Annotated in this window: 103 protein-coding genes, 1 other RNA gene, 1 pseudogene and 1 riboswitch (2 of these 106 only partly in view); of the genes and pseudogenes, 81 read left to right on the top strand and 24 right to left on the bottom strand. The window is 40.8% G+C overall.

Annotated features, from left to right (window positions below; genetic code table 11):
- From gpmI to BrL25_RS08190, 4 genes are all read left to right on the top strand, one after another.
- On the top strand, positions 1-1,398 hold the 3' portion of the coding sequence (gene gpmI / locus BrL25_RS08205) for a 2,3-bisphosphoglycerate-independent phosphoglycerate mutase (RefSeq protein ID WP_018670228.1). 141 nt of this gene lie to the left of the window's left edge; the window shows 1,398 of its 1,539 coding nt (coding positions 142-1,539); its start codon lies off the left edge, out of view; it ends in the stop codon at positions 1,396-1,398.
- Between the two features lie 28 nt (positions 1,399-1,426).
- The gene (gene eno, locus BrL25_RS08200; protein WP_018670229.1) at positions 1,427-2,716 is read left to right on the top strand and encodes a phosphopyruvate hydratase; all 1,290 of its coding nucleotides are present in this window, start codon (positions 1,427-1,429) and stop codon (positions 2,714-2,716) included.
- A 156-nt stretch (positions 2,717-2,872) separates the two neighbouring features.
- A complete protein-coding gene (locus tag BrL25_RS08195) occupies positions 2,873-3,814 on the top strand; it encodes a helix-turn-helix transcriptional regulator (RefSeq protein WP_018670230.1) in 942 nt (313 codons plus the stop codon).
- A gap of 64 nt (positions 3,815-3,878) precedes the next feature.
- Positions 3,879-4,421, top strand: a complete 543-nt coding sequence (locus BrL25_RS08190; protein ID WP_018670231.1) for a DinB family protein — start codon at positions 3,879-3,881, stop codon at positions 4,419-4,421.
- 107 nt (positions 4,422-4,528) lie between these two features.
- Here the strand turns inward: BrL25_RS08190 and BrL25_RS08185 are convergent, their stop codons facing one another.
- The gene (locus BrL25_RS08185) at positions 4,529-4,930 is read right to left on the bottom strand and encodes a c-type cytochrome (RefSeq protein WP_018670232.1); all 402 of its coding nucleotides are present in this window, start codon (positions 4,928-4,930) and stop codon (positions 4,529-4,531) included.
- Between the two features lie 419 nt (positions 4,931-5,349).
- Here BrL25_RS08185 and secG point away from each other — a divergent pair, with 419 nt between their 5' ends.
- The 4 genes from secG to ssrA all read left to right on the top strand — a co-directional run bounded on the left by secG (position 5,350) and on the right by ssrA (position 9,401).
- Positions 5,350-5,592 (top strand): preprotein translocase subunit SecG, encoded by a 243-nt coding sequence (gene secG, locus BrL25_RS08180; RefSeq protein WP_018670233.1) that lies wholly within the window; start codon positions 5,350-5,352, stop codon positions 5,590-5,592.
- A 184-nt stretch (positions 5,593-5,776) separates the two neighbouring features.
- The gene (gene rnr / locus BrL25_RS08175; RefSeq protein ID WP_018670234.1) at positions 5,777-8,278 is read left to right on the top strand and encodes a ribonuclease R; all 2,502 of its coding nucleotides are present in this window, start codon (positions 5,777-5,779) and stop codon (positions 8,276-8,278) included.
- A gap of 105 nt (positions 8,279-8,383) precedes the next feature.
- Positions 8,384-8,857: an SsrA-binding protein SmpB gene (gene smpB, locus BrL25_RS08170; protein WP_018670235.1), complete on the top strand. Its 474-nt coding sequence runs from the start codon at positions 8,384-8,386 to the stop codon at positions 8,855-8,857.
- Between the two features lie 189 nt (positions 8,858-9,046).
- Positions 9,047-9,401, top strand: a transfer-messenger RNA (tmRNA) gene (gene ssrA / locus BrL25_RS08165).
- Between the two features lie 354 nt (positions 9,402-9,755).
- Here the strand turns inward: ssrA and BrL25_RS25580 are convergent.
- Positions 9,756-10,139 carry a recombinase zinc ribbon domain-containing protein gene (locus BrL25_RS25580; RefSeq protein ID WP_236847814.1) on the bottom strand — a complete coding sequence of 128 codons (384 nt, stop codon included), beginning with the start codon at positions 10,137-10,139 and terminating at the stop codon, positions 9,756-9,758.
- 116 nt (positions 10,140-10,255) lie between these two features.
- Positions 10,256-10,729: a recombinase family protein gene (locus tag BrL25_RS25575; protein WP_236847817.1), complete on the bottom strand. Its 474-nt coding sequence runs from the start codon at positions 10,727-10,729 to the stop codon at positions 10,256-10,258.
- A gap of 97 nt (positions 10,730-10,826) precedes the next feature.
- Between BrL25_RS25575 and BrL25_RS08155 the strand changes: the two genes are divergently transcribed.
- From BrL25_RS08155 to BrL25_RS08095, 12 genes and pseudogenes are all read left to right on the top strand, one after another.
- Positions 10,827-11,198: an IS5/IS1182 family transposase gene (locus BrL25_RS08155; RefSeq protein ID WP_018670236.1), complete on the top strand. Its 372-nt coding sequence runs from the start codon at positions 10,827-10,829 to the stop codon at positions 11,196-11,198.
- 712 nt (positions 11,199-11,910) lie between these two features.
- The gene (locus BrL25_RS08145) at positions 11,911-13,413 is read left to right on the top strand and encodes a TIGR02677 family protein (protein WP_018670237.1); all 1,503 of its coding nucleotides are present in this window, start codon (positions 11,911-11,913) and stop codon (positions 13,411-13,413) included.
- The gene (locus BrL25_RS08140) at positions 13,406-14,557 is read left to right on the top strand and encodes a TIGR02678 family protein (protein ID WP_018670238.1); all 1,152 of its coding nucleotides are present in this window, start codon (positions 13,406-13,408) and stop codon (positions 14,555-14,557) included. The genes BrL25_RS08145 and BrL25_RS08140 overlap by 8 nt, the downstream gene beginning before the upstream one ends.
- 16 nt (positions 14,558-14,573) lie before the next feature.
- Positions 14,574-18,677, top strand: coding sequence for a TIGR02680 family protein (locus BrL25_RS08135; RefSeq protein WP_018670239.1), 4,104 nt, complete (start codon positions 14,574-14,576; stop codon positions 18,675-18,677).
- On the top strand, positions 18,667-20,070 hold the full coding sequence (locus tag BrL25_RS08130) for a TIGR02679 domain-containing protein (protein WP_018670240.1): 1,404 nt from the start codon (positions 18,667-18,669) through the stop codon (positions 20,068-20,070). The genes BrL25_RS08135 and BrL25_RS08130 overlap by 11 nt, the downstream gene beginning before the upstream one ends.
- A gap of 83 nt (positions 20,071-20,153) precedes the next feature.
- A pseudogene (locus BrL25_RS26495) lies at positions 20,154-20,306 on the top strand (transposase); the annotation flags it as partial.
- A gap of 83 nt (positions 20,307-20,389) precedes the next feature.
- Positions 20,390-20,527, top strand: coding sequence for a transposase (locus BrL25_RS25570; protein ID WP_018670241.1), 138 nt, complete (start codon positions 20,390-20,392; stop codon positions 20,525-20,527).
- A 16-nt stretch (positions 20,528-20,543) separates the two neighbouring features.
- Entirely contained in the window at positions 20,544-21,173 is a 630-nt protein-coding gene (locus tag BrL25_RS08115) for a transposase (RefSeq protein ID WP_018670242.1), read from the top strand.
- Between the two features lie 17 nt (positions 21,174-21,190).
- Complete coding sequence (locus BrL25_RS08110; RefSeq protein ID WP_026315031.1) at positions 21,191-21,919, top strand: UvrD-helicase domain-containing protein; 729 nt, start codon at positions 21,191-21,193, stop codon at positions 21,917-21,919.
- Positions 21,909-23,069 (top strand): 3'-5' exonuclease, encoded by a 1,161-nt coding sequence (locus BrL25_RS08105; RefSeq protein ID WP_026315032.1) that lies wholly within the window; start codon positions 21,909-21,911, stop codon positions 23,067-23,069. Before BrL25_RS08110 ends, BrL25_RS08105 begins: the two co-directional genes overlap by 11 nt.
- 304 nt (positions 23,070-23,373) lie before the next feature.
- Positions 23,374-24,420, top strand: a complete 1,047-nt coding sequence (locus tag BrL25_RS08100) for a hypothetical protein (protein WP_018670243.1) — start codon at positions 23,374-23,376, stop codon at positions 24,418-24,420.
- 509 nt (positions 24,421-24,929) lie between these two features.
- Positions 24,930-26,168: a hypothetical protein gene (locus BrL25_RS08095; protein ID WP_018670244.1), complete on the top strand. Its 1,239-nt coding sequence runs from the start codon at positions 24,930-24,932 to the stop codon at positions 26,166-26,168.
- Between the two features lie 316 nt (positions 26,169-26,484).
- Here the strand turns inward: BrL25_RS08095 and BrL25_RS08090 are convergent, their stop codons facing one another.
- Entirely contained in the window at positions 26,485-26,631 is a 147-nt protein-coding gene (locus BrL25_RS08090) for a hypothetical protein (protein ID WP_155802982.1), read from the bottom strand.
- 584 nt (positions 26,632-27,215) lie between these two features.
- Here BrL25_RS08090 and BrL25_RS08085 point away from each other — a divergent pair.
- The 6 genes from BrL25_RS08085 to BrL25_RS25565 all read left to right on the top strand — a co-directional run bounded on the left by BrL25_RS08085 (position 27,216) and on the right by BrL25_RS25565 (position 30,429).
- Positions 27,216-27,566 carry a hypothetical protein gene (locus tag BrL25_RS08085; protein ID WP_018670246.1) on the top strand — a complete coding sequence of 117 codons (351 nt, stop codon included), beginning with the start codon at positions 27,216-27,218 and terminating at the stop codon, positions 27,564-27,566.
- Positions 27,567-27,586: 20 nt separating this feature from the next.
- Positions 27,587-27,754, top strand: coding sequence for a hypothetical protein (locus tag BrL25_RS24755; protein WP_018670247.1), 168 nt, complete (start codon positions 27,587-27,589; stop codon positions 27,752-27,754).
- Positions 27,755-27,833: 79 nt separating this feature from the next.
- A complete protein-coding gene (locus BrL25_RS08080) occupies positions 27,834-28,874 on the top strand; it encodes a hypothetical protein (protein WP_018670248.1) in 1,041 nt (346 codons plus the stop codon).
- A 308-nt stretch (positions 28,875-29,182) separates the two neighbouring features.
- Positions 29,183-29,449, top strand: coding sequence for a CD3324 family protein (locus tag BrL25_RS08075; RefSeq protein WP_018670250.1), 267 nt, complete (start codon positions 29,183-29,185; stop codon positions 29,447-29,449).
- 186 nt (positions 29,450-29,635) lie between these two features.
- The gene (locus BrL25_RS08070) at positions 29,636-30,289 is read left to right on the top strand and encodes a FusB/FusC family EF-G-binding protein (protein ID WP_018670251.1); all 654 of its coding nucleotides are present in this window, start codon (positions 29,636-29,638) and stop codon (positions 30,287-30,289) included.
- A gap of 86 nt (positions 30,290-30,375) precedes the next feature.
- Positions 30,376-30,429, top strand: a complete 54-nt coding sequence (locus tag BrL25_RS25565; protein WP_236847816.1) for a winged helix-turn-helix transcriptional regulator — start codon at positions 30,376-30,378, stop codon at positions 30,427-30,429.
- A 209-nt stretch (positions 30,430-30,638) separates the two neighbouring features.
- Here BrL25_RS25565 and BrL25_RS08060 read toward each other — a convergent pair whose 3' ends face one another.
- Complete coding sequence (locus tag BrL25_RS08060; RefSeq protein ID WP_328150435.1) at positions 30,639-31,499, bottom strand: PhzF family phenazine biosynthesis protein; 861 nt, start codon at positions 31,497-31,499, stop codon at positions 30,639-30,641.
- Positions 31,500-31,995: 496 nt separating this feature from the next.
- Here BrL25_RS08060 and BrL25_RS08055 point away from each other — a divergent pair, with 496 nt between their 5' ends.
- The 5 genes from BrL25_RS08055 (at position 31,996) to BrL25_RS08035 (ending at position 35,498) form a co-directional block, all read left to right on the top strand.
- Positions 31,996-32,607, top strand: coding sequence for a hypothetical protein (locus BrL25_RS08055; protein ID WP_018670253.1), 612 nt, complete (start codon positions 31,996-31,998; stop codon positions 32,605-32,607).
- Between the two features lie 89 nt (positions 32,608-32,696).
- Entirely contained in the window at positions 32,697-33,050 is a 354-nt protein-coding gene (locus tag BrL25_RS08050) for a DUF7716 domain-containing protein (protein WP_018670254.1), read from the top strand.
- A gap of 73 nt (positions 33,051-33,123) precedes the next feature.
- Entirely contained in the window at positions 33,124-33,618 is a 495-nt protein-coding gene (locus tag BrL25_RS08045; protein WP_018670255.1) for a hypothetical protein, read from the top strand.
- Positions 33,619-33,772: 154 nt separating this feature from the next.
- Positions 33,773-35,086: a WD40 repeat domain-containing protein gene (locus BrL25_RS08040; RefSeq protein ID WP_018670256.1), complete on the top strand. Its 1,314-nt coding sequence runs from the start codon at positions 33,773-33,775 to the stop codon at positions 35,084-35,086.
- A 211-nt stretch (positions 35,087-35,297) separates the two neighbouring features.
- Positions 35,298-35,498 (top strand): YwbE family protein, encoded by a 201-nt coding sequence (locus BrL25_RS08035; RefSeq protein WP_026315033.1) that lies wholly within the window; start codon positions 35,298-35,300, stop codon positions 35,496-35,498.
- 212 nt (positions 35,499-35,710) lie between these two features.
- Here BrL25_RS08035 and BrL25_RS26655 read toward each other — a convergent pair whose 3' ends face one another.
- Positions 35,711-35,842 (bottom strand): DUF8189 domain-containing protein, encoded by a 132-nt coding sequence (locus tag BrL25_RS26655; RefSeq protein ID WP_472297959.1) that lies wholly within the window; start codon positions 35,840-35,842, stop codon positions 35,711-35,713.
- A gap of 447 nt (positions 35,843-36,289) precedes the next feature.
- Between BrL25_RS26655 and BrL25_RS08025 the strand changes: the two genes are divergently transcribed.
- The 24 genes from BrL25_RS08025 to BrL25_RS07915 all read left to right on the top strand — a co-directional run bounded on the left by BrL25_RS08025 (position 36,290) and on the right by BrL25_RS07915 (position 60,395).
- Positions 36,290-37,888 carry an ABC transporter substrate-binding protein gene (locus BrL25_RS08025; RefSeq protein ID WP_018670258.1) on the top strand — a complete coding sequence of 533 codons (1,599 nt, stop codon included), beginning with the start codon at positions 36,290-36,292 and terminating at the stop codon, positions 37,886-37,888.
- Between the two features lie 95 nt (positions 37,889-37,983).
- A complete protein-coding gene (locus BrL25_RS08020; protein WP_018670259.1) occupies positions 37,984-38,934 on the top strand; it encodes an ABC transporter permease in 951 nt (316 codons plus the stop codon).
- A 4-nt stretch (positions 38,935-38,938) separates the two neighbouring features.
- Positions 38,939-39,784 (top strand): ABC transporter permease, encoded by an 846-nt coding sequence (locus tag BrL25_RS08015; protein ID WP_018670260.1) that lies wholly within the window; start codon positions 38,939-38,941, stop codon positions 39,782-39,784.
- Between the two features lie 44 nt (positions 39,785-39,828).
- Positions 39,829-40,839 (top strand): ABC transporter ATP-binding protein, encoded by a 1,011-nt coding sequence (locus BrL25_RS08010; protein ID WP_018670261.1) that lies wholly within the window; start codon positions 39,829-39,831, stop codon positions 40,837-40,839.
- A complete protein-coding gene (locus tag BrL25_RS08005) occupies positions 40,814-41,794 on the top strand; it encodes an ABC transporter ATP-binding protein (protein ID WP_018670262.1) in 981 nt (326 codons plus the stop codon). Before BrL25_RS08010 ends, BrL25_RS08005 begins: the two co-directional genes overlap by 26 nt.
- Positions 41,795-41,820: 26 nt before the next feature.
- Positions 41,821-42,264 carry a hypothetical protein gene (locus tag BrL25_RS08000; RefSeq protein WP_018670263.1) on the top strand — a complete coding sequence of 148 codons (444 nt, stop codon included), beginning with the start codon at positions 41,821-41,823 and terminating at the stop codon, positions 42,262-42,264.
- Positions 42,265-42,434: 170 nt separating this feature from the next.
- On the top strand, positions 42,435-43,418 hold the full coding sequence (locus tag BrL25_RS07995) for a polysaccharide biosynthesis protein (RefSeq protein WP_018670264.1): 984 nt from the start codon (positions 42,435-42,437) through the stop codon (positions 43,416-43,418).
- Positions 43,415-44,494, top strand: a complete 1,080-nt coding sequence (locus BrL25_RS07990) for an undecaprenyldiphospho-muramoylpentapeptide beta-N-acetylglucosaminyltransferase (RefSeq protein WP_018670265.1) — start codon at positions 43,415-43,417, stop codon at positions 44,492-44,494. The genes BrL25_RS07995 and BrL25_RS07990 overlap by 4 nt, the downstream gene beginning before the upstream one ends.
- Positions 44,495-44,547: 53 nt before the next feature.
- Positions 44,548-45,195: a response regulator transcription factor gene (locus tag BrL25_RS07985; RefSeq protein WP_018670266.1), complete on the top strand. Its 648-nt coding sequence runs from the start codon at positions 44,548-44,550 to the stop codon at positions 45,193-45,195.
- On the top strand, positions 45,188-46,579 hold the full coding sequence (locus BrL25_RS07980; RefSeq protein ID WP_018670267.1) for a sensor histidine kinase: 1,392 nt from the start codon (positions 45,188-45,190) through the stop codon (positions 46,577-46,579). Before BrL25_RS07985 ends, BrL25_RS07980 begins: the two co-directional genes overlap by 8 nt.
- A 473-nt stretch (positions 46,580-47,052) precedes the next feature.
- Positions 47,053-47,988 carry a FecCD family ABC transporter permease gene (locus BrL25_RS07975; RefSeq protein WP_035311878.1) on the top strand — a complete coding sequence of 312 codons (936 nt, stop codon included), beginning with the start codon at positions 47,053-47,055 and terminating at the stop codon, positions 47,986-47,988.
- Positions 47,989-49,005 (top strand): FecCD family ABC transporter permease, encoded by a 1,017-nt coding sequence (locus tag BrL25_RS07970; RefSeq protein WP_018670269.1) that lies wholly within the window; start codon positions 47,989-47,991, stop codon positions 49,003-49,005.
- Positions 49,006-49,027: 22 nt separating this feature from the next.
- Positions 49,028-49,957, top strand: a complete 930-nt coding sequence (locus BrL25_RS07965) for an iron-hydroxamate ABC transporter substrate-binding protein (RefSeq protein WP_018670270.1) — start codon at positions 49,028-49,030, stop codon at positions 49,955-49,957.
- A gap of 143 nt (positions 49,958-50,100) precedes the next feature.
- Entirely contained in the window at positions 50,101-50,277 is a 177-nt protein-coding gene (locus BrL25_RS24750; protein WP_155802985.1) for a hypothetical protein, read from the top strand.
- A gap of 184 nt (positions 50,278-50,461) precedes the next feature.
- Positions 50,462-51,415: an alpha/beta hydrolase gene (locus tag BrL25_RS07960; RefSeq protein WP_018670272.1), complete on the top strand. Its 954-nt coding sequence runs from the start codon at positions 50,462-50,464 to the stop codon at positions 51,413-51,415.
- 162 nt (positions 51,416-51,577) lie between these two features.
- Positions 51,578-53,683, top strand: coding sequence for a WG repeat-containing protein (locus BrL25_RS07955; protein WP_018670273.1), 2,106 nt, complete (start codon positions 51,578-51,580; stop codon positions 53,681-53,683).
- Between the two features lie 279 nt (positions 53,684-53,962).
- Entirely contained in the window at positions 53,963-55,066 is a 1,104-nt protein-coding gene (locus tag BrL25_RS07950) for a hypothetical protein (protein WP_018670274.1), read from the top strand.
- Positions 55,067-55,197: 131 nt separating this feature from the next.
- Positions 55,198-55,680, top strand: a complete 483-nt coding sequence (locus BrL25_RS07945) for a DinB family protein (protein ID WP_018670275.1) — start codon at positions 55,198-55,200, stop codon at positions 55,678-55,680.
- Between the two features lie 235 nt (positions 55,681-55,915).
- Complete coding sequence (locus BrL25_RS07940; RefSeq protein ID WP_018670276.1) at positions 55,916-56,530, top strand: TetR/AcrR family transcriptional regulator; 615 nt, start codon at positions 55,916-55,918, stop codon at positions 56,528-56,530.
- 166 nt (positions 56,531-56,696) lie between these two features.
- Complete coding sequence (locus BrL25_RS07935) at positions 56,697-57,362, top strand: efflux RND transporter periplasmic adaptor subunit (RefSeq protein WP_018670277.1); 666 nt, start codon at positions 56,697-56,699, stop codon at positions 57,360-57,362.
- Between the two features lie 10 nt (positions 57,363-57,372).
- A complete protein-coding gene (locus BrL25_RS07930) occupies positions 57,373-58,962 on the top strand; it encodes an MDR family MFS transporter (RefSeq protein WP_018670278.1) in 1,590 nt (529 codons plus the stop codon).
- Between the two features lie 126 nt (positions 58,963-59,088).
- Positions 59,089-59,271, top strand: coding sequence for a hypothetical protein (locus BrL25_RS07925; RefSeq protein ID WP_018670279.1), 183 nt, complete (start codon positions 59,089-59,091; stop codon positions 59,269-59,271).
- Positions 59,272-59,301: 30 nt separating this feature from the next.
- Entirely contained in the window at positions 59,302-59,793 is a 492-nt protein-coding gene (locus tag BrL25_RS07920; protein ID WP_018670280.1) for a DUF4188 domain-containing protein, read from the top strand.
- Positions 59,794-59,951: 158 nt separating this feature from the next.
- Positions 59,952-60,395: a flavodoxin gene (locus tag BrL25_RS07915; RefSeq protein ID WP_018670281.1), complete on the top strand. Its 444-nt coding sequence runs from the start codon at positions 59,952-59,954 to the stop codon at positions 60,393-60,395.
- 200 nt (positions 60,396-60,595) lie between these two features.
- Here BrL25_RS07915 and BrL25_RS07910 read toward each other — a convergent pair whose 3' ends face one another.
- Positions 60,596-61,324, bottom strand: coding sequence for a stalk domain-containing protein (locus BrL25_RS07910; protein ID WP_018670282.1), 729 nt, complete (start codon positions 61,322-61,324; stop codon positions 60,596-60,598).
- Between the two features lie 424 nt (positions 61,325-61,748).
- Here BrL25_RS07910 and BrL25_RS24745 point away from each other — a divergent pair, with 424 nt between their 5' ends.
- The 7 genes from BrL25_RS24745 (at position 61,749) to BrL25_RS07880 (ending at position 66,626) form a co-directional block, all read left to right on the top strand.
- Positions 61,749-61,916, top strand: a complete 168-nt coding sequence (locus tag BrL25_RS24745) for a hypothetical protein (RefSeq protein WP_018670283.1) — start codon at positions 61,749-61,751, stop codon at positions 61,914-61,916.
- Between the two features lie 45 nt (positions 61,917-61,961).
- A complete protein-coding gene (locus tag BrL25_RS07905) occupies positions 61,962-62,696 on the top strand; it encodes a DsbA family protein (RefSeq protein WP_018670284.1) in 735 nt (244 codons plus the stop codon).
- A gap of 3 nt (positions 62,697-62,699) precedes the next feature.
- Complete coding sequence (locus BrL25_RS07900) at positions 62,700-63,110, top strand: disulfide oxidoreductase (protein WP_018670285.1); 411 nt, start codon at positions 62,700-62,702, stop codon at positions 63,108-63,110.
- A 354-nt stretch (positions 63,111-63,464) separates the two neighbouring features.
- On the top strand, positions 63,465-64,055 hold the full coding sequence (locus tag BrL25_RS07895; protein WP_018670286.1) for a TetR/AcrR family transcriptional regulator: 591 nt from the start codon (positions 63,465-63,467) through the stop codon (positions 64,053-64,055).
- Complete coding sequence (locus tag BrL25_RS07890; RefSeq protein ID WP_018670287.1) at positions 64,052-64,450, top strand: DMT family transporter; 399 nt, start codon at positions 64,052-64,054, stop codon at positions 64,448-64,450. Before BrL25_RS07895 ends, BrL25_RS07890 begins: the two co-directional genes overlap by 4 nt.
- A gap of 47 nt (positions 64,451-64,497) precedes the next feature.
- The gene (locus tag BrL25_RS07885; RefSeq protein ID WP_018670288.1) at positions 64,498-65,379 is read left to right on the top strand and encodes an ROK family protein; all 882 of its coding nucleotides are present in this window, start codon (positions 64,498-64,500) and stop codon (positions 65,377-65,379) included.
- Between the two features lie 317 nt (positions 65,380-65,696).
- The gene (locus BrL25_RS07880; protein ID WP_018670289.1) at positions 65,697-66,626 is read left to right on the top strand and encodes a hypothetical protein; all 930 of its coding nucleotides are present in this window, start codon (positions 65,697-65,699) and stop codon (positions 66,624-66,626) included.
- A 264-nt stretch (positions 66,627-66,890) separates the two neighbouring features.
- On the opposite strand, the gene BrL25_RS07875 is transcribed toward BrL25_RS07880, so the two are convergent.
- Complete coding sequence (locus BrL25_RS07875) at positions 66,891-67,355, bottom strand: MarR family winged helix-turn-helix transcriptional regulator (RefSeq protein WP_018670290.1); 465 nt, start codon at positions 67,353-67,355, stop codon at positions 66,891-66,893.
- A gap of 199 nt (positions 67,356-67,554) precedes the next feature.
- On the opposite strand from BrL25_RS07875, the gene BrL25_RS07870 reads away from it, so the two are divergent.
- Positions 67,555-69,138: an MDR family MFS transporter gene (locus BrL25_RS07870; RefSeq protein WP_018670291.1), complete on the top strand. Its 1,584-nt coding sequence runs from the start codon at positions 67,555-67,557 to the stop codon at positions 69,136-69,138.
- 115 nt (positions 69,139-69,253) lie between these two features.
- On the opposite strand, the gene BrL25_RS07865 is transcribed toward BrL25_RS07870, so the two are convergent.
- The 3 genes from BrL25_RS07865 to BrL25_RS07855 are packed head-to-tail and all read right to left on the bottom strand — an operon-like array spanning position 69,254 to position 72,268.
- Positions 69,254-69,922: a response regulator gene (locus tag BrL25_RS07865; protein WP_018670292.1), complete on the bottom strand. Its 669-nt coding sequence runs from the start codon at positions 69,920-69,922 to the stop codon at positions 69,254-69,256.
- On the bottom strand, positions 69,891-71,351 hold the full coding sequence (locus tag BrL25_RS07860; protein ID WP_018670293.1) for a HAMP domain-containing sensor histidine kinase: 1,461 nt from the start codon (positions 71,349-71,351) through the stop codon (positions 69,891-69,893). Before BrL25_RS07860 ends, BrL25_RS07865 begins: the two co-directional genes overlap by 32 nt.
- Before the next feature lie 8 nt (positions 71,352-71,359).
- Positions 71,360-72,268 (bottom strand): substrate-binding domain-containing protein, encoded by a 909-nt coding sequence (locus BrL25_RS07855; protein WP_018670294.1) that lies wholly within the window; start codon positions 72,266-72,268, stop codon positions 71,360-71,362.
- A gap of 529 nt (positions 72,269-72,797) precedes the next feature.
- Between BrL25_RS07855 and pgtP the strand changes: the two genes are divergently transcribed.
- Positions 72,798-74,165, top strand: coding sequence for a phosphoglycerate transporter PgtP (gene pgtP / locus BrL25_RS07850; protein WP_018670295.1), 1,368 nt, complete (start codon positions 72,798-72,800; stop codon positions 74,163-74,165).
- A gap of 154 nt (positions 74,166-74,319) precedes the next feature.
- Here the strand turns inward: pgtP and BrL25_RS07845 are convergent, their stop codons facing one another.
- From BrL25_RS07845 to BrL25_RS07835, 3 genes are all read right to left on the bottom strand, one after another.
- The gene (locus tag BrL25_RS07845) at positions 74,320-75,681 is read right to left on the bottom strand and encodes an MATE family efflux transporter (RefSeq protein WP_018670296.1); all 1,362 of its coding nucleotides are present in this window, start codon (positions 75,679-75,681) and stop codon (positions 74,320-74,322) included.
- Positions 75,682-75,786: 105 nt separating this feature from the next.
- Complete coding sequence (locus BrL25_RS07840; RefSeq protein ID WP_018670297.1) at positions 75,787-76,629, bottom strand: MerR family transcriptional regulator; 843 nt, start codon at positions 76,627-76,629, stop codon at positions 75,787-75,789.
- 190 nt (positions 76,630-76,819) lie between these two features.
- Positions 76,820-77,635 carry a CAP domain-containing protein gene (locus BrL25_RS07835; protein ID WP_018670298.1) on the bottom strand — a complete coding sequence of 272 codons (816 nt, stop codon included), beginning with the start codon at positions 77,633-77,635 and terminating at the stop codon, positions 76,820-76,822.
- Between the two features lie 5 nt (positions 77,636-77,640).
- Positions 77,641-77,806, bottom strand: a riboswitch (cyclic di-AMP (ydaO/yuaA leader).
- A 445-nt stretch (positions 77,807-78,251) separates the two neighbouring features.
- On the opposite strand from BrL25_RS07835, the gene BrL25_RS07830 reads away from it, so the two are divergent.
- From BrL25_RS07830 to BrL25_RS07820, 3 genes are all read left to right on the top strand, one after another.
- Positions 78,252-79,646, top strand: a complete 1,395-nt coding sequence (locus BrL25_RS07830) for a sigma-54 interaction domain-containing protein (RefSeq protein ID WP_018670299.1) — start codon at positions 78,252-78,254, stop codon at positions 79,644-79,646.
- Positions 79,647-79,974: 328 nt separating this feature from the next.
- Positions 79,975-81,357: a GntP family permease gene (locus BrL25_RS07825; RefSeq protein WP_018670301.1), complete on the top strand. Its 1,383-nt coding sequence runs from the start codon at positions 79,975-79,977 to the stop codon at positions 81,355-81,357.
- A gap of 69 nt (positions 81,358-81,426) precedes the next feature.
- The gene (locus tag BrL25_RS07820) at positions 81,427-82,209 is read left to right on the top strand and encodes a 3-hydroxybutyrate dehydrogenase (RefSeq protein ID WP_018670302.1); all 783 of its coding nucleotides are present in this window, start codon (positions 81,427-81,429) and stop codon (positions 82,207-82,209) included.
- 93 nt (positions 82,210-82,302) lie between these two features.
- Here BrL25_RS07820 and BrL25_RS07815 read toward each other — a convergent pair whose 3' ends face one another.
- Positions 82,303-82,590: a HesB/YadR/YfhF family protein gene (locus BrL25_RS07815; RefSeq protein WP_018670303.1), complete on the bottom strand. Its 288-nt coding sequence runs from the start codon at positions 82,588-82,590 to the stop codon at positions 82,303-82,305.
- A 400-nt stretch (positions 82,591-82,990) separates the two neighbouring features.
- Between BrL25_RS07815 and adhE the strand changes: the two genes are divergently transcribed.
- The 4 genes from adhE (at position 82,991) to BrL25_RS07795 (ending at position 88,830) form a co-directional block, all read left to right on the top strand.
- Positions 82,991-85,600 carry a bifunctional acetaldehyde-CoA/alcohol dehydrogenase gene (gene adhE, locus BrL25_RS07810; RefSeq protein ID WP_018670304.1) on the top strand — a complete coding sequence of 870 codons (2,610 nt, stop codon included), beginning with the start codon at positions 82,991-82,993 and terminating at the stop codon, positions 85,598-85,600.
- Between the two features lie 374 nt (positions 85,601-85,974).
- The gene (locus BrL25_RS07805; protein WP_018670305.1) at positions 85,975-86,988 is read left to right on the top strand and encodes an ABC transporter substrate-binding protein; all 1,014 of its coding nucleotides are present in this window, start codon (positions 85,975-85,977) and stop codon (positions 86,986-86,988) included.
- 124 nt (positions 86,989-87,112) lie between these two features.
- Complete coding sequence (locus tag BrL25_RS07800) at positions 87,113-88,042, top strand: ABC transporter permease (protein ID WP_018670306.1); 930 nt, start codon at positions 87,113-87,115, stop codon at positions 88,040-88,042.
- Positions 88,036-88,830, top strand: coding sequence for an ABC transporter ATP-binding protein (locus tag BrL25_RS07795; RefSeq protein WP_018670307.1), 795 nt, complete (start codon positions 88,036-88,038; stop codon positions 88,828-88,830). The genes BrL25_RS07800 and BrL25_RS07795 overlap by 7 nt, the downstream gene beginning before the upstream one ends.
- A gap of 80 nt (positions 88,831-88,910) precedes the next feature.
- Here BrL25_RS07795 and BrL25_RS07790 read toward each other — a convergent pair whose 3' ends face one another.
- A complete protein-coding gene (locus BrL25_RS07790) occupies positions 88,911-89,225 on the bottom strand; it encodes a DUF4870 domain-containing protein (protein ID WP_018670308.1) in 315 nt (104 codons plus the stop codon).
- Between the two features lie 334 nt (positions 89,226-89,559).
- Between BrL25_RS07790 and BrL25_RS07785 the strand changes: the two genes are divergently transcribed.
- The gene (locus BrL25_RS07785; RefSeq protein WP_018670309.1) at positions 89,560-91,857 is read left to right on the top strand and encodes an immune inhibitor A domain-containing protein; all 2,298 of its coding nucleotides are present in this window, start codon (positions 89,560-89,562) and stop codon (positions 91,855-91,857) included.
- A gap of 261 nt (positions 91,858-92,118) precedes the next feature.
- Here BrL25_RS07785 and BrL25_RS24740 read toward each other — a convergent pair whose 3' ends face one another.
- Positions 92,119-92,178 (bottom strand): putative holin-like toxin, encoded by a 60-nt coding sequence (locus BrL25_RS24740; protein WP_231929061.1) that lies wholly within the window; start codon positions 92,176-92,178, stop codon positions 92,119-92,121.
- 147 nt (positions 92,179-92,325) lie between these two features.
- On the bottom strand, positions 92,326-93,093 hold the full coding sequence (locus tag BrL25_RS07780) for a sulfite exporter TauE/SafE family protein (protein ID WP_026315037.1): 768 nt from the start codon (positions 93,091-93,093) through the stop codon (positions 92,326-92,328).
- Between the two features lie 274 nt (positions 93,094-93,367).
- On the opposite strand from BrL25_RS07780, the gene cyoE reads away from it, so the two are divergent.
- Together cyoE and BrL25_RS07770 are read left to right on the top strand one after the other, a co-directional pair.
- A complete protein-coding gene (cyoE, locus tag BrL25_RS07775) occupies positions 93,368-94,318 on the top strand; it encodes a heme o synthase (protein WP_018670311.1) in 951 nt (316 codons plus the stop codon).
- Between the two features lie 206 nt (positions 94,319-94,524).
- Positions 94,525-95,421, top strand: coding sequence for a COX15/CtaA family protein (locus BrL25_RS07770; protein ID WP_018670313.1), 897 nt, complete (start codon positions 94,525-94,527; stop codon positions 95,419-95,421).
- 42 nt (positions 95,422-95,463) lie between these two features.
- On the opposite strand, the gene BrL25_RS07765 is transcribed toward BrL25_RS07770, so the two are convergent.
- Complete coding sequence (locus tag BrL25_RS07765; protein ID WP_018670314.1) at positions 95,464-96,048, bottom strand: GNAT family N-acetyltransferase; 585 nt, start codon at positions 96,046-96,048, stop codon at positions 95,464-95,466.
- A gap of 183 nt (positions 96,049-96,231) precedes the next feature.
- On the opposite strand from BrL25_RS07765, the gene BrL25_RS07760 reads away from it, so the two are divergent.
- From BrL25_RS07760 to addA, 4 genes are read left to right on the top strand one after another with little or no spacing between them, the layout of a single operon-like run.
- Positions 96,232-97,488, top strand: coding sequence for an exonuclease SbcCD subunit D (locus tag BrL25_RS07760; protein ID WP_018670315.1), 1,257 nt, complete (start codon positions 96,232-96,234; stop codon positions 97,486-97,488).
- Entirely contained in the window at positions 97,488-101,165 is a 3,678-nt protein-coding gene (locus tag BrL25_RS07755; RefSeq protein ID WP_018670316.1) for an AAA family ATPase, read from the top strand. The genes BrL25_RS07760 and BrL25_RS07755 overlap by 1 nt, the downstream gene beginning before the upstream one ends.
- Positions 101,166-101,177: 12 nt before the next feature.
- On the top strand, positions 101,178-104,645 hold the full coding sequence (gene addB, locus BrL25_RS07750) for a helicase-exonuclease AddAB subunit AddB (RefSeq protein WP_018670317.1): 3,468 nt from the start codon (positions 101,178-101,180) through the stop codon (positions 104,643-104,645).
- On the top strand, positions 104,642-108,832 hold the full coding sequence (addA, locus tag BrL25_RS07745; RefSeq protein ID WP_018670318.1) for a helicase-exonuclease AddAB subunit AddA: 4,191 nt from the start codon (positions 104,642-104,644) through the stop codon (positions 108,830-108,832). Before addB ends, addA begins: the two co-directional genes overlap by 4 nt.
- Before the next feature lie 68 nt (positions 108,833-108,900).
- Here addA and BrL25_RS07740 read toward each other — a convergent pair whose 3' ends face one another.
- Positions 108,901-109,176, bottom strand: coding sequence for a YesK family protein (locus BrL25_RS07740; protein ID WP_018670319.1), 276 nt, complete (start codon positions 109,174-109,176; stop codon positions 108,901-108,903).
- A gap of 407 nt (positions 109,177-109,583) precedes the next feature.
- The gene (locus tag BrL25_RS07735) at positions 109,584-109,862 is read right to left on the bottom strand and encodes a DUF5316 family protein (RefSeq protein ID WP_018670320.1); all 279 of its coding nucleotides are present in this window, start codon (positions 109,860-109,862) and stop codon (positions 109,584-109,586) included.
- A gap of 150 nt (positions 109,863-110,012) precedes the next feature.
- Between BrL25_RS07735 and purU the strand changes: the two genes are divergently transcribed.
- Positions 110,013-110,912, top strand: a complete 900-nt coding sequence (gene purU / locus BrL25_RS07730) for a formyltetrahydrofolate deformylase (protein WP_018670321.1) — start codon at positions 110,013-110,015, stop codon at positions 110,910-110,912.
- Here the strand turns inward: purU and BrL25_RS07725 are convergent.
- From BrL25_RS07725 to BrL25_RS07715, 3 genes are all read right to left on the bottom strand, one after another.
- Complete coding sequence (locus BrL25_RS07725) at positions 110,885-111,589, bottom strand: alpha/beta hydrolase (protein WP_018670322.1); 705 nt, start codon at positions 111,587-111,589, stop codon at positions 110,885-110,887. The genes purU and BrL25_RS07725 overlap by 28 nt on opposite strands.
- A gap of 172 nt (positions 111,590-111,761) precedes the next feature.
- Positions 111,762-112,418: a CoA transferase subunit B gene (locus BrL25_RS07720; protein ID WP_018670323.1), complete on the bottom strand. Its 657-nt coding sequence runs from the start codon at positions 112,416-112,418 to the stop codon at positions 111,762-111,764.
- A gap of 95 nt (positions 112,419-112,513) precedes the next feature.
- Positions 112,514-113,209 carry a CoA transferase subunit A gene (locus BrL25_RS07715; protein ID WP_018670324.1) on the bottom strand — a complete coding sequence of 232 codons (696 nt, stop codon included), beginning with the start codon at positions 113,207-113,209 and terminating at the stop codon, positions 112,514-112,516.
- 204 nt (positions 113,210-113,413) lie between these two features.
- Between BrL25_RS07715 and BrL25_RS07710 the strand changes: the two genes are divergently transcribed.
- Both BrL25_RS07710 and BrL25_RS07705 read left to right on the top strand, forming a co-directional pair.
- A complete protein-coding gene (locus BrL25_RS07710; RefSeq protein WP_018670325.1) occupies positions 113,414-114,229 on the top strand; it encodes a Cof-type HAD-IIB family hydrolase in 816 nt (271 codons plus the stop codon).
- Between the two features lie 171 nt (positions 114,230-114,400).
- A protein-coding gene (locus BrL25_RS07705) for an efflux RND transporter periplasmic adaptor subunit (RefSeq protein WP_140576846.1) crosses the window boundary here: on the top strand, positions 114,401-115,343 show its 5' portion. Its footprint extends 320 nt past the window's final position; 943 of the gene's 1,263 nt are visible here — the first part of the coding sequence; the start codon lies at positions 114,401-114,403; its stop codon lies beyond the right edge, outside the window.

The following is a 115,343-nucleotide window of genomic DNA, read 5'->3' as shown; positions in this document are numbered from 1 at the left end:
CTAGCTTCTGGTCTTGAAGTAGGTCTTCCAGAAGGACAAATGGGTAACTCTGAGGTAGGTCACTTGAATCTTGGTGCAGGACGCATCATTTATCAGGATCTTACTCGCATCACGAAGTCCATTAAAGAAGGCGCATTTTTTGATAATGAAACACTGATTGCTGCATTTAAGCATGCGAAAGAGAATAACAAAAAGGTTCACTTCTTTGGCTTGCTGTCTGATGGTGGTGTTCATAGCCACATCAACCATCTACTTGCTCTGCTTGAGCTTGCAAAAAAGGAAAACGCAGAAGATGTATTTGTTCACGGATTCCTAGATGGTCGCGACGTAGCTCCTGATAGTGCGATTACCTACATTGAAGAAGTACAACGTAAGATGGATGAACTTGGCATTGGTAAAATTGCGACTGTTCAAGGTCGTTATTACGCTATGGACCGCGATAAACGTTGGGAACGTGTTGAAAAAGCATACCGTGCTATGGTGTATGGTGATGCCCCTCATTACTCTGATGCAATCAAGGCTGTAAAGGAATCCTATGAGAAATCTGTGATGGATGAATTCGTTATGCCTACTGTAATGGTAGATGAGAATGACCAACCAATTGGGAAAGTAGAAGATGGAGATTCTATTATCTTCTTCAACTTCCGTCCTGACCGTGCGATCCAAACCTCCCAAGCGTTCACGAATGAGGATTTCCGTGGCTTTGACCGTGGAGAGAAATATCCGAAAGGCCTACACTTTGTATGCTTAACGAAATTCTCTGAGTCAGTCGATGGATACGTAGCATACAAACCAACTAACCTAGATAACACGCTAGGTGAAGTTTTGGCTCAAAATAATCTGAAGCAATTGCGCATTGCGGAAACAGAAAAGTATCCGCATGTAACATTCTTCTTCAGTGGTGGTCGTGAGCAGGAGTTCCCAGGTGAGAAGCGTATTTTGATTCCTTCTCCAAAGGTAGCCACCTATGATCTACAACCAGAAATGAGCGCCTATGAATTAACAGATGCAGTAGTGAAGGAGATTGAAGAAGAAAACTTCGATGCGATCATTCTTAACTTTGCAAACTGCGATATGGTTGGACATTCTGGTATGATGGAACCTACCATTAAAGCTGTTGAAACTGTTGATGCTTGCGTAGGCCGTGTAGCAGACGCTATTACTGCTAAGGGCGGAGTAGCTATCATCACAGCCGATCACGGAAATGCAGATTGGATGCTTACAAATGAAGGTAGACCAATCACCTCTCATAGCACAAACCCTGTTCCAGTTATTGTAACCAAAAAAGATATTGAACTGCGACCAGATGGTATTCTTGCTGATTTGTCTCCTACTATGTTAGAACTATTAGGTGTAGCACAACCAGCAGAAATGACAGGAAAATCTATTATTAAATAAATAATAAGACAATAAGGAGATGACCTATATGACAACAATTATTACAGATATTTACGCTCGCGAGATTCTTGATTCCCGTGGTAACCCAACTCTTGAGGTAGAGGTATACTTAGAAGACGGTTCTATGGGCCGTGCAGCAGTTCCATCTGGTGCTTCCACTGGAGCACACGAAGCAGTTGAGCTTCGCGATGGTGACAAATCTCGTTACCTAGGTAAAGGTGTAACAAATGCTGTTGCAAACGTAAACGATACAATCGCTCCTGAGCTAATCGGTATGGACGCTACTGACCAAGTTGGTATCGACATGACTATGATCGCTTTAGATGGTACTCCAAACAAAGCAAAATTGGGCGCTAACGCTATTCTAGGTGTATCTATGGCAGCAGCTCGTGCAGCAGCTACATCTCTAGGTGTATCCTTGTACAACTACATGGGTGGATTCAATGCGAAAACTCTTCCAGTTCCTATGATGAACATCCTAAACGGTGGAGAGCACGCTGATAACACAGTAGATATTCAAGAATTCATGGTTATGCCAGTAAATGCTCCTTCTTTCAAAGAAGCTCTACGTATGGGTTCTGAAATCTTCCACTCCTTGAAAAAGGTTTTACATGATAAGGGTCTTAACACAGCTGTAGGTGATGAAGGTGGTTTCGCTCCTAACTTGAAATCTAACGAAGAAGCGATCACTACGATCCTAGAAGCGATCAAAGCTGCTGGATACGAAGCTGGTAAAGACGTATTCATCGCTTTAGACGTAGCTGCTACTGAAATGTTCAAAGATGGTAACTACCACTTCACTGGTGAAGGTGTAGTTAAAACGACAGAAGAAATGGTTGCCTTCTATGAAGACCTAGTATCAAAATACCCAATCATCTCTATCGAAGACGGATTGGCTGAGGATGACTGGGAAGGTTGGAAGCTTCTAACTGACCGTCTAGGAAGCAAAGTTCAATTGGTTGGTGACGATTTGTTCGTAACGAACACTGAGCGTCTAATTACTGGTATTGAAAAAGCAACTGCTAACTCCATCTTGGTTAAAGTTAACCAAATCGGTACATTGACTGAGACTTTCGATGCGATCGAAATGGCAAAACGCGCTGGTTACACAGCAGTTATCTCTCACCGTTCTGGTGAAACAGAAGATTCCACAATCGCTGACATCGCGGTTGCAACTAACGCTGGTCAAATCAAAACAGGTGCTCCATCCCGTACAGACCGTGTTGCGAAATACAACCAATTGCTTCGTTTGGAAGATGAATTGGGTGAAACAGCTCGTTACGGTGGCCGTGCAGCATTCTACAATCTTAAAAAATAAGCTTGTAACCATACAAAAAGGACATCTTTGCTTTTGCAAGGATGTCTTTTTTTGTGCTCATTTTAATAGATGATTACTTTGTGTACATTTCATACTATAATGACAATCATTGATTGAAACCATCGGTAATAATTAAAGATAAGGTGGAGTTTTGTATTGAATAAAATGGATCGGATGTTGGCGATAGTACTAGAACTACAAAGGAGGGGAACAGCTCGCGCTGAAGACTTGGCAGCTACATTTGAGACGAGTGTTAGAACCATTTATAGAGATGTACAGGCTCTAAGTGAAGCAGGTGTTCCACTCATAGGTACGCCAGGACAAGGGTATTCCCTGATGGAGGGATATTTTTTGCCACCGATACAATTTACACCAGAGGAAGCAGTCACTCTTTTAGTAGGTACAGAATTTGTTGAGCGTTATTTTGACCAAGCTTATCTAGCGAAGGCTCGAACCTCTAAATCAAAAATTGAGTCCATCTTACCTGAAAAAGTACGCAGGGAAGTAGAAAAAGCGCGTGCAGATATCAGATTGCTTATGGGGAAAATAGATAAGGCTCGGGGCAAAGAAATGGAACATATGAGTTTGTTGAGACGAGCGATAGCAGACATGAAAAAGGTGCGATTTAGTTATGTAAAGGCTACGACTACTTCTCATGAGAAGACAGCAAGAACAACTGATCCATATGGACTCCTATTGGTAAATGGAAGCTGGGTCTTACTTGCGTTTTGTGAGCTACGGCAGTCTATTAGGCATTTTCGATTAAGTCGCATGCAGGAATTAGTTTTGGAGGATAAGCAATTTGAAAGACCAGATGATTTCAAACTACATACCTATGTACCACCAGATAATCGCCATCTCTTTGTACAAATTCTTTTAGACCCCTGCATGGCAGAACGCTTGGAGGAAGAGAACTACTATTACGTAGAGAGTGTAGAAGAACAAGAGCAGGGATTGCTGGTGACATTGCGGATTCGTCACTATGATGAAATCGTTTCTTGGATTCTAAGCTGGGGTTCTGATGTCCGAGTTATACAACCTGAAGGGTTAAAACAACGGGTGTTGGAGGAAATTCAGAAAATGTTACAGCACTACTGACATACTGGTGTCAGGATACCTGAAGTATGATATCCCTATAAAACCAGAGAGGGGTAAATCCATTATGAATAGGAAAGAAACTTTACAACGCTTCGAGGAACTTACGAAAACATATTTGGATGAACTAGAAAAAATGGACTTACAAGAATTAACCCAAAAGCCTGCTGATGACGAATGGTCCTTAGGCCAGATGTATTTGCATATCATTCATTCGGCTCTTACTATGCAGCTTCAAAACATAAAGGTCTGTCACGAACAGCAGGAGGGAGTGGTGCTCGTATCTGGAGAAAAAACAGAGGCAGGTATTCAAGTTTTTGCTCAGGGTAGTTTTCCACCGATTAAAATACATGTTCCACCTACAAAGCAGTACACACCACCTCAGCCAACAACGAAAGAAGAATTGGTGCTAGGCTTGAAGAATGTGCTGGACAGAATGAGGAAGTGGGGGGAAGTGATTGAGGATATTCCATCTCATTTAAAGATGCTGCATCCAGCCTTAGGAGCATTGAATGCGCAAGAGTGGTATGCTTTGGTGGAAATGCATTATCGCCATCACCTTTTACAAAAAGAGCGACTACAAGCTTTTTTATCACAAAGGAAGCAATAAAAACAAAGAAGCTCTGACGTCATTAGGACGATCAGAGCTTTTTGACTATATCAGATAAAGGCGCTCGTCTGATATATATTGTTGATGTGTTTGGAAGAGTAAATGAATTATTTCTTTTCAGACAACCATTTAGATACTGCTGATATTTCCTTTGCATCTTTAAGAATACCTTTTGGCATAGAACCTTTACCGTTTTTGATGACATCACTTATAGCTTTTTCATCAAGCTGTGAGCCGATGTTTGCAAGTGCAGGACCTACCATACCTTCCAAGTTTTGACCGTGACAGGATGTACAATTTTGTTTAACGATTTGTTCAGCATTGATATTGGTAGTTCCACCAGCTCCGCCGCCCTTTGCTTCTTCGCCATGTTTAGGCGGATAAATAATAGAGGCTACGAGGAACAGTACGAAAACGAGGAACAAGATACCAAAAGAGAACCCAAATGCTTTCGCCGAGTCAACTACGTCGTTTTGATTCACGTCTTTCTTAAAGTTTGAACCAGCCATGCGAAAGGAACCTCCTAGATACTAGATATAAGAATGAAACCTACTTGCATTTTACGGGAAAAGCAGTGTTCTTGCAAGGAAAGTGACACACTAGTTCACAATGTACACAATTCTGACAATATTTAAAGAACTTATGTTTTCTTACCTTATTATAGAAACATATGCAAAATGATGGATAACGTAAGCGCTTTTATAGGTAAAAAAGGTAAAGATTAAAAGTACAATAGATTGATTAGTCTAAAAAAACCTGACATTTATCATTATAAAACCTTGGCATTTTTTTGTATAGAGAACCCATAGTCTGGAAGTGTATGGAAAGGATAATTAAGCAAGTTGTTGTTCCCTTTTAATTGTGGTAAAGTAAACATTATAGACAATGAAGGGTCGGTTGTACTTACATTGTAACGAGGTGAAATGGTATGCTAGCTTTACTTGCAAAGATTTTCTTAATAGTTTCCGCTATCGGTTTGATTCTTGTCGTTCTTCTACAATCCGGTAAAAGCGCTGGTCTTTCTGGTGCAATTAGCGGTGGAGCTGAACAACTTGTTGGTAAACAGAAAGCAAGAGGAATGGATGCTGTTTTAGGTAAAATCACAGTGGTTCTCGCTGTAGTGTTTATGTTATCCGCTATCTTGCTGGCATTCTTCCTTCAAGCAAAGTAAATGGTAAAAAGACAGCAGACGCATTTGTGTTGCTGTCTTTTTTTATACGCATTTCTACATATGATGGTACAAAGAAAAAAATGACGGGTACAATAGTAAGGAAAGTATTACGAAATAAGAACATGTTTTTTGTTGAACATAACTTGGCATACTAAAACATAATCAAGAAAAAAGGAGCTTTTACATGAAAGATATAGATATCCTTTCCTTTATGAGGGAACAGGCGTATCATCCCATGACAATACATGAGCTAGAGGAAGCGTTTGCCTTACAGGGCTCAAGCAATTTTAAGCAACTAGTGAAAACCTTGAATCAGCTTGAGGATAATGGAGAAGTCGTACGTACGCGTGCTAACCGCTATGGAATTCCAGAAAAAATGAACTTGGTTCGCGGTAGACTACAAAACCATCCTAAAGGATTTGGCTTCGTGATTCCTGAGACACAAGGTGAAGAGGATGTGTATGTGCATTCCAACGATATGCAGGGAGCAATGCACGGGGATACGGTACTCGTTCGAGTGGAAAAAGAGGCCTTCGGAAGTCGTTTGGAGGGTAAAATCATTCGCGTTGTGGAACGTAGCACGAAAACGATTGTCGGAACCTATCAGGATCAGCAGCACTATGGTTTTGTTATTCCAGATGACAAGCGGGTTGGGAAAGATATCTTTATTCCACAGCAAGCAGTAAATGGGGCTGTAGATGGCCATAAAGTGGTTGTAAAGATCGTGAAGTACGCAGAGGGTAGAGGTAACCCTGAGGGTGAAGTAACCGAGATTCTAGGGCATAAGAACGACCCTGGGGTGGATATCCTTTCGATTATCAGAAAGTTTAACTTACCGGAGGGCTTTCCCGATGATGTGCTAGCCGAAGCTGAAGCGGCTCCTGATCACATTTCTGATGAAGAAATTAAGGATAGACGAGACTTGCGTGAGCGTATGATGGTCACCATTGACGGAGCAGATGCAAAGGATTTGGACGATGCTGTTTCTCTGGAGCAATTAGAGAACGGGAATGTACGTCTAGGTGTTCACATTGCTGATGTTAGCTATTATGTAAAAGGAAAATCGGTTTTAGATCAGGAAGCATACCGACGTGGTACAAGTGTGTATCTTGTGGATCGAGTCATTCCGATGATCCCACACCGATTATCAAATGGAATTTGTAGTTTAAATCCCAAAGTGGATCGACTAACGATTACCTGTGATATTGAGTTTGATGCAGGGGCTAATATTGTTTCACATGACATTTATTTAAGTGTTATTCGTACCAATGAGCGAATGACATATGCAGATGTGCGCAGTATTTTAGTTGATCAGGATCAGGAGTTACGTGAGAAATATCATGAATTAGTCCCGATGTTTGAAAGCATGGAAGAGCTTTGTCTCAAATTACGTAAAAAACGGATGCAACGCGGGGCTATCGATTTTGATTTCCGTGAGGCTAAGATTTATGTAGATGCTGAAGGTACACCAACCGATATCGGCTTCCGTACACGCTCCATAGCTGAGCAAATGATTGAAGAGTTTATGCTAGCAGCCAATGAAACGGTTGCGGAGCACTTCCATAAGCTGAAGCGCCCTTTTATTTACCGGATTCACGAAGATCCAAAGGAAGAAAAGCTACAAAACTTCATGGAATTTATCACTAGCTTTGGATACAGCGTGCGAGGTAAGGGAACGTCGGTTCATCCAAAAGCATTGCAGCAATTGTTAGAAGAAATCAAGGGAACACCAGAAGAAGTAATCATTAGTACGGTATTGCTTCGTTCCATGAAACAAGCCCGTTACGATGCTGAAAGCCTTGGACACTTTGGTTTATCTACCGATTTCTACACGCATTTTACTTCTCCTATTCGCCGTTATCCGGACTTAATTGTGCATCGGATGATTCGTTTATGGCTGGAGAAAAAGCAGCTGGATGCAAAAGAAGAAGCATATTGGACAGCGGAAATGCCAATCATAGCAGAACATACCTCGCAACGAGAACGTGTAGCTGTAGATGCTGAGCGTGAAACAGACGATCTGAAAAAAGCAGAATTCATGCTACAGCATATTGGTGAAGAGTTCGAGGGTGTGATTTCTAGTGTCACCTCCTTTGGTATCTTTGTAGAGCTTCCAAACACAATTGAAGGATTGGTCCACGTAAGCTATCTAACTGATGACTATTATAATTACCATGAAAAAATGTATGCTCTTATTGGTGAACGTACAGGTAAGCAGTATCGTATTGGCGATGAGGTTTTGGTACGTGTGACTACTGTTAATGTTGACGAACGCACCATTGACTTTGAAATTGTAGGTATGAAAAAGCCAAGTGAGCTACGATTTAATAGATCGCGTCAGGCAAAAGTGATTAGTGGTAATGGTCGAGATAAAGATCTTGGTAGTAATCGAAAACAGCGTCGTTCGAAACCTTTTAAAGACGCGGGTCCGGCGGCTGCTAAACGGAAGCGTAAGCAGGAACAAAACCAAGGCGGCGGGACAAATACACGTGGAAAAGATGCTCAACGTCGTTCAGCCGGTAAAGGCGGAGCAGGACGTTTTATAGCACTTCCAGGGCAAGAAAACACAGAGGGTAAGGAATCTGTGGAACCGAAACAAAAGGGCTTTTGGGAGGATTTTGTAAGCTCCAAGCAAAAGAAAAAACGAAATTCCGTGGTGAAACAAGCGAAACGTAAGCGGAGATAAATGAGGAAGAGTCGTAGGAAGGCAATGGAGTTCAAAGCCATTGCCTTCTTGTCTTATTTTTGTTAAAATTAGAGGTACTACTCTTGCTCAGATGAGGTGATTTCCGTGACCGTTTCTAAAAAAGGAACAAAAACTGTAGCCCAAAACAAAAAAGCCAGACATGATTATCACATTGAAGAAGTGATGGAGGCAGGTATCGAGCTAACCGGTACGGAAATCAAGTCGATTCGAGGCGGACGAGTGCAGCTAAAGGATAGTTTTGCTCGTATTGTTAATGGGGAGCTTATCTTGTATAACGTGCATATTAGCCCTTACGAACAAGGCAACCGATTTAATCATGAACCTGAACGCAATCGTCGTTTGTTGATGAAGCGTTTGGAGATTCTGAAATTAAACAGCTTGATTCGTGAACAGGGATATTCCCTTGTTCCACTTAGCATTTATCTAAAGAACGGCTGGGCAAAGCTTGAGCTTGCTGTTGTCCGTGGTAAAAAGAATTATGACAAGCGTGAGGATCTGAAGAAAAAGGATGCCCAACGCGAGGTTGCGAGAGCGCTTAGAGACCGTCAGAAGGTTTAGAGGAAAAGAACGGTTTCAGGCGGCAGTTCTTCCAACTCTGCCAGTAACCCACATTGAGATTTTCACGTAAGCTGTGGTAGTATAGGTGTACAACGATGAACGATTCGAGACATCGTTACAAGCCATTTATTTATATGAGGCTGTGTAGTAAAGAAAAACTGAATAAGTTTTCTTTGCTCTTTCTATCCTGGGGGCGTTTTGGATTCGACGGGGATGGTAGAGCATGAGAAGCGAGCCGGGGGGCTGCGGACCTCGTCAACAACGCGGAAAGCCATTAACTGGCAACAAACAACTTTCTCTAGCTGCCTAATCTCAGCTAGGTGCTACCACTCCATCGCCCATGTGGCGTGACTAGCACTCACTCTTAGTGGGATACGCCTGAGGCTTCCGTCTGGAGCCGATGGAAGAAGATCAATCAGACTAGGTAGCGGGTCAGCGCGTCACTCCGCGAATCCACTACCGAAATCTAAATGAGTGACTGCGCTCGGAGATGCTCATGTATCGCTGTTTTCGGACGGGGGTTCGAATCCCCCCGCCTCCACCTAACAAATCCACAATTTGGTCATGAAGATAATATCTATCACCTTTTCGACATAACTACCGATGAATTTCTTGATTTCAGGAATGTTTTCTCAGTTACATAAGTCTTGAACATGCCAAACAGTTGCCGCAGGATGTCCTCCGTGATGACTGTTTTTTTGTTATTCAGATCGAGTTCTTTGATGTTAAACTCCAGATGGTTTCTCTGCTCCTCTAGTTCCGTCATTTTTTCCATGAACGTCGCTTGAGTGAAGCCTTGGGCAACTGCCGAAACGATGTTGTCGAGCTGTTTGTTGACTTCCTGGAGTTTGGCTTTTAGTACCGACAGATCTTCCTGCCGCTCAGTATTCAGCGAGTTCTAATGCTCGTTCAACTGCTCGACTAGATGGGGGATCACATCGTCATTGAAAATCTGGGCGTGTAGTTCGGAAATCACGAAGTTTTCGATGTGCTCTCTTCGCAATTCCTTGTTGTCACATTTCTTTTTGCTGTCTCGATTGCCACTCCGGTATGTCACGTACGTCATTTTGTTTCTGTCGATGGGGTGGGAGTTGTCCATCATAGCGAACTCGTGATCGTGTTTCTCAAGGCATTCGCCGCAGACGATCAGGCCGCTGAGGAGATAGGTTTCTGTTGCCTCGTACGCTGCTGGAGAACGCTTGTTGCCTTTCATTTTTTCAAAGACTTTCTGGTAATCTTCGGGGGAGATGAGGGCTGGCATTCCGTCTGGGACGAGGACCACATCCTCATCGTCTTTTATGGCATGTCCATTACGCTTGCCGAAAGGTTTTCCCAGCTTTATTTTGTAGCCTTTGGCGTTGGTGCATCGATGATTTTGTTGTACCCGTACCCATCCAGTTACATAGAAAAGATCATTTTAACTTGAGCAGCTTCTGTCTCGCTAATGACGTACTGTTTGGAGACTGGATCGACGTCGTAACCGAGGGGAGAGAGACCGCCTGTATGCTTGTATTGAAAGGCATTTTCTTTTATGCCTTTCATCACTTCTCGGGTTAGGTTTTTGCTGCAGTATGCCGCCATTCCTTCGATAACAGATTCAAGCATAATACTCTCAGGTGAGTCATCCAGGTTTTCTGTCACACTCAGAACTCGTACGCCATTCTGTCTTAGTTTTCTTTTATAGTGGCTATTGTCGTACCTGTCGCGTCTGAAGCGGTCTAGCTTGTGGACGATTACGTATTCAAACAGGTTGAGTGCGCTATCATGAATCATTTTTTGAAATTCAGGTTGCTTGTCCGATGTAGCACTTTTGGCTCGATCTGCGTAGACCTTTACGATTTCGAAGTTGTTTAGTTTGGCATACTCCTCAATGGCTCGATTTTGAGCATCGATTGATTCGTCTCGCTGGTTGTCGCTAGGGCGTGTTTTCAGACTTTGAATGCGTCTTAAAATTTGGTAAACTTTTCATATGGGAAGACGATACGAACTACGCGCCGACCAATGGGAAAAGCTTAAAGACCTCTTGCCACCTGAGCGGAAGGCACAAGGCAGACGTCCGGCGAAGGACAATCGCCAGATGCTGAATGCGATACTTTGTGTGGTCCGCTCGGAAGCAGCATTGCGGGATCTGCCCGACTATTATGGAGCGTGGCATTCCGTGTATATGCGGTTCCGCCGCTGGGAACAAGCGGGCCTGCTCGACCGGCTCGAAGTACGGGACGCTGAACCGGATGCCGAAAGCTTCATGATCGATGCCTCCATCATCCGGGTTCACCAGCACGGGGCCAAAGCAAAAAGAGGCAGCAATTCCAAGCGATCGGAATTTCACTGGGAGGCTTAGCCTCCAAAGTCCACGCGGTCGTGGACGCACTCGGCTACCCGTTGAAATAGGAAGGAACACCGGCAACGTGAACGACTGCGTAACGGGCTATGAGATCCTGTAAAAGATGGATGTCGAAGGCAAGAACGTTATGGCAGACTACGGGTATGACACAAACAAGATCTTCGCACTGCTGGAAGAGAAGTAGGCGCATGTGGTCATTCCCAGTTGCAAGCATCGCACCGTCCAACGTCTAACCGATGGGCGGCTGTTCAAAGAGCGTCACTTGGTCGAGTGCTTGTTCAACAAGCTGAAGCATAATCGCCGACTGACGACCCGGTACGATAAATTGCCTCGTACCTTTGTCACTTTCTTAAAGCTCGCCTCGGCTATGATTTGGTTGGCTTAGGCTTTGAAAACACACCCTAGAAATATCCTAACCACCATTAAATTGTTGTCGGAAAAGTTTGATATCAATTGAAGGGGCTCTCAGAATGTTGCAATTTGAATTATCCGGCCTGCTACTGTATCGCCCTCATTAGCGTATCAGTTGTGACTGCTTTACTTAACAATAAAAAATCATAAGAATATACATTCCATGACAAATATCTGTCTCTATGGGCTATTAATAAAGCTGAAGTGGTTTGGTGTTTTTTGAAGTGGCGAAAATGTTTCTGATCCTAAGATTCCAGAGTAGATACATACATATCAGTCTTAGAAAGGAGATTGCCGAATGAGCCTTCTATTAAATTCCGTAAAAGAGGCGACATATCTTGTTGTTCCTAAAGCAGAAAGATACCGTCCAATCTGCTACGTTTTCTATCAGAAGTACCGTCAGGAATACAACTCTTATATGTTCCTGGATGATGTGTATCAAGAATTAGTAACGTCAGAGCAGTTTGGCTCTCACTTTAAGGATTACTCCGAGAAAGAATTGGAAGAAGACCTCAAGGCGCTCGTGAAATGGAACAACCTGATCGTCCATCAAGACGAATCCCATGCACAACGCATCGAGGATTTTTATAAACGCAAGAATTATTATGAGGTCACGCAATATACCATTTCACTCGAACGTACGCTTGAGGAGATGCAGCATAATCTGCAGGCGATCCGCGGTGGATCGTTCGAGCGCGTTTTGGCGGACCATATTTTAGAGGACCTGACCAAACTTCGCAGGTGGAGACCTTCGGACAATGGGACGTTGGGCGATATCCGCAACATCTGGCGGGACCTCATGTCCCGATTTGAAGCCCTTCGCAACGGTACCGCCGACTTTTTGTCACACGTAAACAGCGAACCATATGAACGCCTGATCCGCACGGAGTCATTTTTGCCGTACAAAGAAAAATTTGTATGTCTGTTAAGCGACTTCGTGGTCGGCATTATGGAGAAGAAAGATTTGATCGAGGAGCGCCTCGGGTTCATCGATGAAAGTGAGATCGGGCACATTATTTCCGCGATTGTTTCTTACGAAGCGGAGCAGCAGATTGATGATAAGTTTGAGGTGGAGCTTGCCTCCGAGCGAAGAAGGGCAGAATGGCTCGGTTTTAAAGGGTGGTTCGTGGAGATCAATGGCCGCAAAGCGAGTTCCCGATTTCTCATCGAGCAAACCCGCGGCACCATCCAAAAAATTGTACGGATTGCAGATCAGATCAGCGATAAATTCAACTACTTTAAAAGCCGCAAGAATGACTATTTGGAGCTGGCCCGTATTTTTGCGAACACTTCGGACTTGCGGGACTGTCATGTTATTGCTGGCGCGATGTTTGGCGTTTCCACCACAAAACATTTCTTAGTCCCACGTAAATCTGAGGATGATAACACTAAGCACGTGTGGGAATGTGTTCCATTCGAACAGCCGCTCAACAAAAAGACGCCTGGGAACCGCAACGGACGCACCAAACTGCCTGTATACGAAGATCCCTTAGCACAGATGTCTCTGGTTCAGGAACATCTGGAGAAAACGCGGATGGTGCAAGAGCAATTCAACAGCCTGATCAAGGACGGAAAAATTACGCTGGATGAGATCGGTGTCGTGTATCCCGAAGTGCGAGATCTGCTACTTGAGTTGTTGGGACAAGCCATGATTACAAAAGGCTTAAAAAGCCGAACGGAAGACGGGCGCCGATTTTATCTTAGGTTACGTTCCAGCAAGCGTATTCGCCTGCGTTCCACTGATGGTACACTGACGATGAATGATTACGAATTCGTGTTTATGGAGGAACAGCATGGGTAAAGATCGGTTGGTGCTTCAGGAATGCATTGAAGCCCTGTTTCATTACCACTGGATTCATCGGGACACGCAGGCGGACCTGTATTTTCAGATTCTCGCTCGAAAAGCGGAAATTGCCGACATGGTGCGCGAATACTTCGGTTATCGTTTACTCCTGCGTAATGAGTTTATCAAACTAGAGAAAATTCCCGTCTCGACAAAGCCGTTTATGGGCATTGGCGACTTTACGACGTCGCTCCACTATTTGTTTTTTTGCTGCTTCCTTGCTTTCTTGGAAGACAACGGGGAAGACAAGCAGTTTACGCTGCATAACGCTTGTGATGCCATCCGTATGTATTATCCTGAAGAAGCCGTTCCTTTCGCCTGGGAGGAACGTTCGCACCGTAGGGCCTTTGCAGATGTTCTGCAGCATTGCGTGGAATTGAGGCTCGTCTATGTCGTGGACCGTGACATCGACGGGTTTCGAGACGATGAAAGGTATGATGTTTTGTTTCAGACCACGCCTTATTTTCGTCACTTCGCACCGCTTTACTTCTTTGATCTCAGCAAAATCCAAAATCGTAGTCAGTTGGAAGAGTACATTGCGAAAGAGATTGCCAATGGCACAACCCCGAGACAACGGCTCCTGCGCAGATTCTTTTTAGAATCGGCCGTATATGATGACGAACTGTCAGCAGAGGAAGTCAAGCTTCTGGAAGAGAGGGAAGAGCTAGAGAGACTGAACGAAATGATTTCAGGACCGTTTGAATATTGGCAACTCGAACGGTACCATCGCACGACGATGCTCACCCATGCAGAAAACCGTTACGGTGACTATTATCCCAAAGATGATCAGATTTCAAATGCAGCCGTGCAATATGCAACCCTCATTTGGGATAAGGTAAACAGCCAAGAAGTAGCTCTTGACCATAACGGCCGTGTTCTATGTTCGGAATATGAGGCGATCAAATGGTTTCAAGAGATCAAAGATCTGCATAGCCATGGGTGGACCAAATCGTTTACGGAACGGCCTGTCACCGTCATTTGGAGAGAAGTTATGGAGTATATGTCTTACTTTCATATGGCGGATGCGCTTACGGACAAGCAGGTTGTATTTTATTCCGCTGCGGGCCGCGTTACAGGGGAATACGTATCTCAATCTATATAAACGGAGGTGATAGGCGATGAGCACGTTTCATTTGAATCGCTTCGGTCTAATAAATTTCTGGTATCACGGTGATACGGTTTTTGAGTTTAGCAATGGGCGCCTTTTTGTCCGCGGTGCCAACGGCTCTGGTAAATCGGTATCCACTACCATGGCAGTGCCATTTTTGCTCGACGGCGATAAGCGACCGTCGCGCCTTGACCCATTCGGCTCGCAAGATCGGCGGATGATCGATCTTTTGCTCGGCAATAAGCATGTATCAAAGCGCGACGAAGGCACAGGATATCTCTACATAGAGTACCGTAAAGGAAACACCTTTGTAACCGTTGGCATCGGCTTGAATGGAAAACGGCGGGAAAGCGACAACACCATGCGCACGTGGTATTTCATTCTCCGCAACAAGCGCATTGGGTATGACATTCAGTTGTATGAAGAAAAGATTGTAAGCGGGGAAGCCAAAAAGTTTCCTCTTACCAGGGGGGACTTGGCAGACCGCATTGGCGGGGACGGAGAAGTTACCGATAGCCAGCAGCGTTACGTGGAGATCGTGAATCAAGAAATCTATCGGTTTAAAACCACGCAGGAATTCAAAGAACTGATCGGCGTGCTGCTCCAGCTCCGAAGTCCGAAGCTCTCCAATGCTGTGAAAGCGAGCGAGGTGTCCAACGTTCTCTCCGATGCTCTTCCAGAATTGTCGCAATATGAATTGGCCCCGCTCTCCTCGGCGTTGGAGAGCATGGATAGCCTGCAAGAAAAGAAGACTCGTTTTGGCCGGGAACTCGGTTTCCTTACGATGTTGGCGGACGCGTACGATACATACAACCAGCTCTCTCTATATGAAAAGGCGAGATATCTCGTATCCAGCGAGAAGCGGTTTAATGAATCTATGAAGCGCATGAAGGATTATAAAACCGCCGAAGCTGCGGCATTGGTAACCAAAACAAATCTAGAGCGGCAATGGACGGAACAATCCAATATCAAAGAGACCCTCCAGAGAAAAATCGTCTCCCTGCAAGATCACCCCCTCTTTACACTGGAGGAAGAGTTAGGTAAGGTAAAGGATGCCCTGCAGGAATCAGAGAACAAACTGCGAGATAAGGCCGAAGCCATGGAGAAGAATAAAGGACAACAACGCCAGGTGGAGGATCGAATCAAGCGAAGTGAAGAAGAGGAATACAAAGCTGCTAAAAGCCGCGAGGATGCGCTTTCGGAGATGGAGTCGCTAGCGGATGAGGCCTATTTCTTGCCCCACACCGCCTTGAGTCAGCACTTCGAATCCAGTCTCGAAAGTTTCTCAGACGCGGGATTTAAAAATTGGCAAGAAACCCTTCAGGGGCATCACGGCAAGGTGCAGGACATTGCGAGTCAACTTCGTTCCTTGCAATCTCGCCTCGAACACGAGGATCGGATGCAGCGACATGTGGCGGTCGAAGAAGAACGCGAAGAAGGAATCGAGGCAGAGATTCGTGCCTTGGAGAAAGAAATTGCCGAATGTGCCGCCTCGGTCGAACACGCCGTTATAGAATGGGCAGAAGGTGCACAACAATTACAGGTTCAGCCTACCGAGTTTCTCGAAGCAAAGGAAATACTGCAAGGGGTTGGCGACCTTCTGGATGACTCCTCCCCTGCGGCGGTTACGGATTGGTTAAACGTTTTGTACAACAAGCGCCTCGGCGCACTTCAAGAAGAGCGAGCAAACCTTACGGCCTCCATTGGTCTTCTACAAAAGCAAATTGAGGAAACGGAAACAAAGGTGGAAGAGCTGTCTGCGCAAACGGAGATAGAGCCCGATCTTACCGCTTCTGAGGTGGTGGAAATGGAGCGTTTGCGCGCACAGAACATCCGCGCCGCTTATTTTTATGAAACAGTTGAATTTATGGAAAACATAGAGCCGTCCGTGAAAGAAGCCATCGAAGGCGCTATTACACGCGCGGGCTTTCTAACGGCCCTTGTGGTGCATGAAAGCGATCGTTCGATGGTTGCCGCTTCCATGACCGTAGTACAAACAGGCTCTTATAAAGAAGAAAATCTGCTGACTTACATGCGCTCGACACCGATAAACGGGCTCTCCGAGGCTGACATCCGCGCCGTGCTGCAAACTATATCCATTGTTCCCCATGAGGAAGGATATGTGCTTGAAACGGGTGAATTCCGCAGCGGCATGGTCGGGGGGCTGGCGCCTCGATACGAGGATGCGTACATCGGAAAATCCGCGCGGGAACAAATTCAGGCACGCAGGTTGAAAGAACTGCAAAAGTTATGTGAAGAACTCATTCACAAAAAAGACAATCTGGAATCTAAACGCTTTTCCGTGGAAAAGCAGCAGAGCCTGCTTCATATGGAGCGGGATATGTTCCCGTCTCTCGAGGGGCTAAAGGATTCCCTTGCCTGCCATGAAAACAAGACTCGGGAGCGTGTCGCCCAGCTCTCCTTATTGGAACGGCTCCAAAACGATCTGCGTGTGTATCGCAACGAGACCCAAGTCGCGCGCAATGCGCTCCATTATGTAGCGCAGGAACTGGAGCTCCCGCTTACGCACGCCAGCTATCAACAAGCGCTCGGCGATATTGCACGCTACAAAGAAATGCTCGCTGAGCTTCGCGTGGCCCACACCGCGTGGCTTGCTGAGATTAAATCGCTATCTGACCTTACAGCAGAGAAAGAACGTTTGGTTGATTATTATGAATTCCTTACCGATGAGAAAACGGATCTTGAGCGGAGCATTGCCAGGAACAAATCGCTGGAGGCGATGTATCTCGAGCGGATTGAGGATCTCGGTGATACAGACGTGAAACAGGAGATCGAGGAAGCAAGAAAGGCGGCCCAGGCGGCAGATCAGCTATTGGAAGATTATAGAAAACAAATTACTGAAGCAGAAATTAACATCCGTACACTTGCTGAGAATCATGAGAAAGAACAGCCGCAAATGGAAGAGCGGCTGAGGCTTTTGAATGCGTGGACGAAATTGTATCAAGAGGAGCTGTCTCTCGGTTTTGTATGTCCTCCGCAGAGTGCTTCCCAGGTAGTGAAGGCGCTGGAGGAAACGTGCAAGGCACTTTCGTCGGATGTGGTGCTTTCGGCGCTAAAAGATGCAGAAGGCCACGCGCAGCGCGAACTTGCGGATTACAATCTAAAGCAGTCGCGTCGCACGATCCAGCTTGAGATTCAGGCAAAAGACAAGGAAGCCCCGTCCTGGCAGATCCTTGAACAGCACTGCTCGCGGCAATTCCTGGTCTTTTTGCCCCAGCATGTGGAGAGCACGCCGCGTGAAGTACACCGTGATGTGGATGATCAATTAAAGCTCATCTCACAACATATTCAGGAAGAGGAGCAGAAGTTGTTTGAAAAGGTGCTCATTGATGTCGTCGGTACTGCGATCCATGAGAAAGTGCGGGCCGCGAAGCGTTGGGAACAAGACGCGAACGTGATGCTGCAGCGTGTGACGGGCACCATCCAGATGCGGCTCGAATGGGTTCCTCTCACAAGCAAAGAAGAAGACCAAATTTCGACAACGGAGTTGCTGTCGTACTTGTCTAAAGAGTCCATCTATTTGACGCCGTCGCAAAAGGAAAAAGTACGCCTGCACTTCATGTCCAAAATCAATGAAGCACGCAAAAAGTGCAAGGACGACGCGAGTTTCTCCATGTTTGAAGAAATGAAGAATGCGCTGGATTATCGTAGATGGTTCCGTTTTGACATGTTCATCACGCGCAAGGGTATTCCAGAGGAGCGCTTTACGAACAAGGTGTTCGGGGAGCTCAGCGGCGGGGAAAAGGCCATGAGCATCTACTCGCCTTTGTTTGCGGCGATAGCGGCCAAATATTCGTACGCCGCGCCTGATGCGCCACGTATCATTTCATTGGATGAAGCGTTTGCGGGCATCGACAGCGAAAATATTGCGCAGATGTTCCAGCTCGTACACGATTTTGAGTTCGATTATATTATGAACTCCCAGGTGCTGTGGGGCTGTTACGAAACGGTAGATGAACTCTCCATTGCTCAAATTCTTCGCTCTGTGGATTCCCCTGTGCTCGCTGTTGCACGTTACTATTGGGACGGCAAAGAAAAACATCATCTATCGCTAGAGCAAAGTATCGAGGAGCATTCCCGCAATGCAGGATAACAGGCAACTTGTGGAGATTTTTCGGCGCAGCGGCGGCTTTGGCCGCCTTTTCGACTTGTATCGTAAGAAGTTTGAAAGTTATGGGGCATTCGGCACGGTGCAAATGCGGCCCACCGGAGAAGAGGAAAAAGCTCTACGCGGTTTTCTTGGCGTTCGCTACAAGGGACCTCGTTTCCCAGCCGCCGCCTTTGAAAAAGCGGCCATAGAAGCAGGATACTCGGCTTCACTGCTTGAATTGTTGGAGTTATACTACGGCTGTCAACTTTCCACCAAACGCGAACAAAAAGACTTAAGACTATCGGCTTGGACGAATCTTTTTGTTCGAGTAGAACGAGATTTTATTACCCAATTCAATATCTCAAATACTGATCTTGAAAATTTTATTCAAAAGACATTTAACTGGTTTCAAAGATTGAAGGAAGGAGAAGCCAAAGGTTATAGGGTTTTGAGAACGGTTTTTGACAGAGAAACGAATGCCTATTCAGAATTGTTAACATGTTTGAGTGCCTTATGGCATTTGCTCATGAGAAAAGACGAGATGCTTAAAGAACGTGGAATCTCTACTGGCAAAATTAGATTACCTATGTTCGCTGCTTATGTTACTGAGGATTCACATGCCTTCGATAAAACAAATGCATTAGGAAGATTATTATGGAGTGCCCTTAATGATATAAATAGCCAAAGCCTAAAACTAAGCGGAAATGTTGATAACGATACGACAGTCATGCCAGAGTATTTGTTTGAACGTCAAATTTATAGGAATTTCGACGTTCTGGACGATGATCTTAGTTCGATTTCACATGTTTTTGTACCCCATCTAATTAAAGGCACATCTCCTCGTACGTTAAATTTACGGGAAATCGAAGAGATGAAGCAATATCCAAAATATTCGTCATTGTATATTATCGAAAATCCGTCTGTCATTTCTTATCTAGTTGATGAAACCATTCATTTTCTTAATTTAAACAAATTTTCATTAGAGCAACTTCCATCAGATTTTCCAGTTCTACTTTGTACTATCGGACAGGCAAGAACTGCTTCTAAAGTATTTATAGAAAAATGTCTTGAAGCAAACCCAAGTTGCGTTATTTACTATTCTGGGGACCTTGATGTTCCAGGCATTCAGATGTTAAACAATATGAAGGAGCAGTTCTCAGCAGAATTTTACGCTTGGCGTATGGAAACTTCTATATATCGTAATTATGTTGCACCCAAAAGCAAACCTTTATCTGATGCAGACTTAAAAATCCTTCAAGGATTAGAAGGCGGCTTAGCAAAAGAGATGATACAGATTAAAGCAAAAGTTTACCAGGAATCATTTGGGAAAGAACTGAGAAGTAATTGGATTAAAGAAGTATCTTCTGTGATTTCTAAAAATCAAGTAGATAAATGAATCAAGGCAGGGATTATAATTCTGCTTATGATAGAGTGTGTTTCAAACTATGAACGGGCATAAGAATTTGGTAAACTTTTCATATGAGAAGACGATACGAACTACGCGACGATCAATGGGAACAAATTAAAAGTTTCTTGCCGCCTGAATGGAAGCCGCAAGGCGGACGCCCGGCAAAGGACAACCGGCAGATGCTAAATGTGATGCTCTGGTTGTTCCGCTCGGGAGCGCCGTGCGTGATTTGCCCGAATATTACGGACCGTGGCAATCGGTGTACACACGATTCCGCCGCTGGGAATAAGCGGGGTTGTTTGACCGGATGCTCGAAGTGCTCGCCGCCGAACCTAATGCCGAAGGCGTCATGTTCGATGCCTCCATTATCCGTGTCCATCAACACGGCGCGGGGGTAAAAGGGGGCAACAATTCCAAGCCAAAGGAAGATCGCGGGGAGGCTTAACCTCCAAGATCACGCCGTGGTGGACGCACTCGGCAACCCCCTAAAATACGAAGTAACAGCGGGCAACATCAACGATTGTGTGACGGGATACGAGATCCTGCAAACCCTTGATGTCGAGGGCAAGAACGTCATAGCCGATCGTGGATATGACACCGATAAAATCATCGAGCTGTTGGAAGAAAATCAGGCGAACTCCGTCATTCCTAGCGTAAACATCGTACAGTTCAACGTCCGACCGACTTGGTGGGTATTTTTTAGCACACCATTAGATATTGATTTTTTAATGCTAGAAAATTATTTTGAGGGGTATTTATCACAACTAGAGTCTGGAGAAGGTCCTAATCTAAAAATAGGAAAAACAAATAAGAAAATACACAAATTGGACGAATCAGATAGAAAAAGTGATGAATACAAAAAACGTTTAAAACTGGATATTGCTTGCACACTCAAAAATGAAGATAAAGAAGGTCAATACTATTCCGATCAACAAAAAGAAATGATGATTTGGTATAAGTACCTATTTCTTTACCGAGGAAAGCCTTCTACACATATGAAAATGCTCGCACAAATAGAAGACAAGGTTTTACAGGTTACTTTGCCAAGTGTTTTTAGTAGGATGGCAGATGTTATAAAAACAAAACTATAGATAAGGGGGGATACAGTTTGAATAAATATATTACCACTAATGAATGGAAACCTGCTGATAATCTGTCTTTTGACCCAGTAACTCTCAAGGTAATAACTTCGGAAAATAATATGATGGTCTCGGCTGGACCGGGTGCTGGAAAAACTGAACTATTAGCACAACGAGCTGCTTTTTTACTTCAAACAAATAAGAGTATCTATCCTCGCCAAATACTAGCGTTAAGCTACAAAGTGGATGCAGCTAAAAATTTGGAAAGTCGAGTTAAGGAAAGATGTGGAGAATTCCTATCCAAGAGATTCGCTTCAAGAACATACGATGCGTTTGCTAAAACGGTCCTGGATCAGTTTGGTAATTTATTACCGATAGAATTACAGCGTGCAGAAAATTATGAAGTTGCTTCAATAAAAGATGTAAAAGAAGCTTTTATTGCCGCAGGTTATCCAAGCGAAGCACGTAATAAATTCTATACATATTATTATTTAGCAGAATTTAAATTGCCTTTTGTTGAGACCGAATATGGAGATATTGCAAGAAAAGTTTGGCCTATTATGCTTAGAGGCAATGGTAAGCTAAACCCCAAACTTACATTTGCAATGATTGCACGATTAGCTGAATTGATTGTATGTTCTTATCCTGCAGTCAGAAAATCTATCCAAGTTACTTACGGTCATATTTTTTTGGATGAGTTTCAAGACACACCAGGGCATCATTATGACCTAATAAAAAGTTGTTTTTATGGGAGATGACTGTATACTAACAGCTGTTGGTGATAAAAAACAACGTGTAATGGGGTGGGCAGGAGCTCTTGAGAAAGTTTTTGAATTATATACGAATGATTTTGCGGCAAACAGTGAAACAATGTTAGTCAATCATAGATCCGCTCCGCAACTTGTTACGTTGCAAAAGCCTGTCATTGAGGAATTAATAGGTACTTCTCTTGACATAAAGCCAAACGATAAATGGTCAGGGGATGAAGGGGTATCCGAAGTATGGCAATTTCTTCACGAGGAGCACGAAGCTGTAGTTGTCAGTAAAAAAATAAAAAATTTAATGGAGCAGAATAAAATAAAATGCAACGATATATGCATTTTGACTAGAAAACTACCTGCAGAGTACACCAATAAAATTATCTCTACATTAAAAAATCTAAACATTGAAGCTCGTGTAGAAGAGCTGTATCAAACTTTGTTAAAAGAAGATCTTGTTCTTATTTACCAAAGTATATTTCGACTTGCATCAGATGTAAAATCGCCTGATGAGTGGACCTTCTTAATCGGAATATTAAGGAGATTAAAGGGCTATTCAACAAGGACACCAGACACATTATTAATCGATCTCGAAAATCACTTTAACAAATATCTCGAGTCTTTTCGGCAAAAACTTAGTACTATTTCATCGAAAGAAGACCTATTAGATCTAACTTATGGAATATTGCAGTATTTTGATCCAGATCTTCTTCAGGGACTGTATAGACAATACAATAAAGGTTACTTGGAATTATTAACTGGACAATTTATAGAATTGGTATGGAAGGAATTTTCACAATGTAATAATTGGTTTCTCTCCATTGAAAGATTTAAAGGTATTCATTCAATACCTATCATGACAATTCACAAAAGTAAAGGGTTAGAATATAATACTGTATTTCTCATCGGGCTGGAAGATTCCGCTTTTTTTGGTAATTCAGACGAGGAATTGTGTACTTTTTTTGTTGCCATTTCGAGAGCAATCGAGCGGTTATATATTACTACCTGTATAAACAGAGGGGCTGAGAAGAATTCTACAAGTAAGATAAAATCATTTTACGATTTATGGAAGTCAGCAAATGTAGGAAAAAGCATTTCGTTCACAAACTTCGATGAGAAGTATCAAGGGTATTTTAGGGAACCAAAATAGGAAAACGAATGACGTTCTTAATATAAGGATGTCCTGATCGGGAAAGGGTTCCTTTCGAAACTAAACTGTATTAAGCTGAATATTGTAGATTTGATCTGAGGTGAATCGCCTCCACCCTACATATCCACAATTGAATTTTGAGAGCATATACCTTCTTGTGGCTGGATGAGTATATGCTTTTTTGTATTTTTTTGTACAAAAATAGTCATAAATGGGTATTTTTTTGGGAAATTTGGAGGAGATTGCAGAAGGATGTCGAAACTACAAATAAAAAATAGGACATTTGTAATGGAGTTGATATCGAATGATACTTTTTGGAGGTTCCCAGTGGCGTAAATGGGATTTACATATCCATACACCAGAATCAATTCTTAATATGCAATTTAATTTCGAGAATAGTGAAGATTGTGAGAGATATAATAATAATATTTGGGATAAATACGTTGACGAATTAGAAGGAAAAGGAGCAAAAGAGAATATCTCTGTAGTTGGAATTACTGATTACTGTTCTGTAGATGGATATGAAAAAGTCTTAGAATATAAACAGAGGGGCAGAGTACAAAATTTCGATTTAATACTTGCTAATGTCGAGTTTAGGATAATGCCTGTAACCTCAAAAGCCAAAGCAATCAACCTGCACTGTATATTTTCGGATGAACTATCCGTTCCGGATATAAAAAGGTTTCTTAATGAACTGAGTTATGAATATAGTTCTAAAAGGTATAAATGTAACAAAGAAGAGCTAACTGAGTTAGGGAGGGCGTATAACCCGGATTTAACAAGTGATAAAGAATGCTATAAAGAGGGAGTTAATCAATTTAAAGTTGATGTAGAGAGACTAAAAGAACTGATAGACAAGGATGAAAGATATAAAGAAAAGGTTTTCACTGTTGTTAGTAATAATTCACAAGATGGAGCTTCTGGTCTTCGAGATAGTTCAACAGGTTCATTTCGCCAACAACTGTATAGAAATACTAATTTTATATTTTCAGGGAGCGAAGGATGCAGAAATTATTTTCTGGGGCAAAGTTCTGATTCGAAAGAAATTATTATAAGGAAATGCGGTTCATTGAAAGCATGCATCCATGGATCAGATGCTCATGATTTTGGAAAACTATTTAATCCTGATTTGGGTAGATTTTGTTGGATCAAGGCAGAGCCTACTTTTAACGGACTGAGACAATTATTGTTTGAACCAGATACACGAGTGAGAATTCAAAAAGAAGAGCCTGAAACTAAAAAAAATATTTATTCTTTAAAGAAAATTAGCATACCATCGAATAATATAAATCAAGAACTTTCTATAAGCAATGTAGATTTACAACTGAATAAAAACTTAGTTCCCCGATAATTGGAGGTAAAGGCTCAGGAAAAACTGCAATAATAGATGTTATTGCTAACTGCTATCAGGAGTACGATAGAAGCAGACATTTTGACAATAAAGGTAGAGAAACAAAAAGCAACGTAGATAGAAACTCGTTTGTACAAAGAATAGAAAAAGAATGTCCTGATCTGGAAGTTAAACTCGAATATTTTGATGAAGAATCTACCTTTAGTAAAAAGATAACGGATAATAGATTCTTTCAAAATGGGGAAATTCGTTATTTACCACAAGGTAAAATTGAAGAGGTAGCCGGGAATACAGAATTACTGCATAAAGTTATTCAACAACTAATTTTTACTAATATTCAAGGTAAAAATGATAGCGAGTATGAAGCGTATAAAAAAAATGAGGATAAAATTGCGAATGTTAATAAAGAAATTATAAAAATTCTAGGAGAAATAAGTGTTTTATTAAAGGAGTCTTCTTCAGAAATTTTAGTAGAACAGGAAAGGCAATTAGAAATTAAAAAAGGTGAGTTGAAAGATAAAGAAACAAAGTTGAGTACATTTAGTGGTCAACTTTCAGAGGAAGAAGAAAAAGCAGCATCAGAAGCAATTGAAAAGTTGAAAGAGTTTGATTTGGAACTTGAAAAGTCGAAAGATTATGTTGAAACGTGTAGTAGTACTTTAGTAGATATAAAGGAATTAGAAGACTCAATCAATGCAAATATATCTGAATTGAACGAGGGGCGCTTTGATTCCAATTTGAAGTTAATTCCAAATGTTGAGTTTAGTAATCTTATTAAGATGATAAATTTTAATATAAGTTATGCTTCGATAAGGAAACAGTATTTTGATCAGGAAAAAAATAAATATTCTGAGGTAATAAAACAATTTAGTGGAAAGCAAAGTGAGAGAGCCAATCTGTTAAAGGATAGGGATAATATTTTAAAAGCTATTCAGGAAATAGAGGTAAAAATATCGGAGCTAAATAGGAAGAAAAGGGAGTATTTTTCAAAAGCTAAAGAATTATGCGCAAAGCATGAAGAACTTATGCTTTACTACAAAAGTCAAAAGAATTCTTATGATAGAATAATTGAATCTTTCAAATCTACGGATACAGAAATCCTTAGTAGTATTTCTTTTAAAGCTGAAGTTTATTTTAACGAAAATTTATTTACAGAACTATCTGAGGATTTATTCGATGGTCGAAAGATACCAGATGACTTCCTTGAAACAAAAATAAAAAGTATTAAAGATTTTTTGCAAATTGGAGATCCTTTTAATTACTTTCAAGATAAGAAAATAAAAGATTATCTTAGAAAAAATAAGGATTTAACCGACTATTATAAATGGTTAACACAGGATTATTTCCGTCTCGATACTAATGTTTTCTTTAATGGGACTGAACTATCAAAATTAAGCGTTGGTCAAAAAGGCGCAGTAATATTAAAATTATATTTAGCCGATGGAGACTATCCAATTATACTTGATCAACCAGAAGACAATTTAGATAATAGATTTATCTCTAACGAGTTAATAACAGCTTTTCGTAAAGCAAAAGAGAAAAGACAAATTATTATAGCGACACACAATGCTAACCTTGTAGTAAATGCAGATGCTGAACAGATTGTTGTCGCAGATTTTATTAATAACAGTATAGTTTATACATCAGGATCAATTGAGAATAATCACTTAAGAAAGGAAGTGGCAGGTTTGCTAGAAGGTGGGGAAGAAGCATTTAAACAAAGAGAGAACAAATATGGTTTTCTATAAAGCTTATAGAAGTGTTAATATGTGGATTTGAATCATCACGACCCACCCCCACCATAAATATATCTACGATTTTTTAATTTAATTATATAGTCTACTTGTTTTTTAAAACGATATCCTTTTCCACAAAACTACAAACGGTTGTCACAGTTTATCTTTCTGTGATGACTGTTTTTTTGTTCAGATCAAGTTTTTCATGAGTTGTTTGGTGACTCCCTCGTACATTATTAACCTTGGAGGGTATTTGTACATAAGCCTACGAAAAAAATGAAATGGTGTCACAAAATCCGCTCAGCTGGATCAAATAATTGATCTGGAATCAGAAAGGGGGAATGACGCATGAAAAACAAACGCTAGTAGCTGTAAGTATGATGGCATTATTAATATCAGCAGTATCCCCACTCACAAGCATGTCGGCACCAAGATCCACTTCCTCAGCCTGAAATTCACTGTATACTTTCTTCATACGTTTTTCTTCCTTATCAATTAATGAACTGTATTCCTCTGAGGACAGAGTGCCATCTGCTAAAACCATCATCCAGTTTTTTCGTCTTCTGTTGCTTATTTCAGTTTCACGTTGTATTCAAATTTGATTTCGTTGTACCGTTTTTAGTTTTACCAAAGAGTAACTTGTGAACAGCGGAATACCCAGTAAATGTTATTCGTATTTACCAATCCACACAATATTATAGACATGATATTCATTACTATGGTTAGACATATACTCTTTTATTTTATGCTCCAAACTACAAATAAGTCTAACTAATATTTTAATTGTGAAATTAAATAAATGGATATAATTTACAAATATTTAGTTTTGTTCTAATATTTACATATAATTCAAAATAAGGGGTGGAATAGTTTTGTTTAAAAAAATAGTAAGAAACTGTAAAACAGCTTTTTTATCATTCTTATCTCTATGTATGTTACTAACAATTACATTAAGTAATTATACATATGCAAAGGATAAGGACTTTGAGGTGTTACGGAATGATGATTACGTAACAGAAGTAATGGTAACATGAGAATGGGGAAGACTATATTGCTTCAATGGATAAGGAAACAAAAAAAATTACCTTTAAAACAGAAGAAGCAGAATATGAGGTTATTCTTGATGGGATTAAAAATGAAGAAGATGGTACTAGTATTTTAGAGGGAAAACTAATAAACGAGAGTAATGGAGAAATAATTAATCTCGATGATTTTAACCAAAAGGAGGATTTAAATAAAAATTTTCCCAGCTTTGCTTTTGTCTATCCACTAGCTTTAGGATTAACAGCTGCTTTAGAAGCATTGTTAATAACAACCGCGACTATTGTTATTGGTGGTGCGACATACGTTTTAGTATCAGAAGTAAGCGAACAATTAAGGCAAAATAAAAAATATGTTTGTAGCATATAGATACTATTTTAAAAAGGAAGGTGAAAGTCGTTATTGGACCTGGTATCAGTGAGGGGGAAGCAGAGGCTCGCTTAATGGAAGATTCAGATACTTTTGCTAGGACAAGAAATCTAGCTAAGGAAATCTTTTACAAGGTAACTAGAGATCCGGAGATTCATGGTCATTCATTTTATTTGGGAATTAATTGAATAATTAACATAATCGCGAGTGTGGTAATATTATTAATATAATCACACTCGTATTTTATATATCGGGGGCGAACTTATAATGCAAAAAGAACGAGCTGAAATACCTCTACTAATCCCACTTAAGCCTATCGTAAATCCATCATTCATAGCTTGCAGTCATTCCTGTGAAAAAGGAAAACTGGAGATCTGTAATATTAATCTCGAAAAAGGAAAAAAGGGAACCCTATATCCCATCCCTCAACAAATAGCCAAAATCTCAATCTCACCTACAGGCAATGTAATATACGGAGCTGAGCTTGATCAGCAAGATAACAAAAATGTAATCGCATTTTATAGGATAGAGACCAATGAAAAACGTACAAATAAAATTGTAGTGATACCTGCTGACGAATATCGCAATAAATGGATGGAAACCAATAGCCTGAATGACGTTGAGGCTCATTTATCTGAAATATATGCCCTAGATGATCAGTACGCCATTTTTTTTATTTCAAATTCTGGGGTAGAGTATGGGAAACCTTATTATAGTGATATTTTCTTAATTGATTCGATTGAATCATCTGTTTATAAAATAACCACAGATATAGGTCATAATGATAGTTTGCTTCGACTTGATAGCCTACAAGCTTTCTATGCTGATCAGCATTACTACTTCTATATGAAGACAGGTAGAATTTATGCGTATGAAAAACAAAGCATGTGGAGAGAGACAAAAGCAAGCAACCCCTACTATGACCATTTGGAAACCATCATGATTTTTAACACGAAGGATTTTATTGAACAGGTAAAATCCAATCAGAGAACGCTAAATGGAAAATTAATTGAGCAGGTTAATTACAATCAGACTTTGAGTGAAATGGATATAACAGCAGAAGGCATAAGCTATTTATGGGGCGACATTCCAAATGATGTACAATGCTTGATAAAATACAAGGCGAGCAGCAATGAAAAAGATAAAATTTTTAATGAGACAAGTATAAAGGAATACAAAAATAGGGATGTACATGAAGATTGGCTGTATGAGCATATTGCCAAATTACAGAACAACTTGAATGATAGGTATACGTTAGAAACTCGATATAATCATTATAATGTCTTCCTAAGCGAAGATTTTAGTTAGACTGGGTATCCGAAATCAGTACCAATCAAACCACAACTCACTTCCCCTGACAAACCACATCATATATGATTGAAATTATACAACAAATGAAAAATGCCTGATGAAAATCCCAGGAGGTGAAAAGTAGTGGCAAAAAAGCGTAATTTGCCAGAAACCGCAGCATCTCATGCAAAGCCAAGTGTTGGAGGCGATACTTTGCATGGGGTGGATATTCAATAATGAAATCGCCCAAATCGGCATAGATCATTTCTAATCTTTTGGCTTTGCACCTTATTTTCATTGATTTAATGAATAGGGGGCAGTCAGAGATGAAATATGTGAAGGCAACAGCTATTTTACCCGAAAAGCTACTTGTTGAAATTCAAAAATATATTCAAGGTGAAACCATATATATTCCCAAACCAAAAACGACTTACCAAAAATGGGGATCACGTTCTGGCGGAAGAAAGCTAATTGATGATAGAAATATTGCCATTAAACATGCATTTAAAAATGGAAAAACGATTCATCAATTAGCGGATGACTACTTTCTTTCGATAGAGACAATTAAAAAAATTGTCTATTCAAGTAAATAGGCGTGAATAGTACTGCACTTATAATCTTAGGATTAGGTTATAAGTGCTTTTTGTATGTCGAGTTTATTTCTCAGTCATCTGCTACATATCAAAGAAGAAGCTAATTTTTTATAGTAAAAGAGAGGGCAATGAAAGAAAGATTGAGCCTTTTGAAAAGATTAGGTTTACGTATTTGGAGGGAATCATATGATGGAGCCATTTATTAAAAATCATCAATACAACTATATTAAGAAGCAAATAGATATCCTGCAAAACGCTACCTTAACTGTTGCTGATCCGAAAGTAATGGAAGCGGTGAGGTACGGCTCAGAAGCAAAAGCAATAGATGTATTTCCTAATGTTACGGACATCCAAAAACAATTGTTGAAAAGAATTTCCTCATTAAAAGAAGCTGAGGATTTTCAGGATTATCTACGTTCATTATTACCCTACTTGGTTGAATTTCCACAAGTGACCGAACAACAGATAAAGAAACTATTCCCCAAAAATAAAAAGCTTAAGGTTCCTGATTTAGTAACGATTGACTATTACAAGGTAACCTATCTTGGGTGGATCAATATTTCTAGTAATAAATTGTTCATCGTCTATCATTTGAAGGGGAAAATAGTTGGAATCGAAGGTAAATATACGATTGTAAATAAGAAAAACATATGTGCATTATGCCATGGACATGGTGAGGTTGCTTTATTTTCAGCGATATCGAAATCAAGACCTGTTAATGCATCTTCTGATTATTACAAAGCGGTTGGTCACTATATATGTATCAATAGTCATGAATGTAATAAAAGGATTACGGATGTTACTCCGTTAGAGAGGTTTATTGAGGACGTTATAGGCTAAATAAGCTTTATTATAGAGGTATCAATCATATAAAATGCTCGCTGAATAATGGTGAGAATAGATGTAGCAGGATCGTTCATCGACAGGTGTATTCGGTCGTCCCACCCAAAGCTGAATACGAATTGACAGCTTTGGGTTAAGGAGTGAGACCAGTCATTGAATATCGATAGTAGTGGGGAATACAATTACGCTCTCCGCAACCTGATGAGTTATAGCTTCTGCCAATGGCTGAGCGGTAAACAATTCTTACAGCTACTACAATAGCTCTTTATAATATCTTAAATCAAGCAGACACCTGATGATTCGGGTGTCTTTTCTCGTAAAAATAAACGGGCTTCCCAAAGAAAACCTATAAGGTAACGGACCGGTTTTGAATATTTGATGCAGTCCCTCCAACTTCAATTTGAGTGATACGCCCCTGTTTAACCGAAAGTCTTGAAATAATAGTAGAGGGCTGATTCATGCTGTGACCCTGAGCAAAAGCTAAGCGGTGAATGGTATGGTCAGAAATGATTTTATGCTTGTACAAATAGCATGTTAGGGCCCCACATGATGTCCCTGTCGCACTTTCCTCCGGTATATCATACAAAGGAGCAAAGTTCCTACAAGTAGCAATCATTTCGTTTTTTGTTTCCAATGTGAATAAATGAAAGCCAATAACCTGATATTTTTTACTTAGTAGTGTGATTTGATCAAAATCAGGGGTAATTTTATTGAGAACCTCTAAGTTTCTAATTGGAACAAGTATATCCTTCAATCCTGTTGAAACAATCTCAAGCGGCAGTCGTTGGTCTAAGTCTTCTGCTGATATATGTAGAGATTTGATGATATCTTCTCTATCTGGTTGATCATAAAAGGTTGGGAGGGCTTGCGAAAGAAAAATATGATGATCATTTTCCACGGTTACCTGTAACAAGCCGGCCTTACATTCTAATGTATATGTGCCGTGACTAATTTTTTGTTGACATACCATTAGATAAAACGCTGCAATTGTGGCATGACCACATAAATCAACCTCGGCATTAGGGGTAAAAAATTGAATCTTAAAATCTGCGATGGAGGATGTCTGAATAAACGCTGTTTCAGAAAATCCAACTATATGAGCAATAGTTTGCATGTCCTTCTGCTTCAATAAATCAGCCTCTAACACAACGCCCGCTGGATTCCCCCCATTTGGGTCAGTTGCGAAGGCATTTAGCGTATAAACCATTACTTCCAACAAGATCACCTTTTTTCTGAAGTTGTTTTATGAATTGAACATCCGGTTTCTATAGGGCTTTAGCGATATCTATTACTTTACCTATTATATGATTTTTTAAAAAGATTACCTTTATTTCATCAATTAAAAAAGGGATTAGATGCATTTGAAATTGATGTGTGACTTGGTTTTAGGACCAAATGTGACCAAAAAGAATTAGAAATACCAAATTGATCCAGATGGCACTGTATCTACAAAGAAATGCTGGGTAGAGTTAATAAAGAGCGAATAATCAAGCATTACATAAGCAATACGGCAGAAGTGATGGAGTTCGTGGAATTGAGTCAGGCATTAGAGAATCTTATTCATAAGGGTGCTAGACTCAGTTTATTTGGTCCAATCAAGAGATGTTTGCCATTTTGACGATAAACATAATAAGTCAATGCCATGGAGAGCGTAGTAGTGAGGCATAGACGATATTACTTCTGAATAATTAGGAGGGTCTATATTGGAACGATTTACAGACGAATATGGTCATAAATATTGCTTTAATATGGTAACTCATTATGGTGGCAAGGTAGTCGTGCACTGCCCGAAATGTACAAAAAATGCCTATATTTCTAAAGAAGCTAATGGATATGTTCTAAAATGTGGAGCGTGTTATCATACAGAAACACAATCGGAAGCCTATAAATACTCGGCTAGAGGGTTCTGCCAGCATTGTGAAAGGTACTTTAATCTGGAAGTAAAGGATGAAAAGAAAATAACTCAAAAACAATTGAATATAGCGTGTCCTCATTGCCACACAATGAATCAAGTTCCTATGCACAGAGTGGCAGATTATCAATGGCGGTACCAGGATATTAGAGATGGGAAAGATCCAGTTTTTCATTTGGAGCTATACTATTTGGATTATTTTCGTGGGAAACCGGTATGGGCTGTAAACCGAGACCATTTGAACTATCTCATATCATACACGTCAGCATCCTTGCGTGAAAAACCAGTGAATGGTCCCATGCGAACGGCTTCCCATTCCCTTCCTGTCTATATGAAAGAGGCGAAAAATAGAGAATCTATCGTAAAAATCCTCCAAAAATTACAGAGGAAATTTGAAGAATAGCAAGGATGATACTTCTGAAAAGGATTTGAAGGTACAAGCTCTACAGAACGAAGATTGGTGTAGCTATTTAATAGAAAGGGGGTTTTTACATGGAATGTTTTAAACATCTTGAAGAATTAATTAGAAGGATTGAGAAAGTGGAATGGAATGAGTGGATTTATACGAATGTGAATGCTTTTGGGCGTGACCCACTACATAACGACTATTACATAATTCCGGAAGAAGAATGCTGGGATTTGGAGGAAGCGGGACAAACAATGAAAAACCACCGTGATGAGGCCATCCCTGCGTCTATAGCGGATCGGGAGGTGCAGTCCTGGCTGGAGATTGCTACTGTTCAAGATGTAATTGACGTAGTAAGAAGGCGGGGGGAAGAGCCAGATATTTTGCTGATAGCCAAAGCACTCCGCTATTATCATGAACAGGATGCTTTTATGGAATAAAATGAACTTCATTTAAAAACTAGAGACAATCGTCATAAGCTTGACGTAACGTTATAGTAGGAGCGAACATTTCATGAAATATGTAAGGTTGCCAGGAATTGAGGATAATGAACTCTATTATTTTGAGGTTGATGACCGCAATGCAGCATATCGGCAGATTGTCGTAACGGATAACTATCATTATGCGATTTCGACTGCACCTGATTTTCAATTAAGTGAAATCGAAATAGAGTATGCAGACGATGAATTGATAGGTGAAGCTGAATTTCAAAAGATTTGGGATTTAGCGCTGGAACCATATAGGGAAGAATGGAATCACACAAAGCGCAAGTATAGCTTAGGGCAGGAAATCAATGGAGTCATACAAATGTTTTATCCTCAAGGAATCATCATTAGAGGAAACGATAATGTCTATGCAGTTACGAATTACGAAGCTGTTAAGCGCCAGATAAAACCCGAGTATCTAAATCCTGGATATAAGATCAGTGGAGTGATCAAGGATTACGATGACAAAAATTTTTGGTTCGTTCTTGAGGATTGTTCCATGACAGGAGATCGGATTTCATAAATCTATTCTTTAATAAAAATGACGGATGGAACAGAATGGGATTTCTATGTTAGATAATGTTACCCGTTTTCTCCATGAACATCATTGTTTAATCATAATGGATAACAATTGAATTCAGCTTGTTTTAACCAAATGCATCTAGGAGGAGATAGGAATGGACTGGTTAAATAAAGAAGTAGCAGCGGCATGGCGTGAAGAGGGGAAACGGTATGCTTCAGATGTAAACCGTTTTATCCGTGAAATGAAAGAGATGGAAGGAAAACAGGAGCCCGCGTATCCCTCAGATGACCAGAGGACTCAATTGGCGGAAGAAGTATTTGAAATGATAAAGACTGCTAATAAGAAGGGGGAATGGCAACAGCTCCGTAAAGAGCTTCCACCTGCCACATGGCCGTTAGCTATGAATTTTGAAAAAGCGATGCAGGCTGTACGGTCTATTTCATTTCTGGACAGAAAAACGGTCGTCTTCACCGCAGGAGCAACATGGGACAAGAGCAGTGTTTTCATAGCGAGTGAAGAGGGGATACAGCAGTTTCCAGAGCTAAGCCATGTTGGCTGCTCTATGGATGGCTCTGTGTATGCTTTGGTTGGTCAGCAGGATATCCGGCTAATCCGTCATCCAGATCGACATTTACAGGGAAAAGAAATAGCAGTGTTTCGTTGGGAAGATATATTGACACAGATTAAATCAACAATTCCCGATTTGAAGACCCTTGCTGATTGTGAGTATCCTGAGGCGATACTGGAGGCAGTAATTCCATTTACAGACGGGAAAAGCTTGTTACTGGCTAGTGGGTACGGAATTTACTTGGTAGAAAAAGACCAGGTATCTCTTCTTCATCCTAGTGTTGCGGAGTGCTTAGAATATGAGGCAGAGGATACTGACATCGATATGCCCCACGCTTCGGTTTCCCATGATGAACGTTGGATTGCCTTTGGGAGCCAATCCAGTGACCATGTGCTAATAGACCGGAGAACTGGAGAGACCCATACATTCTATCCAGAGTCTAGCTATCCTCATTACTGCTTATTTTCTAAAGATAATCAGAGCGTTTGGTTTAATTCATGTCACTTCTATAATGGAATGACGTTTCGTGTTCCATTAAAAGAGGTGGAGAATGGTCAGGCGAAAGCAATAGAAGATTGGCCGATCATGGATGAGGAGTCTAGGGTATATGCAGCTGTGGCACTAACAGGGGGCACTGTGCTTGGTCATGCCTACGGCTACGTTCGATTTATCAATCAGGAAGGTAAGGAGTTATGGCGCCATTTTGTCGGCAGTACGATTTCTGGTATAGCGGTGTCCGAGGACGAGAGTTTACTGGCAGTCGGTACCTATGGGGGAATGCTTCACCTTCTAGATTTACAGGCTGAGGCGATGGATGAATACGGTATCGGAACAGGCACACTACGTGAATGTGAACGATTTATAATATGGAAGGAAATGGACGGAGTGCTGCGTTGGTAAACAGGTAGATAAGAATCATATAATAGCATAATTGTGAGAAAAAATTTCCTCCCACGATAGCGGGAACAGATATGGCAGGAAGTATAGAGAACAGAGAATACGGAGGCATAAATGATAGGATTACATCTTATCATCGCCATTATTTGAAGGAAGAGCAAACTTGATTAAACACCTAGGGAAATACAAAATAGAAGGTATAGGCGGTGAGGACATGGATGGGAAAAAGCGAAGTGAGATCGTAGCTGGGCTTGAAGTGGAGATTGTTTTAAAGCAAGATCAGAGGACAGGAAAGCGTACACGAGGAATTGTGAAAGATATTCTGACAAATTCTAGTACGCATCCGCACGGGATCAAAGTAAGATTAACGAACGGAATGGTAGGTAGAGTACAAGAGATTATCAAGGGTGAGTAGCTTACGTTTGTTCTGAGATTCTGGCAATGTTTTGGGATAGGGGAAAATTCCTTTGTAGAAACTCAGGAAGAAGGCTGTAGGCAGGCTACACATTCCTTTTTCTTACTAAACACACAAAAATGGAGATTGAACAGATAGTCTACGTTCAATCTCCATTTTTTCTTTCTTTTATTCTTACGCATAAAGAGCTGATAAATCTGTTACGAGGTATCTCATCGACGGAATCTGGACTCTACGGCTATCTGGTCAATCCAACCACCTAAAGAGGCCCAATTACTCCAGCCATTATTAGGGGCAACCTGCCAGATATGCCAAAGAGCTTGGTCCCCTCTGTTGCCTATCAAAAATAATAGAAAGGGAAAGTCATTAACGAGAGGGTGACATTCCTCTGCTTTGACTGATTCCAATAGAGGGTGTTGTTACATTATTCGAAAACGAAAGAAGAGCGATTGCTTTCCTGGACAGTTGACTGGAAAACGATCGCCCTCTATTTTGAACAAAATATAAATGTTTTAAGGAACATGCATATCAACAGATCAACCTGTTTTTTTCATGGAAATCGTGCTGGTTATTCGGGGTGTGGGCATCATGGGACAGTCGAGGTAGAAACAACTATATGAAGCAGTCATTAACAGGTAGTTATCCTGTAGTGACTGCTTTATTTTATTTTATTTTATTTTATTTTATGGTTTAATTCCGATCGGGTTACTTGCCTTTTTGAGCGAAGGTGCTATACTAGAAAACAACTTAACGTTATTCCCGAAATGAAGATCAAAATCGGAGGAGTAGACATGACGAAGCGCTTTGGAATTATTTCTATTATGATGAGTATCCTTTTATTTCTTAGCGGTTGCGCTAGTGAAGGTATGGCACCTCAGCAACAGGGAGATCAGAGCCAAACAGTAGCTGAGAGCGGTAAACCCAAAAGTGGAGGAAGCTTGGTAATCGCAGTTGGCGATGATCCGAGTGCACTTAACCCGAATTATGCTGGGGATCGTGTGACTTTAACCATTAATCAATCCTTGTTTGCACCCTTATTTACAATCAATGATGGGAAGAAAACATTTGTATTAGCTGAAAGCTTGACGCAATCCAAGGACTTTTTAACCTATACACTAAAATTGCGAGATAACCTGACTTGGCACGATGGGAAAAAGCTGACTGCTGATGACGTAGTCTTTACGCTTGCTAGCATTTTGGATGAAAAGCAACATAGTCCACAACGAAGCTTGTTTGTATTAGATGGAAAGCCGATCCAAGTAAAAAAGGTTGATGATACTACAGTAGACTTTGTACTTCCTCAAGTCAGTGCAGCCTTTGAGGGGGCTTTGGTTCAGGTTTCTCCAATTCCTAAGCATATCTTTGAAAATGTAGAGGATATTGAAAAGAGCGAAAAAAACTTCAGTCCAGTAGGTTCTGGACCGTTTAAATTTAAGGAATATAAACCTGGCGAGTATGTAACCTTAGAACGTTTTGATAATTACTTTGCAGGAAAATCCTATTTAGATACTGTTACGTATCGTATTACTAAGGATACCAATGCAGCGAATTTAGCGATGCAAAATGGCGAAATTCAAATGAAATTTATCGATCCGCAGGACTATAACAAGATGAATGACATGCAGATGTTTAATTTAATTAAATATAATGAAGGCCGATTGGTTTACATGGCTTTTAACCTCAATATCGATGTACTACAGAAAAAAGAGGTTCGCCAAGCGATTGCCTATGCTATTGATAAAAATGAATTAGTTCATGCAGCGTACTCGTCTCTTGATTATGCTGAACCTGCTCATTCCTTACTTACTCCTGATGCGCTTTACTATACAAAGGAATTACCTACGTATGAATATAACGTGGAGAAAGCTAAGGATTTGCTGAAAAAAGCAGGAGTGAACCATTTGAAGCTTAGATTAGCATATGTGAATAACAACAAACCACAAACTAGTCAGGCACTCTATCTTCAGCAGAAGTTGAAAGACATCGGAATTGACATTGAACTACAGCCATTAGATCCGGCAGCGTTCTCAAATAAATCTCAAGATATGAAAAATAAAGATTATGACTTGTCCTTCGGTGGCTATATTATGGGCTATGAACCGGATGCATACAAATCTCTATTTGTTAGTACAGAGGCTTTTAACTATTCGCACTACAATAACAAAGAGTTTGATCAGCTATGGTCCAAAGCCGCTGTAGAGGTTGATACTGCAAAACGTGCTGAACTGTACAAAAAAATCCAAGAAACAGTAGCAGATGATGTACCGATCTATCCAATTGCCTACCCTAAATCCATTATAGCGGTGGACAAAAGATTTGGTGGTTTGCAAGAAGCGGTTACGAAGCCAGTGACTATGTTTGAGGATTTGTCCAAAATTTATGAGCAATAATAAATAGTTAGATCATTTATAGGGAACAAGGGAGAAAATAAGCTGATTCGGATCAGCTTATTTTCATTCCAAGAAGCTGTTCTAGGAGGACATTCATGTTTTCATTTATAGTAAAACGAATTCTTCAATCAATTCCGATGTTATTTTTTATTTCTATTGTTTGCTTTGCTTTGATAAAGCTGGCTCCCGGTGATCCCCTGCAAGCCTTCATTACTCCCAAAATGAGTCTTGAGGATATAGAACGGATTCGGCATAGCATGGGATTAGATCGACCTGGGTATGTTCAGTATTTTATGTGGTTGAAAAATGTGTTTATGGGTGATTTTGGCTATTCCCTTATCAATCACCGACCTGTGCTGACACAGGTAATAGAACGGTTACCGGCAACGGCAGGGTTAATGGGGGCCTCCATACTTCTCTCTGTTTTGTTGGCTATTCCATTAGGATTACTAGCAGGGGCAAATCGTAATAAGTGGATTGACAGTATTTTAAATATGTTTTCGTATGTAGGGATTTCGATTCCAGCTTTTTGGTTTGCTATGCTTCTCATCTACTTTTTTGCGATTAAGCTGCATCTTCTTCCCAGCATGGGAATAAGAACGATTGGGGTAACTTCCACCTGGGATGTTATCAAGCACGGTATACTTCCCTGTTTGGTCCTTAGTTTTGGTCAATTGTCTGTTTACATGAGATATATTCGTTCCAACACGATTGGACAACTAAAGGAGGATTATGTCCAAATCCAATACGCCTATGGCTCCACGCGATGGCAAATTCTTTTTCGTCATGTATTGAAAAATGTACTTTTACCGATTATTACCCTTCTTGGGATGTCATTACCTGATTTGATTGCTGGGGCGATTATTACTGAAACGGTATTTTCTTGGCCGGGAATTGGCTCTCTTAGTATTAAAGCTGCCTTTGGATTTGATTACCCGATCATTATGGCAATTACCATGTTTACGTCCGTCTTGCTCATCATCGGAAATTTACTGGCAGATATCCTGTACAGCGTAGTTGATCCACGAATCAGGGCATGGAGGTAGCAAGATGAATAGAAGAAGATGGAATAACATAAAAACGGAATTGTTATCGAATAAACTGGGCTTGATCTCAGTCATTATTCTAATGGTTTTTGCACTGGGTTCCTTGTTTGCTTTTCTTGCTCCATACGATCCTAATCAAATTGTTATTCAGGATAGACTCCAGGCAATGAGCCAAACTCATTTTTTCGGCACGGATGATTATGGTAGAGATTATTTTTCGCGGGCCCTACATGGTGGTCGAGTTTCTTTAATGGTTGGATTTGCCGCTATGATTATCGCTACTGGACTTGGAACAACAATTGGGGCGATTAGTGGATATTTTGGAGGCATGGTCGATAGCATTATCATGCGCACAGTAGAAATTTTAATGTCGATCCCATCCTTTTTATTAATGCTGATCCTAAGTGTGTATTTAAAGCCTAGTATTCAGACCGTGATCATTATCATTGGACTTTTAACTTGGATGAATGTAGCAAGACTTGTCCGAGCAGAGACATTGTCTGTTAAAGAACGAGAATATGTATTGTACGCCAAGGTGTCGGGACAAAGCCCATTTAAAATTATCTGTTATCACATCATTCCAAGCATCTCGTCTACTATCATTGTGACAGCGACGATCAATATTGCTTCTGCGATTTTAATGGAATCGGCGCTGAGTTTTCTGGGGCTGGGTATTCAACAGCCCAATTCATCGTGGGGGAGTATGCTAAACAACGCACAAGGATTTATAGGGGAAGCACCCCATCTAGCTCTGTTTCCTGGCTTGTTTATTCTCCTTACAGTAATGAGCTTTAATGTCCTAGGAGATGTTTTGCGAGTAGCCTTTGAACCAAAAGCGAATGACGAATAAGAATAGATATAACGAATGAAGATGATTAGCTTGGAGTGAGTCATATGACGGAAGTTTTATTGGATGTGAAGAATTTAAGAACGTCTTTCTTCACACGCGCTGGAGAGGTGCAGGCTGTTAGGGGAGTTAGCTTTACCGTTCAAAAAGGTGAAGTAATAGGGATTGTAGGAGAGTCGGGGAGTGGAAAAAGTGTGACCGCCAAATCAATTCTCTCTCTGATTGCACAACCGGGGAAAATTGTCGGTGGAGAGATCAAATTTGGTGAAAAGGATCTGTTAGTAGCGACAGAAAAAGAGCGTAAAGCGATTCGGGGAAATCGGATCGCTATGATCTTTCAAGATCCCATGACTTCTCTTAATCCTGTATATAAAATTGGACGCCAACTGACAGAAGTAATTATGAGGCATCAAAAGGTAAGTAAGTCGGTAGCTAAACAAAAGGCAATCGACTTATTAAAACAGGTGGGCATTTCCTCTCCTGAAGAACGCTTTAACCAATACCCGCATGAATTCAGCGGCGGGATGAGGCAGAGAGTGATGATTGCAATGGCACTCTCATGTGAACCGGAGCTATTGATCGCAGATGAGCCTACTACCGCATTAGATGTAACGATACAGGCTCAGATTCTTGATTTAATAAAAGAGCTAGCTAACCAGTCAGATACAGCAGTTATGCTGATCACGCATGATTTGGGTGTAGTCGCCCAGGTATGTACAAGAGTAATTGTCATGTATAGCGGTATGGTGATGGAGGAGGGGAAGGTTGAGGATATCTTCTATCGCCCACAGCATCCTTATACACAAGGGCTTCTGCGTTCTCTACCTAAACACCATAAGGGAAATAAAGAAAGACTAATTCCCATCGAGGGAACTCCGCCTAGTTTATTAAACCCTACAAATGGCTGTCCATTTGCAGAACGCTGCCCTCATATGATGGATAAATGTCTTAGCGAGATTCCGCCTTCTTACGAGATAGGTTCCGACCAACGGATGAAATGCTGGCTGGGAGAAGAGATCGGGGGGAAAAGGAATGAAACCCAAAGACATTTTAGTTGATGTAGAACGTCTCAGGAAATATTATCCAATCAATAAAGGTTTTTTTGGTGGGACAAAGAAATATGTCAAGGCTGTTGATGACATCAGCTTTCAGATTTATAAGGGAGAAACGTTTGGGTTAGTTGGAGAGTCCGGATGTGGTAAATCTACAACAGGGCGCAGTATCGTCCGGCTGTTCGATGTGACTGATGGGAAAATATTGTTTGATGGACATGACGTAGCGAAGATGAGTGAACAACAGCTCAAACCATTTCGCAAACGAATGCAAACCATTTTTCAGGACCCGTATTCTTCTTTAAATCCGGGGATGACTGTCTTCGAGCTGATCAGTGAACCTATGAATATTCATGATTCCCTTGGAGAAAAAGAGCGGAAGGAAATCATTCAGGATCTCTTGGAGCGTGTCGGTCTAAAGAAAGAACATTTGGATCGTTACCCGCACGAATTTAGTGGAGGGCAGAGGCAGAGAGTCAGCATTGCTCGATCTCTAGCAGTGAAGCCAGAGTTTATCATGTGCGATGAACCAATCTCAGCGCTGGATGTGTCCGTTCAGGCCCAGGTTGTCAATATGCTAGAGGATTTGCAAAATGAATTAGGGCTGACCTATCTGTTCATTGCCCATGATTTATCGATGGTACGTCATATTTCAGATCGCATCGGGGTGATGTATCTAGGTCAACTTGTAGAAGTAGCTGAAAGTAACGAGCTATATGATCATCCGGCACACCCATATACACAAGCACTTCTTTCTTCTATTCCGATAGCTGATCCCAAGTTGCGTAATCAAAAACGTATCATGATGGAAGGGGACATTCCAAGCCCATTGGCAGCCATTCGCGGCTGTAAATTCCAATCGAGATGTCCGTATGCATCATCACGCTGTGTCGAAGAACAGCCGAAGCTAGTATCTATTAGCCCGGGTCATCAGGTTGCCTGTCACTTGTTTAGTGAATAAGTCAGAAATGGAGAGGGTATTACAAAATGTCTCTAGTAAAACTTTCGCAAAATGAAGCACTCATGATTGAGGTACTCCGGGCAAAGGGTGTGACAGAAAAAGAGTTATTTGATGTCTTAAAAGAGGGAGATATCAGTGCTTTTCAAAAATGGAGCGATGACTTCGATTTTTCCAATCTGCTTGATTTCTCAAGACAGAACTGGGGTGAGTTTGAACAAGCAGTAAGAGAAGGATATCAGATTAAATTTAATACAATCAATGGTATCAAATATTTGATCTCTGTTAGATTAAACCAAATGGCTGACCGTGATTACCAACATAATGGTGATCATTTATCGGGAATTAAGCTTAAAGAAGCGGAAGTCATCTGGCTACAGTCTGTACTCTCTAAAAATTGGACGGTCGTGGAGCAAGAACAAGAGCGAAACTCAGATTTTAAGGTAGTAAAAATAGAGATGGTTCGTTCGTAAGCATTGGAGCGTAATTACGCAATTTTTCAATGGAAAGTCACCTGCCGGGGTGGCTTTTTTCGTGGCTTGAGCGTGACTGCCCTATCATTTCTTTTTTTGTCATACTGGTGTAACACTTCAGCACTACTATATACCTAGTCATTCGCAACAACGTGCTGGAGGGAATTCAAATGAAAAACGAGACATTCTTACTTACAGGTGGTACCGGTTCTTGGGGATGGGAACTAGTAACTCAGTTATTAGAGAAAAATCCAAAGGAAATACGTATCTATTCTCGCAATGAAGCGCTTCAAGTGGAAATGAGTCAGTATTTTCATGATCACCGATTGCAGTTCATTATTGGTGATATTCGCGATAAACAAGAAATGATACAGGCTTGTCAGGGTGTCGATCATATCTATCATTTAGCCGCTTTAAAGCATGTACCTATTTGTGAAAATCAACCAGATATCGCTATTAAAACAAATGTGGTCGGCACACAAAATGTTATTGAAGCTGCCATCATAAATAAGGTGAAAAAAGTCATTTATGTATCAACCGATAAAGCCTCAAATCCTTCAAGTACATACGGAATGACAAAAGCGATCGGGGAACGTCTCATTATTCAAGCCAATATGCGAGACACGTCTACCAGATTTGTTTGTGTGAGAAGTGGAAATGTTCTAGGATCAACAGGAAGTGTCATTCCTATTTTTCAAAATCAGATTCAGCAAGGACTGGATTTGGGTGTGACGGATATGAATATGACAAGATTTTTTTTACGACTAGAAGAAGCGATTCAAATGTTGTTTATAGCTACCGAGCAAAGTATGGGAGGAGAGACGTTTGTCTTACATATGCCATCCTGTAAGATCAGTGATATGGCTGAGGTATTCATCGAGGAATCGAGAAGAAATGACATAGGAATAAAGCTTTTGGGCTTACGTCCTGGAGAGAAGCTTAATGAAACACTAATCTCGGAGTGTGAAAGTCACAGAGCGATTCATTTTAACCAAGATTATTTTGTGATTCTACCTACCTATCAATCTCCAGAGCTACAGGAGCATTACGCTAATTGCCAACCGGTTGGTTTTCATAGTTACCATTCTGAAAGCTCCCTTATGACAAAAGAAGAGGTTAAACAAATGCTAAAGACTGGGGGGTTCTTAAAATGAAAAAAATCATTTTTACAGGAGGCGGTTCAGCCGGTCATGTAACGGCCAACTTAGTGCTGATTCCCAAATGTACAGAGGAAAATTATGAAATCCATTATATCGGATCAGAAAATGGTATAGAGCAAAGGCTTGTAGCGGAATTCGAGCAGGTTCACTATCACAGCGTATCAACTGGTAAGCTACGGCGCTATCTCGATTGGAAGAACATTACTGATATCTACAAAGTGATGAAAGGTATCCTTCAAGCGTATCTCCTAATGAGAAAGCTGAAACCTGATGTGGTATTTTCTCTAGGCGGATTTGTTTCCGTTCCAGTAGTCCTCGGAGCAAAAATGAATGGGATTGCTACTATCATTCATGAACCTGATGTGCGTATGGGGCTTGCGAATCGGATATCTTATCCTTTTGCTACAAAGGTGTGTACAACCTTTTTAGAAACGAAAAAAAATGATCCATCAAAAAAGATCACTCATATAGGAGCTATTGTTAAAGATACGCTCAAATCGGGGGAGCGAGAGCGAGGAATTTCTTTCTGTAACTTTACCTTTCAAAAGCCCGTCCTTCTTGTGATGGGAGGGAGCCAAGGTGCAGAGAAAATTAATCAGGTTGTTCGAGCGGTTTTACCTGAGCTATTACTAAGCTTCCAAGTGATCCATTTATGTGGGCCGGGGAAAATAGATGCTTCCATCCATCAAGAGGGGTATCAACAATTTGAATATGTCACACATGTATTGCCTGATTTGTTGGCAGCGGCTGATATAGTGGTGTCACGCGCTGGTTCTAACTCTATACATGAATTGTTAGCCTTGCAAAAGCCTATGCTGCTAATTCCGCATACCAGTGGCGGTACAAGAAATGGACAGATAAGGAACGCACAAAATTTTCAACATGCGGGATATGCAGAGATTCTCATGCAAGAGAATATGACAAATCAAACATTTTTGGAGCATGTCTATTATCTACATCAAAATCGTGAATCATATATCCGACAGATGAAAACCGACGATTCTGGAAAAGCTGTGGAGAAGGTTATGGAATTAATTAAGGGTTTTGATAAACGTAGTCTCTATCATTAAATGGAAGATGCGAGACTGATTGCTTACATAAATGATGGGAACAAGGAGTATCTATGAATATATTACTTGCAGACGATGATCTGGACATGCTGAGAATTATACGGCTCTATTTTGAAAAAGAGGGATTTCAGACGTTTACAGCACAAGATGGTGAGGAAGCCTTAGCGGTCTTTTATAATCAAAAGATTGATCTAGCCGTGCTTGATTGGATGATGCCAAAGATTAGTGGACTTGAGGTGTGCAAAGAGATTAAAGGACATCATACCGCCAAAGTATTAATGCTTACAGCTAAAGGAGAGCATGAGGACGAACTGATGGCATTAGAAATGGGAGCGGATGAATATGTCAGGAAGCCCTTTGAGCCGCGAATTTTAATAGTACGAGCGAAAAAGCTACTGCAAATAGAAGATAGCATTCGAATTGGTCCATTGCGGGTGGATATGCAAGGGGGCAAAATATTTAAGGATGGAATCGACCTAGAGGCTACGAAAAAGGAGTTCCAATTAATGAAATGCTTTCTCACAAATCGTGGAAGAATTTTATCGCGGAAAACGCTGTTAGATCAGGTTTGGGGATTCGATTATTATGGAGAAGAAAGAACCGTAGATACACACATTCGTAGGCTCCGTGAAAAAATTGGGGAGCAGCTTATCAAGACCCATCGTGGCGTCGGATATAGTTTGGAAGTCGGACATGAATAAGCTAAGTCGAAAGCTATTTTTACGCACATCAGGTATTATTTGCTTTGTATTTGTGCTGTCTTATCTACTTACTACGTTTTTTTTACCAAGCTATATTTTGCATCAGAAAAAAATTAATTTAGCAGAGCTTACTTCTAAGCTGGAAACAATGGATATAGCACAATTACTCGATGATGTTGAAAAGCTGGAGTATGACTACAATGTAACAATTGTGCAAGCACCTTTTCGTACAGATATCAATAAATTGAATGGTTTGGTACGAGACGAATTACATAAAAAAGGAATTACGCTGTCTAAATTCTGGATTACAGAAGAGAGCTATGAAAAATTAGAAAAGCATGAGACAGTCCGCAAAATTTATAGCCAAGAGAAGCTAGAGACTAGTTTTTTGGTAACTTTTTTAAACAAGAATGGTACATTATTCGTTATCGGTGATTCCATTGCCCATTCAAGTGCATTTATTCAAATGGTTAACGAATTTAACTTATATTTAGCGATAGGAACACTATTATTGACAATCGGATTATCATGGCTCATTTCTAGGCAAATTGTACGTCCCCTGAGCCAGTTACGACAAACGGCAGAGGACATCTCTCATTTGTCTTTTCAAAAATCCGAGATTCAGACTGGTGATGAAATAGAAAGCTTGGCGGAAAGCATTAATATTATGAGTGACAAGTTAAAAGAGGCCCTAGAAGCGTTGGAAGAAAAAAATCAAAACCTACGCATATTTATTTCGGACATTTCCCACGAGTTAAAAACACCGATTTCGCTTATCAAAGCGTACTCTACCGGGATAAAGGATGGACTAGATGATGGCACGTTCATTGATGTTATTAAAAGGCAAGCGGATGATATGTCTGGGATTGTAGACAAGCTACTGAATCTGTCCAAACTACAGAATGACTCATTCACGATGGAGTCATTTGACTTTTGTCTTTTATGGAAGCAAACCATAGACAAATATCAGATTGCTATTCAGCAGAAAGACCTCATTCTCACAGTAGAAGATTGTGGACTAAGCAATTGTTTTGTTGTAGGGGATCGAGCAAAGATTGAGATTGTGCTTGATAATTTTATCAGTAATGCAGTGAAGTACACAAAAAATCAACAGATAGAAATCTTGCTTCAAAGAGATGAAGAGCATTTAGTGTTCTGTATAAAAAATGGTATTGAGTATTGGGATAGCAAGTATTCCGAAAAAATTTGGCAACCCTTCTATGTAATCGAGAGCTCCCGAAATAAGAATTTGAGTGGTACCGGATTAGGATTATCTATTGTTCAAACCATTTTGCAGAAACATCATGCATCATTTGGAGTACGCGTAGAACAGGAGATCATTGCTTTTTACTTTACGATGCCCTTAGCGAATGTTATGAAATAGAACAGATTGATAGAATTGAAACACTTGATACAGATGCCGACGTGTTAGATAAGGTATTGAAAGTAACAAAGTAGAGGAATGCGACGATCCTTCATGTGTGGAATTCTGTATAGGCAATCCTGTTTCTTTCCCTATGAACCCAGTGCCAAAAGGTACTGGGTCTTTTAATCGAAACAAGGGAAGGGTTTTATACTCCATAGATAACAGGACAGAACAACTTTCACAAAAATCAAAAAAAGATTGTGCTTATATTTTTTCTTGATTTTTCATAAAGAACCAAGCTATAATCACAACTGAAAATAATTATCATTTTCACCGTTAAGTAAACTCGTGGTACATAAAATTCAAACAAGAAATCGTTTGTAGGAGAAGGAATTTTGTTGAATAAGCTTGTGATAAAAACAACAGCAAGATGGGGACCCTTACTCATTGGGGTGTTGTTTATCTTGTCGCTTGTCGGTTTAGTTGCTTCTATGTTTGTAGCTATTTCATTTGGTGCAAAGGATTTGACACTGAGTACGGTATGGACGGCCATTACTTCTTATAATCCGGAGCTGACGACACATCAAATCGTTCATGAAATGCGGTTGCCACGTGTGATTGGGGCGGCCGTTGTTGGAGCAGCGTTCGCAGTTGCAGGAGCGTTGATGCAGGGAGTTACTCGTAACCCACTGGCTGATGCAGGAATTTTGGGGATTAATGCAGGCGCTACGTTTGTTGTAGCAATCAGTTTTGCATTTTTGCCAAGTTTGTCTTACACGAGCTTGATGATTATGTCATTTCTAGGAGCCGTGCTTAGTACCATACTCATCTTTTTACTGGGATCACAGGTAGCTGGAGGGCTAACACCGTTGCGTTTAACGATCGCAGGGGCGGTTGTTGCAGCCTTTTTACATTCACTTAGTTCTGGAATCGCTATTTATTATGATTTGAGTCAAGATTTGGCCTTTTGGTATGCTGGGGGTGTCTCTGGGGTGAGATGGTCTCATCTTACTGTACTGGTGCCGGTTATCTTGATTGCCATTTTATGTGCTTTTCTATTGGGACGTTCTGTATCCTTACTCTCATTAGGCGACGACGTTGCAGATAATTTGGGTGTTCATACAAAGCAGATTCGTTTACTTGGAATGGCGATTGCTGTACTGCTTGCTGGGGTATCCGTTTCAGCTGTTGGTTCAATTGGATTTGTAGGCTTAGTGATTCCGCATATTTCCCGAAAGCTAGTAGGAGTTAATTATCGATATATTATTCCAATGTCAGCTCTTTTAGGGGCAATCCTGTTAGTAGTAGCTGACTTAGGAGCAAGGACAATAAATCCGCCTAGAGAGTTAGCAATTGGCGTAATGGTTGCACTTGTCGGTGTTCCTTTCTTTCTTTACCTTGCCCGCAAAGAAAGGAGAGGCTTATAAATGGAACAGCGAATTCTCAGTAGAGAAAGGCGAGCAGGGATGGTCGGAGTCATCCTGGTGTTTATTAGTTTAGTCATCATTCTTATCAGTCTCAATACAGGCTCTATCCGACTTGCTCCTTTAACTGTTTTACAAGCCTTTATTGGCAATGGTAGTCAAGAGGATATGATGGTTTTATTTGAATACCGTCTTCCCCGTATTGTTGTCACGATGCTTGCTGGTGTGGGCTTAGGGGTTTCTGGAGCTATTCTGCAAGGGTTATCCCGTAATTCACTGGCAGATCCGGGGATTCTGGGGCTTCATGCAGGAGCTTCTTTTGGATTGATGATCTTTGTTAGTTTTTTTCAATCATTAAAAGGAACCTCTGCCTTACTGATCCCACTGTTTACCTTTCTAGGTGGGGTAGTGACTGCGGTACTGATCATGCTCCTTGCTTATGATCGGCATAAAGGGTTACTGCCTATTCGCCTCATACTGGTTGGTATTGCCATTACAGCTGGCTTCAGTGCCATTACGCTGTTTCTCTCACTTGCCTTAGATGAAACGACATATGCTTTTACTTCTAGATGGCTGGTCGGTAATGTCTGGGGACGAGATTGGATCAATGTGGTGGCATTGCTGCCATGGATACTGATATTTACTCCATATGCACTCGCCCAATCAAAAGCACTCAATGCTTTCTCGCTTGGGGATGAAGTAGCAATGGGAATTGGGACTGCTGTGAACCGTAAACGATTATTGTTACTGGGGACAGCTGTAGCCCTATCGTGTGCTAGTGTTTCGATGGCGGGAGGAATTGGTTTTATTGGCTTAGTAGCCCCTCATCTGGCTCGTCGACTTGTTGGGCCATTGCATCAGCATTTGCTACCGATAGCAGGTCTTGTTGGATTGGTCATTTTGGTGATTGCAGATACGATTGGTCGTTCCATTTTTCAACCGAATGCGATCCCGGCAGGTGTAGTAGTAGCCGCTGTAGGTGCTCCCTATTTTTTATACGTATTATGTAAAACAAAATAAATCATTTTCAGAAGGAGAAAAAATGAAAGAGAAATTAATGATTTTTATGTGTATTCTATCTATTTTTGTATTATCTGCTTGCGGTCAAAGCACATCGCAATCGAATCATACAGAGTCGACAAAAGGGCAAACAGCTGAGCAACCGGCAGATAAGAAAGAGCCTCGGATTGCCTCTATGTCAATTCATTTGACGAATAACCTGCTAGCACTAGGAATTACTCCAGTTGGTTCTGTAATTGGTGGTGATTTAAAATCCTTCTTGCCTCACGTAGCTGATCGCTTGAAGGATACGAAACCATTAGGTGTAGTAGCAGACCCTGATATGGAAGCTCTTTTAGCATTAAAGCCAGATGTGATTTATGTAGATCAACAATATGCAGGGAATGATTTGTCTAAGTTTAAAAAAATTACTGAAACGCATTCCTTTAACCTAGATGATGGAACATGGCGGGATGCTTTGAAAAAAGTAGGGAAGCTTGTCGACCGAGAACAACAAGCGGAAACCTTTATTAAAGATTACGAAGCACAGGCTGAACGTGTGAAACAGCTCGTACATAACAAAATCGGCGATGGTACCGTGATGGGAATTCGAGTAACGGGGAAAGAGCTACGTGTGTTTAGTACGAGACGACCAATGGGACCTCTTCTATACGATGATTTAGGCTTGAAACCTGCCAACGGTGTAGAGAAGCTTAATAAAAAGAAAGCTTTTGAAGTGATTTCTCAAGAGGTACTGCCTGATTTTGATGCAGATGCCATCTTTGTTATTGTGAACAATAGAGGTGGAGCCGATAAGGTATTTGAGCAATTACAGAGCAATCCGATCTGGAAAGATTTAAAAGCTGTGAAAGCAAACCACGTCTACATGATTCCTGAACAACCATGGCTGGACTATTCAGCACTTGGTGCGAAAATGGCGTTGGATAACGCTGAGGAAATCTTTAGTAAATAGGCAAAAGCAGAAAGTCATGCGAAAATCCTGCGCATGGCTTTTTGTTTATTGAAAAAAGGAATGGAAATATTTATGTAGAAAGGGATGGTAGATAGTACTACAAGGTAAAACAGTTTAGTAAAGAGGGAGGAATCACTTTAGATTTGATGAAACAAGCGATAGGACTCATGGATCAAGACGCGAGCGAAGATTATATACAGCAAAAGATTGCAGGCATCAATAGTGAGATTAAAAAATATAATGGAATATGCCCTATTTCTCTACAAAAAGGGTTAGTTACATGTAACAATCTCAGACAAAAATACGGTAGCTGGGAATAACCGCATCTTATGTAAAGGAATAAAAGCATGTGATAGGGGTATCAGTTGCTTTTACTTTATGTTTATTCAGAGGGATTTGTTATTTTTTATAGAATTAATTGGTATTGATATCTATTTCAATGAAATGTGACATCGAACCAACCTGTAATAACATAAATAAGCTTACTTTAGAGGAGAAACACGCATGAACAAACGCCGAATCATGATTACTTGTGGCTCAATCGTGGCTTTCTTTTTTATTGCGATCATTGCCGCTAGTAGCTATTTTTATCAAATCAGCATCAGTCGTGGTGGTCAAGTCACGCTGTATTCTGGTGAACAAGAGGCTTCCGCTACCCCTGTAAATGCAGCAGTGGAACAGGATAAAATCAACGTAGAGGAATGGTACAAAAAGCAGGAAAAAGGCAGTCTAGAGCAAACCTCATTCGACGGATTGAAACTAAAAGCTACTTACATACCAAGTGAACAACCTAGTGACAAGGCAGTCATTTTAGCTCATGGCTACCGTCGCAAAGGGGAAGACATGAAAAACTACGCAAAGTTCTATCATGACTTGGGCTTTCAGGTGTTAATGCCGGATGCTCGTGGGCATGGTAATAGTGAAGGCGACTATGTCGGATATGGCTGGCATGATCGTAAAGACTATCTGGGCTGGATTAAAATGTTAACGAAACAGGCAAAAGCCAAGCATATTTTCTTGCATGGCGTCTCCATGGGTGGAGCCACAGTCTTAATGACTAGCGGAGAGGAGCTGCCACCTGAGGTAAAAGGAATTATCGAGGATAGTGGATTTACCACTATGACTGAGGAATTGGCCTATCAATTGAAGCATTTGTATCAGTTGCCGACTTTCCCGCTTATGCAAACAACGAGTTGGACTACTAAGCTACGGGCAGGCTATTCGTTTGAAGAAGTGTCTCCCATAGAGCAAGTCAAGAAGAATACTCGACCATTATTTATCATCCATGGTGATCAGGATAAGCTGGTACCAACAGAGATGGCATATCGAATCTTTGACGCTGCACAAGGAGAGAAACAACTCTGGATAGTACCTGGAGCAGGGCACACGAAATCATTTACCGTAGCAAAAGCAGAGTATCAAGAGCGTGTAAAGAATTTTATTGAAAAGGTACTCTAGGAAAGCAGTTGTGTGTTTAGATATCTTCCTCCAAAAAATTAAAAATTAGTGTTAAAAGCATCTGTTTCTAGCGTTTTTGCTGTGACAGATGCTTTTTTGTTTGGGCACGTTGCATTCTCTGATACATAGAATATCAAAAACACAACTAGAGGAGGGTGCCTCATGATGTGGGAGGAACAGGAAGTATTAGAGGTGGCATGGAGCCATTTGCCAGAAGGTGCAGAGGTTTTGCCGATGAGGGAGCCTCATCATTCATCTTATGTTCGTGCTATCGACATGGACAAAGAAGGCAATATGGGGGCAGCTGTTGCTTATAGATGGCACGGGGGAATTTCACTGGTGATGCTAAAACAAGACTGCGGTGGTTGGCAGGTACTTCAGGAAGGGACTGCTCATCCACTCTATTGGTATTGTCTAGCTAAGGCTCAATTACAAGAAAATCTACCTGCTATGGCGATTGAATCTATAGAGACAGGTATCCGTATCAAATCATCATCTACTTATGTAGAGAAATGGAATGATCTAATTCAACATATTCGCATGCAAATACACCAAAAATCAATTGCTCTATATCCGGCATCCATGAGTACGAGGGAAGGAGTGAAATGGGGCTACATTAATGAGCGCGGACAGTTTTTAATCGGTCCTCAATTTGTGTATGCTCTTCCTTTTCAAAAGAACGGGCTTGCTATTGTTTCAGTCGCAAATGGTACCGGATTAATCAATGAATTAGCTCAGTACGTTGTAAAACCTATATATAGTTCAATTAACTCGTTTACGGAAGGTCGAGCAACTGTAATCGATGACAAAGGCTTTTGGGTGATAGATGACAAGGGAACAGTGTTGAGCGACAAACCTCACTCTTATATCGGGACGTATCAAAATGGTAGGGCAATATTTGCTGATACAGATGAACAGGGGAACTACCGATATGGCTATCTCAATCTGGAAGGTAAGATTGTGATTCCCAACAAATATGAAGAAGCCAATGATTTCATAGACGGGAAGGCAGTTGTTAAAATCAAAGAAAATCAATATGCTCTTTTAGGTCGTAACGGGGAGGTATTACATACGTATCCCTACCATACTGTCGGATCGTTGAGCGATGGATTAATGGCTGTTCAGCAGAAAGAAAAAGAACCGTTTGGCTATATGAATGAACAAGAAAAAATAATCATTGAGCCGCAATTTACTTCAGCACAGGCATTCAAATCAGGGCGTGCTGTAGTAGATACATCGGTGGATGATTTCGTTTTTAAATGGGGGCTGATTGATAAAACGGGAGCATTCAAAATTAAGCCGGGGTATAGTGATATTGAGATGCTAGGGGAAGACCGGGTAGCAGTAGGCGTTCTAAAAGACAACAAAGCACCATACATGGGTTCTACATATGCAATTGCTGATAAGGATGGCCGTTTTTTGACAGAATTCGTATACAACAGAGTAGAGAATTATCAGGATGGGGTAGCTTCAGCGACTAATGAACAAACCACCTTCTTTATTGATCGTTCAGGGAGGACCGTGAAGAATCTACCAATTATTAAGGGGACCGGAACACTTACTAAAATGGGAGACATAATTAAGGCTGATGTGAACCAACGTGTAAGTTATTACAAGCCAAATGGCACATTGATTTACGCACAAAACACGGTCATTCCGCTTACCAAGCAATACCGGGTCAAAGAAGAGATATATCATCCTAACAAGGATTATCTCGTCTACTATCCACAAATAGAAGGAATGGCTAACAAAGCGGCGCAGGAACAGGTAAACAAGCGTTTAAAAGGCTTATCTCAAATCAAGCCGATCGATCAGAATGCCCAGCTAGATTATAATTATTTCGGTGACTTCTCCGTTGATTTCTTTAACAATCAGCTTGTGCAATTAAAGCTACTTGGTTATAACTATCCGTTTGGTGCAGCGCATGGAATGCCTACACAGATATATACCCCAATTGATTTAGTTACAGGACAATTCTATACACTACCAGATTTGTTCAAGCCTACTAGTAACTATGTAAAGGTGCTAAGTGACATTATCGGTCAAAAGATAAAGACAGACCCACAATACTCCTATGTTTTTCCTGATACCTATAAAGGAATAGCACCAAACCAGCCCTTTTATATTAAAGAGGACGCTCTTTATATCTATTTCGCTCCCTATGAAATCGCTCCTTATGTTGCAGGATTTCCTACTTTTCGCATTCCGTTTAAAGATATTATGTCAATTATTCATACACAGGGAGCATTTTGGAAGTCGTTCCATTAACAAGCTAGATAGGAGAAAGCCACAATTCAATTCATTGAGTTGTGGCTTTATTTATATCCGAAAAATATTCGTATGGCCATTCTATCCTTTACTGCCCAAGGCTCATATTTCTGGACGGATTTATTGGACGAGCATCTATTTTATTAGGAATGCGAAATAAGGTATGTGAATAAATCAAAAGAGATGGATGCATGAATCGGATCATCTGCACGAAGCTGAGCAACAAGAGAGGGGAAGTAAACAAAAGCGGTTCATTTTCGGAAGAGGAGAGGAAATATCATGAGTGAGTGGACGGCTTTTCAAGAAAATGCGTTGTACCCTGATTGTAATGCAAGGTATTATTTCTATCCGTTTGTAGTTGATCCTGAAGTAGAGATCATTATTGAGGGAGAATATCCTTGTTCACGTTATATGTCTTATACGGTGTACGGATGCAATCAACAGGTGATTGGAAGCGCGTTTGATCAAATGCTAATTCCAAACGAAGGGTGTGTAAATACGTTCGAACCACATGCGAATTGGGAAGCTATGAATCGCAGTTATACACTCAAGCTTCAGTTCACCCCACCGCCGAAATATGTATGTCTCTTTGTTCCAGGGGTAGGAAATAATACATTTTTTATTGGAGCACTGCCTAATGGACAACCTAATTTATGGGGGATCTTAGTCTACCGTATTTATGTAGCAAGTGAAGGGACAGACGAGGCAGGAGGGGAGCTACCAACAATCACCTATAGGCGCAAAAAAGACGGAAAACGACTCAGAGTAAAAAATCCGAAGCCGTTAGATTTGGAAGCAATTTTACAACAAAGCAGTCAGTTATGCACTATGCCGTCTAGACCAATAGGAAATCGAACAGTACCTTTGACGCCTACAACTAATGTGCTAATCTGGTCTCGGCCATCATACAAGCAAAATCGCGTTTTATTTGGAAACCCGCAGGGAGGTTATATGTATGCGTCCCTTTGCTCTTCGCCTGCTCAGTATTTGTGTCTGAGATGGAAAGCTCCCACGTTTCCTGATACGTACCATAACCAGTCCATTACAGGACTAGAAAATATGCGGTATTGGAGCATGTCCTTTGTTTCTACTGTAGGGACTGCTACTATTTGTACGTTAGCTGATTACCAAACTGTATTGGACGAACAAGGATTTGCTACATTACTAGTAGGTTTTGGAGCTCCACGTCCCGCTTTTGCCATACCAGAGCGTGGTTACAATTGGGTTGATTTGGGCAACCAGCCAGTAAAAGGTGTCATTTATCGCAATATGGTGGTATCGGCATGTTTTCCATGCACAGCAGTAAATATCCCCCTTGGTCAACAGGTTCCTATGCAGATGGGCGAATATTTACCAATAGGACAGTACATATCAGTATGCTAAGGGGGAAATTCATCTTCCATTGTTTTTTACCTGCGAGTTGATGGTCTACAGGTGTAAGAGATACAGGAAATCCCAATTAACGTGAAGAATACATTGATAATGGAAAAATTCTAAGAGAAGGAGGTACATACATGAATATGCATGCAGTCAGGGCAGAACTAATTGAGACTGTAGATGGCTTGTCAGATGCAGAAATCAATCAGAGAGCTGTGGAGGGTGTCTGGACAATTGGGCAGGTGTTGGAGCATTTGTACCTGACTGAAACCGCAATAGCTCACCATGTTAAAAAAGCGTTGAGTAATGAAGAGGTACAAATAGAACCAAAGCCCATTTCATTAATACTGGATCGTAGTAATAAAGTGCAAGCTCCCGCTCCTTATGAACCGACAACTGAGCCTAAGCATGTACAGGATCTATTGCTGAAGCTAGAGTCTGCTCGTACTTCTTTGTTAGCTGTTTATGGAGGAGCAGAGAGTTCTCAGCTTGCAAAAAAGGGATTTACACATCCGGCATTTGGGCTTCTAGACATAAATCAATGGATAGAATTTGTTGGATTCCATGAGCAAAGACACCTAGAGCAGATCAAAGAGATTAAAGCACATTTATCCGTGTAGCTGTTAAATGAAAGAGTAGGATGAAGCTCTTTTTATGTATGCCGATAGCTATGATAGTGAATATAGTCCTAAAAAAGAAAATTCTTTATAATTAGTCCCTACGTAGTCTTATGAAAACGATATAAGGGAAAACAGACTGCCAATCTGTTGTCTGTTTTTTATTTTTCTCTTTACAAACCGTCGGTCGGTATGTAAGATGATAATCAGGAAATCATTCCAAAAGGAGAACGTGCTCATGACACAACAGAATCACTCCGTCTCCACATTTCAGATGCTATTAGCAACTACGGAAGAGATTATTCGTGAACGGGGATGCCGGCAAACCACCCTACAAGAAATTATGAACAGAACCAAGTTGTCAAAAGGGGCCATTTATCATTATGTGCAAAGTAAGGATGAGTTGTTTGCCTATATTTTGCAAACGAAAATGGAAAAGGTAAATGAACAATTTCAATATCAAGTTGAAATTGCTAAACGTGGAGAATTACACGATCCATTAAAATCGATCATTGATGGCTTTACTGAATTGCTAGAGGGAGAAAAGGAAGTCTCCAGTCAAATCTTTATTTATCTCCTCTCTCAAAAAGAGAATAAAGAGATTGCTACTTTATTGAACCGATTTCATCAATTCTCTGTTGATATGCAAATGAAGTGGATACAATGTGGGCAGGAGGCTGATGCTATTTCTAAAAATATCGATCCACTGAAACTAGCCCATTTTTTTATGACAAATATGTATGGGAGCATTATTGCAAAAGAAATGGGTATAAATCAATTTTCGGCTGATGATCTATACCTTATTATGAATGATTTATTACAAAACAAAAACGAAGACAGTCAAAAACAGTAGGCATAGCAGGGGGGCAAATCTTGATCTCCATCTACTTGACCTACAGGTGAAGGAGACGTTTCAAATGATACGTATATAGAATACTAGCTCCTACTTTAGTAGCTCATTATTTTTTTATCAAGTACAAACCGCCAGTCGGTTTGTTTGGCAGGAGTGTATAGCTTATATGGAAGTAAGACCTAAAAAAACGCGCAATTTTAAAATAATCCTTACGAGTATTCTATTATTGGTCATCTTGGTTATTTTGTACTACAGCTATAAAAATTACTATTACATAACAACTGATGACGCTCATGTTACAGGTGAAATCTACAAAATAGCGGCTAGGGTACCAGGGAAGATAGAACAATTCAACTTGGAAGAAGGTACTCGGGTGAGTATGAATCAAGTAGTTTCCAAACTTGAACAAGTAAATGCGAGTAATATTTCTTCTTTAGAAAACATGGTTGTACGATCTCCAATTGATGGGATCATCATCCAAAAGCTTGCAAATCAAGGGGAGATTGTAGGAGCTGGTAATCCGTTAGCTCTTGTAATGAACAAAGCAAGCTTATATATCCAGGCCAATATTGAAGAAACCAAAGCAGGATATGTGAAAGCCGGGCAGCCGGTAGAAATTCGCTTAGATATGTTTCCCGGTCATGTGTATCAAGGTAAGGTCGAATATGTCGGAGAAGCGACGCAGTCCACATTTTCCTTGCTTCCTCCAACAAATGCAGGAGGTAGTTTTACCAAGGTAACACAACGTATTCCGGTTAAGATCAGCTTTGTTGAACAAGCGTTTAATTTTAAGCCTGGAAGTAATGCTTCGGTCACGATTCTTGTGAGATAGGAGAGAAATCATGAGTAGAACGAAACAGCTTTATCTAAATCCTATGCATTCTTCCACTCAGAACTTTTGGCCTGCTGTATTTGCCATTGTGTTAGGCACATTTATGGCGGTATTGGATACGAGTATTGTTAACGTGGCTATCCCAGAAATGATGAATGTTTTTGGGGTTTCTACAGATGAGATTCAATGGGTTGTTACGATCTATACACTTACAATGGCTGCCGTCATTCCACTTTCTGGATACCTAGGTGTGCGTTATGGTATGAAAGTGAGTTATCTTGTCAGCCTGCTCCTGTTCACGTTAGGCTCGTTATTTTGTGGTTTTGCGTGGAGCAATGGAAGCATGATCGCAGCAAGGATTGTTCAAGCGATGGGCGGTGGCTTGATGATGACAATTGGACAGTCGATGATTCAATATGTTGTGCCTGCGGAAAAAATGGGCCCTGCAATGGGAGTATTCGGTATCTCGGTATTCGTCGCTCCAGCAATCGGACCTAGCTTGAGTGGCTATTTTGTAGAATATCTGGATTGGCGGCTGATTTTTACTGTAAATATTCCGTTTGGATTACTGGCTCTTTATTTGGTCTGGCGCTTTTTACCAGAGACAAGCGCAGAAGGAAATCACCGCTTTGATTTACCCGGATTTGTGTACGCTAGTATATTTCTTGTTACGATTTTGTTAGCCTTTACCAAGGGGGAACAGGAGGGCTGGAGTTCCTTTTACATCGTTTCATTATTTTTATCAGCGTTAGTTAGTGGTGTTTTATTTATACAGAGAGAGCTATCGACATCAGAGCCTTTAGTGGATATCCGTTTGTTTGCTAATCGAGATTTTACAATAGGTGTTTTGGTTAACAGCTTGATCATGGCAGCTAATTTCAGTGTCATTTATCTGCTGCCCATTTACTCGGAAAATATGTTAGGAAAAACAGCAATGGAAACAGGACTTCTCTTACTACCTCAAGCTATTGCATCTGGTATTGTAACTCCGTTAAGCGGAATGCTGGCTCCTAAATGGGGGGTGAAGCCTTTTATTATTACTGGAATTGCACTTTGTATCCTATCTGGGGTCGGCATTGCTCAGATCGACCTGCATACGGATATGAACTACATAACATGGTTACTGGTACTCAGAGGTGTGGGAATGGGGCTATGCTTAATGACTTCTATGCATATTCCTCTGCTAGCCATTACTGATCAAAGCAGGATACCGGCAGGATCTGTCATTACTAACGTTTCTCGACAAATGGCTATATCGATTGGAATTGCTGGATTAATTAGCTATTTTTATCAACGAGGTGCTACACATACCGTTCATTTATCAGAAACGGTTACATATAAAAGCGTAGTAACTAGTGAGACACTCCGCCATTTTATACAGATGTTTAGTAGTAAAGGATTTTCGAGCGAGGAGGCTCACGGTATGTCATTGGGAGTAATGGAGCAACTGGTTCGAAAATATGCTACTATTCAGGCTTTGCAAGATAGCTTGGCCATGGCAGTGATCGCATTCATAGTAGCTCTTGCATTGATTTTTTTGATACGGGAAAAGAAAATATCTGATGTAGCCTCACCAAAACAATCAGTGCCACATGAATGAAAAAATGGAGGATACTTCGATGAAAAAAAGTGCGAAGCTGACACAAAAATAGCACTCTCTTGTATTATTGTAAGTAGCATTAGTTCCCTAGTCGGTTGTACTAGCATCGAACCGGAGAAAATCGTAATGGCTTCAGTGAAGACGGAAGATTCAGTGAATGTTAATCAAAACAAGTCTACTAACAATCCACTCTATAGCTATACATCTATTCCAAAAGTGCTGGGAGGGTGGCAAGCGTACAGGTGTACCAGAGGAAGAGATAGCTTCGATAGCGGAGGAATGGTAACAATCACGGAAAATGCCAAGTGACAATCCAAGAAAAGAATGGGAGAGAAGATGATGAGTAACGTGCAAAATGGTCGGTTTGCTGCAACAGCTGGAAAATCATTTGTGGTGTTTTACATTGGGATGCGCATCAATAAATGGTGGGCTATCCATAAATGGTTTCCTGTCTTTTTAGCAATGGTGAAAATGCTTAAAGAGTTATACCAGCACCCGGAATTAGGATTTATGGGAGCAGAATATTGCTGGAATGGTAGAACAATCAGTCTCATACAGTATTGGAATTCATATGAACAGCTAGAAACCTATGCACATGGGGGCTATCATCTGGAGGCTTGGAAAGCTTTTCAACGTCAAATAGGTTCAGATGGAAGTGTAGGTATTTTTCATGAAACATACAACATGGAACCTGCCAAGTATGAGGCGATTTATGCGAATATGCCGTTGTTCGGACTAGCAAAGGCAATTGGGCAGGTACCTGCAACAGGTAGATATCAAAGCTCTAGAAAAAGATTAACAGCACATCCTCCTGAAGAGAAAATAGAATAAAGCAGGGTTTCGTCCATGATGTTAGGTGACAGGCTGATGTAAGAATCAGCTTGTTTTTTATAAAAAAATATTGACAATGAGAATCAGTATCAATATTATGTAAGTGATAATAATTTTCATTTAAGGATTAGAAATATAGATATAAGGGAGAGATCTCCGTGAGCAAAATTGGGATGATATATGCGAGCATGACAGGAAACACCGAGGAAATGGCAGAATTGATTGCTGGAAGCATTCGTGAACAAGGGGTAGAAATTGAAGTAAAAGAGGTATGGAATGCGAAAGCTGCTGACTTGGTTGAATATGATGCGATCCTGTTAGGGGCATACACTTGGGGCGACGGAGATCTGCCAGATGAATTCCTCGACTTTTACGATGAAATGGACGGACTGGATCTTAGCGGTAAGAAAGCGGCAGTATTCGGTTCTGGAGATACTAGCTATCCGATGTTTGGAGAAGCTGTAGAAACGTTGACTAAGAAGCTGCAATCCTTAGGAGCAGAAATCGTGTTGGAAGGCTTGAAGGTAGAGCTGTCACCTGGAGATAAGGAGATTGAGGAATGTAAGGAGTTTGGGTCTATCTTTGCACAGAAGCTTGGGTAATAGCCTGGGGTGAGAGTAACTTCTATTAGATATAGTGATCAATGATAAAGAAGCCAGAAGATGAAACAGAGAGTTTCTGTTTTTTATGTCTGGTTTCTTGTTCTGTTCAGCTTTCCGCTTGGAATGCTTTCGCTTATAAGGTGAACATGATACAAAAAAGCCCCGGAGAAGGTCTCCGGGACGAAGGTGAATAAAAAATCTTATTGTTTGTCGTAGGTAACTTTATTGGTTTTACCTTTACCTTTGAATTCCCACAAATCATCTTTACCATCAGTATCATAGATGGTTCCATCAATGTCAGCATCGTCAAACTCATCCCAGATGTCATCACAGATATCCTTGATGAATTTTTTGATTTCTGAATCGCTTAGGTCTTCATATTTACTCTTGTAATCATCGAGGTCGACTTTAATGGTTACATCGATATCATCCTCATCACCTTTTAAGGTAATATCCCATTCGATTTTTTTCCATTTACCATAATCATCGTTCAACTCGTCTTCCAGATCATCTACATCATCTTTTTTGCTCTTTTTCTTTTTATCTGTATCTTTTTTGTTTAATTGATCTCTATAGTAGGTAACGTCTTTTTCTAACGTAGAGATTTTAGAGTCCTTGTTAGCAAGCTCAGCTTGTAGTTGTGCGATTTTAGGGTCTACACGGTCTCCTACAGTTACTGTAAAGGTAGATTGATCCCAAGAAACATCCTTGTTAAATACGCCTGCCATCATGCGTAGTGGGATGTATGTAGTCCCGTTAACGATGAATGGTTCGGTATCAGTATTAACTACATAGCCGTTATACTTTACTTTCACATTGTTATAAGTAGCTTGAATATTTTTTTTCACAACAGCTGCATCAGTTGTAGCAGGCAAAGCCCCAATTAACAAAGCTGAGGACAGCAAAAGTAGTGTTTTCTTTTTAAACATGTCATTCCCCTCCAGATAGTGGATCAATTCGTCTTTGATATTCATTTGTAAACACTTTATCCTGATATTGAAACGGCAAATTGGCTTGGAATTCTCCCTACATTCGAATTCCTATGAAATATACGGCTAAGTATCAGAATAGTGCTTATCACGGTTTTTTACAAGAGAAAAAAGTCATACTCTCGACCCATTTTCATCTTTTTTCCTGCTAAGTTTGTTTGATTTTTTTCCAATATTTTAGTTAAAAGCTTTCATATTGGGAAAGTTTCTTAGTTAAGATAAAACTATCCAAAGCATATAATGGTAATAATTACTAATGTTTCAGTTAATGTAAACTTGAGGAAATGGTGTGAAAAGCCATTTAATCATTACTTCATGATGCTTAATAAGGTAACATTACCGTTTTAAATAAGGAATAATAGACTTGCAATTCGAAACATATAAAAAATATACTGAAGATACTCCCCAAAAGATTGCTGGTAATAATAAAATCAAAAATAGAAGTACTATTACAATTCGTTCAAAAAATATCCACTTTAGAGAAGATCACAGCATTGCGATTAATCCCAATATCAACTACTATGGAAAATAACTGTACTTTTGTAAGTAAATAAATAATAGTATGGGTGGTGTCAAGTTGAAACAGCAACACAACAAAAAGATGAAAGCTGGATCAGGTAAAAAAGGTAAAGCATCTGATCCATCTTCAAAATGGATTTTTTGGAGTATCGGAATCATAGCTGTTTTAGTGGTAGCGTATCTCTTCCTTATGCCAAAATCAACGCAGTTGGCATTGATGGAAGCTACAGACTATGAAGGGCAGCCTTATCTTGGGAAAGAGACTGCCAAAGTTAAAATTGTTGAGTTTGGTGACTATAAGTGCCCAGCCTGCAAAACATTTAATGAAGAGCTTGTAAAACAGATTGATAAGGATTTTGTAGAGACTGGAGTAGCTCAGTTTTATTTCTTGCAAGATCCATTTATTGCTGTAGATTCTCATCGTACAGCTTTATTTGCTGAAACTGTTTATGGAGAATTAGGGAATGATTTTTTCTGGAAATTCCATGATTTATTGTATAAAAACCAACCAGCAGATCTTAAGCTAGAAGGGCAGGATTATTTTACAGAAGGTATGTTAAAAGATCTGATAAGCCAAATAGCTGACCAACAACAAACGGAAAAGGTAATGCAGGCTTTTACGGCTAAGAAATATCAAGCGGCTGTTGACAAAGATTTAGCTATTGTAAAAAGGCTTGATGTAAGGGGAACGCCAACCTTATACATTAATGGGAAGCGATTTGAGGGAAGTACGATGGATGACTTCAAAAAAGCTGTAGAAGAAGCAGCTACCCCTGCTACAGAGGGGAAATAGTGCATGAATAAGTCGTTAGTATTTTCCTGGATTACTGCACTTATTGCAACGATTGGGAGTCTTTATTTTAGTGAAGTAATGCATTTTGTACCATGTACGCTTTGCTGGTATCAGCGAATTTTGATGTACCCATTGACAATCCTGTTAGGGATAGCTGTGTATCGTAATGATACCAGTATCTATAGATACATATTGCCGCTTTCAATCGTGGGAATGATCACTTCAGCTTATCACTATGGCGTGCAGAAGGTACCATTTATGAAGGGGGCAGCCCTCTGTACCCAAGGTGTGCCGTGCACAGGTGAGTATATTAATTGGCTTGGCTTCATTACAATACCTTTCTTGGCATTAGTTGCTTTTGTGATGATTACAATTTGTCTGCTTGTAGTGAAAAGAGAGGCAGATGTCGAGTAAGGTAGAAAAAGTGAGTATAGAAGTATCAAATGAAATGCAAAAACGATTTGAAAATAGAAACAGACAAACAGAGTGTTGGAAGAGTCAATTCCAACACTCTGTTTGTTTATGCAACAGTATATCGATTCGTCTGCCAAGCCGAAATGTCAGATAAGCTACATAACCAGCTAGCTTTTCAATCACGTTTTATCTAAGAGGATATGAAATATCAAAGGTACCGGAATGGTGATGTAGCTTCAAAGGGGACGAGTGAAAGTGGATTGCCAATACATATTTTTTCTTGTACACTTAGTAGTAGTAGTGGAAAATATAAAAAATAAAATATTTTCCTTGGTTCCCCAGGAGGTGATTTCAATGCAAGAACGCATTGCTATGTGTGTGAAAGAAGAGATAAAACAATATGGTATCAAATTCACAATGGCAAACATTGCTCAGCATGCAGGTATTAGTACCAAGACTTTATATGGCATTTTTGTATCCAAAGAAGAGCTGCTTGCCTACATTATTCAGCAGGATATGCAGCATTATTTCGATAAAGAAACAGAAATCCTACAAAATAAGCAGTTGGGACCGATTGAAAAACTAAAACAACTGTTTTTGGTCATCCCTAGTGAGCTTATCACGTTTGATTTACGATTTTTAGCAGAATTAAAGAGGTTTTATCCTGATCAGTGGCAGATTTTTAACACACTCATGCATGAGGGATGGGACAATATAAGTAGGTTTATGGAAGAAGGGATTGCAGAAGGGATATTTCGACCTGTGAATGTAAAGGTATTTATCCAGATGTTTATAGGCTCCTTACAACAGATGACCTATCAGTCTCCGCTCACACAGCAGCAAATGACAGTGCAAGAGGCTCTGGAAGCCATCATGGATATTATGGTGGAGGGTGTAAGAAATAAAGATAGTGAGCCGGAAAATAGAGAGGAGAGAGCGAAATGAGTTGGGTCTTTTTAGGGGTGGCTATTTTATTAGAAGTTGCAGGTACGACTATGATGAAGCTGTCGAATGGATTAACAAAGATATGGCCAACCATTCTTATGTTTGTGTTTTATCTGATTTGCTTTTCTTCGTTAAGCCTAGCTTTAAAAAAGCTAGAGGTTGGCGTTGTGTATGCAATCTGGTCAGGGATAGGTACCGCATTGATTGCGACTATTGGAATTATCTGGTTTAAAGATAGCCTATCCGTACAAAAGGTAATTGCTATTCTATTGATCATTGGAGGGTGTGTTCTTTTAAATTTGCAAGGAGACTCCCATGGTGGATCAGCAGAAGGAAAGCACAGTGAAGAAGCTGAAATGGTAGCATCTAATAATAAGGGTAGCTCGTACCGGTAAGTAAACAATCGGAAAAACATTCGGGTTGCAAAGGAGTGCACCAAAAGATGAGACTTGGAGCTGTAGAAGCAGGTGGAACGAAGTTTGTTTGTGCAATCGGGAATGAATATGGTGATATTTTGGAGAGAACTAGCTTTCCAACCACGACGCCAAAAGAAACATTGGAACAGGTTATTGCCTTTTTGCATCGAAAGAACTTAGATGCAATTGGGATAGGTTCGTTTGGACCGATAGATGTAAACACGAGTAGTAATACCTATGGGTATGTAATGAATACACCAAAGCTGGCTTGGAGAAATTATGATGTTCTTGGTCATATGAAAGAACATTTTTCGGTTCCAATTGCCTTTGATACAGATGTGAATGCTGCTGCATTGGGAGAAGCTACTTGGGGAGCCGCTAAAGGCTTAGATAGTTGCATCTATATGACAGTGGGTACTGGAATTGGTGTTGGAGCTATTGTGGAAGGGAAGCTTTTACACGGTATGTCTCACCCAGAGATGGGACATATTTTGTTAAAACCACATCATACAGATTCATTTACAGGTGTGTGTCCGTACCATGGTAACTGTTTAGAAGGCATGGCATCTGGACCAGCTATTGAGAAACGGTGGAATCAACAGGGAACAGAATTGCAAACAAGCACAGAGGTTTGGGAATTAGAAGCCTATTATCTAGCGCAGGCTTTGATGAATTATGTCCTTATCTTAGCTCCTAAAAGGCTTATCATAGGTGGAGGGGTTATGAAGCAAAAGCAACTATATCCACTAGTGAGTCGACAATTGATCGAACTATTACAAGGTTATGTGAGTGAAAATGAGTATTTCTATGGTGATTTATCAACCTACATTGTTCCTCCAGCCCTTGGAGATAATGCAGGGGTGTCTGGTGCTTTGGCATTAGCAAAGGGAAGCTTGGTGCAGGGGTAAAAGTAATTTTAGTTATGGAGGAATAGAAGCTGATAGGTGTTTGAAGATGATACTGATAATAAGTATAAAGGGTTGAGCAAATGAAAACTGCTCAACCCTTCTTTGTAATCGCACTGCTCAATCAAACGTAAAACCAACGTTGCTCCAACCGCTCCAGCTATTTATGCTTTTTTACAAGAAAAACTCATTTCCATAGTCTACCTCAGCTTTCCCACAACTTTTCCTCAAGATGAACATTCACCTGACATGCCCCGTTAGTACATTGTTCTTGTAAGAAGTTATTCTTGTAAAACTAACTATGAAGGGGTTTGATTTGAATGAATAAAAAAGCATCAAGATGGATGATTGGGGCGTTAGCACTAGCAGTTTTTGCACCAACGGCGGCCTTTGCGGCAACGAATACAAATGTAGATGAAACGAAAGTAGAGAGAACCTTTCATCAAAAAGGCGGATACGACTCACTTGAGAATAGACAAACCAATCAACAGGAATTAATGAAGATTATCAACAAATACAATCCTGATCTAGCTGACGATTTCCAGAAACTATTTGACCAGCAGGAAAAAGGGAAAGTGGAAGTGGATGAAGCAACGAAGAAAAAGCTAGATGAAATTCGTGAACAAGTAAAGAACGGTACGTTAACTCAAGAACAAGCTAATGAGAAGCTTGGTGTGAAAGGCTTTGACAAAGGCAATGTGGAATTTCGGAAAGTGGAAGTGGATGAAGCAACCAAGACAAAGCTAGATGAAATTCGTGAACAAGTAAAGAACGGTACGTTAACTCAAGAACAAGCTAATGAGAAGCTTGGTGTGAAAGGCTTTGACAAGGGCAATGTGAAATATGTGAAAGTGGAAGTGGATGAAGCAACCAAGACAAAGCTAGATGAAATTCGTGAACAAGTAAAAAACGGTACGTTAACTCAAGAACAAGCTAATGAGAAGCTTGGTGTGAAAGGCTTTGACAAAGGTAATGCGAAATATGGGAAAGTAGAAGTGGATGAAGCAACCAAGAAAAAATTAGATGAAATTCGTGAACAAATGAAAAATGGTACGTTAACTCAAGAACAGGCAAAAGAAGAAATGGAAAAATTGGGCTTTAAGCACGCTGTTCGTGAAGGCAAAGAAAATATCATGGAACAGATTAAAGTAGCAGCCGATGCGGATGATGCTGATACAGTGAACAAACTGCTACATGAGTTGTTAGAAAACATGCAAAACAAAAAACACCTAGAAGCAAATGCTGAATAATTGAAGTATGTATATAAGTGCTGATTCCGTCAAGCTAACAGACGGCTCTCTAGTAAACAGTAGGGAGCCACCTGTATGTACAAGGTACAAGGGGAGAAGAAGTGAAGTAGCTGATAGCAGAAAAAACAGGTAGAGCAAGATCCCTAGACAACTATCTACGATAACAACTTGCTGTTGTCCTATTAGGAGATATCTGTATACAAAAAAACGTCCGATTTGGCGAGTCGGACGTCTGTTTACTTAACTAGTTATTTCTGGGTCAGTTTATATCTGTTCTTTATTTATTTGTTCGAAGTAAGTAAATGATTGCTCTAAAAGATTCACCAGCTGGTCGCTCTGCTCCTTGCCCAAGTAATCAATTAACCCTTCAAAAATATTCGTAGCCTGTTCACTGGCCTCTTTGGCAATTTGTTTACCCTTTTCAGATAACGTTATTTCAGCTATTCTTCGATCTGTTGGATGGACCGAACGTTTGACATAATCATTTTTAATCAAATTATTAATCATTTGGGTTACGGTTGGAGAAGTGACCTGCAAAATTTTACTAATATCAGAAACAGTAATGCCTTCGCTGTCCGCCTGTTTACTACCTTCTTTTACAGCCAGCAGTAAACGAACTTCACTTGCTTTAATGTTCCATTTGGTTTGTTGTTTTCGCCAGTCTGACTTTGCTAAACGTGAGAACAGACTTCTTAATTGTGTAACATTCTCATAACTATTTGCATTCATTTTTACCACCTCAATTGTTATTTTATCGTAAACGAATACAGCAAACACAAGAGCTTTCAATATTCGGGAATGATAATGAAGGTATTAACTCAAAATAAATCTTGAAAATATAAAAATCAGCCTTATAATATTCATTAGGTTTCCTACCTAATTATTTTATCAAGATATAAGTTTTAAAACAATAGTAAAGGGGAATGGAATGGAGAACTTATCACAGAAACAAAAAGTTGTTGTAATGATCGCGTTAATGGCATCGATGTTTTTTGCGGCCATCAATCAAACGCTTGTCAGTTCAGCTATGCCAAGGATTATCGCTATGTTGGGCGGCTTGGATTATTACTCATGGGTCATCACGGTTTATATGCTAACCTCTACGGTGGCTACTATTTTGGTTGGTAAGTTATCGGATATCTACGGACGAAAACCGTTCCTATTAACTGGAATTGTCATTTTCATGTTGGGTTCCTTTCTTACCGGCTTATCCACTAATATCTTTCAGATGATTGTGTATCGAGGAATTCAGGGCATAGGTGGTGGAGTTTTGATGTCCGTCACGACAATGGCCGTTGGTGATTTATTTATGCCTCGTGAAAGAGCGAAATGGACAGGACTCATGATGGCTATTTTCGGTTTTTCCAGCGTTGTTGGACCGACCTTAGGTGGTATCATGATTGATAATATGGATTGGAAATGGTTGTTTTGGGCGTTTTTGCCTCTTGGAATTGTCGCTTTTATGATGATCTTACGGATGTTTCCAAAGACACCCCGTGTTCAATCTGAATCGATTGATTATTGGGGTTCGCTCTTTTTGTCTCTTTTCATTATTACGCTTTTATTAGGCTTTTCTTGGGCAGGATCAAAATATTCATGGAACTCCATAGAGATTATTGGACTGTTTATAGCAGCGCTAATCTTCGCTGTCATTTTGATTCTGATTGAACGCAAAGTAAAAAGCCCCGTTTTGCCATTGTCCCTTTTTAAAAACGGGATTGTAACCAATTCTAACGTTGTTGGATTTCTTATGAATGCAGGAATGATGGGGGCTATGGTATATTTGCCTTTTTTCGTACAGGGCGTTAAGGGCTTAAGTCCGACCCAATCTGGATTTGTTAATATGCCTATGTCATTGATGATGGTCATACTGAGCAGTATGGCTGGTCGATGGATATCTAAATCAGGAAAATACAAGCGCTATGCAATTTTCGGTATCTTTTTCATGATCCTGGGTATGTTGCTGATGGGATTTATGAACAGTATTGCATTAGCTGTGGTGAGTATGTGTTTGTTTGGATTGGGACTAGGATTAGGGATGCCAGTCTTTACATTAGCTGCTCAAAATGCAGTTCCGTTAAACCAACTGGGTGTGGTAACGGCTACAGCAACCTTGTTTAGAAATTTAGGAGGAACGATTGGGATCGCTGTATTCGGTTCTATCATGAACTCCATACTTAAGCGGAAGTTGGAAGAAACGATTGCTTCAGGAGAAGGTCTGAATCTGTCTCAATTAGACCCACAGCAAGCGGAACAACTGGTACCATTTCTAAATCCGCAAGTTCTATTGGATCAACCAAAATTAAAGATGATTGAAGCTACGTTGCCGGAAGGACTTCAATTGTATTTTGCACAAATGATGGATATGCTCCGATCCGTATTGAGCGATACGCTGTCAACTGTGTTTTTTACTGGGGCTGGGATCTTGGTTGTCGCACTGGTGTTGGTCTTCTTCCTCAAAGAAATACCGCTCCGTTCTGCCGATAAAGGTACATCACAGCAAGAAAGCTAACCGGAGCAATACGGGTACTATCGGAAGATGATGATGAAATTCTGCAAAAATAAAAATAAGCTGATCGCGATGGTGCGATCGGCTTATTTTCTGTACAGGTCATCTCATCCACGTATTATGCTTGTTCGTCATTTAAAAGATTATATTTCATCGCATATTCAACAAGTTCCCTTTTTCTAGAAACGTTAAGTTTATTCATAATTCTCGTCTTATGAGTATCAACTGTTTTGATACTCAACATTAATTCCTGAGCCGTCTCAACTAGAGAATATCCTCTTGCAAGAAACCGTAAGACCTCACGTTCGCGGGGACTTAAAATTACGTAAGGATTTCGTGAATCGGTTTCTGACGGCGTTCTTTTAAGTATTGATGAAATCAATGTCTGAGTTTCTTTTGGCCGAAGGTATACATATCCGTTCATAACGGTATCAATAGCTGTATATAATTCTTCATCTACTGCCGCCTTAGGAACGTAACCTGAAGCCCCTGCATGCATGATAGATGTTATGTAGTCTTCATCTTCATGCATTGTAAGTACAATTACTTTAGCTTGTTCATGACGCATTTTTATTTCTCTGAGAACTTGAATTCCGTCCAGGCGTGGCATACTGATGTCGAGTATTAAAATATGAGGTCTTATATCTTCATAAAGCCGAATTGCTTCCACTCCATCGGCAGCTTCACCTACAACTTTTAAGGATGGTTTCTTATGCAGTAGCAGTTTTAAGCCCGATCTCAGTAAAGAGTGGTCATCAACTAGCATGATTTGGACTGTCTGTTCCATTACTGCCCCCTTTTTCCAATGGTAGCGGGATAGACACCATGAGTTCGGTCCCACCGATATTCGTAGTTTTGACAGAGAAAGAACCGCCAAGCAACTCGGCTCTTTCCTTCATACCATATATTCCAATTCGATTTTGCTGGCGAGCCCTTTCAAAATCCTCCTGCTGGATACCGTGCCCGTTATCATGGATCGTCAATTGTATACCATGATCTACGATGCTCATATTAATCACAATCTGGGTGGCTACTGTATGCTTGACTACATTAGTTAGGCTTTCTTGAAGAATTCGATACAAGGCTACAGCAGCATGATTATCGATAATCATTTCATCTTTAGGGACGAATAGGATAACCGCAATACCGTATTTCTCTTCAAACTTTCTAGTATATTTCTTTATTGCCGGGATTAAACCCATATCATCTAAAATGGGTGGCCTTAATTCTACCGCTAAATCTCTAATTTCTCGCAAAATACTTGCCGCAATCTCTCGGCTGGAGTTCAACAACTCCTGCTGTTCGATATCTTTAGCTTCATTAGCCAAAACACGCATTGTGACCATCAGAGAAGTAAGAGCTTGGCTTGTTTCATCATGAAGTTCACGAGAAATTCTTTTTCTCTCATCCTCCTGAGCAGATAACAGCTTCAAGATAAGCGTGTCTCGAAGCTTGTCTTTTTCTTGAAGTTCCTTCAATAGTGTTTCTACCTCAGTGTTAGAGTTAATTAAGTTGTCAGCCATTTCATTGAAAGCTTGCGCTAGTTTCCCTACTTCGTCTTCACTTGTTACTTTAGCCCTCAAAGTCAAATTTCCAGCTGATATGCCTGTTGCAACAGCAACCAAACTATTAATCGGTTTCGTAATAAAGCGAGTCACATAATAAGTGATTCCAGCAGTTGCTATGCAAACCAATAATGTCGCTAAAATCAATTCACCAATCTTAATGAAAATATAGGTTTTTGCCTGTTTTTCCTCCATGCCAACGCGAACAAATCCTACCTCTCCTCCTTCTATGGGAACGAGGATATCGTGGATATTCCCTTCGTCTGAAGTTAGTGTGGCAACTTGTTGACTATTTAAGCCATTAGGAGTATGTGAAGGTAATATTCCCTTTGGTATGTGATTGGAGAACGTGTGCCCTACAAGACTGTTATTACTATTGATTATCAAGATATAACGAACATCTTCATTCGCTTTTTGTGCCTGGGAGATGAGGAGATGAATTGAAAATTGATCATCAGTAAGAATGTAGTCAGAGGACAATGCCGCAATATTATTCGCAATATTGACTCCGCGTTTCGTAAGCTCTTCACCCATCATTTTTGTAAGTGAATCCCAAATGATCCATCCTAAAACTGAGGCAAGAAAGAGTAGCGCAACGATAATAGTTCCAAATATCTTTTGGTTTATCTGAAATTTTTTCATCCATCTCATAAGTGACCTCATTTATAAAACCCTGTACTGTAAGCGGTGTCATATAATTGCGGATCAAAAGGAACAAATCGATCAATGCATAAACCCTGCAACGCTGGTTTTATGGTTTCTTGCTCGTGAATGGTTAAAAAACTCTCTCTAATAATTTTCTTTTCTTCATCTGGTAAACTGCTACTGATTACCACTGGACTGGTACCTGTTGGCTCTGACTTAGCAATAATTTGTAACGTATCTGCTAATTCAGGATTTTTTAGTTTGGCTTGTTCGTAAACCAAACTATTCACAGCAGCAGCATCAACAACCCTATCTATTACTGCTTTCAGAGAGTTTTCATGATTGTACGTATAAACATAGCTGCCAAAGAAATGCTCCGGAGTTTCACCAAAATCAGCTAACTTTTCGCTTACAAAAATATAACTGGAATAACTGGTGGGATCGGTAATGGCGACACTTTTTCCTCTTAAATTATTGATATCTATAATATTGCTGTCACGATTTACAACAAGATAACCATAATAGTACGGTACTCCCATTCGCTCCTGCATTGCAATTGCTTCAAATCCCTCGACTTGTTTGTAAGTTAAATACGCACCCGATGAAAGCAAGGCTATGTCAGCACCACCGTTCATCATTAGCATGCTTAATTCATGGTAACTCTTGCGCTGAATAAGAATTGCTGGCCTATTGAGTTTCTCACCCAGATAATCTGCAATTTTTCTGTAGTACATAACCGTATCACTCGGCGATAGTACACTTGAAATTGCCACTCGTATCGGGAAAGGTTCGCTATTTTGGGAAGTAACGGGCGTAACATCAGACTCAGAAAAAACAATTTGATAATTTGAATTTTTGTTCTGGCATCCTGACGCAAGTAACGTAAGCAAAATAATAAGTAGTATTCTCAGCGTCCTTATCATGCTTTTCTCCATTCTTTATAGGGAACTTCAAACAAAAATAACGAATCAACTCGGGGGTAGTAATCTCTGGATTGCATGTAGTGCTCCAAGTATAGCACATCCTCTATGACTACCTATACCCCAGTATTTACAGGATAGTGTACATGATCTTTAGAGTAATCAAGTAAAGAAAGCTTTTTTAAATCTGTAGCAAATTTCGGTACATCTCGTATAGGAATATTTCTGACAAGACCTCCTAAAATATCTTACAAAAAAATCAGATGTTTGCTGATATTTTTACAACGTAAATTTACACGATAATAAAAAACAAGGAGGTTAATATGACGCTAAGCATTTTTGAAAGCACTATCATAAATCCAGTGATCAGCTGAAATTTTCATTCACATCTAACTTGAAACAGGTAAAGGTTATAGAGATTAATACAAATATTTTCGCTAAAGAAAGGTTATGTGTACTAGCACAAAAACCAAAAAACGATGGTTATCTATTTATGTCCTATTCATAACAGCTAAGAATTGAGGTTGATGGTATGATTTCATTTTTAAAGCCGAAGATCAATACTACAAAAATAGCGACAGAACATATTCAAAAAACCTATAAGCTCTTCCGATTGCAATCATTAGTTGGTGTTTTTTTTGGTTACATGGCTTATTATATTGTCCGCAATAACTTTGCATTATCTACTCCTTATCTAAAAGAGCAACTCCACCTTAGTGCTACAGAAGTTGGACTGTTAAGCAGTTGTCTGCTAATTGCGTATGGAATTAGCAAGGGATTCATGAGCAGTCTTGCGGATAAAGCAGATCCTAAAAGGTATATGGCGCTTGGTTTGCTTATGTGCGGACTGGTCAATATAATGATGGGATTTACGACGGCATTCTGGATGTTTGCCGCTCTCGTTGTACTGAACGGTATTTTTCAGGGAATGGGAGTAGGGCCTAGCTTTATTACCATCGCAAACTGGTTTCCTCGTAAGGAGAGAGGTTTTGTCGGCGCCATCTGGAATATATCGCATAATTTGGGTGGTGGTATCGTAGCACCTATCGTTGGCGTCGGCTTTGCTATGCTTGGATCCGACCAATGGCAAGCAGCAAGCTACCAAGTACCGGCAGCGGTTGCTATCGTTTTTGCCATGGTTGTATTAGCCTTGACAAAGGGTTCCCCGGTAAACGAAGGATTGCCGCCTTTAAACGAAATCATCAAGGATGAGCTGGACTCGACTTTGCAACAAAGAGCTGATTCCAAACCGCCAGAGGATATGACTGTCTGGCAAATCTTCAAAAATTATGTATTATGCAATAAAAATGCATGGTTTGTTTCCTTTGTAGACGTTTTTGTATATATGGTTCGTTTTGGCATTATAAGTTGGTTGCCAATTTATCTGTTGAATGTAAAACATTTCACCAAAGTAGAAATGAGCGTTGCCTTTTTATTTTTTGAATGGGCAGCCATTCCGTCCACTCTCTTGGTTGGTTATCTTTCGGACAAGTTTTTCAAGGGATATCGCATGCCACCAGCTATCATTGCTATGGTGTTAATTTTCTTCTGTATAATTGGCTACTGGCAAAGTGGTACTTTATTTGCAACTACGGTCTTTGCCGCGATAATTGGTTGTCTGATTTACGTTCCACAATTTCTGGCTTCCGTACAAACTCTGGAGGTAGTACCACCTTTTGCGGTTGGTTCCGCGGTTGGTTTACGGGGCTTTATGAGCTATATCTTGGGTGCATCTTTAGGTACTACCCTCTTTGGTGTGATGGTTGACAAAGTAGGCTGGAATGGTGGTTTCTATGTACTATTGTCTGCTGTTGTCTGCTGCATTATTTTCTGTATATTGACCCATTTAGGGGCAAAAGAGCTAGAACGCAACAAGAAACAGGAAGCCTCAGAATTATAAAAAATGGCCCGAATTCTGAACAAGAGAGTTCGGGCTTTAAGCTTATATCCCATACGAAAAACACTAGAGCAGAACCAAAAGCACCAGATGCACTCTACAGCTTGAATGCATATAAAAAAGGTAGCACTTACTAGCGCTACCTTTTTTGGCTTTTTTACAAAGTAACTTCTGTTTCCTGTTTTGTGAATTGTGGAACTGGTGGTGTTTTGCGATTCAACATACTAACCCCTAATGCCGTCAGGGCTTCTGCAATAGGTACTGCCAGCCAAATACCATTTACCCCGAACCATTTAGGTAGGATAAACAACAGAGGAATAACCAGCAGGACACCACGGGTTAATATAATCCATAGTGATTTACGTATCTTCTGTATGGCTTGGAAGTACTCTCCATATACCAGATTATATCCTAAGAAAAGATAGTTGACAAAAAATAGATTCATCCCGTTCACGGTGATTTGAATCAACTCTTTAGATTGAATGTCAAACAACATGATAAATACATTTGAAAACAAAACTCCAAAAAGTAAGGCAGCTACTCCAAAAATCCAACCAGTTTTTACTGTTAAACGTAAGCTAGCTCGCAATCGTTCACTTAATCTTGCGCCATAATGAAAGCTTGCAATTGGTTGAAGAGCCGCCCCTACCCCCATGAACAATAGCAATAGCATGGCATGAATATAATTGACGATGGCATATGCTGCAACACCCTGTGCACCCAGATATTTCATGAAAGCTAGGTTGTATGCCAATGTAGTGATCGCGATGGTACTCTCAGCAATAAAGCTAGGGAAGCCAATATTTACTATTTGCCCAATTTCCTTTAGCTGAAATCGGAAGGCCACAAAACGCAATGTGCTACCTTTCTTACAAAAGTGAGTAAGTAGAACTAAAAAACCAATAGCAGCCGATAATATCGTAGCATAGGCTGCCCCTTTTACACCCATCCCCATCATGAAAATAAAGATATAGTTAAATATTATATTAAGGACCGATGTGACAATTAGGCCCATCATTGCTAGCTTGGGGTTTCCGTCATTACGGATAAAAATGCTCAAGATGTTTTCTAATACATAAACCATCCCGAAAGTTAACAGCACACGTAAATAATCAAGTACATAAGGCAAGATTGCCTTGTCAGCTCCAAAAATATAGGCAATTTGTTCAATATTTGTTAAGCAAACGACCATTATTAGACTAACCAATAGAATTGCCAGTGTAAAAGATTGAGTAAAAATCTGGCGAGCGTGTGTTACTTCATTTCTTCCCAAGGCAGCTGAATAGAGAGTAGCTCCACCCATTCCGATCCAAAGAGAGATAGAAAGGAAGATGGAAAAGGCGGGTACGGAGATGTTTACCCCAGCTAGTCCTTCTGGCCCTACCCCCCGACTGACAAATACCCCATCCACAAAAATATTAATCGACATAAGTAGCATGCCGAGTACAGAAGGGATGAGATACGAGATGAATAGCTTTGGCACGGGGGTCTCCCTTAGTTTAATTGCTGCGTCTGTCATAATACGACCTCCTTGTGATAGCTCTTATTGTAAACCTTCAAGCTACTTGAAGCTCAAGGGGGCGCAAAAATTTTTTTGTTTGTCAGTCAATAAATTTATTTGAAATCAGTCAGTTATAAGGGAGGTAGAGGGTTGGATTGGAATTTGGATTTCAGTAACAAATTCATCGGATTCACTGGTGATAGATAAATCTACAATGCCTAGCTCATAGGATTTATCAGTAATCTCATAATTACGCCTTCTGATTGCTGAAAGGAGGCGTTCATAGGACTGATCGAGCTGTTCGTAAGGTCCATAATGCATGGTACATGCGTACAAACCAGCTGGAATACTGGCATAGCGCTCTTTATCAACCGGAAGATCATCAATCATGATAAATAAACTATTGTAATCTTGATATTCCCCTTTTAGGATGGAGGATTTGGACACAGAAGTACCAATATCGCCAGCAAATAATGATACCTCTAAAAGCTGAAGATCACTTTGTAATGTATTAAGGTGATACTCAAACTCTTCATCAGAGAGGTCTGCTTCTACGACTATGGAGTGAATATAGCGCTTCGGTAAATCTTTAAATACGACGGAATCATCCGGTTTATCTACGCCTTGTTTGATGGTTGTGATCTTACTTTCCAAGCGATTTAGCATGTAGGCGATTTCCTGTTGTTTTTGTTTAAGCGATGTTCTTTGTTTTTCTAGGATGTCCAAAGCTAGATCTGGGGTACGTTCATCCATAAATCTTTTAATCTCTTGGAGTGGAATACCTAAATGGCGAAAAAACTTAATAGAAGTTAAAGTAGAAAATTGATCAATTGTGTAGTAACGGTATTGTGTTTTCTGATCAATACTTTTAGGCTGAAAAATGCCTTTTTCATCATAATAGCGAAGCGTTGATTCGGCGATCCGGTGCATACGAGCCATCTTGCCAATTGTAAATCGATTTTTCATAACAGATTCCTCCGGTTTGGACACAGGTTTCTCCTTTGTTTCCTAGTAATACATTATCTTGTCCAGTTATACAAAATCAATAAAGCCCTATAAGCATAAAAAAAAGACAGACGAAATGAGGAGTTTCGTCTGTCTTTATGAGATAACATGGATAGGGATTTTATTGATCCTCTATTCCGAAATAAGTGGTTTATCCGATGAATTCTTGTACCCAGTAACCGTTATAGTATCCTACTCCGATTTTTGTAAAGGAAGAATCCATAATGTTTCTACGGTGTCCGTCGCTACCCATCCAGTCTTTCATAACTTCTTCTGCAGAACGTTGTCCCTCAGCGATGTTTTCACCAGCTGTACGGAAAGAAATGTCATACTGCTTCATCATGTCGAATGGAGATCCGAAAGTTGGGCTGTCATGATCAAAATAATTGTTTTGTGCCATGTCTTTTGCTTTGTCTGTTGCCATTTTAGATAGTTCTTTATCCATGCTAAGTGGTTTCAGACCAGCCTTTGCACGCTCCTGGTTTACGATATCTACTACTTCGTTCACCATTGCGCTTGCTTCAGAAGATACGTTCTCTTTTGAATCGCTATCTTTTACTGGCTCTTTGATGGAAGGTTTTTTCTGTTCGTCTACAGAAGCTTTATCGGAATCCTTTTTAGAAGTCTCTTTGTCAGCCCATCTGTCTTTACCCTTTGATTTAGAAGGTAATTCAATGTCGCAATCTTCAATGTTTTTCAATTGATCGACGATGGATTTTCCCTTATCCGAATTTTGATTTAAAAGGCTATTTAATACATCGGTAGGAAGACAATCCTTAGAGTTTCCTTGCTTCTGTTTAAGTAAATCAGGCAATGCATTCAGATCAAGGTTAGCAGTACCTTTTTGGATCGGTAACTTTTTCACCGTGCAATCTGGAGAAGCAGCAAATGCAGACGTAGCGATACCGCTTACTGCCATTCCTACTGCCAATGCAAATACTGTTTTAGACATCCATTTTTTCTTCACTTCTCATCGCTCCTTTTTTTTACCTACGAGGTTAGTTGTCGGGTTCGGATTGAGGATACAAACCTACGCAGCATCCATGTGCGATTCACCCCAGGCGGTTAGCATAAGCCATACACCATCAGTCATCCCCCGTACTTCTCATGACTTGGGAAGTTTCGGCAAACTCAGAATAACAAAGTTACCAGCAAGGAAAAAGCGGTAGATAATTGGTAAAAGTAGATAAAAATTCCTATTAAAATTTGATGAGAAAAGGAGGAACTAGGAAGAGTTCAAGTGGCTAAAGGGATGAAGCTGGATCAAAATAATAGAAAATAGAGGCAGCGATAACAGGTAAGTTGGAAGAAAAAAAGCACATTTGTTAAGTTTAGGAGGGGAGTGAAGTAAATAAAACGATGAAAAATAGAAGGAATTGTAAATTTTTTTACTCCTATAAAAGGGTAATTTGCACGAGTTGGACTATGCAACAATCAACTAGATGTTAGAATTTAGAGTAAGAAACTAGAAATAATAAGAATGTAGGAAGAGGGAGGTGGATACAAGAGGAAAACAAACTTATATTTGTTGTTGTTAGAAAAATGTGATAATATCAGTTGTTGCATTCTAGGAGGGGGGATGAATGATGGCATTCCATTCTGTTTTATCGTCGGAATATTTAGAACTATTGGAGGATGTATTTGAAAAAGCATATGAATGTATAGTGGTGACTGATCCAGAGGGGATTATTCTAATGATGAATCATAAATATCGGAATTTTATTGGCATAGCTGACCCAATCGGTAGGCATGTTACGACGGTTATTGAGAATACGCGAATGCATGTAGTAGCCAAAACTGGCATAGCAGAGCTGGCTGAGGTTCAACGTATTAATGGCCGGGAGATGATAGCGAACCGTGTCCCTATCTATCGGGAAGAGAAAATGATTGCTGTACTCGGAACTGTTATGTTTCAGGATGTGCGGCAGCTTCACGCTTTGTCTGCTACTGTAGATCAATTAAAACAAGAATTAGATTACTATAAAGGTGAATTACAGAGGAAGCTGAGAGCAACCTATCGTTTTGAACAGATTGTGAGCACCAGCGACTTAATGAACAAATGTAAGGAACTGGCAATGAAGGTTGCTAACAGCGATACAACCGTACTGATTACAGGAGAGAGTGGCACGGGAAAAGAATTGTTTGCGCATGCTATTCACGCGGCAAGTCAGAGGGCGATGGGACCATTTATTCGTGTAAATTGTGCGGCTATCCCGGATAATTTATTGGAGTCCGAGCTGTTTGGATATGAAGAGGGAGCATTTACAGGGGCTCTACGCAAAGGAAAAAAAGGTAAGTTTGAACTAGCAGATCGAGGTACAATCCTTTTAGATGAAATTGGGGATATGCCACTAGCTCTACAAGCCAAGATCTTACGCATTTTACAAGAAAAAGAAGTAGAGCGAGTTGGGGCGAGTCGGCCACTATCACTAAATGTACGAGTGATTGCTTCTACTAATAAAGATATGATCGCTTTGATGAAAGCAGGCAAATTTCGCGAGGATTTATTTTATCGTTTGCATGTTGTTACCCTTACAATACCACCGCTTCGGGATAGGTTGGAAGACTTACCATATTTGGTAGAGATTATACGTGAGCAGTTGATGGAGTCAACCGGGATTGTAGTGAAAGGAATGGATGAAGAGGTATGGGAGCTGTTACGTTATCACAGCTGGCCTGGCAACGTCAGAGAATTACGTAATGTATTGGAGCGTGCCATGCATATGATGGAGGGAAAGTGGATTAGGGCCGAACATATTCTGTTACCTACATCCATACCAGGAAGCCCCATGCTACAGAGTAGCTTTCCTAGCCTCAAGGAGTGGTTAGCAAAAGCTGAACGAGAGGCGTTGCAACAGGCCGTACAACTTGCTGGGGGAAATAAACGAGAGGCAGCAAAACTGCTCGGAATTAGTAAATCAAGCTTCTATCAAAAGTGGGAGAAGCTAATCGACAGGCAAATAAAACAAGTGAAGTAGTAAGTCCAAGATACCGGAATGAGTCCAGAATCTTGGACTTTTTTATATGTACAGCTTACAACCAATGATTCATAAAGAGGAGAGCTTTTATGTATTTGCAGGACGCGAAGTATTACGTGATTTTTTTCCGGAAATTTGGACTTAAACTCAGGGGCGGCATGCGAAATCGTTCAGCTTGTAAAAGGCTGGGTACGATGAAAATGTTGTTAGTATCTGTCAGATTGACTGGAATGATGTTACATAACACCTTTGCTCAATAAATGGCATAAATCATGCTTCTTTATAGAGGATAGACACATTTTTGTCAGATGAGAGAGGGGAATTATTTATGTTTTTAGAGATCGTAGCGATCCTTGTGTCTTTATGTTTACTAATGTTTTTTGCATATCGAGGCTATCCTGTTATCGTATTTGCCCCCATTTTTACTCTATTGGCTGTCGTCCTATCGGGCTTAGCGTTACTGCCAAGCTATACAGAGACATTTATGACAAATGCAGCTAATTATATTAAGGCATTCTTCCCTGTATTTTTATTAGGAGCGATTTTCGGTAAAGTGATGGAATTAAGCGGAGCGGCTGGTTCTATCGCACAGACAATCGTCAAAGGGCTGGGATCAAATCGAGCCATGTTATCCATTGTATTAGCTTGTGCAATCCTCACCTATGGTGGTGTCTCCTTGTTCGTTGTAGCGTTTGCTGTCTATCCATTTGCAGCAGCTCTTTTTCGGGAGGCGAATATTCCTAAACGCTTGATTCCAGGCACGATAGCTTTGGGAGCGTTTACATTCACGATGGATGCATTGCCCGGTACACCACAGATTCAAAATATTATTCCAACGAATTACTTTGGGACAGATGCCTATGCGGCTCCACTTGTGGGAATTGTGGGAGCCTTCATGATTTTCGTAGGCGGGATGCTTTGGTTGGAAAGACGTCGCAAGCAGGCGGCCATAGCAGGAGAGGGATATGGTGACAATCACAAAAATGAGCCAGAAGCAAAAGAAGCTGAAAAGTATCCTCATATTGCCTTGGCTATCTTACCTTTGTTGCTTGTACTCCTCACCAATTTTCTATTAAGCAGAGGATTCATTGCAGTTGATAGCTGGTACGACCCAGCTATGCTTCAAGAAAAATTTAAGATTGAGAATGTAAAGACGGTAGCTTCTTCGTGGGCTTTGATCATTGCGTTGCTAGTAGGGGTTATTTCAGCTCTAGCTATAAATGTAAAAGCGGTGCATAGCAAACTGGCAGCAGGCCTTACGACAGCAGCAATGGGGGCTTTACTTGCCATCTTTAACACAGCTTCTGAAGTAGGCTTTGGGAACGTGGTAAAAACGTTGCCAGGGTTCAAAATCATTCAAAGCTGGATTTTGGGGGCAAGCGATCATCCATTGGTTTCTGAAGCCTTAGCGGTAAATGTACTGTCTGGAATGACTGGCTCAGCCTCTGGTGGTTTGTCGATTGCCTTGGAAGTAATGGGAAAACAGTACGTAGAGCTAGCAGATGCTGTTGGTATTTCACCTGAACTACTACATCGGATTGCGTCAATGGCTTCAGGAGGGATGGATACGTTACCTCATAATGGTGCTGTTATTACACTATTGGCTATCACTGGACTTACGCACCGTCAGTCCTACAAGGATATTTTTATCATTACCGTATTGAAGACAGTGACGGTTTTCATACTGGCTTTCGTGGTTTCCATTTTCTAATAAGATGGGTGTTGAAAAAGATAAGGATAAGGCTTTTGCCATGATAATAAGGAATAGGAGAAATGTCTAATGGGGTTATTAGATCAAAGAGTAGCATTAATTACTGGGGCTGCGAGCGGTATTGGTTATGAGATGGCACAGCATTTTGCCAAGGAAGGAGCGATCATCGCCATTGCTGATCTTAATGCGGGAGCGGTTGCGATGTCAGCAGAGAAGCTACGTCAGCAGGGGAATAAGGTGATCGGCTTATGCTGTGATGTTTCAAATGAGGAGCAGGTTGCAGTCAGCGTACAGCGGGTTGTCGAAGAGTACGGCAGATTGGAGATTTTAATTAATAATGCAGGTCTACAGCATGTGTCCCCAATCGAAGAGTTCCCGACAGAACGTTTTGAGCTGTTGTTGAAAGTCATGCTAGTGGGACCCTTTTTAGGCATTAAGCATGCGTTTCCTATAATGAAACAACAGGGATATGGTCGGATTTTAAATATGTCTTCTATAAATGGACTGATCGGATTTGCGGGAAAGGCGGCTTACAACAGTGCCAAGCATGGAGTGATTGGACTGACGAAAGTAGCCGCATTAGAAGGGGCCGTGCATGGGATTACAGTAAATGCTTTGTGTCCCGGCTATGTTGATACTCCATTAGTACAAAATCAGTTGAAGGATTTGGCTGTTACTCGTAATGTACCGTTAGAAAAAGTACTGGAGGAAGTCATTTACCCATTAGTCCCTCAGAAGAGATTGTTGTCCGTAGAGGAGATTGCAGACTATGCCTCTATGCTGGTAAGCGATAGATTAAAGGGAGTAACAGGTATCGCCGCAGCTATTGATGGAGGATATACTGCCCAATAAAAAGCCTTAACTGAAGAATGCAATAGAAAAAGCAGGTAATAGAGAAGAATCAGAGGATTCCTTTCGCTATTACCTGCTTTTCTATCTATTTTCTTATTGGAAAGAAAACGTAATTTCTTCTAAAGCTTCAATAAAATCAACGGTCATACTTTTATCTTCAATAAACCACATGTCATCTTGCTCAAAAAAGAAGGTGATGCCTTCAACCGTACTGGAGAGTGCAATTTCATTCGGTTCGGCTTTAGAAATCCCCATGGAATAGCTTTTATGTAGGCTGGTACCCCCACCGTATCGGACGAAAAAGCGAATGGAATCGCCTGATTTGAAGCCCCAGTCTTTTTTGAACCAAGCAAGTGCTTGTGGTGTAATGGTAATGGACATTGAGAGCCACTCCTTCATCATGTCATCTGGAGATTGGTCGATACAGAAGTATCCTTTTATTGTAGCATACCAGATTTTTATTGAAACATGATAGGATATAAGTGTAAAGTCTAAAAAAGTTAGTTAAAAAAATACAGGAAAACGTGTGAGAAACATCACATACATATATATGGTTATCGAGTAAGATTAGAGTGTACCAAGGAGCTGAATAGAAAAAGATAGCCCCAAGGCGGTTTATAAGGAATTGCTTTTATGCACTACTTAACATCATTAACAAAAGTTCCTTGTAAACTAGAATGTGAAAAATTTCACTTTCGCTTTATTTTTTTAACGTGTACGTGAAAATTTTCACTAAATCAGTGGATACAATGCTTTCTTATTTAATAAGGAGGAAGAAACCATGAGCAATGAGATAAAAGTGCAAGAGCAAGCAAAAGAAGAGGCAGTAAAAACAATGATTGATACCTTGGTCGAGAATGGTAACCAAGCATTAAAAGACTTTGCTAATTACGATCAGGAGAAAATTGATAGCATTGTAAAAGCAATGGCGTTAGCTGGGTTAGATAAGCACGTATATTTAGCCAAACTGGCTCATGAAGAAACAGGACGCGGTGTTTTTGAAGACAAGATGATCAAAAACATTTTCTCTACAGAATATATTTATAACAGTATTAAAAAAGATAAAACAGTTGGTCTCATTCGTGAAGATGAGCAGAATGGTATCATCGAAATAGCTGAACCGATTGGCGTAGTAGCAGGGGTTACACCAGTAACAAACCCGACCTCTACCACCATGTTCAAAGCAATCATTTCTATTAAAACAAGAAATCCAATTATCTTCGCCTTCCATCCATCTGCACAGAAGTCTAGTGCAGAAGCAGCGCGTACATTATATGAAGCAGCAATAAAAGCTGGTGCTCCAAAGAATTGTATTCAGTGGATTGATCAACCGTCCTTAGAAGCAACTAAACAATTAATGAACCATCCAGGCACAGCTCTCGTATTAGCAACAGGTGGAGCTGCCATGGTGAAATCAGCTTATAGTACAGGTAAACCAGCACTTGGTGTAGGTCCTGGTAACGTACCTTGCTATATTGAGCGAACTGCGGTAATCGAGCGTGCAGTAAATGATCTGATCTTATCTAAAACGTTTGACAATGGGATGATCTGCGCTTCTGAACAAGCTGTAATTGTTGACGCACCAATCTATGAACGAGTAAAACAACTTATGATCTCTAATAATTGTCACTTTTTGACACCTGATGAAAAGGCAAAAGTGGAGAAATTGGTCATAAATGAAAATACATGCGCAGTAAATGCGGATATCGTGGGAAAACCAGCCGCAGTCATTGCTGAAATGGCCGGTATACACGTAGATCCTGAAACGAAAATTCTAATCGCAGAACTGACAGGGGTAGGTGCTGATCATCCATTATCCCGTGAAAAATTGAGCCCTGTCCTTGCATGCTACAAAGTGAAAAATGCGGATGAAGGATTCCGCCGTGCAGAAGAAATGCTTGAGTTCGGTGGCCTGGGACATACAGCGGTTATCCATACAGAAGACGATGATCTTATGGAAGCATTTGGAATGAGAATGAAGGCTTGCCGTATCGTAGTTAATGCTCCTTCTTCTCAAGGGGCAATCGGAGATATTTACAATGAGTTCATTCCTTCTCTAACGCTTGGTTGCGGTTCTTATGGTCGAAACTCTGTATCTACCAACGTAAGTGCTGTGCATATGATCAACGTCAAAAAGGTGGCGAAACGACGCGTGAACATGCAATGGTTTAAGATTCCAGAGAAAATATACTTCGAAAAAAATTCTATTCAATATCTGCAAGACATGCCTGATATCTCTCGTGCTGTAATCGTGACAGACCCAGCTATGGTAAAACTAGGCTATGTAGATAAGGTATTGAGAAATCTGCGCAGTCGTTCTCAATACGTTCATTGTAAAGTGTTTAGCGATGTAGAACCAGATCCATCTGTAACAACCGTACGTAAAGGAACCGAACTAATGACGGATTTCCGACCTGATGTGATCATTGCATTAGGTGGTGGTTCTGCAATGGACGCTGCGAAAGCTATGTGGTTATTCTATGAATATCCAAATGAAGAATTCCAAAACCTATACCAAAAATTCTTGGATATCCGTAAACGTGTTTATAAATTCCCTAAACTAGGTCGCCTAGCTAAATTCGTAGCCATTCCTACCACTTCTGGTACTGGCTCTGAGGTAACACCTTTTGCGGTAATTACTGACCGAGAGAAAAACATGAAATATCCAATTGCTGACTATGAATTGACTCCTGACGTAGCGATCCTTGATCCGCAATTTGTAATGACTGTGCCAAAAGTAATCACTGCTGATACTGGTATGGACGTCCTGACTCACGCGATGGAAGCTTATGTATCCGTAATGGCGAATGATTTCACAGATGGTCTGGCTCTAAAAGCAATTCAGCTTATCTTTGAATACTTGCCACGTGCCTATAAAGACGGTGGAGACGAGGTCGCCCGTCAAAAAGTCCACAATGCATCTTGCATTGCAGGTATGGCTTTTGCTAACGCATTCCTTGGTATCAACCACAGCTTAGCACACAAATTGGGCGCTGAATTCCATATTGCCCACGGTCGTTCTAATGCGATTCTGATGCCACATGTCATTCGTTTTAATGCGACTGTTCCAAATAAATTCGCATCTTTCCCTCGATATGAAAAGTTCATAGCACATGAGCGTTACGCTGAAATAGCTCGCTTGCTAGGACTGCCTGCTAAAACAACAGAAGAGGGTGTAGAAAGTTTAATCCAAGCGGTAGTTACATTAGGAAAATCTTTAGATATCCCAATGAGCATTGAAGCGAATGGAGTAAGTAAAGAAGCGTTCGAAAAAGAAGTGGATCGCTTGGCAGTTCTCGCATTCGAAGACCAATGTACTACTGCTAACCCTAAAATGCCATTAGTTACTGAACTTGCAGAGATTTATCGAAACACATTCAAAGGCGTGTAGAGCTACACAATTTGTGTTAGCTATACCATATAGCTTCTCCTTTCCGATTTCATATGATAACCTTCCCTTCACACTACTAAATTGGGCGAGCCGAATCTGGCTCGCCGTTTTTTTCTTTTCCCTAGGCGACAGCGATATTTTTATTTTAATTGCTTTATTCTTACTATGTAAAAAATTGTAACGAAACGTTTGTTAATTTCAGCATATTTCAGAAATTATATTTACAGTCTTCAAAAAATCAGATAATGTATTACAAAAGAACCATAGCAGTACAGTTGAGAGAGTAGTAAGAGAAGAGTAGATAGGTTTTAAGTGAACAGTGCAGGTTAGACCAGTATAGTACAGGTTTTACAGAGCTGAGGAGGAGAGTTAAGATGAGAAAAGTAACAGGGTTTATCATGTCCATTGGATTAGCGTTGTCATTAGCTGCATGTGGTGCTGCACCAACTGAAAAGCAGGAGGGAGCAACAGCAGCTGGACAAAGTACATCAGATAAGCAGGTCAAAATTGGTGTATCCCAATTTGTACAGCATCCTGCCCTGGATTCCATTTATCAAGGAATTAAGGATGGATTAAAAGATAAAGGCTTTGAAGAAGGTAAGAACCTGGAAGTAGATTATCAGAACGCAAACGGCGAACTGAATAATACGATCACAATTGCTCAGAAGTTTGCCAGCGACAAGAAAGACGTTGCAGTGGCGATTGCTACTCCGTCCGCTCAAGCTTTGGCTAAAGCAATTGGAGATGTTCCAGTAGTATTTACTACGGTAACAGATCCTGTATCAGCAGGATTAGTACCTTCTTTAGATAAACCAGATAAGAATGTAACAGGGACTTCTGATAAATTGTCAATGGAAGTGCAGTTGAAGCTCGTTCAAAAGTTCATTCCTACCATCAAAAAAATAGGTGTCATCTATACTACAGCAGAAGTAAACGCTGAGGTTCAGGTTAAGGATTTACAGGCAGCTGGTCAAAAAATGGGTATTGAAGTCGTCCCAGCAGGCATCAGCAGTCAAAATGAAGTGCAAATGGGCGCTCAATCCTTAATTGGTAAAGTGGAAGCTATTTTTATTCCCATTGATAATACAGTGGTTGCTTCCATTGAAGGCGTACTTGGTGTAGCGGAGAAGGCTAAAGTACCGGTATTTGCATCCGATATGGATACTGTTAAGCGCGGTGCAGTGGCTACGTATGGCATTGATTATTACAAGATGGGCAAACAGACTGGTGAAATGGTCGCACGTATTTTGAAAGGTCAGAGTGTGGCAGATACACCGGTTGAAGTAGGGAAGGATACCGAATTGGTCATTAACGAGAAAGCTGCTCAAAAGTTTGGTTTGACTATTTCAGATGATTTGCGTAAACAAGCGAAAGAAATCGTGAAATAACAAAGAGGGCAGCAATGCCCTCTTTTTAGCGTTTGATTAGATGGATTCATGCTTTGATAAAGCAGAGTTTTTATATGTATATGGTTGAGATTAGAAAGCTGAGATGAGCACAGGAGGATGACAGATGAGTGTAGCAATGATGGGAGCTTTAGAACAAGGATTATTATTTGCGGTTATGGCTTTAGGCGTCTATCTTACGTTTCGGATACTTAACTTTCCGGATTTAACGGTAGATGGGAGCTTTGCTTTAGGTGGGGCGATGGCAGCTACATTGATTACGGAAGGAACGCATCCCGTGCTAGCTACATTCGTTGCCACAGGAGTCGGGGCATTAGCGGGAGCATTTACAGGAGTACTCACTACTAAAGGTAAAATTAACGGTTTACTTGCAGGGATTTTAACCATGATTGCCCTATACTCGATTAATTTACGGATAATGGGTAAATCAAATGTTCCCTTGCTACGTGAAACAACACTGTATTCAATAGCACAGGATATGTCTATTCCAGACTTTACTGTTAATGGTATTACATTCTTTTCGGGAGTTGCCTTGCTTTTCCTGTTGGGAATCCTAATCTTAAAAGGAGTCTTAGATTACTTTTTACATTCTGATGTAGGACTTGACCTTCGTGCTACTGGAGATAATCCAACTATGATACGTAGTTATGGTGTTGGTACGGATGGAACATTAATTATGGGACTCGCCCTTTCTAATGCACTGGTGGCTTTATCTGGAGCACTGATTGCGCAATATCAAGGCTTTGGTGATGTAAACATGGGAATCGGCATGATTATCATCGGGCTGGCCTCTGTTATTATCGGAGAAGTAATTGTTGGAGATAAAAGCATCATGAGAGCCACATTAGCAGTTATTATTGGCTCTTTGTTGTACCGGTTTGTTATTGCATACGCACTAAAAATAGGCTTGTCACCTGGGGATATGAAGCTGATCACCGCTTTACTTGTGATCGTAGCACTTACTTTACCAAATGTTTTGCGTGGGATGAATAAGTACCTGCCTGTCATAGGTAAAGGAGGAAACAAATCATGCTAAAGCTAACAGATGTATCTAAGCTATTTTATGGAGGAACAGTAAACGAGAAAATCGCATTACAGCAGATTCATTTACATTTGAAGCCAGGTGATTTTGTCACAGTAATAGGTAGTAATGGAGCAGGCAAATCAACACTGCTAAATATGATCGGCGGAGCCTTGTTGCCAGATAGGGGACAAGTACTTATTGATGGACAGGATGTAACACGTAGGGGAGAGCATCAACGCGCCAAATATATAGGGCGAGTATTCCAAGACCCAATGGCGGGAACTGCACCCCATATGACCATTGAGGAAAATCTAGCTATTGCTTTAGCCCGAGGAGAGCGTAGACTGTTCCGGCTAGGCGTCACTAAGTCAAAACGAAACTTATTTCGTGAACAATTGAGCATTTTGGAGCAGGGATTAGAAGATCGTCTGCAAGCTAAGGTAGGTCTATTATCTGGAGGACAACGTCAAGCTCTGAGCTTGTTAATGGCAACTCTTACTAAGCCAAAAATCTTGTTATTAGATGAACATACCGCAGCACTCGATCCGAAGCGAGCAGCTCTCATAACAGCACTGACTAAGCGAATTGTGGAGCGTGATCAGCTAACGACTCTGATGGTTACGCATAACATGGAGCAAGCACTCACACTAGGAAATCGATTGCTGATGCTCCATGAAGGTAAAATCATTTTGGACGTAGGGCAGGAGAAAAAAGCTAACATGACTACAAAGGAACTGTTACAGGCTTTTGAAACAGCGCGAGGAGAGAGCTTTACGGAGGATCGGTATTTGCTGTCGTAATAGATTTGGGTTTGAAAATGTAAAAGCCAATGCTTATGGTCAAAAGACCTGGGCATTGGCTTTTTATATGAAAATCCCTATTAGCCGTTGATCAGACGACCAATGATTGGATAGTAGTACGTTCTACCTGTAAGAGAGTAGAAGATACCTTTGATTGGGCAGTAGAGTGCCATGATTCCGAATACAATGAGGAACGGAATGCCGATTAGTATGAACGACAATGCCCAAGAAATAGCGATCAAAACAGACATAGAAATATGGAAAACGAGTGCTTGCAGAGCTACGTTTTTTACATATCGATCAGATGCGAGTATCCAAATAATAATGGGCCCAATAATGGGAGCAAAAAAAGTGCTGGCATGGGAGAGTAATTTTAAGACTTGATTCATTTCCATAGCATAAACCTCCTATTCGTTATTGCAAATATCACATGAGTAACGATAGATTCACATGATATCACGTTCTAAATGAAATTTCAAAAAGTCATGCTCTTCTTTTACACTTTTATTTTACAAGTGAATCAATGGTTTTTATACCAGCAAACGAATGATTTTTATCTCCTTCTCAAGACTGAGGCGATAGTTAAATGATAATTGAACTATTGTCGAAATTTATATCTGAATTTATCGAAAAAAATAAAAAAATGTAAAAGGAATTTAAGAGGATGAAAAGAATGGTAAAAAGATACCCGAATAAAGAGTTTTTACAAGGGGAAAGGGAGGTTTTCAGATGAAGTGGAGAAAGACGATGTCCGCGATGCTTGCATCCGCACTGCTTTTTAGTACAATTGCAGGCGTGCCAACCATTACGGAAGCTAAGAGCAAGAAAGATACGAAGCAGCAAAAGCTTCACCAGAAGAAGAAAAAAGAAAAGGTAACGACCAAAGACAATTTTTCACCGGTAGATGAATCCACTCTCAACCTTGATCGTTTAGCGAAAAATCTACAGGCAAGAGGCATTATCGCTGAAGATGCTACCCAGGATGAGATTCGAGATTCTATCAAGGAATACCTGGAGGATAAGCGCATCCCAAGTGGGCCAGATACCTCCAGTTCATTTGGTGCTGAGGCAAAGCGTAGTCAAGAAGTTGCTAAAGAAGAGGTTATTCAGAATGTAGCTGAATTCAAAGGAAAGAAACGTTCTAGAAATTTTGATGATAATATGTTTGTTGATAATATCGTCGTTAGCCTCGTTGAGTTCCCAGATAGACGCCACAATGAATTACCAAAAGTGAAAGATTCGATTTGGACAGCTGATTTTAATGAAGAGCATTATGAAAAAATGTTGTTTGAACCGGGAGGATACACAACGCCAGAGGGCACGCCAATGACCACAATGGCTAAATATTACGAAGAGCAATCTCGTGATACCTGGTCGGTAAATGGCATAGTAACACCTTGGATAACCGCTGAACATTCTTATAAATACTATGGAAAGAATCGGAACGGTGGAGATGCTCGCCCACGCGATTTAGTAATTGAAACTTTGGAACAGGTAGGTCAGGCAATCGCAGGTCATGAGGAAGAGTACGATCAACGTGACCCTTACGATCTTGATGGTGACGGGGATCTAAATGAACCGGATGGCATTTTGGATAATCTGATGTTGGTACATGCTGGTATCGGGGAAGAAACAGGGGAGGATGATGATGCGATCTGGTCACATCGTTGGACGCTAAAAGAGCCTGTAAAGATACCAGGAACAAATTTACTTGCGTATGATTACATGATTCAACCCGAAGATGGGGCACCAGGTGTCTTCAGCCATGAGTATGGTCATAATTTGGGTTTACCGGACTTATATGATACGAATAAAGGCGGGCATGATTCTCCAGTTGGAGCTTGGTCATTGATGTCAAGCGGTAGTCACACAGGCTATGTATTTCAAACAGAACCCACCAGTCTTGACCCTTGGTCTAAAATGATGCTACAAGAAATGTACGGTGGGAAATGGGTATCTCCGCAGGTGGTAGATTATGCTGACCTACGTAAGAAACAGAGGTTTACATTGCACGAAGCGGTAAACCAAGATATTGATAATAATATGGTACTTAAAATTGATATGCCTGAGATTATTAAGGATGCGCCAACAAAGCCCTTTCAAGGTGAATATTCTTATTTTTCCGATGAGGGTGATAATTTAACAAGTACGATTACAACTCCTGAAATCGACCTCACGGATGCTACGGAAGCGACAATGACTGTTGATATGTGGAGGAGTATTGAAAAAAATTACGATTTCTTATACCTAAATGCTATTGATGTAGACACAGGCGAGGAGGAAATAGTAGAAGATTGGAGCGATGATCCCGAAGAATGGGAAGAAGAGGAGATCGATCTCTCTGATTATGTCGGTAAAAAAGTGAAATTTCAATTTGAGTACGTGACAGATGCTGCAACGACGAGACAAGGAGTATATCTGGATAACATCGTGGTATCAGCTGATGGTGAAGTGGTATTTAAAGATAACGGGGAAGGGAAGCCTAAGATGGAATTAGACGGCTTCACCCATTTCAATGGAAAAGGTAAAGAATATGATGCCTATTATCTCGTAGAATTACGCTCTTATAACGGTGCTGATGAGGGATTAAAATATTTTCGCCGTGGAGAAACATTTTTAACCTATGATCCTGGAATGGTTGTTTGGTATTACGATGGGCGATATGGTGCAACGGAAGATAACAAAACCAGCTTGCATCCTGGACATGGAATGCTTGGTGTAGTTGATTCTCATCAACAAATTCGTTATTGGGATGATAACAAGAAGAAACCAGCCGATGCTCGTTACCAAGTAAGTGATGCTGCATTTAGTCCAAATCCTACAAGTGAAATTAATCTTGATTATATCTTGGGTAAGATGTGGAGTCCATCTCGGAAGGGTGTAACAACCTTCTCTGATGAAAAGGATTACTCGATGCCAGGTCTAGAAGATGTAGGAATGGTACTACCACAGGTAGGTCTTAACATCAAGATTAAGGATGTTGAGGATGATTTTACAAAGGCTACAATTGAAGTGTGGAAAGACTAGGTAATAGGAACAAAAAAGACAACTTGTTAGAAAGTCTTCACGAAAAATTAGAAAATAGGTTACATCAATTCGAGCATTTGTGATAACATATGAATTGTTGGAAATAGCAACCTATTTCGACAAAAATTTACAAAAAATGTCGATCACCATAGAAAAGCCGCAGGTGGCTGGACACCTGCGGCGATCGCAAATAGTCGTACGGGGTAGGTAGCCGTTCGAGTCAGCCATGGCCACTTTTCTGTTTATTAGACAGACTAGTGGTCATTTCCGTTTGGCAGAGGCGGTCAGCAAGGCTATGATGAGTGTCCCAAACGTAATCATCAATGATAAGCCTTCATACACTGACATATGCCCACCCCCTTTCTGTGGGGATACGGTCCGCCTTACCGTCGTTTGACTTATCTGCTTACATTTTATTATATCATGATATTTTCCTTTGTTGTATTATTTTGTAAAATGTCATGATTGTTAAATCATTTTTAGACCGCTAATTAAAATAATAGCGCAAATCATGTAACGTAAATGAATAGTAGGTACTTTAAGCGCAAGCAAACTCCCAATAAAAACACCAGGAATCGAACCTGTTAACAGTTGGAATACGGTGGCATAATTTATGTTTCCATATAAAATATGAGTAAAACCAGCAGCGGTAACTAGAAAGAAAGCGTGGGCAATATCGGTTCCGACTGTTGAGGCACCTCGCATCTGAAAAAAGTAAAGCAAAACAAGGGCAAATAGGGAACCACTGCCGACAGAAGTAAGTCCTACGATAAAGCCTAAAATGGCTCCTGAGGTAATGGCTAAAATACTTTTTTCTTGCGTGGTTTTTTGTTGCCATTTGTTTGGCTTCACTTCTTTACGAGATTGGATCGTTTTAATCAACATGACAATAGGAATGAGAATCAGGGCAAAACCTAATACCTTTTTGACTACTGCATCAGCTGAACCGAAATTCGTTTGTATCCAATGTAGAAAATGGACTGCGAGAATGGCACTGGGAACACTTCCAATACCTAAGTAGAGTACAATGGTCCAGTCGATGGTTTTTTGTCTCCAATGCTGGAGAGTTCCAAATATTTTTGTAATGGAGTTATATACAAGATCTGTTCCTACGGCAATCGTTGGTTGAATTCCCATCATGATTAAGAAAGGCGTCAGTAATGCTGCCCCACCTACTCCTGTTAATCCGACAAGAAAGCCAACTAACAAACCGATGAGAGTTAATGAAATATCGATCATGCGAAACCCTCTCTTCCATGGGCGAATGCTACCTTACATGGTATGGAGTGGTTAGAATCGGGGTGCGTATCGACAAAAAAATAGGCGAAAGGCAGTTGTTATGTGCTAACTGTGTTTCTATTGTTGACTGTATATGGAAAGATTCGCTACAATGAATGCGAATCTATTTATGAAAAAAATCACTTCTTACGCTATAGACTTTCGAGTAATTTTTCCGCTGTTATAGTATAAGGGATCACTTATTTTGAAAGAAGGAAAGGAGCCTTGCAATATGGAACACGAGGTTGACTTAAAGGAGTCCGGCACCTCTTTCCTAGATGATATGGATACAAAACAAGTGCAAACTGAACCCGCAACGTTATCAGATTATGTACAATTAATGAAGCCAGGTATTATTTTTTCTAACTTACTAACTGCTTTTGCTGGTATTTGGCTTGCTTCAGCAGGATTTAAAAATTTTCATTTTGACCTTACGATTTATACGTTGATCGGAACTTCTGTAATTATTGGCTCTGGTGCTGTATTAAATAACTATCTGGATCGAGATCTGGATAAAAGAATGAAACGGACGCAAAACCGTGCCTTAGCATCAGGACGAATCCAACCACGTAATGCATTGATTTTTGGACTAGGTTTATTATTGCTTGGATTAATAGTGTTGTTCTTTCTAGCTAATCCACTGGCAGCAGTCTGTGGCTTGGTGGGTCACATTTTTTATGTGCTTATTTATACACCGATGAAGCGTGTCAGTACTTTGAATACCGTGGTAGGCAGTGTCTCAGGGGCAATGCCTCCTTTAATTGGATGGGCTGCGGTAACAGGAACGCTTGATTTGGGAGCTTGGACTTTGTTTCTAATAATTTTCTTGTGGCAATCTCCTCACTTCTTGTCATTAGCTATGATGAAAGTGGAAGATTATCGAGCGGGGGGTATCCCAATGCTCCCGGTGGTACGAGGATTTGAAGAGACCAAGCGTCAGATGTTCTTCTGGGGATCTGCCTTATTGCCGGCATCACTTATTTTATTCCTATATGGTAATGTAGGTATGTTGTATTTTATTGTCGCATCCATCATGGGAATTATTTACCTAGTACTTCTCTTCCAAGGTTTTTCAGTCAAGGATGATATGGCATGGGCGAAAAAGCTATTTGGTTATTCGCTCATTTACTTAACAGTAATGTGTGCAGCCATGGTTATTAGCGCTATTTTGGTTCACTTATAAAAAAGTTTGAAAAGTTGACATGTTTATCACACATTTATACAGGAACATCTCTTGCAAAGCGGGGGATGTTTCTTTACTGTTAAAGAAAGTAAGAAAAAATTCGGAATAAAGGAAGTTATTCAAAAAGATGGCGGTTACATTTTTGCGCCAGCTAGGTTCGTTGCTTCTTCAAAAAGATTTGCTACATTGATAAAAGAGGTATGAGAATGGACAAAAATGTAAAACGATTAGCGATCCTCTCGACTGTTGTTATGTTTATCGTGATGATTGCTGGTTCTTTAGTAACCAAAACTAACTCTGGTCTTGGCTGTGGAAATGATTGGCCACTGTGTAATGGGAAGTTTGTTCCCTCGTATGCTTTGGAGTCAATCATTGAATACGTTCATCGATTAACAACCGGTCTAGCGGGAATTGTAGTGGTTGTCTTTTCTATTTACTCCATTTATAAATACAAAGGTAATAAAGAAGTATTAGGACTAGCAATATTCGGAATGTTTTTTATTGTAGTAGAATCTATTCTTGGTGCCTCTGCTGTCATCTGGCCACAATCTTCACCTGTCTTAGCTCTACATTTTGGCTTTTCTTTGCTCGCATATACAGGAGTATTTATGCTCACTATGTTTGTTATTAACCATGAACGTCTTCAGAAACTAATTAAGGGAACTGTAGATAAAGGCTTTGGTTTATATGTGTGGATGGTAAGTGTATACGCTTACGGGGTTGTGTATCTGGGTGCCTATGTACGTCATACAGGCTCCAGCTTGGGCTGTTCAGGCTGGCCGCTTTGTAATGGGAAGCTAATTCCGGAATTGAGCGGTCAGGTGGGTGTTCAGTTTTTACATAGGGTGGCTGCTGCTGTATTGGTGCTACTAATTATCGGAATTTATGTATATGCTGCCAGACATTATAAAGAATCACGTAAAGATATTTATACCTGTTCTAAGCTAGCGCTGGGATTGGTTATTCTCCAAGTGCTTAGTGGGGGATTAGTGGTATTTGCTAATTTAGAATTATATGCTACTTTGATCCATTCTGCCATCATTACAGTATTTTTTGGAATACTATGTTATTTAGGTTTACAGACATTGAAGAGGCCATCCTAAAAAAGTGGAGATGGAAAAGAGCGAGGTTTTCTCGCTCTTTTCTTAGGTTAACGAATTATTAGATGAAGAAGCATGATCATCTTCCTTGTATTCGTCCTGTAAAACGGAGTATACCTTAGAATCACGCAATTCCCCTTTGATTAACACATTTTTACGCAATGTTCCTTCATAAACCATCCCCAATCTTTGCATGACACGTTCAGATAGAGTGTTGGTTGCTTCGCATTTACCTTCCATTCTCACGAGTCCAATTTCTTTAAAACCATAAGCCATTACAGCTCTAAGCGATTCGAATGTCATTCCTTTTCCACGATAGTCAGGATGTAGGACTGCACCTAATGAAGCGCTTTTTTCTTTATCTGCATATTGGAAAAGGCCGGCCACTCCAATGGTTTTACCAGATTCTCGATGGTAGATCGCCCAAATGAATGCTTTTTTCTCCGCGCAATCTGCCATGCGTTTCTCTAAGTACAAAACAGTATCCAATTTACTTTTATGGATTTTTCTAGGCACGTGATGTGTAGTTTCTTCCTTTGAAAAGATTTCAAATAGGTCATCGGCTTGATGTAAGGATAAATGGAGGAGCATGAGCCGTTCGGTTACGAGAACAGGGTAGTCGGTTATCATTAATCAAACTCCTTTGTAAGTATTAGTTTCTTATACGTATTTTTTCTTATTCTATGTATATCACAGGTTTTGGTAGAAACAAAAGAATATCTCCAAAACTTTCATCACTATCTTTTCTGAAGCAACGCTCTTACTTCTGGTACAATAGAGAAAAGCAAACAAATGATCGATAGAGGTGGAAGGATGCGCATTTTGCATACAGCAGACTGGCACTTCGGCAGATTGCTAGAAGGTCGGGATAGACGAATAGAACAAGCGGCTTTTGTAGACGAACTATGCCAGATTGTTGAGGACAAGCAAATAGATTTAGTAGTGATTGCAGGTGATGTGTATGACTCTGTAAACCCACCTGCGTGGGCGGAGGAGCTTTATTATGAAGCCTTAGAAAGATTGTCAGCAGAAGGTAAGCGCGGGGTAGTCGTTATTGCAGGTAATCACGACCAACCAGAACGGGTGCGCGCTGCTTCGCCACTGGCTCATAAGCATGGAATTGTGTTGCTCGGATTACCTAAGGAACAACCCTTGCTTACTAAAGTTGATACATCGGCAGATAAAGTAAGAATAATTGATGGCGGACCATCCTGGTTTGAAATTGCGATTCCAGGAGTAGAGCATACAGCCGTAGTTGTGGCTTTATCATATCCTTCAGAAGCACGATTAAAGGAATTAGTTAGTGAAAGCTTTACACCAGAGCAAATGCAACAAGCATTTAGCGAGAGAATCAAAGATCTTTTGCATGATTTAGCTAGCCATTTTCGTGAGGATACTGTCAATATCATGACGAGCCATCTGTTTGCTATGGGTGGACTTGAAACCGATTCGGAGCGTCCGATACAGATTGGGGGGACGCATACAGTTTCACTGAATGCATTCCCTCCGCAAGCAGATTATGTTGCATTAGGTCACTTGCACCGCTTGCAAAAATTGAGTGAAACACCTTTGATTCGCTATAGTGGTTCACCGTTATCGTACAGCTTTTCGGAAGCAGGACAAAGCAAGGCGGTAGTGATGGTTGAGATTATTCCAGGTCAACAACCGACAGAAGAAATTATTTATTTGAAATGCGGTCGAACCTTGGCAAGATGGAAGGCGACTGGCGGAATAGCAGAAGTAGAAAAGTGGTTAGAAGAAGGTAAAGATGCAGATTGTTGGATTGATTTAGAAATTCACGTGGATGATGTGATTGATCCCGCAGAGTTTCAGCGTATACGCAAGTTGAGCGATAACTTTGTAAAAGTACAGCGTGTGCTTGTTGCTTCCACAGAGCAAGAGAAGCAGGAAATTGAAAAACGCGAGGAATTGAATCCTGTACAGCTTTTTACTCGTTTTTATGAACGTAAGCGTGGAACATCGCCGGATGAACAGGTTATCCAGTTATTTTCCCGTTTGATGATAACCTCTGATGCTGAGACAAAGAAACAGCCAGGAGGAGATGAATAATGAAACCTATTCACTTGAAACTATCAGGATTAAATAGTTATCGGGATTTGCAAGAGATTGATTTTGAAACGTTATGTGAAGCGGGATTGTTTGGTATTTTTGGCCCTACTGGTAGCGGTAAGTCAACCATTTTAGACGCGATTACGTTGGCGTTATATGGACAGGTTGTTCGTACAGGCGGAGGTTCACATCCACAAGAGGTTTTAAATCAATTGGAGTCACGGTTGTTTGTCTCTTTTACCTTTGAATTAGGAAGCGCGAGCCAGCGACAACGATTTACCATCGAGAGGGAGTTTGGTCTCAATAAAAACGGTAATCGAAAGCAACCGGAAGTTCGTTTAATTCAACATGGATTACTTGATGATGAACAAGATCAGGTGCTGGAGTCTAAAGCCACAGCGGCTACATCTATGATTGAAAAGCTAGTGGGTTTGACCATTCACGATTTCACACGAGCGGTTGTGTTGCCACAAGGTCAATTCTCTAAGTTTTTGACCTTAAAAGGCAGTGAGCGAAACGAAATGCTCCAGCGTATTTTCCATTTGCATGAGTATGGCGAAAAGCTGATGTACCGAGTTAAAGAACAGATTGATAGCAATAAATTGTCTCTGCATCAATTAGAAGTGGAAGAAGCACGACTAGGGGATGCCAGCAAGGAAGCTGTTGAAGCGGCGACTCAGGATGCAAGAGTATTAGAGCAAGAGTATGAGAAAGCGGCGCAAATCCAAAATGCTTTGTTGAATCAAAAGAATGAATGGGAACAAATTCGCAAGTGGCAGTTCGAATTGGAAGAAATTCACCAACAACTGACAGAGCTTGAAGAGCAGGCTCAACAAATCATGTTGCGAAAAAAGGAGATAGCTAAGCTGGAGGCCTCTGTTTCCCTTTATCCATTGGTGCAGAAGGAAAGTCAGGCGATAAAGCTATGGGAGGAAGCTAAGCAACAGTTGCTTACTAAAAGAGTGGAGCGGGAGCAAGTCGAGCTGCGTAGTAAAGAGGCAGAACAAGTAAGCCAACAAACCCAGCAGCGTTTGCGACAAGAAGAGCCACAGCTAATCCAACAGCGAATCGAATTGCAACAAGCCGCAGAGTGGGAGCAAGAAATAGCAAAATTAGCTCAGGAGATCGGTCAATATCAGGCAGAGATTCGTTTATTACAGCAACAGATACATCAGGATGATTCTTTGCTATCAGCACTTGATCAGCAAAGAGCAGTAGCCGCTCAAGACTTGCAAAAGCTTGATGCAGAATGGCAACAGATCTCGTTGAGCACAGAGGAACGCAAGGCGATTCGTGCGATGCAACAGGCTAAGACTGCTTTTGTTCAGGAAGAGCAACGCTTTATAAGCGCCGAGCGTGAAGTAACCGAACTATCTCAAAAGGTACAGCTTGGTCAAACCCGATTAAGAGAAGCGGAGAACTTATATATAAAAGCTCATGGAAGAAGTACAGAGACCGAAACATCGTTGGGTGAAATAGAAGCTCAGCCGATCAAAAGTGAAGAAGACATTACTCGGTTACGTGAACAGCTAGTAGATGTAAAACGTATCGGCATTGATTGGCGTAGCTTTGAAAAAAAACAGGGCGATTGGGAATTAAAATGGACCGAATGGACTGCTTTGCATGCTGATGTAACAAAGAGATTACAGCAGGCAGAACAGACGCTGCAACACATAGAAACCAAGAGGAAGACTACTCAGGAACAGATAAAAGAGTGGGAGACAGATTGGTCTTCTTGGCAACAAACTAACATGGCTCATACGCTACGTTTACAGTTAAGAGCTAATGAAGAGTGCCCGGTATGTGGATCGACTCATCATCCTTATGAGGATGTAGATGAGGAGACAGGCAATATATTGCAGACAAAAATCCAAACAACTTCGCTACAACAGCAGGAAATCGCTCTACGTGAGCGTCGTGTTCATTTAGATCACCTGCTGGAACAGGCGGAACAAGAATGGAAGAGTGCTTCGGAAGCTTGCCAGCAGATGAGAGTTGAGCTGGCTGGTTTATTGGAACGAAAAGATTCCTTGCAAAAGGAAAACACACAGATCGAGCAAGACTTGCAATATATGAAACAGCAACTAATTCAATTGGGCGAAGAGTGGATTGTAGCGTCTGTTGATGAATTGGGCGGGAAGTTCAAACATGTGAGCCAGGAAGTAAAAGAACTCTCAGAACAACGCCACCATTTTGTGAAACAGCTAGATGAATTACAAAAGCTTCTGCGTGAACAACGTGATGAAGAATTAGAAAAGAAGGTTCAACAAGAAAAGATTACCACCTGGTTAGAAAGTCAACAGGAGCAATTGCAACAAGCCAATCAGCGTCTATTGGACAGTAAACAGGCCTTGTTAACGGCAGAACAGCAATTGGATGAGCTTCGGGGTGAAATACCACGTGACCAGATTGAAGCATGCCACTCTAGAATGGAAAAGATGGAGCAGAGACAGGAGGAACTGCGTACACTACGCGTGAATCTGGAAAAGACGCTAGAGGAATTACAACATCAAAAGCAAGCCAAAGTAGAACAGCGTGGGGAAAAGCAAGCGAGATTAACAGCGCTACAGCAGCGCTATGAGGATCGAGAGGCACAGTATAAAGAGAGACAAGAACGATGGCAGTTACGTACTCAAGGTAGGCCGGCTAATGAACTATTGCAGTCGTTGGCACGAAATTTACAGGAGCTACACGCAGCAGCAGAACAAGCAGATGCTCTAAAACTTCAGCTAACGAATGAGCGACAACAGTTGGTAGAATCATTGGTTGCATTGGAAGAAACAAATTTACAGCTTACGAAGCAAGCAAAGGAATTGGAATTGGAAGTGGAACAAGCTTTATCACATGCTGTATTTGCTGATCGGGAGACCGTCTATGAAAATTATGAGCGACGAGCTTTTTTGGAGCCTTATCAAGCAGAAGTAGAAAGCTACCAAAAACAGCTAACGGAATTGTCATATGCCAAGACACGTTTGATCGAATCTCTTGCTAATCGTTCTGTAAGCGAGCAGGCTTGGAATGAGCTATATGCCTCCTTTACAACAGGAGAGCAACGGTTGTCTGAATGTAGGGAATCGTTAACGCTGGCCAAAGAAAAACTTCTAACCGTGCAACAAAATCACGAGAAATGGAAAAAAATAGAGAAAGAATTCGGTGCAGTCATTGATGAACAGAGCCGTTTAGAAGAGTTAAGAAAGCTGTTTGAAGGAAAAGCATTTGTTCAATATATTGCTGAAGAAAAGATGATGACGATTGCCCGTGATGCTACCTATCATTTAGGACGTATGACTAAAGGACGTTATGCACTGGAAATTGGAGATGGTGGAGAGTTCGTATTGCGTGATGAAGCAGCAGGTGGACTGCGCAGAGCCGTTAACACCTTATCCGGAGGGGAAACATTCTTAACAGCATTAGCCCTAGCCTTGGCCTTATCAGTTGAAATTCAAATGCGTGGAGGTCGTTTGGAGTTTTTCTTTTTAGATGAAGGGTTTGGAACACTAGATCCTGAGCTACTAGAAGTTGTGTTAGATGCTTTAGAAAAACTAAGAATGAGTCAATTTACAATTGGACTAATTAGTCACGTACCGGAATTAAAATTGCGTATGCCGCGACGACTTGTTATTACCCCTGCTGAACCGCTTGGATCTGGTAGTCGCATTCATATGGAGATGGAATAGGAGGGGAGACAATTGGCTGTACAGTTTTTATTAGGTCGGGCAGGTACTGGCAAGACGGCTGCGATCTATACTGATGTAATGAATAGGCTCGATGAGGAACGGATGGGTCCCCCTCTAATCTACTTGGTTCCAGAGCAATCTACTTTTCAGGAGGAATATCAATTCATTAACCTACCTGGGTACTCTGGTCATATCAGAGCACAGGTGTTAAGCTTTGGCCGACTTTCCTACCGAATCTTACAAGAGGTGGGGGGACTGACGACGCTACCTATTGATGAACGCGGTAAGCAGATGGTGTTGCGTCTATTATTAGAACGTCATCAGGATGAATTAAAGGTATTTCATCGTTCCGCCTTGCAACCAGGATTCGCTGAAGAATTAGTACAAATGATCAGTGAGTGTAAAAAGTATAGTGTCAGTCTGGACATGCTAGAGCAGTTACAGATAGAGAATGCAACCCTACAACATAAATTACATGATTTGTTATTGATCATGCGTGCATATGAAGACTATGTTACAGATAAATATTTTGATAGTGATGAACTATATTCTACAGTTGCTAACAAGCTAGCTCAATCTAGTTTTATCGCAGATGCAGAGATTTGGATTGATGGATTTAGTGGTTTTACAAAACAGGAATATGCTTTGATTGAGCAATTGATGTACTGCGCTAAACAAGTAAATATCGCTTTATGTATAGACCCACAGGATCGGATGAAACCGCTAGATGATCTCTCACATTTTTATCCAACAATGGAAACGTATCAAAAGCTACTAGAGATTGCGATGCGAGGTAATATTCCAATTGAGGAGCCACGTTTGTTTGAGCATGACCATCGTTTTACTGATAGTCCATGGCTTGCACAGGTGGAACAAAAGTATTTTGACTGGAAAAAGCCCGCTGTATTACCTTCACCTAAGCATGTGGACGAGGTAAAGCTGTTTACAGCCGCCAATCGCAGAGCTGAGGTACAAGCTGTCGCTCTACAAATTTTGGCGTTAGCACGTGATTATGGCTACAGGTATCGTGATATGGCTGTGCTTTTACGAGAAATGGGAACGTATTCCGAAGAAATTGCGCATGTATTTACGAGCTATAACATTCCATATTTCCTTGATCAAAAGAGAACAGTAAGTCATCATCCTCTGATTGAATTTATTCGTTCATCTCTTGAGGTTATCTCTAGAAATTGGCGATATGATGCCATTTTTCGTTGTTTAAAAACAGACCTGCTGTCTCCGCTAGATCAGCCGCTTAGCCAATCGAGAGCAGAGATTGATTTACTAGAAAACTACGTGCTGAGTTATGGTATTCAGGGATATTATTGGTCCATGGATGAGTGGGGGTTTCACGGAACAAATACTTTATACGAACCAATTGAACCTATACGTCAACGATATGCAAAGCCACTTAAAACGTTTGAGACTGAGATGAAAGTGGCTTGCAAAGCAGGTGTTCGCCAAATGGCAACAGCCTTATATGAATTTTTACAGGTGCAAAATGTTCCTATTAAATTGGAAGAATGGCAGAAGCAGGCTGAATTAGAAGGAGATTTAGAAGCTGTCCGTGAGCATGAGCAGGTATACAATGATGTGATGGATTTATTGGATCAGATCGTAGAAGTAATGGGCGATGAACAAATGGAGCTTGTTACATTTGCTCGGATTATTGATACAGGTCTGGATAGTATTCGTCTTGCCTTGGTTCCTCCTTCGCTGGATCAAGTGGTTATTGGGTCCATGGAGCGCTCCCGTCAACCTGACGTAAAAGCATTGTTTTTGATGGGAGCAAATGAAGGTGTAATTCCACTACGTCCCAAAGAAGAAGGGATTCTAAACGAGGCGGAACGAGAAAAGCTGGAAAAGGCAGGCATTGAACTAGCACCTACGGCGAAGCGAAAACTAATGAACGAACAATATCTCCTCTATCGTGCTATGACACGTCCATCCGAGAGATTATGGGTTAGTTGCTCGCTAGCTGATGAAGAAGGCAAAGCCTTGTTACCATCGAGCCTGTATGAAGAGATGAAAAAGACCTTACCTGGTCTTACGATTGGTTATTTTCATAATGAACCAACTGCCCAACCACAGCTAGATATAGGTTTGCTGGGGAGACCAAGACAGGTGTTTAGTCATTTACTTACGCTAATTCGTCAATTAAAAAAAGGGATTCCGCTTCCGCCATTTTGGTGGGAGGTCTATGACTGGTTCCTGGAGCATTCGGAAGATGAAAAGCGGGAGAAATGGCTATTATCGGGGCTGGTGTATCAGAATCGCGCTTATCCGCTCTCGAAAGAAATTAGTCGTTCCTTGTACGGAAGTGAGATTCGGGTAAGTGTTTCCCGTTTAGAACGATTCCAAGCCTGTGCTTATTCTCATTTTTCCTCTCATGGCTTGCGGTTAAGTGAACGTCAAATGTACCGTCTAGAAAGATTTGATGTTGGTGAACTTTTTCATGCTTCTTTAAAAATGGCAGTGGAGCAGATGAACAAACAGCAGGTCAATTGGAGCGATATGACGGAACAAGGTAGCATGAAGCTGGCTGATCAGGTTGTGGAAGAGCTTGTTCCACAAACGAGAAGCAGTATTTTGCAACGAACCGCTCGTTATCGTTATGTAACGAAGAAATTAAAACGTGCTGTTGGGCGTGCGATCTCTGTACTGAGTGAACATGCAAGACGAAGTCATTTTGCGCCTATTGGTCTGGAAATTGCCTTTGGACCTGGTGGAGAAATTCCGGGTCTGACTCTAGAGCTGGAGGATGGAATCAAACTGCATTTGTTAGGTAGAATAGATCGAATCGATCACTCTGTTGGAACAGAAACCGAATTTTTGCGAGTGATTGACTATAAATCAGGCCCGAAAGCCCTTGTTTTGTCTGATGTGTGGAATGGATTGAATCTCCAATTGCTCGTATATCTGGATGTCGCTGTGAGCAATGCTGAGCAGTGGGTAGGCAAGCAGGCTGAGGTAGGTGGTGTCTTCTATTATCAGGTAGCTGATCCGTTCGTTGCAGCCAAACAGATGTTATCAGCTGAACAGGTGGAAGCGGAACGGCAGAATAAGCTGAAAATGAAGGGACTTATGTTAGCAGACCCACAATTAGCACGCTTAATGGATAACCAAACGGAATCAGGTAATTCCGATCTACTTCCGTTTGGGATAAAAAAAGATGGTAGCTTCACTCAATATTCATCAGTAGCTTCCAAGGAGCAGTTTGACCTCCTACAGAAATTTGTGCGGAAGTGTATTGTGAAGTTAGGTAGACGATTAACGGATGGAGATATAAGTATTGCACCGTATTTGCAAGGGCCAAGACTTGCATGTCAGACTTGTGCGTATAAGTCAGTTTGCCAGTTTGATAGTTTATTGGAAGGCAATCAGCCACGTTTATTAAGTAAAAAGACTGATAAGGAAGTTTGGGAATTAATTCGTGAAGAAGTCTACGAACAAGACGAGGGAAGGGAGGTAGGAGCATGAGTGAGCAGGAGAATATAATGGAACAAAAACCTAGTCATTGGACGGATGAGCAGTGGAGAGCAATTATTGAAAAAGGAGATAACTTGCTGGTAGCCGCCGCTGCTGGTTCTGGGAAAACCTCAGTATTAGTAGAACGGATCATTCGTAGAATTTCTGACGTTAACGATGCTGTAGGTGTGGATCAGTTGTTGGTTGTAACCTTTACAAATGCGGCTGCTGCTGAGATGCGCCACCGAATTGGTGATGCCCTGCGTCAAGCATTGGAAAGCGATCCTACCTCTGCCCATTTACGGAAGCAGTTGGTTTTGCTGCAACGAGCAACTATTACGACTTTGCATTCTTTTTGTTTGGGCTTGTTGCGTCAGTATTATTTTATGGTGGAGCTTGATCCAGGGTTTCGCATTGCAGATCAAATGGAGGCGGAATTACTGCGCCAGGATGTATTGGAAGAACAATTTGAACAATGGTATGAATCTGATGAGAGCTTTGCAGCACTAGCTGACGTGATGGTAGAGGGCCAGGATGATGAAGCGTTAATGGGGTTATTTATGCGCCTGTTTGATTTCTCACAGAGCCATCCGCATCCAGAGCGTTGGCTAAAAGATGCCGCTGATATGTTTGCCAATACACAAGTGGAAGAGCTACATGAATCTCCCTGGGTAGTTACGCTGTCAGGAGCTATTTCTTTAGAATTATCTGCTCTTGAATCGCAAGTAAAAAAAGCAATAGCACTTGCAGAAGAACCGGATGGGCCTGGAGCATATGTCCCTTTATTACAGCAAGAGCTTTCTCTGATTAATCAAGCAAAATGTGCTGCTGAGCAAGGCTGGAATCAGTTAGATGACAGTATGAGAAGTATTACATTTGGTCGACTGCCAGCAGTAAAGGATGCTGACCCGTTGATCAAAGAACAGGTACAAAAACTACGTAATGGCGCAAAGGATAAGATAAAGAAGCTGTTGGAAGAGTACTTCACGATGACGCCTGAGCAATATACAGCAGACCTACAGCGAATGGCTCCCTATATGCAAACGTTAGCTCGTCTAGTTAGTGAGTTTAAACAGGCCTTTCGTCAGGCGAAGCAAGAACGGGCTCTTGTTGATTTTAGTGATCTGGAGCATTTGGCTTTACGAATTTTGCAACAGGAACAGGAGGACGGCAGTTTCGTACCTTCTGCTATTGCCATGCAATTACAGGAACAGTTTGCCGAAGTGCTAGTCGATGAGTATCAGGATATCAATCTTGTGCAGGAAACGATTTTACAGTTGGTATCAAGGAAAGAGACAGCGGAAGTGGCAGCAAATCGTTTCATGGTAGGGGATGTTAAGCAGAGCATTTATCGCTTCCGACTTGCTGAGCCTAATCTATTTATGCAAAAGTACGATTCGTATGAAACCAATGAAGAAAAGGACCCTTTCGCCCCTAAGGAACAAGATGCACCTCTGGAGTTAAAGGGAAAGCGAATTGATTTGGCCGCTAACTTCCGCAGTCGAAAGGAAGTAGTGGATGCAGTCAATTATATTTTTCGTCTAGTTATGACACCTCGTGTAGGTGAGATTACTTACGATCAAGCGGCGGAATTGATTGGTCGGGCTTCCTATCCAGAGATAGAGCCTGAGCAATTGGCGGTTGAAGTTCACCTAATCGATCGTACGGGATTTGAATCGGAGGAATCCAACTCAGGGCAAGTGTCGGAGCGAACAAGTACTAACTCTATAGGAAGTATAGATAGCTATGATACTGAGGTAGAAGCTCTACCTACTCTGGAAGAGGAAGCTTCTGTTGCTCAGCTAGAAGCACGATTGATTGCCAAGCGTATTAAGGAGTGGCTAGAACCGGGTGTGGGCGGTCAGCCCTTACTCGTTTTTGATAAAAAAACACAGGGAATGCGTCCCCTGGAATATCGGGACATTGTTATTTTGCTCCGAGCTACAGCGGGCTGGGGACAAGCAATAGCAGACGAATGTAAGCAAGCTGGCATACCTATTTATGTAGAACAGAATCAGGGCTACTTCTCTGCAAATGAAGTGGATATAATCATGTCGTTACTACGCGTCATAGACAATCCGAAACAGGATATCCCTCTAACGGCGGTACTACGCTCGCCTCTTATTGGGCTTAGCGAAGAGGATTTAGCTCTGATTCGTGTGTTGACTCCTACGGGGCCTTTTTATCAGGCGGTCGAACAGTATGTAATGGCCGAAGAAGAACAGCTGAATCGAGTCGTCATGGCAAAGCTACGCCGATTTTATCGGATGGTACAAGGCTGGCGAACACGGGGAAGACGAAGCTCGGTGGCAGAATTACTGTCTGATATATATACAGAGACAGGCTACGTTGATTATGTAGCATCGCTAGAGAACGGTTCACAGCGGCAGGCAAACCTACGCGCATTATATGACAGAGCTAAGCAATACGAAGCCACCTCGTATCGTGGTTTGTTTCGATTTTTACGCTTTATTGACCGGATGCAGGAGCAAGAGAATGATCTTGGAGAAGCGAGGACTATTACGGAAAGTGAAAATGTAGTCCGTTTAATGACCATTCATAAGAGTAAGGGATTGGAATTCCCAGTTGTATTTGTGGCTGGAATGGGTAAACAGTTTAATCAAAGCGATATGAAAGGTCGTTTTTTACTGCACAAGGATCTAGGCTTTGGTCCGCAGGTAGCTGATGCAGTTTTGCGCCTGCGTTATCCCAGCTTAGCTTTTTTAGGCATTCGTCAAAAGCTTAAATTAGAGATGCTAGCAGAAGAGATGCGCGTACTCTATGTAGCGTTGACTCGAGCTAGAGAGAAGCTTATCCTTGTGGGTTCTGCTAAGGATTTGAGCAAATCAGCCATCGCTTGGTGCAGCCAGTCTACAGATAAAGAGACTCTATCTGATGAAGATTTAGTTCAAGCGAAGGGATATCTTGATTGGATTGGCAGAGCATTAGTACGACACAAAAATGGAGAACCATTACGCTTGCTGTGCCCAGATACTCAGGATAATTCCTCAATTCCTCTAGTACGTGATCCGTCTGTATGGCAGTTCCAGTTTTATCAGCCGAGCGATCTTATTGCGATAACCGAGCAGAGTGAGCATGATGAGGAAGTTTTTTCCTTATTGCAGAAACGAAAGCCAGTTCCTGATCATCCGCACTCGGAGGAGTGGCGTGATAAGATTAGGTCTGTTCTAGAGTGGCAGTATGCTCCACAGGTTGTATCACAGGTACCAGCTAAGTGGAGTGTCAGTCAATTGAAGAGCCAGGCTGTAAATCTAACTGAGGGAGTGGGAGAAGACGGCGTTAAGATTGATTGGGAGAATGATCGTATAGAAACACATTCTCAATCTGTATCAGGACTGGAAAGCCAAACCGATATGCAGTCGCCAACTCGATCTGTAGCTGAAGGATACAGTCATCTTAATCCAAACCTTGAAAAGATAGCAGAGAGTCCGAATTCTCATCGATCGAGACTCACAAAAAAACCGCGCTTTCTAGCTGATATGGACCAGAATAGAGAAGGAATAAACAGTGAAATTGATGATATAAAAATTATGACTAGCAGTGATCCTGCTACAAGCAAGATGGAAAAACGGGGGAAGCTGGAAAATAAAACACGGGATGAAAAACCTATTTTTACGAAGGCGGAAGTAGGTACCTTTACACATTTGATTATGCAAAATGTAGAGTTGAATAGAGCTTTAGATCAAGCGAATGTTACTGATCAAATTGAGCAAATGATAGCACGACAGATGTTGACTAGAGAGCAAGCCAATGTAGTAGATATTGCCTCTATAGCACGCTTTTTTGCCAGTGATTTAGGGCAACGTATGCAAAAAGCTATCAAGGTGTACAGAGAGTTACCATTTACACTTGCAGTTCCTCTACGTGATATTAGATCACGTTTGCTTGCCGAACAAACAGAATTATTACTAACTGATTCAGGTGATGAACGGGTACTTGTGCAGGGGGTAATTGATTGCGTTATTCGGGAGGAGAACGGTGGATTAACGTTGATCGATTATAAAACGGATCGATTACCAGCAAACGAGAACGAAGCAGTTCAACTACTCCGGACAAGATATAACGAGCAAATAAGTTTGTACACACGTGCTCTTGAGGAGAGCTGGAAGGAGCCAGTTACGAAACGCTATCTGGTAGCTATGGCAATGGGGCTTGCAGTACCATTGCATGAAGAGTAAGGATTTTTTGTAGAAAAAAACTAAGAGGTCTCCCGAAAGTCTAACTGTATGGGAGTAACCTCTTAGTTTTATTTTTCATGTTGTTTGATCATAACAATAATAGTGAGTACAATGCAGGTCAGTAGGCTAGCAATACCGATAGTAGCACCAATAAATGCTATTCCCAAACCTTCAAAGCCATTTACACAAAAGCTATATAGAACTGCCAAACTGCTTACAATAAATACAACCGTTGAAGGGATATACATGAAGACCGTGTTTTCAGGTTTTTTGATGTAAATAAAGTAGGAGATTGAGAATAATACGATAAAGGTAACGATAGCTATCATGCTTATTCCAAACAATTAACCATCACCCTCCTCACGATGTTGACCTGGTGTATCCCATTTTTAAACAGGAAATCTAGTATTGAATAATCAATTTATAGACAAAATGTGAGTTTTCTCACCAACTGACCGCAACTTCCCTCGATTTTTGGCGTACTAGTATGGAGGGGGAAGAAAGATATGGAAAGTAGAGAATATATGGAGTTTATGGGGGCCTTGACTGCAATAGCGCTACCTGTCTCCTTAGGATTATTGCTTGCCTATTTTATCCGGAAATTACCTGAATGGTTCAAGTAATGATGATGTTCTTTTCGTACCGCATGATTTCTTCTATAGCTGGGATCATAGATAATAGATTTATCATAATGAATGACATATAAAAGCAGGCATGACCCTTTGCTATTTTCGAAAAGACATGCCTGCTTTTACATTTCTACATATAAAAAGAGAGATAATAACATATTGGGAAGGCCTACTAAAAATAAATGAACTGCCCAAATTTGCTGTTTTTTGTGCTGTTTATCATAAAAAAGAGTGCGCTCATGCATTCTGCTGCTATCTAATAGAAAGGTAGAAATGAATGCACTGATGGCCCATAATAAAGCACCAATGATGACAGCAACTTTCAGCATAAGTAGGTGGTCTTGGATGAGCAATGAGACGAGGAGTGAGACAAGTAAACCTAAGCTTAATGATTTTAACATGAGTTCACCCTCCTTTCTCACTCATTTTTACGCTTGGCAAGCCGAAAAGGTTACAGGAAAAATGACATAAATCTATTCTTTATTACGTTGATTGGATAACGGATGGGAACGTGCTATACTTTGAAGAAAAAATTCTGGAGGAACCCTACGATGCAACCAATATCAGATAAAGAATGGAACCATTTTAAGCAAAAGCATGAAGATACAGCAATTATGCTAATTACGTGCCCTGATCGTCCCGGGATCGTCTCGACAGTTTCTCAATATCTATATGAACAAGGTGCTAATATCATTCAATCTGATCAATATACAACCGACCCAGAAGGCGGTCGCTTTTTTATGCGTATTGAATTTAAGCAAAATCGTCTACAAGAGTGCTGGGAGTCACTAAATCAGGGCTTTGCGCCGATTGCGAAACAGTTTGAGATGGAATGGAAGTTAGTTGAAGCCTGCAAGCGTAAGCGTATGGCCATTTTTGTATCTAAAGAAGATCATTGCTTAGTAGAATTGCTGTGGCAGTATAGTGCAGGGTATTTGCATGCGGATATTGCGATGGTAATCAGTAATCATTTGGATACGAAAGATATGGTAGAAGCGATGGGTATCCCGTTCTATCATATTCCCGTGACTAAAGATACGAAACAAGAAGCTGAGCAAAAGCAAATCGAGCTTATTAAAGGTAAGGTAGACATGATCGTATTGGCCCGGTATATGCAGATTTTATCGCCGACATTCCTTCAGGATTTTCCGTGCCAAATCATCAATATCCACCATTCCTTCCTACCAGCCTTCGTAGGGGCAAAGCCATACGAACGAGCGTATGAGCGTGGCGTTAAATTAATTGGTGCTACTGCGCATTATGTAACGGAAGAACTAGATGCAGGCCCGATTATTGAACAGGGAGTAGAACGTGTTACACACCGTGATGACGTAGATGATCTTAAGCGTTTGGGTAAACAAATAGAGCGGACCGTGCTGGCCCGCGCTGTTCATTGGCACCTAGAAGATCGAGTTCTGGTACATCAAAATAAAACCGTGGTTTTCCCATAAAGATCTGATAATTCTTGTTGTAGTATTTGATGGATGTAGGAGATGACCTTCTGAGATTCGGGGCCATGTAAAATAATATGACCAGAGTTTGGGAAGTATTGAACGGTGGTTTGCCTGCTCGTCACCTTTTGCTGCAAATACTCAGCGCTGATAGCTTGAACAGTATCGTCCTTTTTCCCTTGAATAATGTAATATGGGCAGGTAACGCGATGCATCATTATCTTTGTTTCAGCTAGCAACCTGCGGAATTGTATCATGCTAGAAAGTGGAATGCGCAATAGGCTAGCCAAGTATTTGTTGCTGTAGTTACTGAAGTCTTCTTTTAGATTAGAAAGGGACTGGGGAATGTCCCAATAGTAGTATGGTGTACACAGACTAAACAAGAGTCGAACAGGGTAACGAGCAGCTAGATGGAAGGCAAGTAAGCCTCCCATTGAAAAACCAATGATCACCGTGACATCTACGCGCATGCTAAGTCGTTGATAGGCTTGCTCGGCTGAATGTATCCATTGTCCGCGAGTGGAACGCTTCAAATGGTAACGATCAGTTCCGTGTCCTTCTAGTGTTGGGCACTCAACAGTATAGCCTTGATTACGCAGAAATTGGACAAGAGGTAACACATCATTAATTTTGCCTGCAAACCCATGTAAAACTAGGAAGCCAAGCGTGGTATCCATTTGCAAGCTCCTTTCTACATAAAAAAGGCGACCCAAGGGTTGCCTTTTTGTGCTAAGAATACGTGTATTCTTAGCTCTAACAAGTGCAACAGAAGAGGTGCTTTACTATATGTGCAAAGCCAAGCTTTCTATGTCTTGTTAGGTTATGCGTAATGAATTGAAAGTAACCGTGTTAGACGGAAACGTTTTTTAACTCGTTTGCTACTTGGAAGGAAGCGGCGGTGCACGCTTTAATATCATCTGCTGTGAAACCGTCCGCTACTTCTACTAAAATAAGACCCTCTGCGGTTACATCAAACACAGCACGATCCGTAATAATACGGTTAATGACCTGTTTCCCGGTTAAAGGGAGAGTGCAGGCAGGAAGAATTTTGCTTTCTCCATGCTTATTTACATGCTCCATAATCACAACAATTTTTTTCGCACCGTGGACCAAATCCATGGCACCACCCATACCCTTTACCATCTTTCCTGGAATCATCCAATTGGCTAAATCACCCTTCTCGGATACCTCCATCGCACCTAGAATGGCCAGATCAATATGACCTCCACGAATCATTCCAAAGGACTCAGCAGAGGAGAAATAGGAAGCACCCGAAATTGCTGTTACTGTTTCTTTTCCAGCATTGATCAGATCAGGATCTATGTCGTCAGCATACGGATAAGGTCCAATACCCAATAATCCATTTTCTGACTGCAAAACTACCGTTTTACCCTCCGCAATATAGTTAGCCACCAGTGTAGGCATACCAATTCCCAAATTTACATAAAAACCATCCTCGATTTCTTGAGCGGCACGCATGGCCACTTGTTCGCGAGACAAGGTCATGGATTATCTACCTCCTTATTTTAAACAGTGAGTAAGCGTATGATTGAACATTATTAATATTTTTAATTATTTTTTTGTAGTTCAATAATGTTATGCTAAGCTTTTTGAACGGTGCGCCGTTCGATACGTTTTTCAAAGGATGGGGCTTTAATCAAGCGTTGTACGTACACGCTTGGAGTATGAATTTGATCAGGGTCCAGCTCTCCTGCTTCTACGATTTCTTCTACTTCAACAAGCGTGATTTTACCAGCTGCCGCCATCATCGGATTAAAGTTACGTGCGGTTTTATGATAGATCAGATTGCCGAGTGTATCAGCCTTCCAAGCCTTTATTAATGCGAAGTCACCCGTAATCGCTGTTTCCATTAAGTATTCTTTATCATTAAATATACGTGTTTCACGTCCCTCGGCAATGGGGGTACCGACGCCAGCAGGGGTATAGAAAGCAGGAATTCCTGCTCCACCGGCACGAATTCTTTCCGCTAACGTACCCTGTGGAGTCAATTCTACCTCCAGCTCACCTGAGAGGAATTGACGTTCAAATTCTTTGTTCTCACCTACATAAGAACTGACCATTTTTTTAATTTGCTTCTGTTGTAGCATGAGGCCAAGCCCCCAGTCATCCACGCCGCAATTATTTGAAACCACGGTTAAACCCTGAACCCCTTTATCACGTAAGGCAATAATCAGATTTTCTGGAATACCGCAGAGACCAAACCCACCAACTAATAGCGTAGCCTCATCATGAATATCCGCAACCATGTCATGATATGATTCAAAAATCTTTGCCACGATGCACCTCTCCCTCCTGTTTAAAAAAAGCTATCACAGTTTTGTATAATCTGGGATGTGTGTAAGCGTTTTACAAGCTAAATTTTATCAGACTATTCAAAAAGATAAAAGGGTAGAACACAACTTTAGCGACCTATCATATCTTTTCTTTTTAAGGTAAGATTACTAAGGATAGATAGAGAGTTTGAAACGGAGGAAACCTGCATGATAAAAATGTTTGTAAGCGATTTGGATGGCACTTTACTTACGGATGAGAAAAAAATTGATCCAGCCGATCGTGAGGCATTGCTGTTTTTAGCTAAAAAAGGAATCCAAATTTGTATTGCCAGCGGTCGTATTGATAGAGATATTAAATGGGTTATCGAGGAGCTAGGTCACCAATGCCATCGTGTGAGCCAAAACGGTGGTTTTGTCATTACGCGTGAAGAGCAATTATTGCATGCTTGCGATTTTGATCCAGAGATGGCTCGAAAATTGTGTGAAACAGGAAATGAATTCGACGCGATAAGTTTGGTGAGTGTGGGCGATGAGGTGTACCTGACTAAAAAAACAGCGTACAAGGAAATTGAAGAGGCTCACAAGGAACAGATTAAAGAAGAACCAAACCTTATAAATATGTTCAGTGATCAACTAAAACCGACTAAATTAACATATATTGGGGAAATGGATATATTAAAGCAATTGCAACAAAAAGTACATGAACTCTACCCTGAACAATTTGATTCATTTGTGTCCTTTAGCGATTGTCTAGATTTAATGCCTTTACATGTTAGCAAAGGAGATGGTGTAGGCCGACTGATGAAAAACTTAGATTTATCTCCAGAGGAAGTGGCCTGCATTGGGGATTCCTATAATGATCTGCCTATGTTTGAAGCAGTGACGCACAGCTTTGCAATGGAGCATGCTGATGAGGCTATTAAAGAAAAGGCGGCTCATACTGTAAAGAGCGTACGTGAAGCAGCTGAGTGGGTTGCTCAGCAAAACGGTTGGCAATTGACACTCGCTCCTACATCTAAATAGCAAGAATAGAAATAAGGAGCAGCTTCTACGCATTGATGTGGGGCTGCTCTTTTATTTATGTTTTTGCGGTTATATTATTTTTTAAAATATTGAAAGCTATTGTAACTGCTAAGATATCCATATACAATTAATTAATTAAATATTTAAAATCTTTATTCGGGAAGTGATCGGGTGAGAAAAAGGATGTTATTAGGTGTTGCATTCCTACTTATGTTGAGTGGTTGCGATAAAATGAAATCGAATGTTGATCAGATGGAAGAAATGAGAGAAGGATACTTTGCCATGGGGGACATGGGGCTACAAATAAAGACGGTTCCAAGCTATCGTGTATCCACTTTAGAAACAAATGAAAGAAACACAACCTATGGAATTGTTGCCGCGGCCAAGGAAATGTCCTTATCCTTTGGAGCAAGCGGTAAAATAGCTCAAATCAACGTGAAAAAAGGAGATAAAGTAGAGGCAGGAAAAGTGTTAGCCCAGTTGGATACGACTGTATGGCAACAGGAAATTGCATCTGCCGAATCTCAAGTGGCACGGGCAAGTGCTGAAAAAATAAAAGGCTTACAGGGGGCTGATCAGCATGACTTGTATGATCTACAATTGCAAATTAATAAGGCCAAACAGAAGCTTGCAGTAGCCAACGATGAGCTGTCAAAAGGAAAACGATTATACGACAGCGGGGCTATTGCTAAAAGCGAACTGGATCGACTGGATCAAGCACAAAAACAAGCTATGATTGATTTGCAAGCAGAGCAGAATCGTTCTTCTAAATTGCAGCAAAAGCCAAGCTTCGCTGATCAAACCACTTTACATGCTGGCATTAAACAGGCGCAGGTACAACTGGCTAGAGCTCAACAAGAATTAAAAGCCACCCAATTGATTGCCCCTTTCTCTGGGATCGTTGCTGAGGTAAATCAGAATGTTTCAGAGCAGATAGGTTCTGGCCAAGCTGTTGTAAAGCTAATGGACGATAGTGCTTGGATTGTCCATCTTCAGGTAAATAGTGGTCAAATCACTCAATGGAAGCAAGGAGCAAAGCTTACGATTCAATCGGTTGGAAATACCTCCATTCCTGGCGTCGTCACATTCGTATCCCCCATACTAGATGAGAAAA

It is taken from the genome of Brevibacillus laterosporus DSM 25, assembly GCF_002706795.1.
In the GTDB taxonomy this organism is placed as follows: Bacteria; Bacillota; Bacilli; order Brevibacillales; family Brevibacillaceae; genus Brevibacillus_B; species Brevibacillus_B laterosporus.
The sequence above is the reverse complement of the archived record's forward strand: the minus strand, read 5'-3'. Positions and strand labels throughout refer to the sequence as shown.

Excerpts from the sequence above, each read along its gene's own strand:
- BrL25_RS07960 (WP_018670272.1), top strand. The coding sequence starts at position 50,462 with ATGAACAAACGCCGAATCATGATTACTTGTGGCTCAATCGTGGCTTTC.
- BrL25_RS07895 (WP_018670286.1), top strand. The coding sequence starts at position 63,465 with ATGCAAGAACGCATTGCTATGTGTGTGAAAGAAGAGATAAAACAATAT.
- BrL25_RS07845 (WP_018670296.1), bottom strand. The coding sequence starts at position 75,681 with ATGACAGACGCAGCAATTAAACTAAGGGAGACCCCCGTGCCAAAGCTA.
- BrL25_RS07790 (WP_018670308.1), bottom strand. The coding sequence starts at position 89,225 with ATGGAAATGAATCAAGTCTTAAAATTACTCTCCCATGCCAGCACTTTT.
- BrL25_RS08185 (WP_018670232.1), bottom strand. The coding sequence starts at position 4,930 with ATGGCTGGTTCAAACTTTAAGAAAGACGTGAATCAAAACGACGTAGTT.
- BrL25_RS07765 (WP_018670314.1), bottom strand. The coding sequence starts at position 96,048 with ATGATAACCGACTACCCTGTTCTCGTAACCGAACGGCTCATGCTCCTC.
- secG (WP_018670233.1), top strand. The coding sequence starts at position 5,350 with ATGCTAGCTTTACTTGCAAAGATTTTCTTAATAGTTTCCGCTATCGGT.
- addA (WP_018670318.1), top strand. The coding sequence starts at position 104,642 with ATGAGTGAGCAGGAGAATATAATGGAACAAAAACCTAGTCATTGGACG.
- BrL25_RS07910 (WP_018670282.1), bottom strand. The coding sequence starts at position 61,324 with ATGTTTAAAAAGAAAACACTACTTTTGCTGTCCTCAGCTTTGTTAATT.
- BrL25_RS08140 (WP_018670238.1), top strand. The coding sequence starts at position 13,406 with ATGGGTAAAGATCGGTTGGTGCTTCAGGAATGCATTGAAGCCCTGTTT.
- BrL25_RS07805 (WP_018670305.1), top strand. The coding sequence starts at position 85,975 with ATGAGAAAAGTAACAGGGTTTATCATGTCCATTGGATTAGCGTTGTCA.
- BrL25_RS08060 (WP_328150435.1), bottom strand. The coding sequence starts at position 31,499 with ATGGTTTATACGCTAAATGCCTTCGCAACTGACCCAAATGGGGGGAAT.
- BrL25_RS07770 (WP_018670313.1), top strand. The coding sequence starts at position 94,525 with ATGGACAAAAATGTAAAACGATTAGCGATCCTCTCGACTGTTGTTATG.
- BrL25_RS08105 (WP_026315032.1), top strand. The coding sequence starts at position 21,909 with ATGGGAGATGACTGTATACTAACAGCTGTTGGTGATAAAAAACAACGT.
- BrL25_RS08010 (WP_018670261.1), top strand. The coding sequence starts at position 39,829 with ATGACGGAAGTTTTATTGGATGTGAAGAATTTAAGAACGTCTTTCTTC.
- BrL25_RS07980 (WP_018670267.1), top strand. The coding sequence starts at position 45,188 with ATGAATAAGCTAAGTCGAAAGCTATTTTTACGCACATCAGGTATTATT.
- BrL25_RS08090 (WP_155802982.1), bottom strand. The coding sequence starts at position 26,631 with ATGAAGAAAGTATACAGTGAATTTCAGGCTGAGGAAGTGGATCTTGGT.
- BrL25_RS08085 (WP_018670246.1), top strand. The coding sequence starts at position 27,216 with ATGGATAAGGAAACAAAAAAAATTACCTTTAAAACAGAAGAAGCAGAA.
- BrL25_RS07930 (WP_018670278.1), top strand. The coding sequence starts at position 57,373 with ATGAGTAGAACGAAACAGCTTTATCTAAATCCTATGCATTCTTCCACT.
- BrL25_RS08080 (WP_018670248.1), top strand. The coding sequence starts at position 27,834 with ATGCAAAAAGAACGAGCTGAAATACCTCTACTAATCCCACTTAAGCCT.
- BrL25_RS07940 (WP_018670276.1), top strand. The coding sequence starts at position 55,916 with ATGACACAACAGAATCACTCCGTCTCCACATTTCAGATGCTATTAGCA.
- rnr (WP_018670234.1), top strand. The coding sequence starts at position 5,777 with ATGAAAGATATAGATATCCTTTCCTTTATGAGGGAACAGGCGTATCAT.
- BrL25_RS07965 (WP_018670270.1), top strand. The coding sequence starts at position 49,028 with ATGAAAGAGAAATTAATGATTTTTATGTGTATTCTATCTATTTTTGTA.
- BrL25_RS07840 (WP_018670297.1), bottom strand. The coding sequence starts at position 76,629 with ATGAAAAATCGATTTACAATTGGCAAGATGGCTCGTATGCACCGGATC.
- pgtP (WP_018670295.1), top strand. The coding sequence starts at position 72,798 with ATGATTTCATTTTTAAAGCCGAAGATCAATACTACAAAAATAGCGACA.
- BrL25_RS08070 (WP_018670251.1), top strand. The coding sequence starts at position 29,636 with ATGATGGAGCCATTTATTAAAAATCATCAATACAACTATATTAAGAAG.
- BrL25_RS07875 (WP_018670290.1), bottom strand. The coding sequence starts at position 67,355 with ATGAATGCAAATAGTTATGAGAATGTTACACAATTAAGAAGTCTGTTC.
- BrL25_RS08075 (WP_018670250.1), top strand. The coding sequence starts at position 29,183 with ATGAAATATGTGAAGGCAACAGCTATTTTACCCGAAAAGCTACTTGTT.
- BrL25_RS07815 (WP_018670303.1), bottom strand. The coding sequence starts at position 82,590 with ATGTCCATTACCATTACACCACAAGCACTTGCTTGGTTCAAAAAAGAC.
- BrL25_RS07870 (WP_018670291.1), top strand. The coding sequence starts at position 67,555 with ATGGAGAACTTATCACAGAAACAAAAAGTTGTTGTAATGATCGCGTTA.
- BrL25_RS07760 (WP_018670315.1), top strand. The coding sequence starts at position 96,232 with ATGCGCATTTTGCATACAGCAGACTGGCACTTCGGCAGATTGCTAGAA.
- BrL25_RS07935 (WP_018670277.1), top strand. The coding sequence starts at position 56,697 with ATGGAAGTAAGACCTAAAAAAACGCGCAATTTTAAAATAATCCTTACG.
- BrL25_RS08020 (WP_018670259.1), top strand. The coding sequence starts at position 37,984 with ATGTTTTCATTTATAGTAAAACGAATTCTTCAATCAATTCCGATGTTA.
- eno (WP_018670229.1), top strand. The coding sequence starts at position 1,427 with ATGACAACAATTATTACAGATATTTACGCTCGCGAGATTCTTGATTCC.
- BrL25_RS08000 (WP_018670263.1), top strand. The coding sequence starts at position 41,821 with ATGTCTCTAGTAAAACTTTCGCAAAATGAAGCACTCATGATTGAGGTA.
- BrL25_RS07995 (WP_018670264.1), top strand. The coding sequence starts at position 42,435 with ATGAAAAACGAGACATTCTTACTTACAGGTGGTACCGGTTCTTGGGGA.
- BrL25_RS08040 (WP_018670256.1), top strand. The coding sequence starts at position 33,773 with ATGGACTGGTTAAATAAAGAAGTAGCAGCGGCATGGCGTGAAGAGGGG.
- BrL25_RS08145 (WP_018670237.1), top strand. The coding sequence starts at position 11,911 with ATGAGCCTTCTATTAAATTCCGTAAAAGAGGCGACATATCTTGTTGTT.
- BrL25_RS08130 (WP_018670240.1), top strand. The coding sequence starts at position 18,667 with ATGCAGGATAACAGGCAACTTGTGGAGATTTTTCGGCGCAGCGGCGGC.
- BrL25_RS07860 (WP_018670293.1), bottom strand. The coding sequence starts at position 71,351 with ATGAGATGGATGAAAAAATTTCAGATAAACCAAAAGATATTTGGAACT.
- BrL25_RS08035 (WP_026315033.1), top strand. The coding sequence starts at position 35,298 with ATGGATGGGAAAAAGCGAAGTGAGATCGTAGCTGGGCTTGAAGTGGAG.
- BrL25_RS07890 (WP_018670287.1), top strand. The coding sequence starts at position 64,052 with ATGAGTTGGGTCTTTTTAGGGGTGGCTATTTTATTAGAAGTTGCAGGT.
- BrL25_RS08135 (WP_018670239.1), top strand. The coding sequence starts at position 14,574 with ATGAGCACGTTTCATTTGAATCGCTTCGGTCTAATAAATTTCTGGTAT.
- BrL25_RS07735 (WP_018670320.1), bottom strand. The coding sequence starts at position 109,862 with ATGTTAAAATCATTAAGCTTAGGTTTACTTGTCTCACTCCTCGTCTCA.
- BrL25_RS08155 (WP_018670236.1), top strand. The coding sequence starts at position 10,827 with ATGGGAAGACGATACGAACTACGCGCCGACCAATGGGAAAAGCTTAAA.
- BrL25_RS07880 (WP_018670289.1), top strand. The coding sequence starts at position 65,697 with ATGAATAAAAAAGCATCAAGATGGATGATTGGGGCGTTAGCACTAGCA.
- BrL25_RS07885 (WP_018670288.1), top strand. The coding sequence starts at position 64,498 with ATGAGACTTGGAGCTGTAGAAGCAGGTGGAACGAAGTTTGTTTGTGCA.
- BrL25_RS07920 (WP_018670280.1), top strand. The coding sequence starts at position 59,302 with ATGAGTAACGTGCAAAATGGTCGGTTTGCTGCAACAGCTGGAAAATCA.
- BrL25_RS07900 (WP_018670285.1), top strand. The coding sequence starts at position 62,700 with ATGAATAAGTCGTTAGTATTTTCCTGGATTACTGCACTTATTGCAACG.
- BrL25_RS07865 (WP_018670292.1), bottom strand. The coding sequence starts at position 69,922 with ATGGAACAGACAGTCCAAATCATGCTAGTTGATGACCACTCTTTACTG.
- cyoE (WP_018670311.1), top strand. The coding sequence starts at position 93,368 with ATGGAACACGAGGTTGACTTAAAGGAGTCCGGCACCTCTTTCCTAGAT.
- BrL25_RS07725 (WP_018670322.1), bottom strand. The coding sequence starts at position 111,589 with ATGGATACCACGCTTGGCTTCCTAGTTTTACATGGGTTTGCAGGCAAA.
- BrL25_RS08190 (WP_018670231.1), top strand. The coding sequence starts at position 3,879 with ATGAATAGGAAAGAAACTTTACAACGCTTCGAGGAACTTACGAAAACA.
- BrL25_RS07800 (WP_018670306.1), top strand. The coding sequence starts at position 87,113 with ATGAGTGTAGCAATGATGGGAGCTTTAGAACAAGGATTATTATTTGCG.
- BrL25_RS08100 (WP_018670243.1), top strand. The coding sequence starts at position 23,374 with ATGATACTTTTTGGAGGTTCCCAGTGGCGTAAATGGGATTTACATATC.
- BrL25_RS08015 (WP_018670260.1), top strand. The coding sequence starts at position 38,939 with ATGAATAGAAGAAGATGGAATAACATAAAAACGGAATTGTTATCGAAT.
- BrL25_RS07950 (WP_018670274.1), top strand. The coding sequence starts at position 53,963 with ATGAGTGAGTGGACGGCTTTTCAAGAAAATGCGTTGTACCCTGATTGT.
- BrL25_RS07990 (WP_018670265.1), top strand. The coding sequence starts at position 43,415 with ATGAAAAAAATCATTTTTACAGGAGGCGGTTCAGCCGGTCATGTAACG.
- BrL25_RS07820 (WP_018670302.1), top strand. The coding sequence starts at position 81,427 with ATGGGGTTATTAGATCAAAGAGTAGCATTAATTACTGGGGCTGCGAGC.
- BrL25_RS07985 (WP_018670266.1), top strand. The coding sequence starts at position 44,548 with ATGAATATATTACTTGCAGACGATGATCTGGACATGCTGAGAATTATA.
- BrL25_RS08005 (WP_018670262.1), top strand. The coding sequence starts at position 40,814 with ATGAAACCCAAAGACATTTTAGTTGATGTAGAACGTCTCAGGAAATAT.
- BrL25_RS07785 (WP_018670309.1), top strand. The coding sequence starts at position 89,560 with ATGAAGTGGAGAAAGACGATGTCCGCGATGCTTGCATCCGCACTGCTT.
- BrL25_RS07830 (WP_018670299.1), top strand. The coding sequence starts at position 78,252 with ATGATGGCATTCCATTCTGTTTTATCGTCGGAATATTTAGAACTATTG.
- BrL25_RS07755 (WP_018670316.1), top strand. The coding sequence starts at position 97,488 with ATGAAACCTATTCACTTGAAACTATCAGGATTAAATAGTTATCGGGAT.
- BrL25_RS07955 (WP_018670273.1), top strand. The coding sequence starts at position 51,578 with ATGATGTGGGAGGAACAGGAAGTATTAGAGGTGGCATGGAGCCATTTG.
- BrL25_RS07975 (WP_035311878.1), top strand. The coding sequence starts at position 47,053 with ATGTTTGTAGCTATTTCATTTGGTGCAAAGGATTTGACACTGAGTACG.
- adhE (WP_018670304.1), top strand. The coding sequence starts at position 82,991 with ATGAGCAATGAGATAAAAGTGCAAGAGCAAGCAAAAGAAGAGGCAGTA.
- BrL25_RS07970 (WP_018670269.1), top strand. The coding sequence starts at position 47,989 with ATGGAACAGCGAATTCTCAGTAGAGAAAGGCGAGCAGGGATGGTCGGA.
- BrL25_RS08025 (WP_018670258.1), top strand. The coding sequence starts at position 36,290 with ATGACGAAGCGCTTTGGAATTATTTCTATTATGATGAGTATCCTTTTA.
- BrL25_RS07825 (WP_018670301.1), top strand. The coding sequence starts at position 79,975 with ATGTTTTTAGAGATCGTAGCGATCCTTGTGTCTTTATGTTTACTAATG.
- BrL25_RS07795 (WP_018670307.1), top strand. The coding sequence starts at position 88,036 with ATGCTAAAGCTAACAGATGTATCTAAGCTATTTTATGGAGGAACAGTA.
- BrL25_RS07925 (WP_018670279.1), top strand. The coding sequence starts at position 59,089 with ATGGCTTCAGTGAAGACGGAAGATTCAGTGAATGTTAATCAAAACAAG.
- BrL25_RS08050 (WP_018670254.1), top strand. The coding sequence starts at position 32,697 with ATGGAATGTTTTAAACATCTTGAAGAATTAATTAGAAGGATTGAGAAA.
- BrL25_RS08045 (WP_018670255.1), top strand. The coding sequence starts at position 33,124 with ATGAAATATGTAAGGTTGCCAGGAATTGAGGATAATGAACTCTATTAT.
- BrL25_RS07945 (WP_018670275.1), top strand. The coding sequence starts at position 55,198 with ATGAATATGCATGCAGTCAGGGCAGAACTAATTGAGACTGTAGATGGC.
- BrL25_RS07720 (WP_018670323.1), bottom strand. The coding sequence starts at position 112,418 with ATGACCTTGTCTCGCGAACAAGTGGCCATGCGTGCCGCTCAAGAAATC.
- BrL25_RS07855 (WP_018670294.1), bottom strand. The coding sequence starts at position 72,268 with ATGATAAGGACGCTGAGAATACTACTTATTATTTTGCTTACGTTACTT.
- BrL25_RS25570 (WP_018670241.1), top strand. The coding sequence starts at position 20,390 with ATGCTCGAAGTGCTCGCCGCCGAACCTAATGCCGAAGGCGTCATGTTC.
- purU (WP_018670321.1), top strand. The coding sequence starts at position 110,013 with ATGCAACCAATATCAGATAAAGAATGGAACCATTTTAAGCAAAAGCAT.
- BrL25_RS07710 (WP_018670325.1), top strand. The coding sequence starts at position 113,414 with ATGATAAAAATGTTTGTAAGCGATTTGGATGGCACTTTACTTACGGAT.